This is a genomic window from Terribacillus sp. JSM ZJ617 (genome assembly GCF_044383785.1).
GTDB lineage: Bacteria > Bacillota > Bacilli > Bacillales > Amphibacillaceae > Terribacillus.
On record NZ_JBISEQ010000003.1, the window covers coordinates 173,015 to 287,734 of the forward strand.

The window sequence follows — 114,720 nt, forward strand, 5'->3', positions numbered from 1 at the left end:
CCGTGTCTTCGGTGACTACTTCGGTGTCGGCGAAGTCGGTGAACTCGAGGAAAAACTGAAAGGTGTCCGTTATGAGCGCGAGTCGATTCAGCAAGCGCTGGCGGATGTGAATGTGAGCCATTACCTAGGTAAGATCGAGAAAGATGACTTTATTGATCTTATGTACTGATTATCTATGAGACGACCTTCGGGCCGTCTCTTTTTTTCAGAAGGAGGAATCGGATGAAACGGGTGCTTCTTGCTTATATTATCTATCTTTTAGCTATCTGGATTTTCTTTCCATTCATCTATACAGAATGGAATGCGGATGTAAGCACATATGCAAGTATCGGTCATGCAGTCTATTTTTCCAGGCTGCCGTTATTGCCGTTATTTCTTTATGTTGTTTGGAAGAACGATAAGCTGCAGAAAATAGCTGCTAGCATGGAAAAACGACTGCCCAAACTCTTTGCAACTGCTGGCTATATGTTTTTATTGACTATCGTATACGGTATTGTTCAGCTTCCATTCCGGTTTGCGGGTTATTGGAATGCGCGTCAAGCGCAGATCAGTGTCCAGAATTTCGGGGATTGGGCAGGGGAATACGTACTAAGCTTATTTCTCTTTTATTTGGCTGTCACAGCAGTTGTTTTGATATCGCAGTATCTAATGAAAAGATTCCGAAAAAACTGGTGGATGCTTCTTTGGTTCTTGCTTGTACCAAGTGCCATTTTCATCGTCTATGTCCAGCCAATGTGGATTGATCCGCTTTATGAAGATTTCTATCACCTTCCTGACGGGGAGTTGCGTACGGAAATCGAGCAGCTGACTAGTGAGGCAGGAATTCCCGATGCAACACTTCTGGAAATAGATAAAAGTGCTAAAACAGTAACGTATAATGCATATGTAACAGGACTGTTCGGCAGTGCTCGTGTAGTGTTGTATGATACAACAGTCGACGGCTTGGCCCAAGATGAGGTTTTGTTCATCGTCGCCCATGAAATCGGTCATTATGTGCTGCATCATGTGTATTGGGGGACAGCTGGTTTTCTGGTTCTAGGATTTGTCCTCCTTTGGGTAACTAAAAAATTATCAGATAAGTTATTGGCTAAAAGACAGATAAGTGCTCATCAGCTGAGAGCAGTACCACTCTTCCTGCTTATCCTTAGCACGCTGCAATTTGCGAGCGAGCCTGTTTCACTTTATGTGTCGCGAGAAATGGAGCGGCAGGCAGATGCTTATGCGCTGGAACACGCACCTGATACAGAAGCAGGCATTCACATGTTCCGGAATATGCAGCAGGTCTCAAAAGGCGATCCGAATCCTTGGCCGCTATTTGAATGGCTGCGTTCCACGCATCCATCTAACCAGGAGCGTATCGAAACAATAGAATCTTATCAAGAAAACAGGTAGAAGCATGAGTTCTACCTGTTTTTGTAAGATTTCTATTAAGAAAACAGAGTTCTCCTATTTTCATGCCTGAAATTTTGCTATTGTAGAATCAATCCCTCTTTTCCTGCATCAGAAAGGATGTTTTAAGATGCAGCAGATAGAACAAAATCCAACCATGGCAGAACTTACGCCGCTTACAATGGCTGTACTTCCGAAGCTCCTCGAAAACGGTCAGCCAGGCTGTGAGGTAATCGAGACAGAAGATAGTTTTACCTTTCGCACCCCTCCGAGCAGATTCATTGATTTGGCCTGCAAGTTTTATGGAAGCAGTTTAAAAGGAAGACAGGCAGGTGTGAAAGACATATGCGGTATCACTCATAAGGCCCCGATATCGATTGACCCTGTCAGCGGTATGTATTTCTTTCCCACCTCTTCACCACTCTCCCATGCTTGCTCCTGGATTTCTCATTCCCACATCAAGCGGATTGAAGCCGCCCCGCATCAGCGAACCACCCTTATATTCAAGAATGGCTACACACTTACCCTTGATGTTTCGTATGGATCGATGATGAATCAGGTGCAGCGTACTGCACAATACAGATTCCTGCTGGATAAGCGAATCAGGCATTTGTGGAAGTATGGCGGGGATCAGATTGCGGAGCCTTTTGTGTAAGCTCCATCAGGATTGCCTCGACTTTCTTCCGAATCGCTGGATTGAAATAATTCCGCTTTTCCTCACACTCCTTCGTGATGAACAGGAAAGTGGTGAAGGCGTCGTTTTTCTCTGCTGTAACAACCTGCAAATTATGCTGACGAAGCTGAATGCGCAGCTGTTGTCGTTCCTCCAATGCACGCTTCTCCATCGATTGTAATGTATGTAACAGATGCGCCTTTATCTTATGCTTTCCTTCTTCTACAATCCGGATATCCTGCTGCAGGACAACAATGGCCATTGATAGAAATAGAAAGCGGGACCCCAGCTTATATTCCGACTCACTAAGACAACGCATATGCCTTTCCTCCTAGTACGAACGTATGTTCTAGTATACCCTATTGTATGCAAAGTGAAAACAGGATATTACAGGTAATTTTCAAAAAAATACTAACCAAATGCAGGAAAAGAAGGGATAATCCTGTCAGACTTTGCATGCTTGGGCTTTTCGTTTAGAATAGTAAAAAGATGTTTTTGCTGGGAATAGGAGAATGGTTAGATGGTCTTAGGCTTTGGATGGAACGATTTGATGGAAATGTTCCGCAATGGAACATGGGACGATTATGTGAAGTCCCTGCTTGATCGATATGAGAATCTGGGTCCTATACCCGGCATTTTGCTTCCTTACTTGGAAGCTTTCCTGCCGTTTCTGCCGCTTGTTGTCTTCGTACTGACGAACACTGTGGCGTACGGCCTGCTATGGGGCTTCCTATATTCGTGGATTGGTACGTCGCTTGGAGCAATCACTGTGTTCTGGCTGATACGGCGGTACCGACATACACGTATAATCAATTGGCTGCGGCATAACAAACAAGTAAAGCGAATAACTGAATGGCTGGATCGTCATGGTTTTGGTCCATTATTCATTCTTTTATGCTTTCCATTTTCGCCCTCGGCTATCATCAATGTGGTCGCAGGATTATCGAGAATCAGTGTGCAGCAATTCGCTTTGGCGGTATTTCTCGGGAAAGCGCTGATGATCTTCTCTATTGCATACGTCGGTGAAAGTTTGACTTCCTTTGCAGAAAATCCGATTAAGACGGTGGTTGTAGCTGTTGCAATCATCCTATTCTGGACGGTAGGTAAATACGTAGAAGGAAGATTGAAGAAGAAGAACGGAAAGCAGGAGCAGTCACATAAGGATTAAAGCTATTCAAGCCGGGGTAAAGTGTTGCAAAACACTTACACCGGGGGAAGGCGCATGAAAAAGAAAAAACGTTGGAAGTTTTTCTTCTTGTTTGCCGGCATCGTGCTTTTGATCTTCTGTTCCAGAGAATTAATCTTTGCGGATTATCGAGTGGAAGGGGAGTCAATGGAGCCGACCTTGCAGGACGGTAACTTCCTGATGGTGAACAAGTTCATGAACGACGCAGATAGTATCCAGCGTTTTGATGTCATCGTTTTTCACGCAACAGAGGATGAGGATTATGTGAAACGTGTCATTGGAATGCCAGGGGATGCAGTGGAAGTTAGAAATGACAGACTGTTTGTAAACGGTGAATACAGACCGGAGCATTATCTGGAAACGTATAAGGATGATGTCGATGGTCAGCTGACGTATGATTTCACGTTGAAAGACGTTACCGGGAGAACGACAGTGCCCGAAGGAATGCTGTTCGTAATGGGTGATAATCGAAGGGACAGCCTTGATAGCCGCTCTTTTGGCTTCATCCCGATTGAACAAGTTGTCGGGAAGGTGGATGCCCAATTCTGGCCAATGTCCGCATCTGGACTTGGAGTTTAGCTCCTTATCTTTGATAAGGGGCTTTTCCAGTATATACAAGCGAACAAACGTGCGCATCTGTTTTCCCTAAACCCGTGTAACATGATAGAATAAGATTACTAGTTTGGAAGACAGGAGTGGAGCTTAAAATGGGTGTACGTTTTATCATCGGCCGGTCTGGAGCGGGAAAAAGCCGTGCATGTCTCGATGAGATTGCAGCTAAATTAAAAAGTGATCCAATGGGTTCGAATATATTTTATCTGGTTCCGGACCAGATGACCTTTCAGCAGGAGCAAGCGCTGATCAGGCAAACCGGTGTAGAAGGAAGTATCCGTGCACAGGTATACAGTCTGTCGCGGCTGGCTTGGTATATCCTGCAGGAGACAGGCGGTGCGACCAAGCAGTTCATTACCTCAACAGGTGTTCAGATGATGCTCCGGAAGATTACCGAGGAACGTAAATCTGACTGGAATGTCTTTCAGAAAGCGATCGAGAAGAACGGCTTTATGGGGCAGCTGGAAAGCATGATCACAGAGCTGAAGCGCTATCGTGTTACGCCAGAGCTTCTTCATGCTCAAATCCGGGAAATGGAGCAGTTTCAACAGCAGCATTCCCCTGAAGTTACACTTCGGGATAAGCTGGAGGATATCAGCTATATTTACGATCGCTTGACCGCGCTTTTACGGGATAAGTATATTGACAGCGAGGATCAGCTGCAAATGCTTGCGTCTAAAATACCATTGTCGCATTCTGTTAAAGGATCGGAGATTTACCTGGACGGGTTTCACCAGTTCACGCCGCAGGAGCTGGAGGTAATCGGTGCACTGATGACAGAAGCCGATCAAGTAACAGTGACACTTACATTGGACGGTGCAAACCGTCAGGATGTTGACGAGCTGGATTTGTTTGCGCGCACACATGATACATTCCTTCAGATTAAACAGACGGCGCAAGAAAGGAATGTGCCGATCACTTCAATCGAGCAGCTCAATCCTGCCGATGGGCGCTTTGGGCATAACCCAGCTTTCCTTCATTTAGAGAAGCACTTGGAGACACGTCCAGCTCCAATGTTGAAGCAGGAAGTACCAATCACCTTGGCGCAGGCAGTCCACCCAAGAGCGGAGGTCGAAGGTGCCGCGCAGGAGATTGTTAAGCTTGTACGGGAGAAAGGTTACCGTTATCAGGATATTGCTTTGCTTCTCAGACAGGCGGATGTATATCATGAGCTGATCGAAACAGTATTTGCGGATTATCATATTCCTGTTTTCATTGACCAGAAAAAGCCGATGATTCATCACCCGCTGCTGGAACTGATTCGATCAGGGATGGAAGTCGTTGATGGTAATTGGCGATATGAAGCTGTTTTCCGCGTATTGAAGACAGGTTTCATCCCATCGACTGATGAAGTTTATCCACTGACAGAAGAAGCAATTGATGAATTAGAGAACTATTGTCTTGAGTATGGTATTCGTTCCAGGGATCGCTGGCTGCAGAAAGAAGACTGGATTTTCCAGCGGTTCCGCGGATTTGATACAACACGGCAAACTGATAAGGAATTGGAAACCCAGAAACGGATCAATCATTATCGCCGTCAAGTTGCGGATGCGATGAAGAAATTTGATCGAAAGCTGCGGGAAGGTAAGACATTCCGTGAGCGCTCGATTGCTGTTTACAATTGGCTGGAACAGCTGCAAGTACCGCAGCGCCTTGAGGGAATGCAAGTTATTTTCGACGATCGTGGTGAGCTGGAAAGAGCAAGAGAGCAGGACCAAGTGTGGGATAGTGTACTTCAGCTGTTGGATGAAGCAGTGGAGATTGTTGGGGACGAACGCGTTTCCTTTCAAGTTTTCCGTCACACAATGGAGACGGGTTTTGAATCGCTTGAATTCGCTCATATCCCGCCAAGCTTAGATCAAGTGATTGTCGGAACGATCGACCATAGTAAGGTAAGCGGACTGAAATGTGCTTTCCTGCTTGGTGTCAACGAAGGCGTATGGCCAATGAAACCGAAGCCCGATGGACTTATCAGCGAGGAGGACCGGGAAGTACTGGCCGTATACGGCTTACAGCTTGCGGCCGGAAGCAAGCGCCAGCTGCTGGATGAGAGCTTTTATATGTACCTTGCATTCACGGCAGCAAGTGAACAGCTTTGGGTAAGCTATCCAATCAGTGATCAAGAAGGAAAGGCGAAGATGGCTTCTTCACTCGTGCAGCGCATGAAAGATTTATTCGACTGGTGCTGTGACGAGCGCATGCTTCAGGATCCGGAGGACAGTCTGGATACGGCTCGTTTTGTTGCTACTATCGATCAGAGTCGTTCTGCTCTTACGACTCAGCTGGCCCGTAAAATGCGGGGTTATCCAGTTCATCCTGTCTGGGATAGTGTACTGAACTGGTTCATCAGCCATGAGAGCGAGGATGAGCTGACAGGGAGGATACTGCAAAGCCTCTTCTATCGGAATGAAACAGAGGATTTGGCGGAAGAGACAAAGGAGCAGCTTTTCCCGAAAAAGGTGAAAGCAAGTGTGTCACGCTTGGAAACCTACTACCGCTGTTCTTATCAGCATTTTGCTAAGTACAGTCTTGGGTTGGAAAACAGACGGACTTACAAGCTGGATGCGCCGGATATCGGACAGCTTTTCCATGAAGCATTGAAGCAGATTACAGATTGGGTACAGCTGGATGGCCGGAATTATGCGCAGCTTAACCGGGAAGATGCAACAGGATATGCGAAACGAGCGATGGGCAACCTCGCACCTGTACTGCAGAATCAGATTCTCCATAGCTCCAACAGGTTCAAGTATATCCAGCAAAAGCTTCAGGAAATTATCGCACGTGCTGCCTACACGCTGAGTGAACAGGCGCGGCAAAGCAAGTTCTCTCCAGTTGGGCTTGAGCTTGACTTCGGGGAAAATCAGACACTGCCGCCGATTGAGATCACGCTGCCAAATGGCTATGAAGTACAGCTCAGAGGACGTATCGACCGCGTCGACAAAGCAATCGATCAGGAAGATCTGTTTCTTCGTATTATCGATTATAAATCCAGCAGCAAAGCGCTGAACCTGACAGAAGTCTACTATGGTCTCGCGCTCCAGATGCTCGCTTATCTGGATGTTGTTCTGTCTCATTCGGAGCAGTGGCTTGGTCTCCAGGCGACCCCGGCAGGTGTATTATACTTCCATGTGCATAATCCGCTGATTTCGCAATCGAGCAGATCACAGGTGGATATTGAGGACGAGATATTCAAGAAGTTCAAGATGCAAGGCATGCTGCTGGAAAACGAATCTGTTGCCCGTATGATGGACACGTCATTGGAATCAGGTATGAGTAAGATCATTCCGGCAGGCCTGAAAAAAGATGGTGCATTCCGAGCTGGTTCCCAGACGGCAGATCAAGACACTTTCCATGCTTTGCAGCAGCATACTAGATTTTTAATGGAGCAAGCTGGACTGGATATAACAAATGGCGGAGTGCATTTGAATCCTTATCGCCATCATGATAGAAGTGCTTGTACGTTTTGTGATTTCAAGGCAGTGTGTCAATTCGACGCATCACTTGCCGGTAATAAATATCGTGCAATAAAAGATATGAAGGATGAAGATGTACTGAATAGCATCAAGAAGGAGGTGGAACGACATGGTAATGTGGACTGACGAACAACAGCTGGCTATTGATGCCAAAGGACATGATATCTTAGTCGCAGCTGCAGCAGGTTCAGGTAAGACGGCTGTTCTTGTTGAACGAATTATCCAAAAGCTTGTAAATCAAAACGATCCGGTTGATATCGATCAGCTGCTAGTCGTGACTTTCACGAATGCAGCTGCACAAGAGATGCGCAGCCGGATTGGAACAGCTCTTGAAAAGGCTTTGGAGGCAAACCCTTCTTCTCAGTATCTTCGTAAGCAGTTGTCATTGCTGCAGAATGCGTCTATTTCCACGCTCCACTCGTTCTGCCTGGATGTTGTACGCAAATATGCGTATATGCTGGATTTGGATCCAGGTTTCCGTATTGCAGATGACTTGGAAGCGGATCTGATTCGCCAAGAAGTAATTGGGGAGCTGCTGGAAGAATGGTACGGTAAGGAAGGCGAGGAGCAAGCAGCTTTCTTTGGCGTAGTTGATCGTTTCAGCAATGACCGCAATGACCTGGAAGTGGAAGATCTTATTCTGAAGTTATATGATTTCGCTACCCAGAATCCATATCCGGAGGCTTGGCTGGATCAGATGGCAGAGCTGTATAATGTGTCTGCTATCCAGGATGAGAATGAACTGCCATGGCTGCAAGTATTGAAACGTGAAGCAAATGATCAGCTGCAGGCGATGCTGCAGGAAGCAGATCAAGGTCTTGCTCTGACACGCGAACCGGATGGGCCGCATCATTACGCAGAAACCTTCGAGGCTGAAAGGAAGTTCATTGCCGAAGCGAAGCACCTTGTGGAAGGCAGCTGGAATGACGCTGTAAGTTTCATAAAAGAGCAATCGTTCGGCAGACTTTCCGGCAAAAAGGTTGAATGTAATGACATGAAAAAATCGCAGGCAAAAGCACTGCGTGATTCTTATAAAAAGAGATGGGGCAAGCTTTCCGGCGATTGGTTTGCTCGAAAGCTTGAAGTCTATTTAACGGATATGCTGGAGCTTTATCCGTCGATCCAACAGCTCGCATTGCTAGTCAAGCAATTCCGCAGCCGTTATCAATTGGAGAAACGGGAACGGGCATTAGTCGATTTCTCAGATCTGGAGCATTTTTGTCTTGAGGTGCTGATCGATGAAAACAGTACACCGGAACAAATCATTCCCTCAAGCATTGCCGAAAGCTATCAGAACCGTTTCAAGGAATTATTATTAGATGAATACCAGGATACAAACCTCGTGCAGGAAACACTTGTTACATTGATTTCTGACCGTTCAGGAAGTGGCAATATGTTTATGGTTGGAGACGTAAAACAGAGCATCTATCGCTTCCGTCATGCTGAACCGACATTATTCTTGAATAAATATAAGGCTTTTTCTGATCCAGAACATCCAGCTATGCGAATTGATTTAGCCAGCAACTTCCGCAGCCGGCAGCAAGTGCTCGACGGAGCAAACTATATTTTTCGACAGCTTTTCTCAGAAGATGTTGGGGAAATGCAGTACGAAAAAGAAGCAGAACTCATCTATGCAAACAAAATGTATGATGACCTGAGACAAGATGATACCGACGTTGAGCTAGTTATTATCAATCGCGACGGTACGGAGGAAGCAGAAGATGCTGACACCGACACCGAAATGGTGGAGGATCTGGAGAAAGCACAGCTGGAAGGGCGAGCATACAGCAGGATGATTCAGCAATGGATCGGTCACGATGGCCACGATGCAATGAAGGTTGTCGATAAATCCACACAGCAGCAACGCGATATTCAATATCGGGATATTGTCATACTGCTGCGCTCCATGACGTGGGCACCGGCAATTGTAGAGGAACTGAAGCAGCAAGGCATTCCAGTATACGCAGAGCTTTCGACAGGTTATCTGGAGGCAATTGAAATAAAAGTGATGATGAGTGTACTGAAAATCATTGATAATCCGCTACAGGACATACCATTTGCTGCTGTTTTGCGATCACCTATCATTGGTCTGAAGGAAGATGACCTTGCCAAAGTAAGACTAGCAGATCAGCGAAGCAGCTATTACGAAGCTGCGAGGGTCTATGTTCGAACGGCGAATGATGAGATTTCTATCAAAATCGAACGCCTGCTGGAGTGGCTGCGCTCCTGGAGAATGGAAGCAAGGCAGGGAGCATTATCAGCATTAATTTGGTCGATCATGAGGGACACAGGCTACTACGACTTTGTTGGCGGTATACCAGGCGGTCGACAGCGTCAGGCGAACCTGCGTGCTCTTTATGATCGTGCCCGAAACTACGAGAATACATCATTCCGCGGACTGTTCCGCTTCGTGAAGTTCATTGAACGTATGGAGGAACGAGGAGACGATCTTGGAGCCGCTAAGGCTTTAGGTGAACAGGAAGACGTTGTTCGGATCATGACCATTCATAAAAGTAAGGGACTAGAGTTTCCTGTTGTCATCACCGGTGCGATGGATAAAACGTTCAATCAGCAGGATCTTCGCAACCGCTATTTGCTGCATAAAGATCTAGGATTTGGCAGCAAATATATTGATCCAGTGAAACGGCTTATGTATCCTACATTGATTTACCATGCATTAAAGGCAGAGAAACAGCGGGAATCATTGGCAGAAGAAATGCGTGTGCTTTATGTTGCTTTGACACGTGCAAAGGAAAAACTGGTCATGGTCGGCAATGTCGCATCATTGGAGAAAAAGCTGCAAAAGTGGCGTCAAATTGCTGATCATCCGTCATGGGTGCTGCCGTCGCATTACCGACTGGAAGCAACATCCTATTTGGATTGGGTGGCACCTGCGCTAATGCGTCATGAACAAGCGATGGAACTGAGAGCAGAAGAGCTATCACAGCACCTGCCGACAGAAATCACAGCAGATAGTTCCCAGTGGCGAATCCGTATCCAAGAAAGCAGAGACTATCTAACTTCTGATGAACAGGAAGAAGAAGCAAACCAAGAGCTGCTTCAACGTATCACTGACTGGAATCCGGGTGAAGAGGATCCGGATTGGAAGGAAGAAGTGGAAAACCGGCTGACTTATCATTACCTGCATACAGAAGCGACAAAGTTCCGGGCAAAGCAGACTGTGACTGAAATTAAGCGTCAGCGGGAAATACGGGACAGCTACAGTGATAGTGGTATAATGAACCGTATTCAGCAAAGAGCTCCGATTGCCAGCAGACCACGTTTCCTGCAAGAATCAAAGGAACTTACACCAGCAGAACGAGGCAGTGCAGTCCATGCTGTTTTGCAGCAGCTTGATATCCGAAAGGAATGGGATAAGAAGAAGCTGGAGGAGTTCCTGCTAGAATTGGTAGATAAGGAATTTTTACAGCAGGATGCTGCAGCATCAATTGACGTGGAGCGGATACTTGATTTCCTAGAGTCTTCAATAGCAGATCGCATACGCCAAGCTGAACACTTCTATCGGGAAACTCCTTTTACACTGGCACTGCCTGCGAATGAACTGTACAACGACTGGACAGGTGCAGCTTCTGACAGGGTAGTCGTTCAGGGAGTGGTCGATCAGATTCTAGTGGAGGAAGATGGACTTGTGCTCCTGGATTACAAAACGGATACACTTTACGGAGAAGATCCGAATAGGAGAGCAGAAATTCTCACAGAGAAGTACCGGGTTCAGATTGAACTTTACGCTAAGGCAATTGAACGAATTTGGAAGAAACCGGTCAAGGAAAGCTATCTATACTTCTTTGATAAAGGCCTCTTGCGACGAGTATAAGAAAAGGAGACAGCAACATTGCTGTCTCCTTTTTCATTTTGGCTGGAGATGTCTTTCCAGCGGGTAATAATCTTTTGCATGGCCGGTAACTTCTGCTAATTGTTTTAGATATTCCAGTAAGCGAATTCGGTCTGCCTGGAAGAAAGCAGAATCTGAGATATGGAGAATTGTGTCTTGGGCGAACTCCCATATTATAGGGAAGTTCTTTTCAGATATAGTATCAGTCATCCGGATGAAAACTTGGATCATTTCCACTATCAAGAGATAATCTTTTTGAGTATAGTGCCGAATCCGTCCGAAACCTTCATGTAGATACGTAGAAAAAGTGACGGTATTATAAACGACTCTTGTCTGTTCCTCTTCATCCTGCAAATAAGGGTGGAGTGTGGTAGATGCATCGATGTTAATCATCAGATCTGCCATTTGATGAAACGTATTGATAGCGGAGGTTGGATCATCATTTCCAATCGACTTGATGGCAATTTCACTTAGTTTGTTCATACTCATATCTACATCTTGTATCTCGGATCGTTTATGCCCGATTTGGATGAGTTTGCTGTACTTCTCGATTTGCACATCCTGCGCTCCGGGTCCGCGATAGCTGAACAAACGATTGCCTTTCAACACGAAGTCACCTGCTTTGGCATCCATCCTTATGACGACATCATCTTTCTTTGCCTGTTTGATCATATCCACAAAGTTAATCAGCTGTATATAACCGGAATTAGATGCTTTGCAAGTGTATCCTGTGTAATCCTCAAATGTATAACCAGGTTCATCACAGCGGTACGGCTCCAGCTCATCAATTAAAGTCGATTGGATGATCCTTTCCGACTCGCTTTTCATGGCATCCACAATATTGTGCAGTTGCATCCATGTTGTTGTATGGTTTACAAATAAAGCAAAACCGATAACTGCCGCCAGTGTGACAAGCGTACACGCGATCGGCACAGCCGTAAAATAATCGCGGGAACTGTTCGTGACAAACAGGAAGGAAATGAGCATAAACACAAAGCTTCCATAAAAAAGCCCAAGAATATGCTGTGTCGTCCTATCGGAGATAAAATTGAAAAGCATGCGCGGCGAATACTCTGAACTGAAACTTGTTAAGACTACTAGGATCGAGTTCAAAGTATAAGCTGCCAAAAGCAGTGTACCGCTGACTAATACACTCACGAGAGTACCAGTATTCGAAGCAGAAGCATTGAAGAATCCCGTTGTTTTAGTTGGTAAATCAAAATATAGATCCAACAGCAGTGGAATCGCTACGAGAAGAAGCGTTCCTGCGATATAGATTGTCGGCATCATCCAAAGATTAAGCTGCGCCTCATGCTTGCGCTGACGCTTTGTCATATGTAGATATTTTCGTAAAGGTCTCGGTAAAAGTTTGATAAGCATATAGGACGCCTTTCTACTTGAGTTTGATCATTGCATTTTACCCTACATTTAGAAGCGGCAAACACCAGGTTTCCATATGAATACCTAGCTGATCATGCGGGTAGAGTAAGGAAAGGAAGGAGTGGTACGATGGCTGACATCAAACAAGAAAAAGGGCGATTTTATATCGGAAATAGTGACCAGCCTGATGCAGAGGTGACATTCACAGAATCTGATGATATTGTCATTGAACATACTATGGTAATAGAGGATAAGCAGGGCGCAGGTATTGGAAAGCAATTGATAGATCGAGTCGTAGATTATGCAAGAGAACAAGAGAAACAAATTGTGCCGGTATGTACATTTGCACATGAGATATTGAGTACTGATAAAAAATACGACGGGGTTTGGGAAGGCCCGCTATAAAAAGAGTGGCTCGCATAGTGCGAGTCACTCTTTTTTAGTTGTTGATATATTTTTCGTAAACTGCGCCGAAATCATGTGCATGATATTTATGTTTGGTAGATGTCAGCCATTCGAAGCCGAATTCAGTCAATTTCTGGTACGTTTCATCCAGCGTACCGTCTGTATAACGTGATTGCTGGAGTATGGCTGCTGCTTTATCCAGACTTGTATGTGCCATATCTGTAAATAAGCCGTTTTCATAATTGATCTCTGCAATGCGCAGCAAAGCTTTATATAAATCCTTAAGCTGATCGATCTGGTCTTTCTTAACATCGATACTGATTACCTGATTATCGATGGAAAATTTAATTTCGATATCCAAATCCACTTTACCCGCTGTTTCCAAATACACGTTACTGATGCGATGCTGCATATATGGGTAACGGCGAAGCGTACGTTTGGAAGAAACGGCGCTTTCACCGTCAACATGGATGATGGAGAGATTTGTAAAGCAATACTCATCCTGTTTCGTTTTAATCAAAAAGTAGATTTTTTCGTTATTTTCATTCATGACATAATCATCAGCATCCGTCTTATCGTAATCACTTGGAGGAATGATCTTGCCGATATCAGAGAGACCTAGAGCATCAGAAGCTAGTTTCTTAAACATAAATTAACCCTTTCCGCTATGTAGCATGTGATATACTAATTTTAGCAATTTTGACAGAGAGCATCCATATTAATTTTGTAAATGATGCATCTGTACTAAGCGAGAGGCGGAATGAGATGAAAGAAAAAATAAGACCTTTGCCACAGACAAAACGGCTGCATTGGATCGACGCAGCAAGAGGGGCGGCCATACTGGGTATCTTCATGGTAAATGCACCTTCATTCGGTTCTCCCTATTATATGCCAGGAATTGATTCACCTGAATGGGATTCGCCACTTGATACCTTTCTGCTAGGCGGCATCGATATATTCTTTCAAGCTAGTTTCTACACGTTATTTTCCATATTATTCGGGTTCGGCATGCAGCTTATTTTCGATAGCCGGAAACGCGACGGCATCAAGCCAGGCTGGTTCCTAAGCAGAAGGATGTTAGTGCTGCTGGGACTTGGAGCAATCCATGCATTTCTTATTTGGCATGGCGATATTCTTTTTACATATGCAATTATTGGATTATTGCTTATTCCATTCCTTTACACACCGAGATGGGTTTTGCTGACGATGATTCCGGTTTTGCTTGTTCCTGTGGTTCTGCTGCTTACGGTTTCAACTCTGGCATTATCAATGCTTGGAGAAGGAATGGATGAAATGCTGTCCAGCACGATGGATATAACAAGCAAGCTGACTGCTTATGGCAATGGAACATACACTGACATCCTGCAGCAGAACATCGCGGACTGGTCAATGTCGAACGGAGTCGGGGGCATAATCGTAGGTATATTTATGCTGCTGCCATTAATGCTTCTAGGTGCATATCTTGCGCGCACGAAGCTGCTTCATGACCCTTCAGCAAACCGACGCAAGCTCATTTGGTTCACTATTATTACTGGATTCCTTTTTCTTGTTCTTAAAGCAGGGCCATACTTAATTGGTGCTCCGCTTTGGCTGAGTTATGCTCAGGATTATATCGGCGGTCCAGCGTGTGCACTTTTTTACCTTTCTTTGATAACGCTACTATCAAATCTCCCTGTATTCAGCTGGATTGCACGTCAGTTAAGCTATGTCGGGCGCATGTCTTTGTCCAATTACTTATTCCAGTCTGTATTGATGTTCGTTTTGTTCTACGGTATCGGCTTCGGCTTATATGCAGAATTTTCCCTGCTAGGCTTTGTTTGCTTTGTTATTGGCGTCTTTGTAATTCAAGTTGTGCTAAGCCGTGTATGGTTCCGTTATTTCACCTTCGGACCTATAGAATGGCTGTGGCGCATACTGACATATGGGAAAATTCAGCCGCTTCGGAAGAAAAACGAACAGCGTGTGTCTTGATGCGGCAATAATGGGAAACATGGTATGATGTACGGGTACATAATAAAAGGAGGCGCACCATGGACGGAATGATACTTACACATATAATAGGCTGGGGACTCGGTCTTCTGCTCTTCTTCTTTGCGCTTGTTCTTTATAGCGAGAAGAAAGTAAAGCAGGCAACAATTCCGCATATGATTCTGCGGCTTGATTATCTGCTCATCCTTTATACTGGATTTGTTCTATTATGGAGATATTTTGACGCATCTGGATCTTCCTTTACTGTCCAGGCGGTCATTAAGGGAATTGCAGGGCTGATCGTCGTCGTCTGCATGGAGATGATTCTCGTGAAACTGAAGAAGGAAAAGTCCGCAAAAGCTTGGTGGATTATCTTCTTCATCGCGCTAGTCATTACATTATTGCTTGGCTTTGGTATCCTTCCGATGGGATTCCTGCCATAAACCTGCCTACTAAGGCAGGTTTTTTTCTTTTGCTCACGTTTAGCGCCACTTTTCATATGTTGTAGAAGTAACGGCTTAATATATGACTTAGGCGAGAAAAGGAGTAGAGCGGGCATATGTGCGGTATAACCGGGTGGGTTAATTTCAAACGTAATCTGGAGCAGGAGAAACCTGTGATCCAAAAAATGGCTCAGACATTATCGAAACGGGGTCCGGATGAGTACAACGATTGGGGCGCACCACATGTCCTGTTCGGTCACCGGCGACTGATTGTAGTAGATGCTGCAGGAGGCAAACAGCCGATGCAGTATACTGATGAGCGCGGGACTTATACATTGATTTATAATGGTGAGCTTTACAACACAGAAGATATTCGGAAGGAATTGAAGCAGCGTGGATGGTCCTTTCAAGGCCATTCTGACACGGAAGTGCTGCTTAAGAGCTATGTTGAGTGGCAGGAAGCATGTGTCGAGAAATTCAATGGGATATTTGCATTCGCTATTTGGCACGACAAAACGGAAACCCTCTTTTTTGCAAGAGATAGATTAGGTGTAAAACCACTCTTCTATATGGAACAGGATGGCGGGCTGTTGATCGGTTCAGAACTGAAAGCGATTCTTGCTCATCCAGAAGTGGAAGCAGTGCTTGACAATGAAGGGGTTTCAGAAATCTTGGCGCTCGGTCCGTCTCGGACACCTGGGCATGGTGTTTTCAAAGGCATAAAGGAATTGCGGGCAGCTCACATAGGGAAATTCGATCGGAACGGTTTGAAGCTGACTCGGTATTGGAATGTGGAAAGCAGAGAGCATACAGATTCTATAGAAGAAACTGCTGCAAAAGTAAGGGAATTACTTACAGATTCTGTCATACGGCAGCTTGTATCGGATGTACCGCTCGGCACCTTTCTTTCAGGCGGAGTTGATTCTAGCGCAATAACCGCTATTGCAGCGAATCACTATAAGGAAACAGGCAAAGGGCAGCTTTCGACATTCTCGATCGATTTTGATGGAAACGATACGTTTTTCAAGAAAAGCGATTTCCAGCCGGCTAGCGACCAGACATTTGTTATGAAAATGCAAAAAGCATTTGGTACGAATCATAAGACACATGTGATGGATAATCTATTATTAGCTGGCTCACTAAAAGAAGCGACCATTCTCCGTGATCTGCCTGGTATGGCGGATGTCGACGCCTCTTTATTCTGGTTCTGTGAACGAATCAAGGAGAATGTGACGGTGGCATTATCAGGCGAATGCGCAGATGAAATCTTCGGCGGCTACCCGTGGTTTTATAGAGAGGATGACTTGAACAGAGAAGGCTTCCCTTGGATTCGCTCGGCCCAAGTCCGTAACAGTCTGCTAAAGAAGGAATGGCAGCATGACCTTGATTTGCATGGCTATATGCTTGATAGATATCAAGATACAATTGATGAAACACCACTGCTGCCTGGTGAGGAAGCCGAAGCAGCAAAACGGAGGCAGATGTTTTATTTGAATATGCATTGGTTCATGCCGACATTGCTCGATCGAAAGGACCGGATGAGCATGGGAGCAAGTTTTGAAGCCCGAGTTCCGTTTAGTGATCATCGATTGGTGGAATATGTTTGGAACATCCCGTGGGAAATAAAGACGTATGGCAATAAGGAAAAGGGCATACTTCGAAAAGCACTCGAAGGAATTTTGCCGGATGAAGTACTTTATCGGAAGAAAAGTCCATATCCAAAAACACATAATCCGGTTTATACGGCTGCTGTCGTGCAGTGGTTGGAAGAAATCCTTCGGGATGATGATGCGAGGTTATTTGACTTATTTGACCGGAAATCCATTGAGGCACTTGTCAAAAGTAAAGGTCAGGATGTGACTGCTCCGTGGTTCGGTCAATTGATGACCGGTCCGCAGTTGCTTGCGCATCTAGGACAGATTGACTTTTGGCTGCGACATCATGATGTGAAGATTCGTGTATGACTTTAGGGGCTATATTAGCTCCTTACATAATAAAACTATTTTCATCCAGAGTGATTTCGGCTATAATGATTCGCGGGCTTAGCGCAGGAATAGCTTTCAGCCGTTCTGCGCAAGCTTTTTAATGTATGGGACTTTAAGGAGGTACATAATTGTTCTATTTTGAAGTGAAACGTATTGTGGTAGTTATATTCGGAGCCTTGCTCAATGCGGTGGCACTGAATTTCTTCCTGATACCTGCAAGTGTATATGGCAGCGGCTTTACCGGAGCTGCACAGCTCTTATTCGATTTCTTTGCCCAAGTTCTTGGCATCACCTCAATCGGTACAGGGATCTGGCTTTTCTTATTGAATATCCCCGTAGCGATTCTAGGATGGATGAAAGTGGGCAAAGGCTTTACCATTTATAGTCTCTTTTCAGTTGCTTGTATGACAGTTATGCTTGAGCTGCTTCCGATTCATGCTCTATCGGATGATATTATCCTGAATGCTGTATTCGGCGGCGTTATTGCTGGTGTCGGTGTTGGACTGACATTAAAATGGGGTGCTTCTACTGGAGGAATGGATATTGTCGTCATGATTCTGTCTCGTCTGAAGGATAGACCTGTTGGCACGTATTTCCTACTGTTGAACGGGATCATCATCATTTTGGCAGGTGTCCTCAATGAACCGGCGAATGCCTTGTATACGCTAGTCACCCTGTATGTCTCGACTCGAGTAATCGATGCGATTCATACCCGCTATGAGAAGGTGACTGCAATGATTGTCACAACAAAGGCGGACGAGCTATCTAAAGCGATTTATAATAAAATGGTACGAGGTATTACGATTATTCCAGTCCGAGGTGGTTACACACAGCAGGATAAAAATATGCTGATGCTCGTTATCACCCGATATGAATTGTATGATTTGGAACATATTATTAAAGAAGTGGATCCATCAGCTTTCATGAACGTTGTAGAGACAGCTGGTATCTATGGATTCTTCCGTAAAGATAAATAAAAGCTGAGGAGCATTCTGGCTCCTCAGCTTTTTTTAATAGCCTGCTTCTTCCATGACAGCGACGACTTTCGCAGAAAGCTCGTCCCAATCTGCGTTTGGCAGCTTGTTAATTGTAATGAAATTTTGGAAGCCGAAAACATTATCGACACCTTCCACTGTCATTAGCTGATTCATGATAGCGTACTCGCTCGTTTGTCCAGGCATGACAGACACACTGCCGTTGCCTTCAAAGATAATTTTATCAGTAGTGAATTTCTTCGCATTCGGATTCGGGGTATTTTCCACTCTTATACTCATGCTATTGGCCTCCTAGCGTCCATACTTACCACTATCATAGCAGATAGAGAACGATTTAAAAAGTGGGAAATAACTTGCTTAAGCAGAAACGGGGTTGGGTAGTGAATAGGTAAAGAGGAGGAATACTCGATGGTGATTCGTATTTTATGCATTGGTGGTATAGCTGGTATTGCGCTGTCAGCCTGGATGTATCTTTGGCAGCAAATAACGGCTATTAAGGTTTATACATTATTGCTTAATGTCGATTTTATCCCTTTTATTCGACAGGTGGATTGGAATGATTATATGCTCAATCTCTTTCACATTATTATTTCCTGGGCAATTGTCCTAGTTTACTTCTTGTCGAAAAAGAAACTAGGGAGAAACAGATGGATAATCGGTATTGGTTTAAGTCTCTGCACTGCCTGTGTTTATTTTCCCTTATCACTTCTAGCCAATCAGCCCGTATCAGCTGTGGATGATTGGTTGGCTATTATTATCTGGTTTTTCGGTCACTTACTATATGGTCTCCTGATAGTAAAACTTACTGATTTATTTTATAATAGTAAATTTTTAGGGAAACAAAGCTGAAGGTTTTTGTTGTGATATAATCAACCTGCAATCTTAGCTATTACACCAAGAGTTAAGTGCTTAATAAAGATAGAGGTGTACAGATTGAAGAAATACCAGGAGATATTTACGACGAAAATTAATGAAAGTTTTGTGATGTTCAAGCAGCAGGACACGATACGAAAAGGAGATTTGTATCAGCTAGTCCATCAAATGAAAGGCACAGGAGCATCTATAGGACTGAATACCTTGTCTGAAGTTGCCGAAGCCCAGCTGATCCGCATAGGGGAAATAGAAGGAGAACGTCTGCCGAAAGATATTTGGATGCCAGTCATAGAGGCAATCGAGGCAGTATTACAGCAGCAGGCTGAACTTCCTGCTAGACCACGGGAACTTATCAGGCAGGAGCCTGTACTGTTAATATCCAGCAATAATGACTGGCTCATGCGAGCGAGAGAGCGTATCGAGAAGGAGGGGCTTCAAGTAATTGTAGCTGCGGACAAAGAACGTGCAATTGCGCATCTTTATGAAGCACATCCACTTATAACACTGGTAGATGGCAGCTGGCGAGAGCATATTACTAAGGAAGATACTGTCTATGTTCAGCAGAAGATGTTTTCCTTTGTTATGTTTATTGGCGGAAATCTTAAATTTGAGGAAAAGCAGCTTTATTTTCGGAATGGCATCACAGATATAATTGATCAGCATGAAGTGGATGAGTTGGTAATCGAAATCATTTTTAATCGTTTGAAACTTTTAGATACGATGGAGCAGCAAGTCATAGTCGATCCACTAACACAAGTATATAACCGCTCATTCTTAGCTGGCTTCCCGGCTGGTCGTGAGTCGGATTTTACATGTGCCGTGCTTGATATCGATAATTTTAAACAAGTGAATGATACATATGGTCATGCTAGCGGTGATATTGTCCTGCGGAATTTTGCTGCCTATTTGAAAGGTGCTGTGAGAGAAGAGGATTATGTCATCAGATATGGAGGAGAAGAGTTTCTTCTGCTCATGCCAGGCATTAAGGGCGAACTGGCAGCAAGCCGCTTGCGCAAGATCCTAGAGGGCTACATACACCAGCCGCATGAGTTGGCTCAGGCAACTATCTATACATCCTTTACAGCTGGAGTGGCATCGATAGTAAGTGATGAACAATTATTGCTGGAGCAGCTGATCGAGCAAGCAGACCAAGCGCTGTATTACGGAAAACGTAACGGAAAGCAGCAAGTAAATGTTTACGAATCTTGTCATCATAATATGGGAGAAGAGCCTTACAAATCTCTTTATCTATCGGTAGTAGATGATGATACTATCATTCGTTCCTTGCTTCAGGACAATCTGGAAGGCTTACAGATGGATGGGGGTACCGTGTTCAGCTAAGAGCTTTTGCAGACGGTAGCTCTTTGTTAGACTCCGATTGGATCAGACAGGCGGGCAAGCACATTGTTCTCCTTGATGGTGTTATGCCGGATATGGATGGACTCGAAGTGCTGTCAGCTTTACGCACATATTCAAACGAAAAGAATTTGTTCGTTATGATGCTGACAGGCAGGCAGGATAACCAGGATGTAGTGAAAGCGCTGGAGCTTGGAGCGGACGACTATATGACAAAGCCATTTCATGTCGAGGAAGTGGCAGCCAGAATCAAAAGACTGACGCTCCGCACCTAAGAGGGGGAAATAAGATGGCAAGAATATTAGTGGCTGACGATGAAGAGGTATTGCGTATGTTAATTACTGATACTTTGGAAGATGAAGGTCATGAGATTGAGAATGCAGTTGATGGAAACGAAGCACTGCAAAAAATGCAATCAGAAATCTTTGATTTGGTGATTCTGGATAATATGATGCCCGGCAAGACAGGAATTGAGGTAGCCCAGTCGCTTTCAGCAGATTGGAAACGGAAATGTCCGATCATTATGCTGACGGCCAAGACACAGCAGGCTGATATTGAAGAGACGAAAAGAGTGGGAATTCCTTATTATATGGCGAAACCGTTTAGTCCAGCTCAGCTGATTTTGTTAGTAGAGGACATACTTAATGCCTAATTACTTTCGAAAATCGATTAAGAGGCAGTTTCTTTATATTCTTTTCTTTGTTCTGCTGGCAACGATGATAGGCATTGCAGCCTTCTTTTATATGCATTATTCCACCAATAAGCAATATGAGAAGGAGCGGAATGTTTTGGTAGAGAAGCGAGGCGTTCTGCAGAATATTAAATCCGACTTCAGTGACATGGTATTCCATATGCGTGGCTATGCTCTTTATACAAATGATCAGGAAAGACAAAATGCAGAGAAATCCCACATATCGCTAGAGGATAACCTGGCTAAGCTAGGAACATTTGATCTTTCCTTGCAAGAACGTGAGAATCTGGCACGTCTCCAGAGTTTTGAGGCTATCTATTGGGATACCTATTATCCAGAGCTGCAGGAAGCTATTGAGTCAGATAATCTGCAGGTCATTACAGGTGATGTAGCAGATGAGCGGATAGACGAAATCAATGATATTCTGCGTGTTACAGAAAACTTGAGACAGCATAACGAGGATGCTGTAACCGAATTGCATGATGAATTCATGGGGGATAACACGCGGGAATCTTATATGCTGTTTCTCTTTGTCCTGCTTATATTCGGTATATTGTTATTCTTTAACCGACAGTTCACTCGGAACATAGGAAAGCCTTTGTATGATTTATCAAATGCTTCCTATGACGTAGCGCAAGGGAAAAATGTAACTATTGCGCCGCTTGAGCGAAATGATGAAATTGGTATTCTGTCGGATGCATTCCGGGATATGACGAAGCGTATTCGAAATCGGGAGCAGAATCTTTCCGAAAAGAATACGAAACTCACTGAACAGCAAGAACAGCTGGAGAGCTTCGTCAATGATCTGCGTAATTTGAACTGGGCATTGAATGAATCTTCGATGGTAATCGTACTGGATAACAAAGGGATAGTTACGCAGGTTAATGAGAATTTCAGTTCCATTTCTCTGTATCCGGAGAAAGAGCTAATCGGAAGGAGTCTTCTTGGGATTATCGCGCATGAAGAGAATACGACAGACATCAGGACAGTTTTTCCTGAGCTGTTTAAGGGTCACGCTTGGAGTGGCACATTGGAACATCTGAAAAAAGATGGTTCAAGCTATTGGGTCCATGCCACAATTGTGCCGTATTCAGATGAAGACAAGGTGATAGAACAGCTTATCGTGATCGAACAGGACATTACTCGAATTGTAGAGACTGAGAAGATGCTCCGAGACTCATTGCGCGAGACCGAGGAGACAAAGCAAGGTATCGAACGAATGAATCGAATGAATAATACTTTATCCGTTACGATGGAGAAACAGGCACTCCTGGATACGATCATGAAAGAGTTAGCTGCTCTTTATCGGTATGATCATGGAGTCATTTTCATGACAGAGACTCCTGAGTGGGCTGCAATTGGGATTGCAAAACAATTTGAAGAGCCGGTAGCTGCGCATTTTCAGACTGTGATTCAACGTCTGGAAGGAAATCCAGTACCATTTGTACTTGAAAGGCAAGCTGACAAAGGGGAAGCAGGTTATCGAGAAAACGGAATTTGTGAGGACCTGCATATTCCAGTGCAGAACTCTGCTGGAGAGCTGGTTGCAGTATTTATCTGTACAAGGTTCAAGCGTCCATTCCATGAGTCAGAACAGAGAGAATTGAATTGGATACTGAGACGACTCAGCTTATTCCTAGATAAGATCGAATCCTATGAGCTGACTGAATATAATAGACAGCTTAATCAGGATATCATCGATAATGTGAATGAAGGAATCCAGTTTGTCAGCAATACAGGCGAGCTACTGCAGTATAACGCCAATTGGCAGGCATACCTGCAGCTTGATGCCGTGCAATCCCGCCGGGACGCTTGCAATGATTATACGAGTTGGATGGAGTATAGCAGTGTATATATCGAGAACAAGGAAGAATACGAAACATATGTGAAACAAGCCATCTTCGAGGGGGAGCAGCCTGCGGGCGGACTGCGGCTGCGTGTTAGCGGCATGCAGAACAAAATACTGTTGCTCTATCATGTATCTATTAAACGACATGATGAGAAAATCGGTACCCTTTTTGTTTACCGTGATATTACTGCGGAATATGAAGTAGATCAGATGAAATCAAATCTTGTTAGTACGGTCAGCCATGAACTAAGAACACCGCTGGCAAGTGTACTCGGCTATACAGAGCTGATGATCACCAAGGATCTGAAACCTGAGCGCCAAGCGAGATACTTGCAAACGATTCATCAGGAAGCGACAAGGCTGACGAACCTGATTAATGATTTTCTGGATTTGCAGCGCATGGAAGCAGGAAAGGAAGAATATGTGAAAGAAAAACAGCCTTTCACACCAATTGTAGAGCAGGTGATCGAGAACTTCCAATCTACAAACACCAATCATAATCTTGTTCTTCAGCAAAATAGCGCTTACGATCATGTGAGTGTTGATCGGGACAAAATGATCCAGGTGCTGACGAATCTGCTCAGTAATGCTATTAAGTTCTCTCCGGATGGCGGAGATGTAGTCGTTTCTGTTCAGCAGCAGGAGCATCAGCTTTATGTCCATATTTCGGACGAAGGTATCGGCATACCGGATCAAGAACTGGGGCGACTGTTCCAGAAATTCAATCGACTTGATAATTCCAGCAGCCGTAAAATTGGGGGTACTGGATTAGGTCTTGCAATTTGCAAAGAAATCGTTGAAGCTCATGATGGAAAAATCATGGTCAGATCAGCGGAAGGTGAGGGCAGTGTCTTTTCAATTGTTTTGCCATTGGTTGAGGCAGATAAGCATTTCCAGTCAGAAGTCGAATGCGGCCGCCAAATAATTCTGCTTGAGGATGATCGCAGTTTAGCGCTTCTTCTGGAGGATGAGTTGAAGGATGCTGGCTTTGATGTGAGCCGATTTATAACTGGAGAGGCACTGATCAAACAGCTGCCGTATTTAAAACCAGCAGCATTCGTAATTGATTTGATGCTTGGTGAAGGTTTGGATGGCTGGGATGTCATTCATGAAATCAAACAGCATCGAGAGCTAAAGCAAATTCCGATTTTTATTTCTAGTGCTATTCAGGAAATGGACAAGGCGAAGCACTATCAAATCAATCATTATTTGATCAAACCATACCCGCCGAATAAGCTGTCGACTGTTATTTTGCAATCAATCCTGCAGCATGGAAACAAAGGATTCATTGCATTTAAAAAGGAATAATATTAAAAAAGGCAGATCCGAAAAACGGATCTGCCTTTTTTTTGTTACTGGTTGAACTTCTGCTCGAAGTCCTGCAATTGCTGCTTTTCTTCTGCAGATGCATCGTTGTATGCAGATTGGATAGCCTCTTGCGCTGTTGCAGAGTCATCCTGGCTTGGTTTATTAGTCAAGCCCTGCACTTTTTTCTTGGCTCTCTCGAAGAAGTTTTCCATCCTAAAACCCTCCATTATGGCTTTCTGATTGATGCTTCTTCACACTATCGCTGAAACGTTCGCGGTAGACGAAAACATCGTCATGCTGCCTCACCGATTGCGCTCCTTGACTTGTGAACCGTTTAGATTTACTTCTCTTACTCATTCGTTACCCCTCCGAACGTCTAAAGAAGTAAAAGCATAACCGGCTTTACCCGATTACGCTTTTATTTTGCTCCTTGCACGCAGGAATTATGATTTGTAAAAATTGTTAATTTGCCGGAACTTCGAGCTTTAGATAAGAATGAAGGAAGGATGCAATGCCATCCTCCATATTCGATCCTGTTGTATAGTTTGCGATTTCCTTCAATGGTCCGATTGCATTGCCCATTGCAACTCCTGCACCAGCATACTCAATCATTTCTAAATCATTGTCTTCGTCACCGAAGGCGATGATGTTTTTCTGCGGTATATCATAGTAATGGGAAATTTTCTGCAGTCCGACTGCTTTACTCAGACCTTTGCGAATGATTTCGATGATGTGGTATGGTGCACCCCATCGTCGATGCTCAATTACTTCAGCATGCTCTTTTTCGAGCGACTCCCGTATGGAAGCAACTTGGTTTTCGTGCGGATAAATGAGCAAGGAAGTTGGATCATCTTGCAATGCCTGCTTCAAGCTGCCGACTTTAATCGGATCATCTTCTTCCTCCAAGTGGAACAAATCCAGTAAGTATTGGTCGAAGCGATCGATATATACATCATCCATCACTTCTGCAATGATATTTTTCACATCAAGTTTATTGCATGTGTCCACGATTTTACGTGCAGTACGGACCGGCATAGGGGAGTGGACAGCGTCCCATTTTTTATCATCCGGATGATGGATGAGCGCTCCGTTGAAATTCACCATCGGGGTAGTGAGCCCGAGTTCACGATAATATGCCAAGGAAGCACGGTGCGGTCTTCCTGTTGCGATAACGACAACATGACCAGCATGTATTGCTGCCGCTATGGCTTGCTTGTTCTTTTCTGAGATGTGTTTGTCATCTGTTAAAAGTGTTCCATCTAAATCAAGTGCTATCAAATGTTTTTCCATTTATTATCACCTCTATATTGTACATTATAGTGTATCCTTCTCTTACGTATCTGTAAAGAAATCGTCAAGACGAAGGAGTTTCGATTTACAAAAGCTGCCTGGACATACTAAGATGAAGCAGTAGGTAATGGAAAACGTTGAAGAGGATGAAGTAAATGATCGTCATTAAAGAAGAAGTTTGGAACGAGGTGCCATTGCTTCGAATAGAGCAAGCAGGTGCTGAAGATCAAGAACTTCCTGTGTTTACATATTTCCATGGTTTCACTAGTGCCAGGGAACATAATCTTCCTATTGCGTACATGCTCGCTGAAAAAGGCTACCGTGTGCTTTTGCCGGATGCTCTTCACCATGGTATACGAGAAGACGGTGTTAGCAACAATAAACGCCAGATGGAATTTTTCGCAATCGTAAAGGAAAATTTATATGATTTACAGCAGATTCATCAGTATGCATCTGAAAAAAGCTTAATACAGAATAATCGCTTTGCAATTGGCGGTACAAGTATGGGTGGTATCACGGCTTGTGCTGCGCTGACACAATTTGAGTGGATCCAGGCTGGTATGGTAATGATGGGATCTCCAAAGATTGCAGCATTTGCCCGCGGTATGGTGGATGCGGTAAAGAAATCCGGTGTTGAAATGAATATACCGGAGGAAGAATTGGAGCAGTTGTTTACCTCTCTTGAGAGTATCGATCTATCCCTGCATCCGGAGGCAATTGGAGATCGGCCAATGTTCTTCTGGCATGGTGATCAAGATCCTGTTGTTCCGTATATACATTCCCGCAGTTTCTATGAGATGCTGGAATACGAAGCCGTAGATCAGGAGCAGTTCACGTATGTTACGGAAGCGGGATCCGGACACAAGGTTTCCAGAAAAGCGATGCTTGCTGGAACGGCATGGCTGGTGAAGGTACTGTAGCAGTTTATTTCTATTTTGACGAAAATATGTTTAAATAGATGCAGACAAACAGTTTCTTGAACTGGGATAAAGGAGGAGCAGGAATGGATCAAGCGTTGGAAGAGAATATGCTCGGTGCACTGGAAAACGTAATCGACCCTGAATTAGGAATTGATATCGTTAACCTTGGCCTAGTGTACGGAGTAGATATAGATGAAGATGGTACTGGTATTGTTACGATGACTTTGACTGCGATGGGCTGTCCGCTGGCTGGCCATATCGAACAAGATGTCAAACGGGTTCTTATGGATATTCCAGAAGTGAAGGAAACGAAAGTGAATATTGTATGGAGTCCGCCGTGGTCTAAAGACCGCATGTCCCGTTATGCGAAGATAGCGCTAGGGATTCCGGATTAATAAGTAGCCCTCTTGCCCTGCAAGAGGGCTTTTTTTTGCACACAGGACACTTTCCCGGCATAGGCTGAGGGTGTAAAGGGGGAAGGTTCATCGTGACGAATTCTTATGAACAATCACATCCACAGTCCCATCATATGATGGATATGTGTAAGCAGCATAAAAATCAATATGTTATTGTGCAGCTTATGGATGGCTATCAGATGGATGGCATCGTTTTGGATGTGGATGATGAGTATGTCCATCTCGCAATACCTGCAGATGAGCAGTATGATTATGTGGAAGAGGATGACGACGACGATTATCGCAATCCATTTGGATATCCGGGCTACGGATACGGGTACGGATATCCCGGCGGTCGTTTTCGCCGGCTGGTATTACCGCTTGTAGGATTGGCAGCACTCAGTCTTATTCCATGGTAAAAGAAAAAACCTTGCCAAGCGGCAAGGTTTTATTCGTGTTCTTCTCCTTTTGGAAGAACAGCAGATACAGTCCATACACCTAGACTGAAGATGATTGTCATGACGATAACTAGTGACATATCGTATGGATCACCTGACATGCTCGTCAGCACAAACGCTGCGACAGCACTTAGGACGAAAGCCCAAATAATTGTTGCGACAAACCGCATTAGTATCACCTCTATTATTCACACATATACTTCTATCATAGCAGGTTCCGGTCAAAAAGAAAATGATTCTTGTGCAAATCCTCACATGGATAGGAGAAGTGAAATTCATGCATTTCCTCGTTAGTCAGTGTTATTCCTGGGAAGGGTATCATTTAGTCCAGGCATTATTGGAAGATGGCCATGAAGTGTCAGGTCTGCATGGGCAATCCTTATCAGATAGAGAGACGCATTTAAGTATGTATATAGGGCGTCATGCTATGTTCCGCGAAGGAGTGCAGGACACAGAGTATAAAGCGCATGTCAGTTTCTTCGGCACGGCGGACAGAAGTGTTGAAAGCCAATACCATGTAGATATTAGTTATGCTGCAGACGATACTCCTGAACTAGAAAAACAAATTCTGTTACCAATCTTATACGGTGAATGGATGGCAAGAGATGAGGAAGCAGTTCAATGGCATGGCAAACGGATTTTGTTTGATGATGAAGATTTCCTTAGAAATGCACTGCCAATCAAATCTGTGATGCAAACGATTAGCAAGCTGTTATCAGGGGATGGAAGCACGAACAATTATCGTTTTTATACAAAAGAGGTATGTCCGGAGCAGGAAGATCGAGCAGCTATTGCTATCACACGTAATATAAAGGATGATTTATCTAGTTTACACAAACACTATGCACAATTCAGATTCTTTTATGAATAAGCCTGCTCCGTCCAGTCAATTCTTCATTTTTTCTTAATGAATTTTGTCGCGTGGTTTTTTAGGTGTTTTACATATGGAGAGAGCTGCTCATAAGTCTCCATGATTGTGCCTGCTGTCTCCATTAAATTGAATTCTTTTTTCGGTTCCTCTTTTTTTAATTCCTCTCGTTCCGGCTCTGGCTCTGAATTCCTTCTCTTTCCAAAAAGGAATTCATCCATACGTTCGTCTCTTCTCATCACCGCACCTCCATACGTTACAGTATGTTCGCAGACAACGTCTTGTCTATGTCTTTACCTAATTTATTGAAAGGGAAGATAGATTGTTTTTACTTAACAGCTTACAGAACACGAAAAATACGTTACAATATATCTCAGATTATGCACTTTATCATGGTCATTATTATAATTAGACCAGTCAGAACAGCTTCAGCATGATTCTTTGCTGAAGAAGGAGGAAACAACGTATGGAAAAGAAAAGAGTAGTTGTCACGGGACTAGGTGCGGTGACACCAGTTGGAAATGACGCCGCTACAACGTGGCAGAATCTCTTGGAAGGTAAATCGGGTGTGGATGTCTTAACCCGAGTAAATAAAGATGATTACCCTGCGAAGGTTGCAGCGGAAGTAAAAGATTTCAATCCTGAAGATTATATGGAAAAGAAAGATGCAAAACGCATGGATCTTTTCACACAATATGCTGTGGCAGCGAGTAAGATGGCTGTCGAAGATGCGAATCTTGAGATTACAGACGAAAATGCAAATCGCATAGGAGTATGGATCGGTTCTGGTATTGGCGGAATGGGAACATATGAAGAGCAGTTTGAGAAGCTAATGACTAAAGGGCCTCGTCGTGTTAGTCCATTTTTTGTACCAATGATGATTCCGGATATGGCTTCTGGCCAAGTATCCATCCAGCTTGGTGCAAAAGGAATCAACTCTTGCTCGGTTACAGCTTGTGCATCCGGAGCGAACTCGATTGGAGATGCTTTCAAGGTAATTGAACGTGGTGATGCAGATGCAATGATCACAGGCGGATCGGAAGCACCTTTAACAAAAATGGCTTTCGCTGGCTTTTCAGCTGCCAAAGCACTTTCCTTTAATGATGATCCGAAGACGGCTAGCCGTCCATTTGATGCAAACCGAGATGGTTTCGTAATGGGAGAAGGAGCGGGTATTTTAATCTTAGAATCACTTGATTCCGCTTTGGAACGTGGTGCAACGATTTATGCGGAAATCGTCGGCTACGGAGCATCTGGTGATGCCTATCATATCACTGCGCCAGCTCCAGAAGGTGAAGGTGCTGTACGTGCGATGCGTCAGGCAATGGAAGACGCTGGGTTGCAGGCAGATGATATCGACTATGTTAATGCACATGGGACAAGCACAGAGCTAAACGATAAATTTGAAACAGCCGCTTTAAAACAGCTTCTAGGAGATCATGCTTATCAGACAGCTATTTCTTCGACGAAATCAATGACAGGACATATGCTTGGTGCTGCTGGAGCAGTAGAAGCGATTATTTGTGTCAAAGCAATCCAAGACGGTATGATTCCACCAACAATCAATCAGATGGAGAAAGATCCGCTTTGTGATTTGGATTATGTACCAAACGTGAAACGTGAGAAGAAAGTTCGCGCCGCTTTGAGTAATTCCCTTGGTTTCGGCGGCCACAATGCTGCACTTGTATTCAAGCAATATCAGTGATTTAGAGAACCTCCTAATTCTTAGGGGGTTTTTTTATTTTTTCAATCATATAATACAAGAATAAATCTTTGCTGGTTGGTCATAATGTATCCTACTACAAGCCACACGGCACGCGCTCCCTACACCCAATGGTTTTAGCTGCATGCAAGCGCGTACCGGAGTCGGATTAGCAGAATCGAAAAGCAAAGTGAGGGTTATCTATGTTATTTATGCATGATATTTGGGTGAACTGGTTTGAAGGAGAAGAGAATGGCTATAATGTATGCTCCTTTCATGAATGGCGAAAGGAAGACGGCATCGAACTGCTCGATCAGGTACCGCTGCTCTACATAGAAGATGCGCTGTTCGCATACATCGAAAATGATTTGAGGGAGCTTCCAAAGCCAATGTTAGACATGATTCACCGGAAAGCGTTCCTTCGCAAGAATCAAGAGCGAATCGCCATCGACTATGCTTGCATTGTAACGAACGGAAAAGCAATCCTTGCAATCGATACGATGGGGTATATCACGCCTGTCAGAAAAAGCAGGCTAATTCCCCGGCAGGAGCGGCTAGTTTACCAGATGATTGAAGATGCTCATCCCGAAATCTTTAACTGGCAGGAAGAAGAGGAAAAGAAAGAGTACCACATCCTATCCCTGAAACCCGATTTAATGGTTGGACTCACAAGAAAAGAGAGACAGCTGAAGCAGCTTCTAATGATGACGATGGATCAGCTAGAGACGAGTGAGAATTTGGAACAGGTCAGATACTGGCTCACAGAATGGAAACCTGAGGAGTATCATATGAATCGTTCACTAGCATTTCAGGAAGCATGGCAGAAGCTATACGATGGAGTTTCCGTAGGATGGAGCAAGAAGCAAGAAGAGCTATGCGAAAAGATGGTAAAAGGCCAGCCTTTCTACGAAAAACTATGGGAGCTTGAACAAAATGATCAGGCAAAAACTTCATAAAAAATAACCGGCAGTTATCTGCCGGTTATTTTTTATTTTCCGCGACCTAATCCCATCGCTTTTTTTGCTTTGCGTAATGTTTTGTTTGCAACTGCTTGTGCGCGTTCTGCGCCCTTATCAAGCACTTCATCCAAGGCATCGCTTTCCATCCATTCGTAATAACGCTGCTGGATAGGAGATAGCATGTTAACGACTGCATCCGCAACCGCTTGTTTGAATTCACCATACCCGCTGTCTGCAAATTCCTGTTCGCTTTTCTCGATTGTCTTATTTGTCGCGACCGAATAAATTGTAAGCAAGTTGCTGACACCCGGTTTGTTTTCTTTATCATAGCGAACGATGCCCTCGGAATCGGTAACCGCACTCTTGATTTTCTTCTCAATTTGCTTCGGTTCATCCAGTATGAAAATAGAAGCTTTTAAATTCGCATCGGATTTACTCATCTTCTTCGTCGGTTCTTGCAGGGACATGATCCGTGCACCGACTTTCGTGATTTGGATATCCGGTACAGTAAAGATATTATTGAAACGGTTGTTGAAACGTTCTGCTACATTGCGAGTCAGCTCCAAATGCTGCTTCTGATCATCGCCGACGGGAACGATATCCGTATTGTATAGAAGAATATCGGCAGCCATAAGCGGTGGATACGTTAGTAAAGCAGCTGAAACACCATCCTTACCATCGGATTTATCTTTGTACTGTGTCATGCGTTCCAATTCACCAATATAGCTGATCGATTGGATCATCCATCCTAGCTGCGTATGCGCAGGTACTTCGGATTGAATGAAGAGAACGGATTTCTCTGGATCGATTCCAGCAGCTAAATAGAGTGCTGCAAGAGAACGGATCTGCTGCTTCAGCTTCAATCTGTCCTGCGGTACAGTAATCGCATGTTCATCAACAATACAGAAGTAGCATTGGTTCTCTTCCTGCAGAGCAGGAAATTGGCTAAGTGCGCCGATGTAGTTGCCCAGTGTCAAGCTGCCGCTTGGCTGGATACCTGAAAAAATTGTTTTCATCTTAAATCATCCTCCTAAAAAAAGACACAAAAAAATCCATTCGCTGCCTGCATTTGCTGCAGGGACGAATAGACCGCGGTGCCACCCTAATTATCCTTCTAAATGAAGGATCACTTGATGCAGTTAACGCCTGCTTAAACGGCGGGAGCAATCCCGCAGCTCCAAAAACCCAATTTCCGCTACCCATGGTGCTTGTTCCCACCAGCCACAAGCTCTCTTAAACCAGAGGAGTACCGTACTATATTTTCTTCGTCGCTTTTATAATCCTGTTAGTTATTCATTATATGCATCTTGCGACCGGTTTGCAAGCTGGTCTCTCAGATGAGGTAGTAGATCGCAAGGAAGATAAGCATCAGCCCAATTAAGACAGCAGCTTGAAGCTGCATATAGCTTAGGAAAGAACGATTTACCCATTCAGATGGCTCTCCATTCTCTTCTAAGTCGATCATACCTCTGCTCATATACTTACCAAATCTCCTAAAACTTCTTGTTATCCCATCCAGTACTCTTCCTTTTATGACGAACAACAGCAGTGCTACGATAAAATAGAAGAAAGCTACATAGAAGAGGGAGTTTATCAAAGAAAGAAGATTGTGCTGATCTGATAAGAAGAAAAGCAATCCTGTGATTGCTAAGTTAATTATTAATAGAATCAGATTTCTTTTACCAAACAATATACATTACCGCCTTCAAAAGATTATGAACAATTATAGCACAAGTATAAAAATGATAATGGAGAACATTTCTTCCTATTACGTATGATTGCTCATAGGGGTAATTATACTTGGATTTGTGTAAAAAGTATAAATTTAAGTGTGAAATCCGTAAAATAAACTAGTAAATAAGACCTATTTTTTGTTATGAAAATGCAATGTTTTCGCACTTTTGTAAAATTCGTTTAAAATTAGGGGTGCACAAATTGTGAGAAAACTTGTATAATTCTAATTGCGAACAAGTTGTTCGTAGAAAAGTGATAAAATTTAGAATTTTTGGGGAGGTCATGTTTTAACATGAGAAAGTCGAATTGGCTATTGCTTGCACTTGTTTTAGTACTTAGTTCATTCCTTGCTGCATGTTCCGGAGGCTCTGACAGCTCAGGCGGAAGCGGCGGCGGAGAAGGAAGCGGAGATAGCGCTTCAGGCTCTGCTAACGGCGATCAGGTATTCAACCTATTAATCGGAGATGAGATTCCATCTATGGATTCTTCACTTGCGGATGACCAATACGGTATCCAGTGGACTTCCGAAATTCAAGAAGGTCTATACCGTCTAGCAGAAGATGGTTCCCTAGCAGAAGGTATTGCTACTGGCGATCCAGAAGTCAGTGAAGATGGTCTTACTTGGACATTCACACTTCGTGAAGATGCTGAGTGGGAGAACGGTGACCCTGTCACAGCAAACGACTTCGTTTACGCTTGGCAACGAGCGATCAATCCTGATACAGGTTCTGAATACGGTCCATACATGATGGGCGGCGTTATCGAAAACGCTACTGCTGTCAATACTGGCGAAGCAGAACTTGATGAACTAGGTGTTAAAGCAGTTGACGACTATACATTGGAAGTGCAGCTTGAAAAGCCAGTTCCATACTTCGAGTCATTAACTACATTCCCTACATTCATGCCTTTGAATCAGAAATTTGTTGAAGAACAAGGCGATAGCTATGCACTTGAAGCAGAAAACCTGCTTTCCAACGGTCCTTTCAAAATGACTGAATGGAACCATGGAAGCACAATGAAATTCGAAAAGAACGACACTTACTGGGATGCTGAAAATGTTCAGTTAGAAGAAATTAATCTACAAGTAAGTAAAGATATCGCAACTGGTGTTAACCTTTATGACACAGGTGCAGTTGATCGTGCTCCATTAACTGCTGAATTCGTTGATCAGCGTATCAATGACCCTGATTACGTAGCAGTTCCTGATATGGCTTCTTGGTACTTGAAATTGAACCAAAATCGCACAGGCGAGGAAACTCCTCTTGCAAATGTAAACGCACGTAAAGCTGTTGCACAAGCGGTAGATAAAGATGGTCTTGTTAACGTAGTACTGAACAACGGTTCTACTGTATCTAATGGACTAATGCCTAAAGACTTTGTTAAAGGTCCAGACGGTGAAGACTTCCGCGATGCAAATGGTGATCTATTGACTTATGACGCAGAAGCTGCAAAAGAAGCATGGGCTACTGCAAAAGAAGAGCTTGGTCAGGATGAAATTACACTTGAAATCCTTACAGGCGATACAGATACTTCTACACAAATCGTAGATTACTTGAAAGAACAGTTGGAAACTAACTTGGAAGGTCTTACTGTTGACGTATTACAAGTACCATTCCAACAAAGACTTGATCTAGATACTGCTGGAGACTTTGACATTCAAATCTCTGGTTGGGGTCCGGATTACATCGATCCTTACACTTTCATGAACCTATTCATTACTGATGGGGAAAACAACCGTATGGCTTACTCTAGCGAGGAATATGATTCTCTAAATGAACAGGCTGCTACTGAAAACGCGACTAACCCAGAAGCGCGCTGGCAGAATTTCCTAGATGCTGAGAAAGTATTGCTTGAAGATGCTGCAATTGCACCATTGTATCAAGCAGGTAACTCATTCCTTGTAAGTCCGAAAATGAAAGGCGTATTCTCTAACCCAGCTGGTAACGACTTCGAATACAAGTGGGCATACGCGGATAACGCTGCTGCAGAAGAATAAGTTTAAAAATAAACTTATATGAAGTGAATCAGGAAAAAGAGAGTATAGCCCGCTATGGCATATACTCTCTTTTCCATTGGTGATTGTTATCAAATAATGGCGAATTTTGCGACAACTAATTTAGGAGGTGCGCTTGTGGCGCGTTTCATAGGGCAGCGGATCATCTATATGATCATCACGCTTTTTCTAATAGCTACTATTTCATTCGTGTTAATGAAGCTATTGCCAGGATCTCCATTGGCAAATGCAGATAAATTAACAGAAGCACAGCAAGAAGTAATCTTTGAAAAATACGGATTGAATGATCCGATACCAGTACAATATGTTAATTATCTTGGCGGTCTAGTCCAAGGTGACCTTGGTATCTCTTTCAAATATGATAATCGTCCAGTATCAGACATTCTTAGTGATCGAATTGGGCCGTCCGCTCAACTCGGTATCCAAGCATTGATTATCGGGACAGTTGCCGGTATACTGCTAGGTTTGATCTCGGCTATCTATCATAATGGTATAACGGATTATCTATCTACAATTGTTGCAGTTCTAGGTACTTCTATTCCTTCTTTCGTGTTTGCCGGACTGCTGCAGTTCTTTGTTGCAGTAAAATGGGGTATCCTTCCAGTAGCAACATGGAATGGCTTTGAATACTCGATATTGCCAACAATAGCCTTAGCTATTTTCCCAATGGCTACTTGTGCGAGATTCATGCGGACAGAGATGATTGAAGTTTTAAATGAAGATTACATTACTACAGCAAGAGCGAAAGGCTTAGCTGGTTCTGCTATCATCTTCAAGCACGGTATCCGAAATGCTTTGATTCCTTTGATTACAATTCTAGGACCACTGGCTGTAGGATTGCTTACAGGTACACTTGTTATTGAGCAAATCTTCTCAGTTCCTGGAATTGGCGAACAATTCGTAACATCAGTTACTTCGAATGATTTCCCTATCATTATGGGTACGACAATGTTCTTCGCAGTCGTGTTTATTGTAATGATATTGATCATCGATATCTTGTACGGATTGATCGACCCTAGAATTAGGCTTTCTGGAAAGGATTGAGATGATGGAAAATCGAAGAAAAGAACTGGATAAAAACCTTTTCCGTCCTGCCGACCGCACCGAAGAGCAAAGCGACGTTATAGCTCGTAAAAGTACTACACTTCTACAGGATGCAGTAAGAAGCCTGCGGAAAAATGTATTTTTCATGATTTCGCTGTTTCTATTGCTTGTTATCGTTTTGATGAGTATCTTCGCTCCGGTTGCCAGCGACTATACGTATAAAGAGCAGGATCTAAATCGTTCTTTGATGGGTCCGAGAATTCCTGTGCTGGAGGACATATCATTCCTAGGTTTAGATGGTATGCAAACAAAGACCTTTAATGGAAATAATGTTCAAGCTGCTGAAATGAAAGCGAATTTGCAGTTTGATAATCAAGAAGAATTTATTACATTTGAAACTGTCAGCGAGGGAGACGGTAGTCCAAACTCCGCTGAAGTAAAAGCTACTTATGATAAATATGCAGCTAAAGGTGTAAAAGATGAATACTTCTATTTCGGTACCGACCGTTTAGGCCGTGATGTATGGACACGAGTTTGGGATGGTACGCGAGTTTCCCTTCTAATTGCAGTAGCTGCAGCATTAATTGACTTGGTAATCGGTGTTGCTTACGGCGGTATCGCTGCTTATTATGGCGGCCGTGTTGATAACTATATGATGCGTTTCTTAGAAGTCATCATCGGTATACCGAATTTAGTAGTTGTAATCTTAATGATCCTGATTCTTGACCCGGGTATTTGGGCGATTATCATAGCACTTACGATAACGGGCTGGACAAGTATGGCCAGGATTGTGCGTGGTGAGGTGCTGAAACTTAAAGGGCATGAGTTTGTTCTCGCAGCCCGTACATTAGGCGCACCTAACCGAAAAATTATCGCAAGACACTTAGTTCCAAACGTTATGGGTCTGATTATTGTTAATACAATGTTCTCGATCCCATCAGCTATCTTCTTCGAAGCATTCTTAAGCTTCATTGGACTAGGTCTGCCTTCACCAGCAGCATCACTTGGTACATTAATCAATGATGGATTCAAAACATTATTGACTACACCATCGTTGCTTGTGTTCCCAGCAGTCTTAATTTCAGTCCTTATGATCGTGTTCAATATTCTTGGTGATGGACTACGTGACGCATTCGATCCTAAGATGAGGAAATAATTAAAGGAGGCGACTACCTTGAAAAAAGATAATATCCTTGAGGTGAATGACCTCAAAGTTTCATTTAAGACCCACAGTGGTGAAGTGCAAGCAGTAAGGGGCGTTTCCTTTGATTTGAAAAAAGGGGAGACACTTGCAATCGTTGGTGAGTCAGGTTCTGGTAAATCAGTAACGACAAAAGCATTAATGGGTTTGCTTCCGAAGCCGCATGGTTTTGTTAAAGATGGTTCTATCCTGTTCGATGATAAAGATATCACTAAACTGAAAGAAAAAAATATGCAAGCTATCCGTGGCAAGGAGATGGCAATGATCTTCCAGGATCCAATGACTTCTCTAAATCCGACGATGAAAGTCGGAACGCAGATTATGGAAGGTTTGCTAAAGCACCAGAATCTTGGCAAGGAAGAAGCAAAGAAGAAAGCGATTGAATTAATGAATTTGGTTCAAATCCCAAATCCAGAATCACGTATGAAACAATATCCCCATCAGTTTTCCGGTGGTATGCGTCAGCGTGTTGTGATCGCAATGGCACTTGCATGTAATCCTCGTATTTTAATTGCGGATGAACCTACAACTGCATTGGATGTAACTATTCAAGCTCAGATTCTAGAATTGATGAAAGACATTCAAAAGAAAGTAGATACATCTATCATCTTCATTACTCATGATCTTGGTGTTGTTGCCAACGTGGCAGACCGAGTAGCGGTAATGTATGCTGGGAAGATCGTTGAGATTGGAACAACTGATGAAGTGTTCTACAATCCGAAGCACCCGTACACATGGGGTCTGCTCGGTTCTATGCCGACACTTGAGAGTGACGAAGAGGAACTGTTTGCAATTCCTGGTACACCGCCTGATTTGATTGCACCTCCAAAAGGGGATGCCTTTGCAGCGCGTAATAAATTCGCCCTTGAAATCGACTTTGTTGAACAGCCGCCAATGTTCAAGGTCTCTGATACGCATTATGCAGCAACATGGCTATTGCATGAAAATGCACCGAAGGTCGAGCCGCCTGAGTCAGTTAAGAAGCGGATTGAGTCAATGGATCATTCTGAGGAGGCGACGCGATAATGAGTCAGGAAAAATTACTTGAGATCAAGAATCTGAAGCAGCATTTCAAACTTGGAAGAAATAACGTCGTCAAAGCAGTAGATGGATTGACGTTTGATATTTATAAAGGGGAGACATTCGGACTTGTAGGCGAGTCAGGCTGCGGTAAATCTACAACTGGCCGTTCTATCATCCGTCTATACAACTCCACAGATGGCGAAGTGCTTTTCAAAGGAGAAAACGTCCAAGGGAAGAAGAACAAATCTGAGTTGAAGAAGTTCAACCGTCAGATGCAGATGATTTTCCAGGATCCGTATTCTTCCTTGAACCCACGAATGACTGTTATGGATATCATTGCAGAAGGTATTGATATTCATGGCTTGGCGAAGAACTCCGAAGAAAGAAAAGCAAAAGTTTACGAATTGCTGGAAACAGTTGGTTTGAACAAAGAGCATGCCAACCGCTATCCACATGAATTCAGCGGTGGTCAGCGTCAGCGTCTTGGTATCGCCCGCGCCTTGGCAGTAGACCCAGAATTTATCATTGCTGATGAGCCGATTTCAGCGCTTGATGTATCAATTCAGGCACAGGTTGTCAACTTGATGAAGCAGCTTCAAAAGGAAAAAGGACTCACTTACCTGTTCATCGCCCATGACCTTTCCATGGTAAAATACATCAGTGATCGAATTGGTGTTATGTACTTCGGTAAACTAGTTGAGCTTGCAGATGCAGAGGAGCTTTATAAGAATCCAGTGCATCCGTATACACGCTCCCTTCTTTCCGCGATTCCGCTTCCGGATCCAATCTACGAGCGCAATCGTAAACGTATCGTATATGATCCAAGTCAGCATGATACGAGCGAAGAGCCTGAATTCCGTGAGATTAGTCCAAGACATTGGGTATTGTGCACTTCGAAGGAATTTGAGGAATACAAAAAAGAAAAACAGAACACTGTTACAAACTAATGTGCAAAACCGCAGCCATGAGCTGCGGTTTTTTTGTGTTATTTTAGGTTTGCTCCATGAAAAAATAGGTTAAGTAGGAAGAGGAGGTATAATCCGACATAAACTTGGTGATTTCGTCAAAGACTTGGGAAAACCGGTTTCATCTGCCAAATATCTCCCTTATAATGAAACTAACTACCAAATAGGAGATTGATAGAATGGGAAAATTCAAGAAGTCGATGATGAGTGCCGCACTTGCAGTTACAGCGTTAATGCCAACAGCTGCGTTTGCAGCTAATGAAGGGGAGCAATTGGAAGGAAAGCAGCTTACTGCCCGTTCCTCGACTGTCGAAACGTATGAAGTGCCGCAAGTAATGAAACGATTTACATATTCATCAGATTTATCCTTTGAGTATCCCGATGCTGTCAGAGGTATATATGTGACAGGACCTAGTGCAGGGGGAGCGAAATTCGACAGCTTGGTGAAGATGGTGGACGAAACAGATCTCAATGCAATGGTCATCGATATCAAGGACGATCATGGTAACATTACATACACGCCTGATAAAAAATCTCCATACTACGACATAGCACAAAACTACATAGACGACCCGCAAAAGATGCTGGAGGAATTAGAAAAGCATAAGATCTACCCGATTGCCCGAATCGTGGTGTTCAAAGATACGCTATTAGCCGAGAAGAAGCCAGAGCTTTCCTTCCGAAAGTCGGACGGCAGCGTATGGAAAAACGGACGAGGGGAAGCATTTGTCAGCCCATTCCAGCATGAAGTATGGGAATACAATGTCGAGCTGGCAAAAGAAGCAGCTATGATGGGCTTCCAGGAGATTCAGTTTGATTATGTCCGTTTCCCGGAAGGATTTGAAACAAAGGACGATGAACTGCAGTATGATCTGGGTGATTACACTGATGAAAAAACGGATAATGTACAGAAGCGTGTCAATGCCGTTACTGATTTTGTAGCATATGCAAAAGAGGAATTATCCAACTATGATGTGCAGACATCAGTTGATATATTCGGCTACGCTGCGACTTTGGATGAAGCACCAGGAATCGGTCAGAACTTCTCCAAAATATCGTCCAATGTCGATGTCATTTCGTCGATGATATATCCGAGCCACTGGACGTCTTATTTTGGATTGGATGTTCCGAATGACCATCCGTATGAATTAACGGCTGAATATGCCAAAGTAGAGAATGATGTATTAGGTAAGCTTGAGAATAAACCAGTATCAAGACCGTGGATTCAGGACTTTGAAGCGCCATGGGTATCTTCCAAACAATATGGCAAGCAAGAAGTAGAAGATCAAATCCGTGCGCTAAATGAGAATGGAATCGACGAATTTCTCATTTGGAATGCAGCAAATAACTATACAGAAGGTGTCGATTTCACACCATGATCCGGAACAGCCTCTCTTTTGGGAGGCTGTTTTGTTTATGGAGAGTGTTCGCGGGTATAACTATGTTATCATGTCGCTGAAGGAGCTGCCTTATGAATTGGTATGAGAAATTAAGCAAGTATTTTCCGATAGAAGAAATGAAATCGAAGGAGCATATGGAATTACTGTTGAAAGAGAAGGCTGATGTATATTTCAAGGATGAGAGCGAAGAGCATGTCCTGATGTATGCAGAATTCGACCATTTTCTATTTATCGATTATGTATATGTCGCTGCTAAAACACGCGGACAAGGCATCGGAGGCAAGCTTATTGATAAGCTGAAGAAACGCGCAAAGCCAATTCTGCTAGAAGTGGAACCGCTGCAGTATGAGGATTCTGATTCCCAAAAACGTCTTCGTTTCTACGAAAAACAAGGATTCCAGCACGCCAAGATGATTGGCTATAACCGCCGTTCCCTTGCCACAGCAGAGGAGAATCCGATGGAAATCCTGTACTGGGCGCCAAATGGGGAGACAGAGGAGGAGATATTCGCTGCAATGAGGGATATGTACGAACAGATTCATACTTACAAGGATAAACAGCTGTATGGAGAGTCCTATCAGGAATCTGATGAAGTGTTGACATTTTCTAAAGATACGGAGAAGGATAGTATTTTTGATACATTGAAAGAAAATCAAAAATAACTTATTAAAATGGGTTTTAAACCTTTTAGGCAGGGTAAATAGGAACCATAACACCGTTGCATACGTATATTTGTGTAAAAACTGTGGTATCTTTCAGGAAGTCTTTTAATAACTTGACCACTGTAGTATACTTGTACATAGAGAGATTAAATTAAAATTATTTTAAATAAAATCTTTCCATGGGCAAAGAAATAGAAACATATTCTGTATTGAGGAGTGAAGTTTAATGGTAACACTTTATACCTCACCAAGTTGTACATCTTGCCGCAAAGCTAAAGCTTGGTTAGAAGAGCACGATATTCCGTTCACAGAGAGGAACATCTTCTCCGAGACATTATCACTTGATGAAATCAAGGAAATCCTGCGTATGACAGAAGATGGTACAGATGAAATCATCTCTACACGCTCAAAGGTTTTCCAAAGCCTAAATATGAACTTAGATCAATTACCATTGAAGAAGTTATATAGCTTGATTCAAGAAAACCCAGGTCTATTGCGACGTCCGATCATCCTTGATGAGAAGCGTTTGCAGGTAGGCTACAATGAGGATGAAATTCGCCGCTTCTTGCCAAGAACTGTGCGTACATTCCAGTTGCGTGAAGCACAGCGTATGGTCAACTGACCTTATACAGACAAAGGACGTGGATCCATTGGGATCTGCGTCTTTTTTCTTTCCAGCTTCCCTTGGATGACAAATTATCTGAAATGCGCTACAATGGACAGAATCCTTCTAAGGGCATTCGCCTTTTTTCGGCAATCTTAAGCCTTTCTGTTTTCCTTACGGGAGGATTTATCATAAAATAGAAATACACACAGAAAAAGTTAGATTGAGGGTAAGGGAATACGGGAAGTGTAAAGGCAAGAGGGCGTTTTTCACCTGCCACTTTACTGGAGGGAGAGAAAACCATGGAAATAGAAAGAATAAATGAAAATACAATTAAATTTTTTATATCTTATATAGATATTGAAGATCGCGGCTTTGATAAAGAAGATATTTGGTATAACCGTGAACGAAGTGAGCAATTGTTCTGGCAGATGATGGATGAAGTCAATTATAAAGAGGACTTCAATGTCGAGGGGCCGCTATGGATTCAAGTGCAGGCCATGGATAAAGGATTGGAAATTGTCGTAACAAAGGCTCAGCTATCTAAAGATGGAGAAAGTTTAGAGCTGAACGTCGATGATAAAACAATTCAATCTTCTGTAGAGGAGAAAGTCGATTCTGTCCTCGAGGAAAAATTCGGCTCACATCAGCAAGATGGGGAAGAAGAGGATGAAGAGGAATTATCCTTCGTTATTCAATTCCGTGACTTTGAGGATGTGATTCAGCTTAGCCACTACTTTGAAGAGACGTATGGCATCGAAAACAGATTATTCCATTACAAAGACAGATATATGCTGTATGTAGAATTCGATGACACTATTCTTGGAGATGATGAGCAGGAAGATGTTCTAAGTCAGATCCTTGAATTCGGCTATGATTCCCAGACAACGATTTATCGATTGGAAGAATACGGCAAGGTGATATTCGCTGAAAACGCACTTACTAACGTGAAGCAATACTTCCCTCGTAAATAGACATTCATTACAGAATGTCTATTTTTTTGTGCTTAAATTTGCTTTTTTGGTCAGTTTTTCAGCGCTGGCAATTTCTTGATATATACTAAACTCAAGGAGGTGATAGATATGTTGCAGGCACAGTTAGAGGATGGCAGACTCATCCTGCTTGCTGCACATCAAAGAGAGCAAATCCATAATTTTAGAAAGCGGCGTTTTCTCTGTCCAGCCTGCAGAAAGTCAGTCATCATACGTGCTGGCAAGAAGGTTATTCCTCATTTCGCACATGAACAAATCCACGACTGCGAGCTGGACAGAACCGGGGAGAGTTTATACCATATGCGAGGTAAGCTGCAGCTGTTTTATTGGCTGAAAAAGCAAGGCTATGCTGTCAAATTGGAGGAATGCGTAAAAGAATCGGCTAGACGTCCAGACTTGCTGCTGCATGCCCCTAGTGGAAGAGAGATAGCTATTGAATATCAATGTGCATCCATATCGGATGAAGAGCTGCTGCGACGTAATGAAGCATATGAGCGAAATGGAATTATTCCCATATGGATTCTAGGAGGAAATCGTTTAAAACGTACATCTACTTATATGCTCGACCTGCCGAAACGAGAACAGCGCTTCCTAATGCAACACAAGCAGAGCATGCCTTTACAGCTATTATATTATTGTTCAAACACTGAGACTTTGTGTAACGTCCAGCATATTCTCCTTACAGGTAAAAAACAGACTATCGGTCAGTTCTTTTTCCGTCCACTCCAGAGATTACGTTTCCCCCAATTATTCCATACCCTCCCGAAAAAACTTCTAGAAATCAATCAGGCATGGCATAGTATCCAAGCAAGAGCGATAGCGAAACCGCTAACATTTGCTTCTGCTCCTATAAAGCGCTGGGTAACACGATTGTATGATAACGGATTGCTGCTACAAGATATTCCACTATATATTTTGCAGCCTGTTGAATCCCAGTATCAAATGTCTGTGCCACCATATATTTGGCAGACTGATTTGTGGCTTGAGCAATTGGATCACATACCTGTCATGGAAAGCGTATCTCTCAATCGGCTAGTGTATGTCTGCAGAAAATGGGAAGTCAATACAAATCCGTTTGCCATATCTTCCAATAAACATCCCGTGGAATCATACATGCAGCGTCTATGCCAGCACGGCTGGTTCGATCAAATTGATTCCGAGACCTTTGTAAAGAAAAAGGGATTATCTCTATTCTGAGGGATATTCTTCGCATGATTCTCATGCTTTTATATATAATATAAGAGAGAAAATGCTTATAGTTGAAGGATTTTCCCTAATAAAATTCGAAATAGTTATTGGAACAGAAAAGGTAAGCAGCATTGGAGGAGGATGTTCGTGTCAAAATCAGCTAAATCTTTACCAAAACGAAGCGAGGTACCAGTAGAAAACACTTGGAACCTAGAGAATATATTCGCAACAGATGACCTGTGGGAGGAAGAGCGCAAAGCATTGTCTGAGGATGGAGATAAGATTTCTGCATTCCAAGGCAAGCTTGAAGAATCCGCAGACACGCTGTATAAGATGTTCAAACTACAGGATGAATTATCTGAGCGTATCGGCAAGCTTTATACATACGCGCATATGCGTTATGACCAGGATACGACGAACGGGCATTATCAAGCACTGCAATCAAAAGCGGAGTTATTGATTACGCAGATCTCAAGTAAGATGAGCTATATTGTTCCAGAGTTACTTGCAATCGATGAGAGCCGCATCCAATCGTTCCTGAAAGAAAATGATGATCTTAAAGTGTACGAGCATACCTTGAACGAAATCAGCCGTCAGCGTGCGCATGTGCTGTCTGAGAAGGAAGAGACATTACTTGCTCAAGCTTCCGAAGTGACCGATAATGGCTCTGCTACCTTTGGTATGCTTAACAACGCAGATTTAACTTTCCCGAGCATCAAGAATGAAGAAGGGGAAGAAGTTGACGTTACGCATGGCCGTTATGTCACATTCCTTGAATCGAAGGATCAGCGTGTCCGCCGTGACGCATTCAAGTCCATGTATGATACATTCGGTCAATTCCGCAATACTTTTGCTTCAACACTTTCAGGTACAGTGAAGAAGAATAACTTCTACGCGAAAGTAAGGAATTATGAGTCAGCCCGTCAGTCTGCGCTGGATAATAATAAAATTCCTGAACAGGTTTATGATAACCTCGTAGAAGCTGTCAATGAGCGTCTGCCGTTGCTTCATCGTTATGTGGCACTCCGCAAGAAGGTGCTTGGTATTGATGACTTGCATATGTATGATCTTTACACACCGCTAGTGAAAGATGTCGACATGAAAGTGTCATATGACGAAGCGAAGGATTTCGTTCTTAAAGGACTGGAGCCATTAGGTGAAGAATATCAGTCTATCCTGAAGGAAGGCTTTGAGAACCGCTGGGTTGATGTGGAAGAGAACAAGGGGAAACGCAGTGGTGCGTACTCATCAGGAGCGTATGGAACAAACCCTTATATCCTGATGAACTGGCAGGATAACGTCAATAATCTGTTCACGTTGGCACATGAGTTCGGACATTCGGTGCATAGTTATTATACACGCAAAAATCAGCCATACAGATATGGTAACTATTCCATTTTTGTTGCCGAGGTTGCATCTACGTGTAATGAAGCTTTGCTGAATGAATATATGATCAATAACGTGGATGATGAGCAAGAGAAGCTGTATTTGCTGAATCACTTCCTTGAAGGATTCCGCGGCACTGTTTTCCGTCAGACGATGTTTGCTGAGTTTGAGCATATGATTCATAAGCATCAGCAGGACGGTGAAGTGCTTACAGCAGAGAATCTGACGTCCATGTATTATGATTTGAACAAGAAATACTTCGGCGAGGGTTTAACAATCGATGAAGAAATCGGTTTGGAATGGGCACGAATTCCTCATTTCTACTACAATTACTATGTATATCAATATGCTACAGGCTACGCAGCTGCTACTGCACTATCTGCTAAGATCCTTGAAGAAGGACAGCCTGCTGTTGATAAATATGTAGGATTCCTCAAGGCTGGAAGCAGCGACTATCCAATTGAAGTACTGAAGTCCGCTGGAGTAGATATGACGAATAAACAGACTATCCTGTCTGCACTCGATGTATTCGAGGAGAAACTGGACGAAATGGAAAAACTATTGCAGAAATAAAAAGAAAACCGGCGCTAACGCGTCGGTTTTTTCATGCCTTTGAATGTTCTTTTTCTGGTAAAGAAAAAGCATGCGGCTAGTAATGATAAAAATAGCAAAGGCAATGTAATCGCCAAGGAAACGAAATGAAGCATACCGAGAATGTTGAAACATAAAGCCAAAATAACCAAGGCGATCAACAGGATACCGATTCCTTTCATCATGCCACCTCCGACTATCATCACTTTATGCAGGTATGGAAAAGACTAGACTAAGAGAGCTTGTGACTTTTTTGTGAAATTGTGCACATAACAGTTGCCATCTAATATTACATTATGGTACATTATATTTGTGAGAAACATCACAAACAAGTCCCCTTTGTTTGGATTATTGTTCTCCCATCCCCTCAGTAGAAGTTATACATGCAAAAAGGTCTGCCGAAAGGCAGGCCTTTTTGTTATGTTTTCCACTTTTTTAAGAACTGGTGAACGGAACGGCTGAAGCTGTCCAAATCCTCAAAATGGATGCTATGACCGCATTTATCAAACTGTTCGGCTTCAACTTCCGGCCGCAGCTGCTTCATCTCTTCCCATACTTCTTCCGACAAGATAGGGGAGTGGGCACCGCGCATAAGCAATGTTGGACATGTAACTTTTTGATAGGTATCCGTATAATCACCATTCAGATTATCCTGCGATGCTTTAATACCTTTTGAATCGAAGCATAACCTCCAGCCGTCTTTTGCCTCATACGCACTCTCTGCGTAATATAGGAAGTGGTTTTCATTCTGTACTTGTTCGATACTGTGAGACAGAGCAGCAAGCGTATCTGCAGGCTGCTGGAACTTTAAGGCATATGTTAGTTCACCAGAAACCTTATGCCCCATATCCTCTATAATCAGTCCAGTTATACGGTCTGGATACTTGGCTGCAAATTGATAAGCAGTCACACCGGATAAAGAATGACCGAGCAAGACGATATATTTCGTTTCGCCAATCTCTTCAAGTAAAGCCTCCAAATCCTGAAGGTAAGAGTCTCGGTCATACCCGGTCAGTTCCGCTGAATGACCGCTCCTGCCATGTCCCCTCAGATCAGGGGCGATAATTCGCCAACCTTTTGTTCTTTCCATAAATGGTTTGTAAAGAGTCGCTCGTGCAAATAAGCCATGCATGAGTACAAGTACATAATCTGACTCTACACCGTTGTCCAAATACGCTAGCTGCAAGCCATTTGAATTGAAAAAATGCTGTTCCATATGTTTAGACCTCCTCTGTACATTTTCTTCGATTCCCGATTCCAGACAATGAAAAACAGCCGCACATAAGTGCGGCTGTCTGGTATAAGTGCAGCAAAAAGTTATTCAGCTTTCGAAGTAATATTATATTTCCAGAAAGTATCGTGTTTGATCGGAATGCGTTCTACCATCTGTTTCAATTGTAGCTTTTTCATTTCCTTTTCTGTCTGCGCATTCGTCCAATCATAAATCAATGAGATTTCCCTGCTTCCAACGAATTTATAGCTGGAAAGAAACTCTTCAACGGGCGGTTTTGCCGCTGGCTGTGGATCTCTTTGCAGCATCTGGTGCAGGACATTGACATAGACATCGTAGCTATATAAACCGGAAATTTTAATACCAGAGTCTTCTTCGGATTCATTAAAGAAGACAATGGAAGGTGACTCGTCAATTTCCAGTTCCTTCGAAAGCTTCACATCGCATTGAAATGCTTTTTTAGCTGAAGCAGAATACATATCGTCATGAAACTCTTCCAGATCGAGTTTAGCAATTTTAGCACATTCAATCAGAATTTCATCTGCGGTAATATCCTGTTTGTTTAAAAACAGTGCCTCCTGAATAGTACGGAGGAAGCGGGTACCAGCCTTTCTTCCTTGCAATTCCGCTGCTTTTATCGCAAGCGAGGTGCGCCATGGGAAGGAAACGGCATTGCTCAACAAGATATTATCCGGCTGTAGAACCGTTTTCGGGTAACTGCACTCGCTTCGATCACGAACGAGTGGCTGATAATCTCCTGTCAGTATAGGGCGTAAAGTGAAATATTGACCATATTCCATTGTAAGTTTCTTGAGAAAAGGCTCGAGTGACCAGCAATCCTCGCAAAGCGGATCGATAAAAACGTAAATCTCCACGGGCTTCTTCGAGGAAGGAAACAACCCGCAAAATCCGCCACAGTCATCCTCAGGCCTTTGCTGTATTGAATTAGAAGATTCCCAGCTCATATCGATTCTCCTTTCTCTTTGTCTGGTGTATTCATCATATGATGTGCGGTTAACGCAAGTCGTTCATATATTATGCTTTTATAAGGTTCCTCTATGTCAGTTTCCGTTAGGGCAGCTGCCATGCAGGAAAGCCATGCATCCTTGCGCGTTGGTGTAATTTCGAAAGGGAGGTGCCGGTATCTTAGCTTCGGGTGACCGTGCTCTTCTGTATAGAGTGGCGGACCGCCGAAGAATTGAGTCAGGAACTGCTGTTGTTTGCGGCGGGTCTCCGTCAAATCTTCCGGAAAAATCGGCTTTAAATCTGGATGCTCTGCCACGCGTCGGTAGAAAACATCTACCAGCTGCTCTAATATGGCTTGTCCGCCAATTCCATCGTACAATGTTTCAGCTTGATTCATTGTTTCTTCCTTTCTTATGCAAAGAGCAATCAACATAACATCTGCCCCGAGTAGGGGTTGACTGTAAATTTATTTTATCAGCCACCTACTAAGTTGGGCAACTTATCTGTTTCAGAGGCTGTCATAGAAACGCTGAATTTTGTTCGGAGTCTTTCGTTTCGCTATGCCGTTTTCCGTAAGAATGGTGTTGAAAACATGCTCTCCATGTGCATAGCTCTGGGCTTCAAGTTCCAATTCATAATCAGTTACATCACTGTATTTACTTCTATCGAGAACGATGATTGTATCATTATATGACTGTTCCCGGCGGACAGTTTCCAATGATCCTCCATAAATCAATTCAGCGGTTGAAATACCTAATTCCTGCAGTTGCTTACTGATTTCAGGACCAAGCGTAATATAACCTTGCAACCAGGAATTTGCTTCTTGCTCTGTTAAAAAGTCATGCGTTTCCAGGAGCCCTTCACCTTGCGGCTGTTTTAGCGTGGATTGATATTTTCCGTTCTTTTCTCTGATTCGCAGTGCAGCACCATGCTGTTTCAGCTGAAAATCTTTTGTTTCGAAATAGTGGTTAACCTGCTGTATTTCAGGCACGTTTTTCATATTAAACACTTCATATAATTTATTAAATTCCGCTTCTGTAAGCAGATTCTTAAATTCGATTTCAATCTCTTGCGGCATGCTTATACCCCCTGTGCTTCTATCTGTTGTATTCCATTGTTATGCCAAGCTGCTTTTATGATACACTGAAAGCAGATATAATGCATCTGGAACAACTAGACGCTGCTGGGAAGAAAAGGGGCTACGAAGAGTATGAATTGGGATGTATTTTTAGCACCATATGTACAGGTAGTAGAAGAACTGAAAGTGAAACTGAAGGGGATGCGTTCTCAATTTGAAAATGAATCACGCCATTCCCCGATTGAATTCATCACTGGTCGCGTTAAGCCAGTACGCAGTATCCTACAAAAAGCAGCCACTAAGCAGGTCACCGTCGACCTACTGCATCAAGAAATCCAGGATATTGCCGGGCTTAGAATCGTGACGCAGTTCGTCGATGATATCTATACAGTTGTGGGAATGCTAAAAGCACGAAATGACTTTACTATCGTAAATGAAATTGACTATATCGTTGAAACGAAGGAAAGCGGCTATCGGTCGTATCATATGATCATTGAATATCCGGTCGAGACGATTCACGGCGAGAAGAAAGTACTAGCCGAGATCCAGATCCGAACACTTGCCATGAATTTTTGGGCTACAAATGAGCATTCGCTAAATTATAAATACGATAGCCAAATACCGGCAGAATTGAAAACAAGATTGAAAACGGCCGCAGAAGCTGCATTCCGGCTGGACGAGGAAATGTCCAAAATTCGGGATGAAGTGCAAGAAGCGCAGCGGATTTATCATGATCAGCAGCAAATCAAAAAGCATAAATAGGGGTGTAAGCTGGGATGAAATATACGGTTCTTTCACGGGGAGATGAGAAGTCGAATGCGATCAAGGAAACAATTGTCGAACATCTGGCGCATTTCAATTTCGAGTATGATGATAAGGAGCCGGCTCTCGCGATATCTGTCGGGGGAGACGGGACTTTCCTAGAGAATTTCCATACATATGTCCATCGTTTGGACAGTACAGCATTTATTGGTATCCATACTGGACATTTAGGATTCTACGCAGATTGGGTTCCTGAGGAATTGGAGAAACTGCTGCTGCAGATCGCCAATAAACCGTACCATATCGTGGAGTATCCTTTGCTCGATATATCCATTACCCACAAAGATGGAAGGGTGGACGAGCATCTAGCACTGAATGAATGCTCCGTCAAAACACCGGATGGATCAGTTGTACTTGATGTTTCGATAAAGGGAGAGCATTTCGAAACATTCCGAGGAGATGGCCTTGTCATCTCAACGCCTTCGGGCAGTACAGCCTATAACAAGGCGTTGAATGGGGCTATTATTCATCCTTCTTTGGCATCCATACAAGTGACGGAGCTTGCTTCGATTAATAATCGTGTTTTTCGGACGATAGGTTCTCCGCTCATTTTGCCGAGCCATCATCCATGTACACTGAGACCGACCTTGGACAAAAGTTTCCTGATAGCCATTGATCATATGACAGAAAATCATTCAGATATCGAGTCAATCACTTGTTCAGTCGCCAAGCAGCGTGTTCGGTTTGCGCGCTTCCGTCCGTTCCCATTCTGGAAACGTGTGCACGACTCATTCATTGCAGATAAGAGGTAAAAGCTATGAAATTAAGCTGGACCTTGCAGGAGGAAATTGTCATTAAGGATTTCCTTAAACAGCAAGGAGTATCAAGAAGACTATTTAAGACATTCAAGGAGGAGCCGCAGCTGGTAACACTCAATCAGCAGCCGGCGCCTCTTTGGCATGCCGGGAAAGCAGGGGATAGCTTAGAAGTGGAGCTGCCGAAAGAAGAAGCTGGTGCTTATATGGAAGCAGAGCCGCTCGAGCTGCCTATTGTATTTGAAGACGAACACGTATTAGTCTTGGATAAGCAGCCAGGGGTGGCAGTGATTCCATCTATGAATCAGCCGTCAGGTACGATTGCGAATGGTTTGCTTTGGCATTATCAGACACAAGAGCTTGCTTATACTGTCCATATACTGACAAGGCTTGATCGCGATACTTCGGGACTGATGCTTGTTGCAAAACATCGCTATGCCCATACGCTTTTGGCTGCAGACCAAAAGCAAGGAAAAATACAGCGGTCATATGTCGCGCTGGTGGAGGGCAGTATGGAAGAATCATCCGGGACAATCAGCAAACCGATCGGCAGGAAAGAAGGCTCGATCATTGAACGGGAAGTACGGCCTGATGGACAGACAGCAGTCACTCACTTTCGCCGTCAGACCAGCTTCGCTGATCATACATTAGTTGAAATAAAGCTTGCTACTGGAAGGACGCATCAAATCCGTGTTCATATGGCATCACTTGGACATCCGCTCGCCGGTGATACACTGTATGGCGGTGGTACGGGTGTCATCAGCCGACAGGCACTCCATTCCCAGCAGCTGCGCTTTATTCATCCGTTTACGAAACGCGTACTGACCTTTCATTCACCGGTTCCGGCTGACTTTTCAATCGAATGAACGGAATTTCTCTTCGACGAACGGCTGCTGGGACGGGACGCTATGCAAGGATTGTTCTGGAAAGCGACAGGCGGTAAGCTTGTTGCCGAAGACACAGCCTGTATCGATATTGATAGTATGATGAATGGTGCGGGCTTCCAGAACCGGGGTATGGCCATAGATAATCCAGTCTTCCCCATGATAATGCTTAGCCCAGTCCAGTCTGACTGGACGGCCAAGTTCATCCATTTCACCAGTCGTATCTCCATAAAGAACAAAGCTTTTCACTTTTTTCCCTTCCTTGCCGATTAGGGATTCTTTAATACCAGCATGTGCTGCCACGACGCCTAGTTCCGGGATTTGTTTGTATAGAGGTGCTTTTTTGTAGAGCTGCAGGAACATATTAGATAGCTTTCTGCGCTTATTCGGTTCACAATTCTGGAGTTCAGCTACTGTTGTTTCTAATCCATGTTTCACTTGTACGTTATTACCGCGCAGGTAGCGGTATAGCTTATCACAATGATTACCTGGTACATAATACCCCAGCTCATCTTCGACAAGCCGGTAAACGAGTTCTATTACACCTAAGGAATCGGGGCCGCGATCCGTCAAATCTCCGATGAAAAATGGCCGGCGTTTTTCTGGATGGACAGGCAAACGATCCTTTATGTCATATCCTAACTTACTGAATAGCTCGAAAAGCTCTGGCAAGCAGCCATGCACATCTCCGATAAAATCTATTTTCATATGAATCACTCCTATATACAAAAAGGGAAAGCTTATAATAGCTTTCCCTTTTTACGTAAGGCTTATTTCTGTGTTTCAAACATGAATGTACGTGTTCTCGAGTGAATATTGAGCACGATACCGATTGCAATCATATAGGCGAGCGTCGAACTTCCTCCATAGCTGAGGAATGGCAGCGGAAGTCCGGTAATCGGTACGAGTCCTACCGACATCCCGATGTTCTGGAATATCTGATAGGTGAACATCCCGATGAACCCGGCTGCCAAGTAACTGCCGAATGGCTCGTTGCTCTCCAGTCCGACTTGAATCATCCGATAGATGAGGATGAAGAATAAGAAGAGCACAATTGCGGAACCGATAAACCCAAACTGTTCAGCGATGGCAGAAAAAATATAATCTGTATGTCTTTCCGGAATGGAGACCTGGAAATTTGATGCCCCTTTTCCGAAAAGAATTCCTGATCCAATGGCCATCAGTCCCAATCTGTACTGGTAACTGGAATCAGGATATTTTTCTGGATAAAGCCAGCCGAGGAATCGGCTCTCGACGTGTTTGAATATCGTTTCCTGCAAGAAGGCACCGACCTGGTTCGGTAAAATATAAGCCAGAATTGCTACAAATAAACTAATACCAAGGATAACACCCAATATGGTCAACAGCAGCCTCCAGCTGATTCCTGATACTAAAATCGTAGCTCCAAGAATGGAACACAGTACAAGGAAACCGCCCAGGTCAGGCTGTACAGCAATCAGACCCATAGGGGGCAAGGCTACTGCAAACAGCTTCCCAAGCAAGAACAAATCTGTTTTATTTGTGCGGACTGTATTCTTTTCGTTATGGGACATGATGACATGCGCCAAAGCGATAACGACAAACACCTTCACAAATTCAGCAGGCTGCATTGAACCGATACCCGGCAAGATGAACCAGCTCGTCGCTCCGTTTGCTTCATTGATGATGGCAGCTGGGAATTTGAAGAATAACATCAACAGCATAACCATACCAATTCCGTAGAAAATCCACACGAGCTGGCGAAGCCGGTCATAATCAAGCAGCATCATAACAGCAATGACGACAGCACCAAGGACGTACCACATAATCTGGCGCGGCATATATTGTGTTTGGGCGGCGATACCGGATAATGTCGGCTGCAGCTCGAATAACGTGAATGAAGAGACGATACAAAGCAATATCAAAACTAATATAATTGTTAGATCTAACCGGAATTTGTTAGAATTCATACACAAAACCTTTCTTTCGTTCCTTCCGCATCTCTAGCTGCTATAAAAGCGATTAGATTTTGCAAATGAGTGGAATATAATCTTGTTACAGTTTACAACAAAATGACGGATAAATTAAGTGAACTCTATTAAAGTTTTTTAAACCTTTCACAGAACGACCGTTTTTACGTTGACAAAGGGCAAGATTTTACTTACTATTGAGTGTTCTTGCAAGCGAGGAGGCAGACGTATGGATCATTTGGAAAACCAAGAAATCTTACTATACCAAAATAAAATCAGGGAAGCACTAGCTAACCAGCAAATCGACCAATTTCGTGCAGAATACCTAGAATTGCACCCGTATGATCAGGCGGCAGTTTTTGAGGAACAGCCAGAAGAAATCCGGAAGCAGATTTATTCTTATCTCTCACCAGATGAAACCGCAGAGATTATGGAAAACGTCAACTGGGAAAATGCAGACCTGTATTTCACTGAGATGTACTCACGTTATGCAGCGCAGGTACTGGCCGAGATGTCAGCAGATGATGCCGTCGATATATTGAAGGAAATGGATAAAAACAAGGTTGCTAGTTTCATCACGATCATGGAAAAGGAATCAGCGGATGAAATCAAACATCTTCTGCATTATGAGGATAAAACGGCCGGAAGTATCATGACGACTGAATTCGTCAGTGTCAGCGCAACCGATACGGTGCGGGAAGCGATGCTGCATTTAAGAGCTGAAGCACCGGATGCTGAAACAATTTATTATACGTATGTCGTAGACCAAGATAAGAAGCTGGTCGGCGTCATTTCCTTGCGAAATCTTATTATAGCGGAGAAAGACTGGCTCATTTCAGAGGTGATGAGCGACAGGATTGTCAGTGTCGACGTCGGTGGCGATCAGGAGTATGCTGCACAAATGATGCGTGATTATGACTTCCTGGCACTGCCAGTTGTCGATTTTCAAAATCATATTCTCGGTATCATCACAGTCGATGATATTCTGGATGTTATGGAAGAAGAAGCAGATGAGGATTACAGCCGTTTAGCCGGTGTCAGCGATACAGAAAGAGGAGAAGACAGTGCTTTTGTGTCTGCTCGCAAACGGCTGCCATGGCTAGTTGTTCTCCTTTTCCTCGGTATGATTACGGCCAGCATGATTAGTCGTTTCGAAAATACGCTGAGCCAAGTCGCTATACTTGCGAGCTTTATTCCGCTTATCGGCGGGATGGGGGGGAATACCGGCACCCAGGCACTGGCAGTTGCGGTGCGAGGTATGGCTACGGGGGATGTTGCTAAACGCGGGAAAATGCGAATGGTAATGCGGGAAGGGCTGACAGGAATTATCACTGGACTAAGCTGTGGTATCGTCATTACATTAGTCGTGACCATCTGGCAGAAAGACTTCTTCCTAGGCTTACTTGTCGGTTTATCCATTTTTGCGACGTTGATCATTGCTACACTGGCAGGAGCTATCATCCCGCTGCTCATGCATAAACTGAACATCGACCCGGCCATCGCTTCAGGTCCGTTCATTACGACTATTAATGACATCATTTCCATTTTAATTTATTTCGGGCTGGCGACAGCTTTTATGGGACTGCTGACAAGTTAATATGTGAAAAAAAGACTGTCTGGAGACAGTCTTTTTCTTTTGGTCAAATTGGGCACCCTCTATCATCAGCTGCATATAATGGGTAGGAATCCTAATGCAAAGGAGGACGTTGCGTGTCCAATGAAAAGGTAAGGAGACAGCAGCCATTGCTGTTCATAGCCCAGCCCAAGCTTGAGTTGCCAAAGGCAGAAATGCAGCAGGCCTATCGTTCGGCAAAAGGAAAAAAGAAAGAAGTACTGACAGAAGAAGAAAAGCAAGAAACTGCACAGATAGAGGAAAAACGTATAGCTGCTGCACGAGCAGAGGAGAAAACACAGACAGCTGAGAAGAAAGAAGCACCAACCAGTAAAAAAGTGAATTTCAAGGAATTGACGACGGTCGAAAAGATTGAGTATTTCTTGAATCTGCCTTCTCAAATCCCGAGAATGAAATGTGAAATCGTTACATCAGAAGGCAGCTTGATCGGCATCATTTCAGGTAGGGAAGAAGATCTAATTCAATTTAAATCCATACGGCGTCCGTTTAAACGGGAATTGAAGATTGAAGATATCCGTGACATCAAAATGCTAGGCTTCTAAGAAAAAAGTTCAATCTTGTAATCAAGATTGAACTTTTCCTGTTTTGAACTGGATTAAGCAGTTGTGCCAGTTGTACCAGTAGGGAATGCAGAAATAGCTGGCAAGGTAGTGATGTGTGCAAATTTAGTTAAATCAACTGTGAAGCAAAGGCCAGTTGCTGCTAAGCCGGTAACTATCTGATCATCGACACCGTCAGGAATGAGTGTGATATCAGCTGGGCTCCGAAGCAGTTCCAATACAGCAGCGTCATCATCGTAAACTGCCTTTACACGGAAGTAGTAGCTTGCAGCTACCGGTCCGAGTGTTCCTGGAGTTGCTCCTGGAGCTACTCCATATCCGCGGAAGATACCACCAAGGTCGTTATAAAGGCAGATTGGTACTGTATCGAAACCAACAGATCCTCCAAAGTTCCAAGAAGATCATTAATGGATTGTTCCGCACTTGTTGCACAGCACTCGCTGGAGATATCTCTTTGTGCATTAGCAATTTCTCTGACGATATCTACAACGATTGATGAACTTTCTCGCTCTCGCGTTGCATTGCTCATGATTTTACCCCTCTCGAAATGATAAAGTAATGACGTTTCGTCTTTAATAAGATATGAGAGGTCACTTGTTATGTGTGGGCACTTAACTGCATTATGCAAGAAGTTGGTAGGTATTTGCTATTGAAGAAAAAACACAGGATTAGGCGTACATAGCACACCTTATCCTAATGGGTTACATAAACTATCAAGACTTGAGTCCAAGGAAAAAGGAGTGAAAGACATGTCGCAGGAAAAAAAGGTCATCCACGTGAAGAATCTCATCATCAAAGCTGACAAAGTAGTGCTTGATGCCGACGATATCCATAAAGATAAGCACGATCATGATGATAAAAAGCACGATCACGATGATAAGAAACATGATTATGATTTGTTCTTTGGTTCCGGCCGTAAAAAAGATGAAGATCATAAAGAGGATAACAAACACGATCATGATGACAAACACGATCATGGTTTTGATTTTGATCCAATATTCGGTTTCCGACGGAAGAAAAATGAACATAAACATGATGACAAACATGATCATGATGATAAAAAGAAAGACGACGATGATAACAAAAGACGCCCTAACTTCTGGTTCTGATAAAAGCAGCCTCGGCTGCTTTTTTTTATGGTTAAACAAGGAAGGATACGGGAAAAAGTAGAATAAGATACATAAAGGAGGAGATTGTATGAGTTGGACAGTACCGGTTTCATCCTATCAGTATATGGATTATCAAAATAGGATCAACAGCACAAAAACCGACCGTTATGTAATTGAAAGAACGAATCCTGTTATGTCCCATAAAACGAAGGATACGTTTGAACAGTCCGTTCAGGATCGACTTGATTATCAAATTGTCTTGCATCGTCAAAATCAAAGATCAGAAGAAAAAGAAAAACCCTTCGATAGCCAGACATATAGCCTTCTAACCGGAAAAGGGCGTCACATTGATACACAATGTTAATTTTTAATGATAGGCTCTTGTAAACAAACCGTTGGTAGGTGTCCATTCAGCATATGCTACATCTGCCACAGTATCAAAACCTTGTTTTTTGACTTCCTGTGAGAGCCAATCCAAGGTTTTTCCACTATTGATGACATTATCTTCAATTATTTCTCCATCAAGAATAAAGGAAATAGGAAGTGGGTTAGGCTGCTCTTTAAGCTTTAAATCACCTCTAGTGGGCGCCTGGTACTCGCTTTTCTTCAAGACACTCAAACTTCCATCTGATTCGATGATAGCATAATCCACTTCCGCTAAAGAAAATACATTATTTGATCTAAGCTGGTGCATCAATTGATTGAAGTCCATCTTATTTACTTTCATATCCTTGTATTGAATTTCACCTTTAGAAATAATGACTGAAGGTTTTCCTTCCAAAAATCCACGCGTTCGTTTGAATCTCTGAGTTAGTTTTTCAATGACAAGCATCAGTACCCCCCATGTAATAAGAGCAACAGCAATATGAGAGATACCCGTTTCCGGATCGAACAAAGCATTCCCGAACAATTCTCCTGCTGCAATAGCAGCGATGAAATCGAATGGTGTAATTTGATTCATTTGTGTTTTTCCAAGTATTTTCGTCAAAAGGAAAAGTCCAACAAATCCGAATATCACTTTCGCGATTATTATTCCGTATTCTCCCACGAGCAACACAACCCTTCTAAAAGAAAGCATGCCCAAAGGAAACGTAACTATACAAAAAATGAGACCTCCAAAAGGAAGTCTCACAGCTGTTTTGTCATCGTTTTATGCGGAATGCCCGCATCCATGAATTCTTCTGAAACGACTGTATAACCTAATCGTTCATAGAAAGGAATGGCCTGAGTTTGCGCGTTAAGTTTCGCTTTTTGCATGCCGCGTTTTTTGGCTTCCTCCTCCATTGCCCACATTAGTTCATTGCCATAACGTTTGCCCCGGAATTCTTTCAGGATGCAAATGCGTTCCATCTTCGCATACTCATCGAGTAATCGCATTCTGGCAGCTGCTCCCGGAGTTCCATCCTCGTACCCGACGAAATGGATACTTTCATTCTCCAGTTCATCGATTTCAAGATCGGCCGGTACTTTTTGCTCCTCAACGAATACAAGTGTCCTTACTTGGAAAGCATCTTGCTGTTGAATACTGTTTTCTGCTACGAATATTTCCATGATTATTCCTCACCTAACGTAAAAGTTTCTTTCACGATCCATTTCCCGTCTTCTTGTTCCTGAAGCAGATGGAACTGTGTGGCTTGTTCTTCATATTGAAATTGCTTCAGCTTCAGCGTTCCATGCAAATCGGCATATTCCCCATTGGAAAGATTTTGTGCAATCGTGATATGCGGAATGAATGCATATGCTTTTTCACCTTCGAAGAAACCATGATATAGCTTTTCGTGCAGTGTTTTTAATTCCTCAGAAGGTGTCACCTTGAAATAGAGTGTATTATGAGCAGGTGCAAACGTACTTACTTTTTCAATTTGATAAGAGAAGGGTGCTGTTTCGCGTGCAATTCGTTTCAGTTCACTGACAGCATCGATCAAATCATCTTCTTCATTCAATGTGAATGGCTGTCTTACCTTCATATGCGGTTTGATGAGTGCGTAAGCGGAGTCGTATCGTTTGCGGTACGAATTAGCTTCTTGCTGCACTTGCTCAGATGGGAAAATTGCTACAGTGTAGTTCATCTCAATACCTCCAATTAAGAATGAATAGCATGCGTATCGTTTGCTTTATGCTTCTTATTATACCAGAGACAGGGCCTGCTGTATGCGGCCGAAGGTTCAGCCGAATACGTCTATCAGGACCTGTTTCATATCACACTGCCAATACTTCCATGTATGTTCTGCATTCTCCAGTTCCCGATACGTATAATCAACAGGCTTTGTGCGGAAGTATTCCTGCAAGCTCCGGTTCGGTTCCACAAAGTCAACCTCTTTCCCGAAGCTTGTAGGAACCTTTGTCTCATTCGTACCGATCGTATGATAAATAGACAAGCTATCCAGCTGCTTTGCTTCTCTTACTTCCCGCATGACAGCTTCATCGATTAATGGAGACTGCATTACAACGCCTCCGAATGTATGCGGAAAGCGAAGGGCAGCAACAAGGGAGAGAGTGCCGGCCAGAGAATCACCCATCAATATCCTGGTTGCTCCCATATGTAATGTCGGCAGATCATCCTCCAAAACCGGCAGCACTTCATGAAGAAGGAACTGCAGAAAGGCTTCGTGTTTCTTTCCATCAGGATGGTATTTATCAATTCGGTCGTAACGGTCGCGATAATGGATGCCGGCGAAAACTGTATTTTGAATCTGACCATCACCATGCAGCTGATCGCTTAACGTCGCGATTCGCCCCATTTGGAAATAATCGTTGCCATCCTGCATGATGCATAGCTGATACTTATACATGGGAGAAAAGGTCTCCGGTTTATACCATCGCACTTCCAAGCTTTCATCTAAATAGATACTGTCTATGATGGCACTTTCCATCTTACCATTTCGTTTCATCTGCTAAACCTCGCTTTGTGAAAGGGTTGTGATGTCATTTTACCATGAATGGCAGGAAGAGAAAGAATAATACAGGATGTTAGGGTAATGTACAGCCTTTTGGAGTGAATTGCTTCCTCTTTAACTCCATAGAAAAAGGATCCATTTCACAGAATCGAAATGGATCTGGCGGGGTGTATGTAATCCAGGAATCATTTGTTTTTTTCCATGACTGCAAAGTAATTTCCTTCATGATCTGCAAAGTTGAAAACTCTCCCAGATGGCATTGCCACTATTTCCCCAACTGTTACGTGATCAGTTGATAAATCTTCATGCAGTCTATCAAGGTTATCCGAAAAGAACAGTAAAGAAGGGGTACCAAGATTCAGTTCAGGTTCCATTTTCGCAATAATTTCTTTGTTGTGGAGAATGATACTTGTTTCCGCATTATTTGTAGGTGCGATTTCAATCCATCTCATACCCTGGCCGTCGTCTTCTTCCGCTATCACTTGAAACCCCAGTTTTTCTGTCCAAAAATGAACTGCATGATCCTGATCGCTAACATATATCATGACTTGACCAACGTGATTAATCATTATTATCTCCTTTTTAATTTGAATGTGCCTATACATTCTGCATTGGAGTGGAATTTACCTTTTAGAAGTACTCATATTATAAAAAAAATTTGACTCTGGAGATCAATAAATAGAGCACGAGCTGGGGTTCTGCTGGAAAACTAATAAGGAAATAGAAACAAGGAGATGCATAACGTACAAAGTCCAAATATCCATTATGAAAATTATGGTAATATCATTACGGAAGGGATGATATCAATGAAGCAGATGAAAGGAATCATGCAAGTTTTGAAGCTTGCTGAAAAGCTTAAATTTGAAATGCGGCATAGCTGGCTGTCGAACGGCAGGCGAGAGAGTGTAGCAGAACATACATGGCGCGTAGGGCTGATGGCTGTGCTGATAGAACCGTACATAGAAGAAAAATTAGACATGGCAAAGTTGCTGAAAATGATCATGATTCACGATTTAGTCGAAGCAGAAGCAATGGATGTTCCTGCTTTTGATACACTGTATGATGCAAAAAGAAAAGAACAAAAGCAGCTGGCTGAGCAAACTGCCATGGATAACATAAGGGCAACTTTGGAAGAAGAGCCAGGTAAGGAGCTGCAGATACTTTGGCTTGAATTCGAAGCAAAGGAAACATTCGAGGCAAAGGTAGCCAATGCTTTAGATAAGCTGGAAGCACAGCTGCAGCATAATGAAGCAGCGATGGATACATGGCTGGATATTGAGAAAGAAATGGTTTATATGCTGAAACCCCATACGGAATTCCATCCGGTACTGGAGGATCTGAGGCAGGTTATTGTAGGTGAGGCAGAAGAGAAGTTGAAAGCGAATGGTTATGTTCAAAGCGTGGGTCAACCAGAATGATCATGGGGATCAGTCATAGCGCGTTTGTTGTCAGGGATCTTTCTCTTTATAACAAGGGACCAAAAACCGATCAGCGGCCAGCCGCCCCTCTCAAAATCAATTTTTTGGTCTTTATCCCGGAACCATATATAGACAAGCGTACGCGTACCAGCATTCTAAAACAGTGACATCACAAATGGGTACCAAAAGACAAAACTGGCAATGCCATTCAGCTCTGGAACGAAAATATTATCGAGCATGTCTTGCCAACCTTTATGTATTACACTGACTGAGCTATCAAAGTATAATAGAGCAATTCAAGTATTATTTGGGACTACTTGAAATGTGGATATACATGGCAAATCCAGGTTTTTACACTTTTAAAATTTATCTACTTTTCTGTATTTGCTTTATGCAGTTCTATATGTTATGATGAATTTAGTTATTTTTGTTCGGTGTAAGATTTGCAAGAAGTATTATATATCTTGAGATAATATGTTTGAACAAGGGTAGTAATATATTTGTGGGAATTCCCACAACAGGAGGCAACAATTATGGAACAAGGTACAGTGAAATGGTTTAACGCAGATAAAGGATTCGGCTTCATCGAAGTTGAAGGCGGAGAAGATGTATTCGTACATTTCAGCGCTATCCAAGGCGAAGGCTTCAAATCTTTAGACGAAGGTCAAAAAGTGACATTCGATATCGAACAAGGTCAACGCGGAGCACAAGCTGCTAACGTTAACAAAATCTAATTAAAGTAAAAGAGACTCCTTCGGGGGTCTTTTTTTATTTCTTTGATTAGCTATAAAAAACATATTATATCTACTTTTGAAATTTCGGTATAAAAATACCAGAGTTGACAGAAGTTCTTTGGGGAATCATAAAGGCGGACATAATATATATTGAATTGATACCCGAGAGGATGAGAGCTATGAGCGCAGGAATATTCCGTAATGGAGAAGTAGTTAAAATAAAAGATTCGAATGAATTAGTAACGGTCTTGAAAAGTCATTATGTGAAAAACATGAAAAAATACTCTTATGTAGTCAATAAATATCCAAGTACTTTTTTCTTTGAAGAAGAATTGATGAAACATGAAAATAGGTAATAAGGGTATATAAACTTTTTAAGTGAGCTAAGATTTATTAATAGATCGAGCCTGGATCTATGTAGCTGGCCTATGTATGATGGGAACGCAAAAGGCATATCTTAAGGGGAAAAAGCTGAATGCAAGTTGCAAGCTTAAGTAAAATGGACCGACTGGCAGTTGCCAGTCGGTCCATTTTACTTTAATTGATAGTTAAGGGTGTGTAATTTCAATCACATCATTCTCGGGTGTTATGTATTCTCCTTTTTGCTGCAAATACCCGTATCGAAGATCGACGCTCATGTATTCAAATGTATTATCTTCTTTGATTACAACCAAGAGTTCTCTATCATCTCTGATTGACATATTTACTGGATCATGGAATGTCAGGCCTAATACCTTCTTCATATCAACTTCAGTTGTGTAAGGAGTAAAGATATAAGCTTTCTTCCAATCATACTCAATATAATCTCCAAGATCCAATGAATTCGTACCTTCCTCTTTTAGCTTGTAGTTTAGATTTTTTTCCAAGGTCTTATCGTGATGAACGGATAAAAAAGGCAAAACTATATAGACAGAGATTCCAGTAATTGCAACTAAGCAAATGATTACTAATAGTATTTTTATTTTTTTTGAAATAGAAATTCGCTCCACTCTTTTCCAGTATATTACTTATTATAATACACTTGGATAGTTGAAGGTATGATAACTTGCTTGGCAGCTTCTTCCCTTTATTAACAACAAGACAGAGCTGATTGACTAATTTCATCATTCAACCAGCGTTCTAGTTAGCGGCATCATAAACAGATTCAAAGCTGGTGATGCCATGATCCCAGTACGAACAGTTCATAAAGTGCGTGCTTCCATCCATCCATTCCTAATAGCGTTACCAAAGTAAATTAAATTGCCGAGTGGAAGCAAGAGATTAACAGCAGTAATCCTGTCACTTAGCTGATGGCCTGCTAGTCACACCCCCCTCGTAATCCTCATTGTGAAAGCAATAGTGTGACACAGTAAGAGAGATATGCAGAATATAACGTTAATCTTACCACTTCACACTAATTGGCATGATTCTTGCTTATTAGTTAAGTGAGGAGGTGAAGGGATGAAAAAATTCATCATCGCATCACATGGCAATCTTGCAAAGGAACTTAAGAACTCTGTTCACATGATCATGGGTGACGCTTATGAAATGGAAGTGGTGTGTATGGATTCCGAGAGAACAATGGATTCAATCAAAGAAGAAATCAGTGAAAAGCTAAACGTTGCGGATGATAAAGATTCTGAATATATCATTCTCACAGACGTGTTGGGTGGAAGCATCGCGAATCTATGTGCTGAATTTACAAGCAGTTCCAATGTTCATGTGATAACTGGGTTCAATCTATCACTTGTATTGGAAATGCTTAGTTTGAAAGATGCAATGACAACGAACGAACTGATAGATCATTGTGTGCATCAAGCGAAAAACGGCATTGTGTATGTCAATGAATTGTTATCCAAAAGTATCCCTCAATAGATAGGAGGAACAGCAATGATTAAACTTGTAAGAATTGATGATCGACTTTTACACGGTCAAGTAGCTTTTGCCTGGTCCCGCCACCTTGATGTGAATACAGTTATTGTTGCAAATGATCAAGCGGCAAGTGACCCGTTAAAGAAAATGACGCTAAATCTAGCAAAAGCACCGGGCAGCACACTTTATGTCAAAACAGTGTCTGAAACCATCGAGATACTTCCAAAATTGGAGGACCCTAAATTCAAAGCACTGATTCTAGTTGATAATTCCAAGGATGCTTTAGCTTTAGTTGAAAGTTACTCCGGTATAAAAAGTATCAATCTTGGCGGGATGCGGATGGCAGAGGGTAAAAAGCTCATTTCCAGAGCGATTGCAGTAGATGAAGATGATAAAGAGAATTTGAACGAAATAATCAGCCGCGGAATTGAAGTGGAAATCCGTCAGGTACCAACGGATAGCAAGAAGCTATACGAAACTGTCGTCTAAACGGGAGGGGGAGTTCTTATGGTATTGGAGGCTATACTCATCGGGTTGCTTGGAGCGATTGGAATCTTGGACGGAAGGATATTCGGACAGATGATGTTTGAACGTCCGCTAGTCATGGGGCCGTTGGTAGGGTTAGTGCTGGGGGATTTCACTACCGGAATCATTGTTGGAGCGACATTGGAACTGGTATGGATGGGGATCGTCGGTGTAGGATCAGCAACACCGCCTGACGTAACAACAGGAGGTATCTTAGGGACAGCTTTTGCCATTATGACTGACAGCGGAGCTGAGGTTGCTTTGGCATTAGCAGTTCCGATAGCCATACTTGCTCAATCTCTTGGCATCCTTGTAAGGACAATCAACACTTCTTTCATACATCGCGCAGATAAATATGCCGAAGAAGGTAATACAAAGAAAATTGTTCTGATGCACTGGCTTGCTGTAGGACTATTTTTCCTGAATGGTTTTGTTCCAAATTTCTTGGGGATTCTATTAGGTTCTGAAGTGGTGGAGGGTATCGTGAACTCTATTCCTCAAACTATCACGGAAGGGCTGCAAGTTGCAGCGAATATGTTCCCGGCATTAGGTTTTGCACTTTTGCTGCAAATGACATTCACTAAGAAATTATCGCCCTTCTATTTTCTAGGGTTCGGTTTAGCTGTGTTTTTCGGGCTCGATATCACGCCTGTAGCCGTAATTGGAGCTATTATTGCGGTCGTGATTTATCAGCTAATGCCAACAGATAAGGACAAGGAGGTGCTTCTCTAATGGAGGAAAAACAGCTGAATCATCAAATGGATGCTGGTCAAGATGAGCTAGTAGATAAAAAAACATTGAGAAGGGTTTTTTGGAGATCATTCCACCTTCAAGGATCCTTCAACTATGAGCGGATGCAAGCTTTAGGCTATCTATATGCGATGATTCCTATCCTGTTAAAGCTTTATCCAAAGAAGAGTGATTTGGCTGCTGCTTTGAAAAGGCATTTGGAGTTTTTCAATACTACTCCTGCTGTTTCAAGTTTCGTCATGGGTATCTCAACCGCAATGGAAGAAAAGAATGCAAGGGAAAAAGGGGTATTCGATTCTTCTTCCATTAATGCGATAAAAGTCGCCTTGATGGGACCATTAGCTGGGATTGGTGACTCTTTCTTCTGGGGAACTTTCCGGGTGATAGCGGCAGGTATCGGAATATCACTTGCAACCCAAGGCAACATACTTGGAGCAATCCTCTTCTTGGTGCTTTACAATATCCCTCACTTCTTCTTGCGTTATAAAGGAACATTCTGGGGTTACAACCAAGGGACAACACTCCTTAGCTCTTTATATGAAAAGGGCAATATGGAGAAAGTGTCGTACTGCGCAGGCATATTGGGATTGATTGTAATTGGAGCCATGACTGGAACTTTGGTACAATTCACAACTCCATTAGAAATCAGCATCCAGGGGGCTGCTGTTAACTTACAGGATACGCTGGATCAAATAATGCCGAATATCCTGCCGCTAGGGCTTACATTGCTGTTATTCTTGCTGCTGAAAAAAGGGATTAAGGTGAACTATATTATGATCGGTATCATTGCTGTCGGTATTTTAGGCAAGTGGGCTGGAATTCTATAAACCTATTGATAGGAAGGGGAAGCATTATGCAAACAAATCTAATGAATCAATTTATCCACGAGGAAAAGGAAGTTCTCACATCAATTTTACAAGGTAAGGAAGATATTATAGGGGACAGCGTGCAAGCTTACACAAATAACGATATCGAAAGTATTTATGTGATAGGTTCCGGAACTTCCTACCATGCTGCATTAGTGGCGAAAGATACGATATCAAAACTACTAAACAAACAGGTATTTGTAATGTATCCAACACATTTTGAGCGGGAGCAACTGCATTTAGGCGGTAAACAGCTTGTTATTGGGATTTCACAAGGTGGCAGGAGCCTATCGACAATTCATGGAATTGAAAAAGCTAAGCAATGGGGGTTTCCTACTATCGGAATTTCCGAGTATGCAGAAAGTGATTTAGCGGAAACGGTAGACTATTTTATCCCTTTATCCATCGGTTCGGTTGAGAGAGCAGGAGCTAAGACAAAAGGATATGTCGGGACCATTCTTACTTTGATTCTCTTCGCTATGCAGGCTTCCGGGAAGCAAGATGAAGAACTGTCAGAGAAACTGCAAACTACTTTCAGCAACCTTGATACGCTGGCTCAAGTTTCTGAGGAATGGTATCAAAAGATTAAGGACGACTTCTGCCATGCAAAAGATATCGCTGTGATCGGATATGGCACAAACTACGCTACAGCACTGGAAGGAGCATTGAAACTCCTGGAAACTGCGAGAGTTCCTGTGGTTGGTTATGAAATGGAAGAATACATGCATGGCGTTTATAACTGCATCAGCCCGGACAGCTTCATCATATTTCTGGCCTCAGAGCACAAAGATAAGGAAAGGCTGCTCAATATGAAAGACTTCTTGGGAAATATAACAGATCATTGTTACGTAATAGGTAAAGAGGGGACCTTTGAAACTTCTGATCAGGATTTAGCCTTCGCATTCCAGGAGCAGGAAGACTTCTCTGCCTTTGAGTATATAGTGCCGCTTCAAATCCTGTCGTCGTTGTTATCAGCTGATAAAGGCATAGATGCAGCAATTCCGAAATTCCCCAACTTCCATACAATGATGGGAAGCAAGGTGGCTAACGTCTAAATATTTTCTAACTATTAAGAAAATTATAGATATAATAGAAAGGTAGAGCTCCAGTAGGACGGATAGGAGAGGATCGATTTGATAAAAGATAACATAATCCAACAAATCTTACATCTGTCTGCTAATCTGCCAGATCAACATAAGGACCAGATTGGAATTGATGCCAGTCAAATTGCAGCATTGATGCAGATTAGCAGAAGTGCTGCAAGCAGGTATTTAAACGAACTTAATCGTTCGGGGGATATGATCAAGGTCAACACTAGGCCTGTTTATTTTCACATGAAGAGACATTTGGAGGATCACTATAATAAATCTGTCGCTCAAACAAGCTTTTCTAGTTACGAAGAGTTATTTCACTACTTGCTTAATGAAGAAACCAAAAAAAGGGATCCTTTCTCTGTATTTATTGGTGCAGAAGGAAGCATGTCCACTCAAATAGAACAATTAAAAGCTGCTATAAGTTATCCTCCAAGAGGTCTTCCAATCATGATTGCTGGAGAAACAGGTGTAGGAAAAAGTAATTTGGCGCGATTGACGTATGAATACGCATTGGAAAGCAATCTTATTGCTCCTGAGAGTCCTTTCCTTACAATGAACTGTGCAGAGTTTGCTGATAACCCAGAGTTAGTCACAGCTAATCTTTTTGGTTATGTTAGCGGGGCATTCACCGGCGCTGTGAAAGATACGAAAGGCATCATCGAGTCTGCTGACGGTGGGATACTCTTCTTGGATGAGGTGCATCGACTATCCGCGGAAGGACAAGAGAAGTTGTTTCTGTTCATGGACCAAGGAGTATTTCATCCATTGGGAGACAACCAAAAGTGGAAGAGATCAGATGTAAGGCTTTTATTTGCAACTACAGAAGGAATAGAAGAAACTTTTCTGCCTACATTCATAAGGAGAATTCCGATCATCACATCGATTCCTTCATTAAGGGAACGATCTGATGATGAGAAGTTTCGTTTAATCTACCTTTTCTATGAAAAAGAAAGCAGGAATATCGGCGTAAAATTAAGTATCCAGCATGATGTCATCCGTGCGCTGATGGCCTATCGTCCAAAAGGGAATGTAGGAGAGTTAAAGAATGTAATTACTACGTCTTGTGCAAAAGCTTATCAAGAATCGATTGATGCTATGGATGATGGAATTCATATACAACAACGCCATTTGCCAAAGGAAATAGTCGAATACTATTTACTGAATAAACAAAAACATGTACTGGAACTGCCGGATGAATTTATATCCATACATCCGGCAGTAAAAATTATAAATGATTTTCCCTTTTTGAACCAATCTACGGGGAAACTAAACCATATATATCAGTCTCTTATAAAACGATTAGCCGGTAATGCGGATCCTAAGGATGACATACCGGAGCTGGCTATCCTCGTTAATCAGGAAATTGACCGAATCATGTACAGCAATCAAAAAGTAATAGAAGAGGTCGAATTTCTTAGCCTGAAACAACTGATTACTACGTACATGGAGTATAGACCAGTGGATAAATCCATTATCTTTCCGGGAAGCTTCACTATCGGGCTGACACATTATCTGTTCGAAGCATGCAGCTCAGCCCTTACAGCTAAAGAAGAGGGCACTGCTAAGCAGGTGTTGGATTCCATTCAGTTAGTGCTGCCGGATGAAGTGACTTACGCCAATAGGATCGTCAACAAAATCAGGGATACCTTTGATGTATATGTTAACAAACTGGATATTGCTGTTATTGCTCTTTATCTCTCAGGGTTAAAGAAAAACAAGAGGACTGACCGAATCAGGTCGGTCATCGTTGCACATGGTTTTGCCACAGCAAGCAGTATAGCCCATGTAGCAAACAGTGTACTTGGCGAGAACATATTCGAGGCTTTCGATATGCCATTAGAGGTGTCTCCTATTGATATTATTCATAAGATAGAGGATTATATGGAAGCTATTGATACGACCAATGGTGTCATTTTTCTAGTTGATATGGGCTCACTGACAGAATTGCAAAACCATTTGCAACCTAAGGGTCCAGGTGCTATTGGATTATTAAATAACATTACAACATCCATGGCTATTGAAGTCGGAGAATCAATCCTGCGTGAAGATAAAATAGATCAAATACTTAAGCACGTCACAGCATCCATCAAACCAACCTACAAACTGATTAAAGATGAACATAATAAGAACAATGCTATCATTACAACATGTGGTACTGGCATGGGTACTGCGGTGAAAATTAAAGAGCTCCTTATGAAAGGCATTGGCAACACGAAAAACATCACAGTACTTCCTTATGATTTCTTAAGTTTAAAGAATAATGGGCTTAAGGAACATGTCTTTACTAGTTATAATGTTTTGGGGATTGTAGGTACTCTTGATCCGAAGGTGCCGCATATTCCCTTTCTAGCTATGGAAGACATTATTTCAGAGAAAGATACGAATAAGCTGAATGAAATATTCAGTGGGATATTGCCGCCTGCAAAGATTGAAGAATTAAATGAAACAATGCTGAAGCTTTTCTCTCTCGAAAGTGTTATTCACCATTTAACAATTCTTAATCCTGACAAGCTTATTGATAATTTGAGCGATATCCTAGGAAAAATCCAGCAAGAATTGAACATTACGTTCTCAAATCCTACTTTAATGAGTTTATATATTCATATGAGTTGTCTCGTTGAAAGGCTAGTCAAGAAAAGCCCTATTGAATATTACTCTGATATGGAACAATTCGGGGAAGAACACAAAACGTTCGTTCATCTGATGAAGCGTATATTCTATAGAATCGAAGAGAATTACGGCGTAGAAATTCCCTTGTCGGAGATCGGATACATTTATGACATTATAAAAATCAGAAACGAATCCTTTGTTTATTAGTGAAAAGAGGGAGATAGTATGCTCTTAGAGAAATTTACAGTTACAGATAAAATGGGTATTCATGCTCGTCCTGCAACAATGCTAGTTCAAGCAGCAAATAAATTTAAATCTAATATTCATCTTGGGTTTGAGGAAACAAAAGTCAACATGAAATCTATTACTGGTATCATGACACTTGGAATAACAGAAGGAATGATTATTGAAGTTATGACAGAAGGAGAAGATGAACGGAAAGCGTTTCAAGCATTATGTGAGTTGATGGAAAGAGAAAGTATAGGAGTGTCTGTGAAAGCTATCAGTTAAATGTAATGAAAGCATCAAGAGTTATTTCTCTGATGCTTTCCTTTTTCTTTACGAATTCTAGAATCCTCAAATCCTAATTCCATTCGATATTTCGCGACTGTTATCCTGGATATAGCGATGGAATGCTTCTGGAGTAAGGCTGTAATTTTTTGATCTGATAAAGGAGAGGATTTCCGCTCATTTTCAAGTAATTCTTTCATTTTCTCCTTTATCTGATGTACGGAATGGAAAGCATCCGTCTTCGTACTAGAGACTCCTTTGGAGAAGAGTTGTTTGAAAGCAAAGAGACCGCGGGGTGTTTGCAGGTACTTATTGCTAGTTGCTCTGCTAACAGTTGATTCATGGACTTGCGCAGCGTTTGCAATATCTTTTAGCGTCATGGACTTTAAGCAAGTTGTACCTTCTTTAAAGAAATCTGGTTGGAATGCAAGTATCTCCTTCGTTATGTTGTAGAGAGTCTGTTGCCTTTGTGCCAGTCCTTTAATCAATTGAGAGGCTGCATAGATACTTTCTTTTGCGTATCGTTTCACTTCATTTGATGGGTCGTTATGAAGCATGGCTGAAAAGGAGGGGTCAAGTTTTACGACTGGCAAATGCGCTTGATTCACAATAATGCTAATGCCACTTTCTGTTTGTCTTAGAATCACATCTGCTGCAATATAATGAGTAGGCTTTGTATGGAAGTTCATAGCAGGATAAGGGTTCAGTGACTTGATTTGCAATTCTGCCTCATAGATGTCAGATAGTTCTACACCGAGTAAGGTTGAAAGTATTTCATATTCTTTTTCTGCCAGCAGTCCCAGATGCTCATCCACAATCTTATAGGCAAGGGAATCATCGGATTTTATTTGCAGGAGAAGGCATTCGTGCAAGTCTCTAGCTCCAATCCCTGGGGGATCTAGAGTTTGAAGTATAGCAATTGCATCATCTAATTTCTCACTCTTGATACGTAATGAAGTCGCAGCATGTAACCTATCCAGAATCAGATAACCCTTATCATCTAAACTTCCTATTAGATAATATAATACGGCTCTTACATCAGGAGAAATGGATAATAGAGAAATTTGATGCTTCAGATTTTCTGTCAAAGATTCTTCTGATACCATTCTGTCGTATGTATCAGCTGCAGCGGAAGTATTTGACCTGTTGGATTCCCGGTCGTTGGAAGGAGATGCGTCTAATTGAAGGGCGGGATTGGACTGAATCTGATCCTGTATATATTCATTAAGCTCAGCGGATGAGAACTGTAAAATAGAAATGGATTGCCTAAGAGATGGTGTCAAAGTAAGGGCTAGCTGCTGCTTTTGTTTGAGACTGACATGCATAGACATTAACTTCACCCCTGAATTGATTGATAATTCTAATTTTACACAGCTGTACAGCAGAAGGCTATACGATTTTTTATACCGAGGATATACTGCTTACTATCATGGAGTTACATCCATTTGTTCAAGGTATCAGTAAAGACTTTTCCTAAAAGCGTTGACAAGGCCGTATAACTTTAATAAAATAATACAAGACGTTACATTACATATCGATTCCGTAGCTCAGTTGGGAGAGCATTACCTTGACAGGGTAGGGGTCGCTGGTTCGAGTCCAGTCGGAATCATCAATGGAAAAGCCTATAACCTCAGTGGTTATAGGCTTTTTTATATTCTTATTTATTTTGGAGATAGGTATTAAGAAAGGAAAGTTTTATCAGAAGAAAAGAACGGTTTTATTTAGGATTGCTACTGCAATTGTAATAATCTGAACAAGAAAAGTCCCAGAATTTATCAGGGACCTATCAATTATTAATATGAGTTATTTTGTGGATTTAATAAAGAATCATGTTTTCCTTTCGGGATGTCTTGATCAGTATGGTTATCTCTGATACTAAGTAGGAGTATCTTATCTAACTCTCGCCTGTGAATATATGAGTAAGTGTAGTTAGGTTCATCCTTATATACCAAATATACCTCATATCTGCCTGACTTTGATTCCCATACAATATCTTTTGATTTAAGATCACTATCCGAAATTCCTAGTTGCTTAAATACAATTTCATTAATCTCTTCCTTCTCCCAAGGGGAACCGTTTGCTGCAAAGTAAATCCAAGTACCAATTGTTGCAATTATGATAACGGGGATCGAAACCAATAGGGATTTTTTCAAATTTACCATATCCTTCAAAAATATGTATTTTTATCTAAATAAGTCTATTACAATAGAAATATAACATACAAGGAGGAGAAAAATGCGTAAATTTATTGCTTGTTGTGCAGTTTTGCATTAATTATGTCGTTAGTAGTTTTTTATCCAAACAACAGTGTCGAAGCGGAAGAGTATGATGAAAATTTAAGCGAAGAACAAGAGGTTGAGGTTCTCACTGGAGAAGAATTTAAACAGTACAAAGCCGAATGTATGTTTAATCCAGAAGATACATATGAAGTCGTAGATTCAGATGAGAATACCTTCTCTATCGCAAAACTTAGAGGTTATACGGGTTCTACTGGAGATATCTTGGTCACACAGGTATCATGGTATCCCGAGGAGAAGTATTGCATATACCTGGACCTAAACAAAAAGTTAAAATAAATTCAATATCAGAATAGAACAGTAGGTACAATAAAACGAACGTATTACAGGTAAGGAAACAATCTGTTGCTGTAGAAGCAGCACGGTGGGCAAAAAGCAATTACAAAGATGGTAGTAATCCGGGATACAGTCTAAAGGAAGCCTGTACAGCAAAAGCCCTACATATTGCTCAAAGATAGTTTGGCATGCCTTCTATTATGGCACAGGTTCAAAAAAAGTAATGCGTGTACCTGTTGATAGAAAGGTCCTACCATATGCAATGAGTAAGTATTTCTATCATGCTTATAAACCAGTAGTAGTAGTTCGTGAGCATGGTGAAGCACTTTAATATTATACAATGTAAGAAGACCGCATTTATTGCGGTCTTCTTTCTTTTTAAGTTTAACAGCAATAGTCGGACAAATTGCGAACATTAGGGGTACTGAACTGGGTACTTTTTAATGATAAAAGTATTAACATTTACTCAGAGGCAAAAAGTCCTCTGGGAGAAGCGCCTTTCCCTTATCAAGACGTCCTCGCCTAATCTTACAGTGATTTATGATCTGCTCTGTAATAAACTTAGCATCAAATCCAACACCCTGTAAAAGTGCCGATCCACGTCGATACTGCCAAGGAAGTCCGATGAAGTAAAGGCTATTCTCTCGAGTGATACCTCTTTTAGGTATTACTTTACCTTCTTCTATAACGCCATCCACCTCTAACCAAGGATATGAGCCTTCAAATCCTGTTGCCCATATAATATTATTAACCTTAATTTTAGAGGTATCTGCAAATATAAGTTCATTTCTTTCTGTGTTTACTAACCTCGGCTTTACTTTGATTTCTTGATTTTTTATAGCATTTTTGAGTTCATAGCCAAAGATAGGATCACCTTTTCTTTGAATAGCATTTCCGATGAAGTAGCTCGCGCTTGCTTTTAATATGCCTACCTTATCAAACCACCAGAAAATACTCCTACTATTAATTGTCAGGGGTAAGTAGGTTAATTTACTGCTAACTGATAAAAATGTTTCCCTATCTTTAGCTAACTCCACCGCTATCTGTGTGCCACTATTCCCGCCGCCGACTACAAGCACATTTCCTTTGATGAGTTGGCTTGGATTTTTATATTGAGAAGAGTGAAGTTGGTTAATACAGAGTGATATATCCTTTGAAAGTGTAGGTATCTTAGGAGTTTGAAAAGCTCCAGAAGCAATTACAATACTCTTTGCTCGAAAATCACCTTTATTGGTTTGTATCAAGTAAGTATCATTAATGTGTTTGAGGTTTAGTACTTCTGTATTGAGAGAGATAGGAAGAGCGTGTATTGTAGCATATCTTTTAAGGTAATTAGCTACTTCATTTTTGTCAGTTAAGCCGTGTTGGTCTCCCTCAAAGTCTAATCCTGGCAGAGCATTGTACATCCTCGATGTGAACAGAACCAAGGAGTCATATCTACGTCATATCTACTTCTCCAACTCGCACCAACCTCATTTTCTTTATCTAGTAGAATAAAATTCTGTTGTTTTTGCTTTAGATAATACCCTACAGCAAGTCCTGCCTGACCTGCCCCAATTACGATAGTGTCACAATGCATTTGTATCCCTCCATTAACTTTGTTTATATGTGCATATATGAATATAATAAGTGAAGAAAAGGGGTTCTACCCCTTTATTCCTTAACTCTTAGTAATCTTAAGCTATTTAATGTAACAAGTAATGTAGCTCCCATATCAGCGAATATAGCTATCCAAAGTGTTAACCATCCAGGAACCACTAATAACAATGCCAAGAGTTTTATGGCTAGTGAGAACGTGATGTTCTGCTTAATAATCTGCAATGCTTTTCGGCTTAATTTAATGGTGTATGGTAACTTACTTAAATCATCTGACATTAAAGCAATATCAGCAGTCTCAAGCGCTGTATCCGTTCCAGCGCCGCCCATAGCCACCCCAACGGTAGAAGCAGCTAATGCAGGAGCATCGTTTACGCCATCTCCGACCATTGCTACACTGTTATGATCGTTGCGAAACTTTTTAATGAAATTCAGCTTATCCTCTGGTAGTAGATTTGCTTCAATGCCAGATACACCAACTTGCTTGCCTATTGTATAGGCAGTCATCTGATTATCACCAGTAAGCATTACCGTATTAATACCAAGATCATTTAAGCTACTGATTACCTTTATTGAGGAATCTCTTATTTCGTCGGCTACAGCAATTAATAGTTGTATCTCTTTTGCAGTTCCTAAGATCATTACGGTCTTTCCTTCATTTTGCAGCTGCTCAATCTGACTGTTGAGATTCTTATCAATCGTTTGATGCAGTTCTGAGAAGAGAGTAGGGCTACCAACATAATAAATTTCATTGTTAACAACGGCTTTAACACCTTTACCAGTAATGGACTGAAAATTATTGACTTGAATTGAGCTGAAATTTACATTGTTTGTTTCTGCTTCTCTAACAATTGAAGTAGCAAGGGGATGCTGCGATCCATTTTCAATTGCCGCCGTTATAGCTAATAACTCATCTTCTATACCGCCAAAGGTCACTAGATTTGTGACAGTTGGAACACCTTTAGTTAAAGTTCCTGTCTTATCAAAGGCTATAGCTTTTAAGGCTCCAACTTCTTCTAAATGGATGCCGCCTTTGATCAATACACCTTTTCTTGCTGCATTACCTATAGCGGTAACAATAGCAACTGGTGTGGAGACAACCAAAGCACAAGGACAACCTACTACCAATACAGCTAAGCCCTCATAGACCCATGTACTCCAGTCTGCATTAAACAGAAGAGGTGGAATGGTGGCAATTAGAAGTGCGATAATTACGATTGCTGGTGTATAGTACTTTGCAAACTTATCAACGAAAGCTTGAGAAGGCGCTCTTTCTGCTTGGGCTTCTTCCACAAGGTGAATGATTTTCGATAGTGTAGTATCTTCTACTCTTTTGGTAACTTTAACTTCAAGTAAACCTTCTTCGTTCAGAGTTCCTGCAAATACTTCATCTTCGACTACTTTAGTCACAGGGACACTTTCGCCAGTAATCGCTGCTTGGTTAAGGGTTGAGATACCTTTCGTAACAACGCCGTCCATCGCTAACTTTTGTCCCGGTTTGACAATCATCGTATCGCCAATTTGTATATCTTCCACACTAACCATAAGTTCTTTGCCGCTTCGGCGGACCAATGCTTCATTAGGAGCAATGTCCATTAATGATGCAATGGAATGGCGAGCCTTATCCATTGAATATCGTTCCAATGCCTCACTAATAGCAAAAAGGATTACTACCGTTGCACCTTCGCCCCATTCGCCTATAATGGCGGCACCAATAATCGCAATAGTCATAAGTGTGTTCATATCAAAACTTAAGCGGCTTAGGTTCTTAAGTCCTTTTATAAAGAGAGAAAAGCCACCAATTAAAATAGCTGCTCCATAACCTACTGTCGGTATAAGATGTTGATCTCCGTATTGCGTACTCAATCCCCAACTTAGTAGGACCAGCAAAGCGGATATATAGACTTTGATGTTTTCTTTTTGCTTCCAAAAAGGAGGACGTTCAACTTTCTTTTCTCTCTCTTCCCGGATTTTTAGATTCTCAAAAGCACCGGCCTTTTCTAAATCTTCAATTGTTGTATCGCCGTTAACATAGATCTTTGCCGCACCAAAGTTTATTTTTGCATCCTGGACTCCTGGCAATTCTTTAACGTTACGTTCGAATTTAGCAGCACAGTTAGAGCAGGAGAGCCCTTGTACGCGGTATGCTTTCATCTCTTCCTCGGTTAATCCTATATTCTCATTAGACACTGACTTCCACCTCGTTTTGATGAGCAAGCGCAATCTCCATAATTTGTTTGATATGATCATTGTCTAAAGAATAAAAAGCGAGCTTTCCTTCTTTTCTATACTTAACAATTCCTTGCTTATGAAGGGTCCGTAAATGATGGGATGCATTAGCAACAGTGATTCCTAAAACATTAGCAATGTCACAGACGCAAAGTTCGTCATCTTGGCATAATATATAACTAATTTTAGCTCGATTTTCGTCAGCAATAGCTTTCAACATTTGAGCAACACTTAGTATATTGACTGACTGCAAATCCTCTTGTATACGGTTTACCTTCTTCTCATCGTAACAATATATTTCACAGGTATCCTTCTTGCTCACAACAATCACTCCCACGTCATTCAAATATCTATTTGAATATAGTTTAACTTAATTTACATTATATTCAAGTAGATACTTGAATGTTATGGATATATTTTCAGATAAGTCACACACTTCACTTGTATATCAAAAAAAGTTGATGTATTATTCGCTTATAAACATCAAAAATATTTGATGTAAGGAGGTGGCGTTATGGAAACAAAGGAGCTTGTACTAAGTGATTATCAGGGAATATTCAAAGCTTTAGCTGATACGAAACGTTTGGAGCTACTACAGTTATTATCTGGATCACCAGAGGAACCTATTTGTGTTTGCGACCTTACTGAATCAATGGAAATGGCTCAGTCTAAGCTTTCTTACCATCTTAAGATTCTTCTCGATGCGGACTTAATTATGAAAGAAAAGCGTGGTACGTGGAATTATTATGGATTAAATCCATCTATGTTGAACCACATACTTTCGGAAGAACTTTGCTGCTTATTCAGAGGTCCAGCGGTAAAAGCTGAGAAATGCTGTACCAACTAAATCAAAGGGGTGAAGTAATATGAGCAATCAATTACCTGTAGTAATTATTGGTGGCGGTCCTGTAGGCTTAGCGGCTGCGGCGCATTTAGTGGAATATGGTTTACCCTTTGTGATTTTGGAAAAAGGGGAAAGCGTAGGAAGCAACATTCTAGAGTGGGGTCACGTTCAATTATTTTCTCCTTGGGAGTACAACACGAATCAAGCAGCAACGAAGCTATTATCTGAAACGGAATGGCAACATCCGGATAAGGATAAGTTGCCAACTGGTCAAGAGTTAGTAAATGACTATCTAAAACCACTTTCACAGCTACAAGTAATGCAAGAGAAGATACGCTTTAATTCCAAGGTTGTTGCTTTAACTAAAGATGGTGCGGATAAATTAAAGTCTGATAACCGAAATGAACGAGCGTTCGTTGTCCATTATAAAAATGGATCTAAATTAGAGAAGGTAAGGGCTTCAGCAATCATAGATGCAAGCGGAACTTGGCAAAATCCAAATCCTCCTTATGCTGATGGAGTGTGGCTTGATTCTTCAATAAGAGATTCAGTACATACAAATATTCCGGCAGTGAAGCAGCAACCAGAAGTATTTAAAGATAAGCATGCTGTTGTGATTGGTTCAGGACACTCTGCATTGAATACATTGCTGAACCTAGCGGAGCTGAAAGCAGATTTTCCATCAACGAAGATATCTTGGATTCTTAGAAGAGAATCACCGGTATCTGCATTTGGAGGAGAGGAACAAGATCAACTTGCGGCCCGAGGTGCATTACGATCAAGCGCACATAAGCTTGTGGAACAAGGTGTTATAGATGTATCCGCTCCGTTTAATGTAGAAGCTATTGATTATGACGGATCCAAATATACATTAAGCAGTAAGGAAGGAAATGTTATCTCTTCCGTTGACGAAATTATAGTTAATACAGGTGCGCGGCCAGACTTTAGCTTCCTACGAGAAGTCCGGTACGTAATCGATCCGATTGTAGAGAGTACACCGGCATTAGCACCGCTTATCGATCCAAACTTGCATAGCTGCGGAACAGTTCGTCCTCATGGAGAAGAAGAGCTGAGACATCCAGAAAGCAATTTTTATGTTGCTGGTGTTAAAAGCTATGGTAGAGCTCCAACTTTCTTGCTTGCAACTGGCTATGAACAGGTTAGATCCATTGTCGCTTCCATAGCAGGTGATGCTGAATCAGCTAAGCAAGTGAAATTGAAACTTCCGGAAACCGGTGTATGTAAGACTAATATCGTGACTGTAAAACAACAAAGTTGCTGTGGGTGCTAAGGTAATGAAATCAGTACTAGTACGAGATTTAAATAAAAACGATTGGGAGAGCGTTAGAGACATTTAAAAAATCGGTATAGAGAGTGGAAACGCTACTTTTGAGACTAATGCTCCCGATTGGGAATATTGGAACAACGACAAGTTGTCGTTTGGCAGACTGGTTGCAGAGATTGAGGAAAAGATAGCGGGTTGGGTAGCATTAACTCCTTATTCCTCTCGCCAAGTGTATAGTGGTGTTGCAGAAGTTGGTATTTACGTTGATCTAGAATTCCAAGGTAATGGTATAGGGTCTACATTGTTAGAAACAGTGCTTAGTGTTTGTGAGAAAGAAGGACTGTGGACAAGTTGATCAATGAGGGAGGAATGCTTATATGGAGAATAATACATATAAGTTTGAAGAAATAATGGAGGTTTTGATTAAATCTTGGTCTTTAGAATCTAGTTCAAAATGGAGTGAGGACAATCCTGCAAAAGGGCAATGTGGCGTAACCGCATTAGTTATAAATGACTTATTAGGTGGAGAAATAAAGAAAACCAAATTGCCAGATGGATGGCATTTTTATAATATTATAAATGGGAAGCGGACTGATTTTACAGATTCTCAATTTACAGAAGAAATCTTATATATGAACATTCCTTCAAGTAGAGAAGAAGCATTAAAAGATACTAATGAAAAACAGTATAACCATCTAAAACAAAACGTTTTACTCAATTTAAAAACATTGATATCACGTTAGAAATTACAGGAAATATTTATAAGGATTATAAAACACCCCAAACGGGTGTTTTTTTATTGTATATAGAAAAAAACTTAAACTTAATTCGATTGATGGAGGGGGGGATGATGTAGATGGCTAGACCTCGCAATCCGAAGCGGGATGTAGCCTTTCGCTTATGGAAAGAAAAAAATGGAACCAAGGCTTTGAAAGAGATTGCAGCCGAACTGGATGTTGGTGATTCGCAGATTAGAAAGTGGAAGAATCAAGACCGCTGGGAAGATCAGTTGAATGGTAACGTTACTAAACGAGGCGCTCCAAAAGGGAGCAAGAATGCGCTTGTCACTGGTGAGTATGAATCCATCTATGGAGATGTGCTGTCAGAAGATGAACAAGCACTTTTTGGCGGCTCCAAGATGTATCAAATTAAAACCGGCTTGTATATTACTGCTTCCACTAAGTATCTAAAAGTACGCAAATAAGTCTCGATTTTATAGTTATGAAGTTAGTCTTGTAAACCATTGCACTCTAGAATATTACAATTTAGGTAATCTAATGCTACAATAAATTGGTCAATTAATATGACAGTATTTCATCCTATATATTCATGAAGGGACTGAACTATGCGCAGATATCAAAGCTTATACCATACCAAAATTTAACTTAAATAAATGGAGGTTAAGCATTTGATAGTCAATACTATTCAAACCAAGAGATTAATGTTAAGAAAGATGGATATGTGTGATGCAAATTCATTATTTGCTATTTGGTCAAATCCTAAGGTAACAAAATATATGAATATTGAAGGGTTTACTCGAATAAAAGAGGCGGAAGAAATGATTGCCTTTTTAAGTGATTTATCTGAACGAGGAGAAGCCATAAGATATTCCATCATTGAAAAGAATTCTAATACTATCATAGGATCGTGTGGTTTTAATTCACTCAATTTTGAGGCAAATACAGCTGAAATTGGATATGATTTAGATAGTCAATTTTGGAACAAGGGTTATGGGACAGAAGCAGTCAACGGTTTAGTTGATTATGCCTTCCATCGACTTAACCTAAAAATAATCGAGGCGAAAGTAGACCCCAGAAACATACTATCTATAAAGTTATTACAGAAACTAAATTTCGAGTTACAAGGTATTGTAGAAGAGAATGCAGGTCAAGCTGATGATCTTTATCTTTACACAAAAGAATCTCACATACAAAAGAGCCTTAACGGGTGGAGCGTACCGTCACAAAAGGACTGACAGTGAGCGTGTTCCAAGATGTATCAAATTATATCCGGTTAATGTATCACCGCTTCCAACAAGTATGTAGAAGTACGATAGTAAAAAGCCCTTTTCTATTCGGAGAGGGGCTTTTTTAATTAGGCCGTTTTCCAAAAGATTGTTTTTGAAACGGGATTAGCTATGGAGGGAGAATCCCAAAGAAAAGCCTGGTTACTTGACTTAGAAAGAAATGACATTGCTTTGCAGTAGGAAGACTAATATCATTCAATATAGTATAAATCAATCAGCTGTAGTGGAAGAGGGTTTTTATATGATAAAAAGCAAATGGGGGACTTATGTTAGCTATAACATATCGCAAAAGGTGTAAGCTTGGATAACTCATTTATACTTTTATTCATCATTCGTCCTCATAGTTCATTTATCACAGTGTAATTTTAATCCTTCATGAGATGTCTTAAATCCTAACTTTTCATAGAATTGAATTGCGTCGGGTCTGTTTTTATCTGTTGTAAGTTGAACTATATGACATCCACGTTTTTTAGCACGTTGGATTGCCCATTGAATTAACTTGGATCCTATGCCTTTACCACGTTCTGAGGATTTAGTACGAACACCTTCAATTGTAGCTCTCCATCCTCCCTGATAAGTAATGTACGGAGTAAATGTAATCTGCTGAACGCCTATTATCTCTTCGCCAAAACAAGCCACAATTAATTCATTATTTGGGTCAGAGTCGATAGATTGAAATGCTTTTATATAACTCTCTGGTAAAGGTTGTTTATAAAGCTCTCTCTTGTTTCCTAAAACGTCATCTGAAAGCATATGCACAATTTCGTCAAGGTCTTGCATTTTTGCCTCTCTAAATGTGACTTGTTTTGGTTCCAATAAAATTCATCCTCCTAGTAAGCATATTGTTATTTTGTTTCTTAAGGTTGAATTATTAAGTTTAAGCGGGACGTATTCAAAAACCTAGTTCTCATTCTTAATCTATGGGAACCGATTACTTAAAATACCATCTAATGTTTTATATCAATACATTTTCATCTTGCTCCCTCATATAATTATCAGCTATATTGTCAGGCAAGTTATCTATAGAAAAATACGAATTTCTTTTGATTCACTATAGTCAACCTTGATTTCCCCGCTTGCATCTTTCGTATAATAAACAGCCGTAGCCGCATAAAGCTCGTCACCATTTGAAACTTTTAAATAATACTCAGAACCAGAAAATACATTTAGTAAAATTAAGTTTTACACTGTTATCCTGTCTCTTCAAAGACTTCCTGTGTTGCTGCTTCTTCATAACTTTCTCCTAAATCCATTAAACCACCAGGTTAATCCCCAGAATCCATCATGTCTTTCTGCAGTAATACCTCATTTTGTTCGTTTAGGATAATAACTATAGAGCCTGGTAAGATAAAATGCACTTTTTTTTTAGAATATCTATATGTATTTTATTAGAAGTGGCTCTTGAATAGCAAATTCAAGTAAAGGTTTTTTGTTGCAAATACAACAAAAAACCTTTACTATTTATACATAGAAAAAATAAACGGAGTTGTATATATGAAGGAAATTCTACGCGAGATAGGAATGATAGCTCGGGCATTGGATTCTATAAGCAATATAGAATTCAAAGAATATGATCTTGCCAGGGGACAGTATTTGTATCTCGTCCGAATTGTTGAAAACCCAGGAATCATTCAAGAAAAACTTGCAGAGATGATTAAAGTTGATCGAACAACGGCTGCACGTGCAGTTAAAAAGCTAGAGATTAATGGCTTTATCAAGAAGAAAAATGATGAACAAAATCAAAAAATCAAGAAACTTTTCCCGACAGAAAAAGGAGAGCAGGTCAATCATTTCATAAGAAGAGAAAATGATCATTCGGACAAGGTTGCATTAGCTGGATTATCTGATCAGGAAGTAGAAAGCCTTTACTATCTTCTTCAAAGGGTTAGAAAGAATATTGAAATAGACTGGGAATATGTGAAAAAAGGAAACAAACGAGACTATTGATTAAATGAGGGAGCTATACATGACATCTATAACTATTAAAAAATGCAGCATGGAGGACCTACAGATACTTCAAGAAATTAGCATCGAAACCTTCAGGGATACATTCAAGGACCAAAATTCACCTGAAAATATGAAAGCTTATTTAGATAAAGCATATACCTTGAATAAGCTGGAAATGGAATTGCTGCATACTTCTTCACAGTTCTTTTTCATTTATTCGAATGCTGAACTAGCTGGATACCTTAAGGTAAACATAGATGATGCGCAGTCTGAAGAAATGGATGATGCTTCATTAGAAATTGAGAGGATCTATGTAAGAAGGAAATTTCAGAAACAGGGAATAGGTAAATTCCTGATGAACAAAGCAATTGAAATAGCTATTGAGTTGAACAAGAAGACTATTTGGCTTGGGGTATGGGAAAAAAATCAAAACGCAATTGCTTTTTACAGCAAGAATGGTTTCGTTAAAACGGGAGCTCATGCTTTTCATATGGGTGATGAAGAACAAGTGGATTACATTTTGACTAAAACACTATAAGGTATAAAAAGAACAACAAGCTGCTTAACTTGTTGTTCTTTCTTTTTCCTGTATTTGCTTTTCATTAATTGTGGAGGTCAGATTTGCTGATAGTGTTTCTATTAGAGTTTATGTAGTGCGCTGCATCTCTTTTGGCTTTTTGTGCGACGGCTGCAGAGATTTCATCTGGAGAATGGAAAAGATCCTTAGGAGTGGTAACAGTAATAATAACTACAACGAGCATGCCGATCAAAAGCAATAACATCTTACGTCTCCTTTTGTTTTTTCTAATTATTCATATTATAAAAGCCGCTTGTGTACATTATGTGTTGTCTTGGAATCATTTTAGAATAAAAAATATGTTGACATGAGATCGATTCCAGGATGTATGCTTCATTCGTACTTACTCACAGACGAAGGAGATTTGATTATGCTGAAACTTGTTGTAACGGACTTAGACGGTACTTTTTTGAATAACAAGGGGAGTTTCGACAAAGCGCTTTTCGATGAAACACATAAGATGATGAAGGAAAATGGTATCATTTTTGCCGCTTGTACAGGGAAGCAGTGTGAACGGGTTGAAGAACTATTTGAAGGACATTCTGATATTTGGGTGCTAGGTGACAGTGCAACTCGCATTAAAAGGGATGGCGAACTGATAAAAGACTTCCCTCTGAACAAAACACTAGGTAATGACCTTATACATCATATTCAAGCTTATGATCAAAAGGTGACGGTTATTGCGTGTACCGGGGACTCTGCTTATGTTAGATCAGATATATCTGAAGCCGATTATAATGTGGTTCGAAATTCATATAAAAAAGTGGAGAAAACAGACGATCTGACTGCTATAGAATCAGAGCTTGTTAAAATTACGGTATATGATAGATCACTCGGGTCTGTTGCGCTAAAAGAGCACTTACTTGAGCAGACATATAATGAACCAATGTATATAGTTGCTTCCGAACCAGCTTGGCTGGATATTACTGCAGCGGATGTCCATAAAGGGAAAACCGTGCAAAAGCTGCAAGAGCTAGTGGGTGCCACAAAAGAAGAAACGATGTCATTCGGTGATGGCGAGAACGATGTAGAATTGATGGACATAGCAGATTATAGCTTTGCAATGGCAAATGCATGTGACAATACGAAAGCAGCAGCCAGTTTCATTACGAAAACGAACGAAGAGAACGGGGTTCTGCTTACGATTCAAAAGATGATTCAATTGATGAAGTGAGTCAGCATTTATCCACTTATTAAACTAATTTAATAAGTGTTGCAGAAAGGGGAGTCTGATAATGAAAATTGAGCACGTAGCCATATGGGTGAAGGATATCGAGAGAATGAAAGAATTTTACACCCATTATTTTGGAGCAGAGAGTAACAGCCTGTATGTAAATGAAAAAAAGGGATTTGCATCCTATTTCCTTACTTTTTCGAGTGGAACCAGATTGGAGATCATGAAGAAAGTTGGGGTTAACGAGCCTGCCCTGCCAGAACAATTGGGTTGGGCGCATGTGGCATTTTCTGTTGGCAGTAAAGAAGAGGTTGATAGATTAACTGAAGATATCAGAGTGGACGGTTATACGGTCAGTGGCAATCCGCGCACTACAGGCGATGGATACTATGAGAGTGTCATAGAAGACCCGGAAGGAAATGTGATTGAGATTACTATATAGATGGGATAAGAAGTGATATCTATAAAGGAGAAGATGTACGTTGGATGATCAGATGACAATGCAGGATCAGGTGAAAGCAAACATTGTAAGAGGAATCCGGCAATTGTTGATGAACGCTCATAGTATGTCTAAAGCAGAAGTTACAGAAGCTCTTTCGATAAGCTTTCCCACTGCCAGCAAGTTCATCCAGGAGATGGTAGACCGAGGAGAAGTGCTTTCCTTGGGCCTTTTACCATCTGCAGGAGGCCGGAGAGCACAAAGCTATGCTTATAATCCTGACTTTGCCCACACATTGCTGGTTTATCTGGAAAAAGAGGAAACAAAGTATGTCATCACGGACGCCTTCGGCAACAAGATACACGAAGCTTCTGCGGGGAGTTTCTTAAAGCAGGAACCCCGATCATTATCTGCATTTTTGAAAACAAAAATAGCAGAGGATCCGTCCATCCGAACAATTGCGATGGGCATACCTGGGGCTGTAAAAGGGGATGTAATAAGCTACATCCCCGGATATCCCATGTATGCAAACCAAAATATGAGGGACATATTAAATCTTCCAGTTGAATTAACTATGGAGAACGACATGAACGCTGCAGTTATCGGTTACCGGAATAGAAGGGGATTATCCAGTGAAGCTTCTCTTGTCTATATATACATGGGTGCGAATGGACCAGGCGCGGGTATTTTGATCAATGGAAGACTAGTAAAAGGGCATACGATGTTCAGCGGGGAGATATCGTTTATTCCTTTAAATGAAAATAACCGATTTTTTCCTGAAAGTGAATTTGACGCAAATGATGAGAAGTCAGTCTTATTGGTTGCTAAATTGATCCAGACTATTGGCGCATTAATAAATCCTTCTCTGATCATTTTTCATCAAGCAGAAGTCAGCAAAGAATTTTTGGGTAAATCTGCAGATATTGTTAGATTAAATTTCCCGTCGGAGCACATACCTGAATTAAGTACTAGTGATTGGGATAAAGATTACAAAGAAGGTCTTTGGGAGATTGCTAAGTCGAAGTTGATAGAGATTTGTTTCTAAGTAACCTAAAATAAACCTAAACCGTTTTCTAAAAAAATAATGAAGATTACTTTTTTTGAGCTATACTATAAAAGTATTTATATTATTGTTTCTAAAGGAGTAGCTTATGAAGAACAAGATTGTTGCAGGTGTACTAGGGATATTACTAGGGAATTTAGGGATACATAAATTTTACTTAGGACAAATTGGTATGGGGATTTTATATGTTGTTTTCTGCTGGACAGGTATCCCTGGGATTATCGGTTTAATTGAAGGTGTAATTTATCTTGTTAAATCAGACGAGGACTTCAACGCTAAGTATAATCGTAATATGTAATTCAGTTATTGGAAAGCCACCCGATATAGGGTGGCTTTTTATTTTAAAAGATTAGAGCTAAAGAGCTTACTCAAAGAATTGTGTTGCAAGAGTATATTAAATTGAATCCTGCTGTTTTGTGAATTTGATGCTACTAATAAAGTCATTCTTCCTGTTTAACCATAACTGAAACGACGCTATAGTCTTAAAGGAAGCTTTGAGTTTTTGAAGGATTCATCCATTCCTATCTAGTATATATAAAAGAGATATACACGGTCTATTCTAAAATTAGTTAGGGGTATGTAAGGTGAATTATGCTGTTAATAAGGAATGGCTCAATGAACATCTAGATGACGATCGAGTTAGGATAATAGATTGCCGTTTTGAATTAGGCAATCCGGAGAAAGGAGCAGGTCTTTACATAGAAAGCCATATTCCTGGTGCTGTTTATTTTCATCTAGAAAGACAATTATCAGCTCCTGTTTCAAAGCATGGCGGAAGACACCCGCTGCCTGACATAGGCCAATTTAAATCTGACATCGAGAAAGCGGGAATCGATAACACACATACGGTAATTGCCTACGATGGTGGAGAAGGGTCATATGCTTCCCGATTTTGGTGGCAGCTTCAATATTTAGGTCATGAAAACGTATTTGTACTAAATGAAGGTTTTAATGGATGGGTTGAAGCTGGCTACAAGACGACAAAGGATTTACCTGAAAATGTAACAACTGAATTTAAAGTGACTATCAGAAAAGATATGCTGGCTTTCTATGAGGAAGTGAAGGAAGTTGTCGAACAAGAGAAAAAGTCTGCCATATTGATAGATTCAAGGGAGGAAAGACGCTACATAGGAGAAGTGGAACCAATTGACAGGGTAGCTGGCCATATTCCTGGCGCCATCAATAAATTTTGGGCAGAGGGATTGAATCAGGGTTCATTTAAAGAAGGCGAAGAACAGAAAAGAAGATTTGCTGAGCTGGATACTAAAGACCCGGTTATCGTGTATTGCGGATCAGGTGTAACGGCTGCTCCTAATTACATTGCTTTAAAAATGGCTGGGTTCGAGAATGTAAAATTATATGCGGGAAGTTATAGTGATTGGGTTTCGTATGAGCAAAATCCCGTAGCAAAGGGTAAACACCTATAACAGATTCACTTAAGTCAATAAAATTTAGATTGGAGACCTTAAGATGGACTATCGATACCTTGGTAAATCTGGTTTGAAGGTAAGCAGGCTTTGTTTAGGTACGATGAATTTTGGTACTACTACAGAAGAAAAGGATGCATTCCGAATGATGGATGCAGCACTTGATGCAGGCATTAATTTCTTTGACACGGCGAATGTATACGGTGCAGAAAATCGAGGTCTTACAGAATCAATTATCGGAAGATGGTTCAAGCAAGGCGGAGGCCGGAGGGAGAAAGTCGTTCTGGGTACAAAAGTATACGGAAGCATGCATAATGCTGCCGATGGTCCAAATGATGAGGCTGGGTTGTCAGCTTATAAAATTCGGCGTCATCTTGAGAAATCTTTAAAGCGCTTGCAAACCGATCACATTGAGCTGTATCAGATGCATCATATTGATCCTGCCGTAACGTGGGAAGAGCTATGGGGAGCTTTTGAATTAGGAATCAGCCAAGGGAAGATAGGTTATGTGGGCTCCAGTAACTTTGCTGCCTGGCAGCTCGCGGTAGCACAAGGCGCAGCAAAAAACCGCCATTTCTTAGGTCTGGTCTCCGAGCAGCATAAATACAATCTCAACTGTCGATATGCTGAATTGGAAGTATTGCCAGCAGCTGAACAGCTTGGGATTGGCATTATCACATGGAGTCCTTTGGATGGCGGTCTGCTTGGAAGAAATGCACTTAAAAAATTACCTGGAAGCCGAAGTGATAAGATTGGTGATAAAATCGATGCCCAGCGAGTGCAATTGGAGCAATTCGGTCAACTATGTGAAGAACTAGGAGAAACACAGGATAATGTTGCGCTGGCTTGGCAGCTTGCCAATCCAGCTATAACTGCGCCAATCATTGGGCCGCGTACAGTTGGGCAATTCGAGAGTGCATTACATGCGCTAGAAATTCACCTTGATGAATCCGTTTTAAAACAGCTGGATGAAATTTTCCCGGGTCCAGGCGGAGCAGCACCGTATGCTTATGCTTGGTAAATAGGAAACTCCTGAATCCGTTATGGATTCAGGAGTTTTTTACTGCCGAAGGACTGCATCCGCAAGCGAATACACTACTGCATCATCAGTAGGTGGGTTATGCAATCCAGCTCTTACATCACGAAAATGGCGCTGCAGCGGATTGTCGGCAGACAAACTCCGGGCTCCAACTATTCGCATGCATAGATCCACGACTTCGTTCGCTTTATTGGTGGCAATATGTTTTGCAGCAGCTAAATCAGGACTCATTTCTGATCTTTTTTCAGGGTGCTCGACCCACTTCCTGGCTGTACCATAAAGTACTTCTCTGGCATTAAACAAAGCCAATTCTATCTCGCCGATTTTTCTCCTGACCTCTGGAACATCCTTAATTGGACCTGGCAAGGAAACAGGCTGGAATTCTGACGCAAATTGAATGGTATAATCTCTCGCAGCAACAGCAATACCTAGGTAAACAGCCGCAATCTGTAAGTACCAGCCTCTTGTAGTGGACTTGCCCTTGGTTTCTTCCACAAGCAGCGCATCTTGCTCAACAATTACGTCTTCCAAAATCAAATCATCGCTTCTTGTACCTCTCATTGCGATGCTATTCCATGTTTCTTCCACAGATACGCCTTCCAAACTATGATCGATCAAAAAGAAGCCTTTGTTTCCAGATGGAAGTATAGTTGCGGTAGCAATACTGTAGTCCAAAGCAGCAGCCATCGAAGCAAAAGATTTACGGCCGTTAATTCTCCATCTGGAACCTTCCAGCGTTGCAGTTGTCGTCGGAGCTGCTCCTCTTGAAGGACTGCCAGTGGCGTTTTCTGTCTGAACTAAATTGAGAAGAATTTTGTCATGAATGATTTTGTTGCATAGATGCTGAAAACTTTGTTCATCCCATTGTCTGCTCTCTGCGTTTTCCAGTACAACACCGAGCTGCCAGCCAAATGATAGAGCGGTAGGAGCATCACCTTGTGCAAGTATCTCTTGAACTTGTAAGTACTCGACAAGATTTAATCCTTTGCCTCCATATTCCGTCGGCACAGTCAGTGACAAGAAGCCTCTTTCCTTAAGTGCCTGGAAGTTTTCATATGGGAACTCGCCGCTGCTGTCAAAATGAGCTGCGCGTTCTTTGAATTCTTTAGAAAGGATTCTTGCTTGCTGTATCACTTGATCAAACACTTTTGTTTTCTCGGCAGTTTCTCGCATGAACATTCTCCTCTTCCAATAAAGTAAAAAACCTCTTTCAAATGAAAGAGGTGGCGTTATGTAAGCATTCTCTCTCATCTTTCAGACATTTCTGTCTGCTGGAATTAGCACCTTGCTTCATGAAAAGCGGTTGCTGCAGGGTCGCTGGACCAGTTCCTACCCTGACTCTAGATAAGTGTATCTATTCGGTTGTCGGCATAAATATAATCCATAATTTGAATATTGTCAATTATACATTTAATTTAGAAAACTCAATTGACAGACAGAGGACTGTCCTGTATATTGAGCTGTAATTCAATAAGCATTTCTTATCCAGAGAGGTGGAGGGACTGGCCCTTTGAAGCCTCGGCAACAGACTGCTGCAGTACTGTGCCAATTCCAGCAAGCTGCTAGCTTGGAAGATGAGAAGAGTGGACGTCGTACGCCTGCGTCGACTTAGAAAGACCTCTTCTTATCCGAGAAGGGGTCTTTTTATTTGTTAAAAATGGAGGGATAAAAGTGGGAAAGCAAATCATTATGAATGCATTTGATATGAATAGTGCGATGCATAACTCGCATGGGTTATGGAAGCACCCAGAGAGTAAGCGGCATCGTCAGTACAAGAATCTGAATTATTGGATCGATCTTGCTAAGTTACTCGAACGCGGTAAATTCGATGCAATCTTCTTTGCCGATGTACTGGGAATATATGATGTTTACCGGAATAGTAAAGCTCCTTCTATCCGGGATGGTCTGCAGGTCCCCCTGAATGATCCAGCGCTATTGATTTCTGCAATGGCAAGTGTAACCGAGAATTTGGGTTTCGCCGTTACAGTAAGTACTACATATGAACCACCATTTGGGAATGCACGACGTTTTTCCACCCTGGATCATTTGACGAAGGGCAGAGTTGCTTGGAATGTTGTGACGTCATATCTTCCGAACGCTGCGCGGAATTTTGGTTTGACCGAAATGATCAAGCATGATGAGCGGTATGAGATTGCGGATGAATTCCTGGAGGTTTCATATAAGCTTTGGGAAAGCAGCTGGGAGGAGGATGCAGTGGTTGAGGATCTGCAAAACCAAGTATTGGTGAATCCTGAAAAAGTACATGAAATCAATCATGAAGGCCATTACTTCCAGGTAGAGGGACCGCATTTGAGTGAGCCTTCCCCGCAGCGGACACCTGTGATTTATCAAGCAGGTACATCCGAACGTGGACGGGAATTTGCTTCCAAGCATGCAGAATGTGTTTTCGTTGGAGGGCCCACGCCTGAGCGTATCCGTCACTACGCAGAGGATATAAGGGAGAGGGCTGCCAAGCATGGCCGGAATCCAGATCATATTAAGATTTTCTCCTTCCTGAGTGTCATCGTAGCGGAAACCACAGAAGAGGCGCAGCAAAAGTATCAGGAATATGCAAGTCATTGGAGTCCAGATGCTGCCAAGGCGCAATTTGGTGCAAGCGGATACGACATTTCTGAATTTGAGGAAAAGGATCCTGACGAGCCGTTTTCTTATGGTAAAACGACAGAAGGCGGCCACTATAAAGCAGCCTCATTGACAAAGGATGCAGCCAAGCAGCTGACAGTCGGCGAAGCTTTGAAGCGGTTTGATACACCTGACAAAAGCTTGATAGTCGGGAATCCAGAAGAGGTGGCAGATAGCATCCAGCACCAATTTGAAGAATCTGGAGTCGACGGCTTTAATTTGAACCACCTTGTTACACCGGGGGATTTGGAGTCATTTGTTGACCTGGTAATTCCGATTCTGCAAGAAAGGGGACTTTATAAACAGTCCTACAAATCAGGCACATTGAGAGAAAAATTATTTGACTATGAATCAAGCAGACTACCGGCTGGGCATCCTGCAACTAAGTTTCGACAGTTGAAAATACCGACAGGAGAGGGAGATGAAAGGTGATAAAACTGGAGAACATCACAAAGAAATACAGCAGCAAGGGAAAGGAGATCATTGGCGTTGATGATGTGACTCTAACCGTTGAAGCTGGTGAAGTGTTTGGAATAGTTGGATACAGCGGAGCGGGCAAGAGTACCTTGCTGCGCTGCATCAATCTATTGGAAAAGCCAACGTCTGGCAAAGTCTTTGTTGATGGAGTTGATTTGCAGGAGCTGTCGCCAAAGAATCTGCGAAAAGCAAGACAGTCGATCGGTATGATTTTTCAAGGCTTTCATCTAGTCTCCTCAAAAACGGTATTTGAGAATGTGGCATTTGCATTACGAGCTGCAGGAGCAGATAAAAAACAAATAAAGCAGCGAGTTGATGAGCTGCTTGCCTTGGTGGGGTTAGAGGATCGAAAACATCAGTATCCAGCACAGCTTAGCGGCGGTCAGAAGCAGCGGGTCAGTATTGCACGGGCACTTGCGAATCAGCCAAAGATCCTTTTATGTGACGAAGCTACTTCTGCCTTGGACCCTGGTACGACAAAATCAATTTTGGCTTTGCTGAAGAAAATAAATAAAGAACTGGGTCTGACAATCGTTGTCATCACGCATGAAATGGAGGTTGTAAAGGAGATTTGCAGCCGCTGTGCAGTAATGCAGGATGGGAAAGTGGTAGAGCATGGTCCAACTTATGATATTTTCTCCGATCCTGCCAATCCTCTGACAGCATCGTTTATCCAGACTATACTTAGTTTTGATCTCCCTGAAGAATTATTGGGAGAGATAAACGGAAAGCTGGTCAGGCTGCAATTCAAAGGCAGCATTGCTGCCGATGCTGTTGTATCGGATATGCTGCAGGCATTTCCGATCCGCGGCAATATACTTCACGGCAAAGTAGAGTACATCCAAAGCAAGCCGTTGGGAATTTTCGTGATGGAATTGAACGGAAATGAAGCAGAAGTAAATAAAGCAATTGCTTATCTGAGAGATAAAGTAAGCAAGGTGGAGGTGTTTGATGATGGATCGCGTAATCGCCATCTTGCCTGAATTGAACCAAGCATTTCTTGAAACGCTTCTAATGGTTTCCATCGCTCTGGCTGTGGCGATCGTGATTGGGCTTCCATTTGGAATTCTATTATTTGTAACAGACCGAGGTTTGTTTTTAGAAAATGTGGTGGTAAAAAGAATAGCCGGGCTAATTATCAATCTCATTCGATCGGTTCCTTTTGTTATTCTGCTTGTCTTCTTACTGCCTTTCACACAATTTCTGCTCAATACGACGATCGGTCCTTTAGCTGCTTCTGTATCCTTATCTGTTGCAGCTATCCCGTTTTATGCAAGAATCGTAGAATCCTCAGCCAGGGATATAGACAAGGGTGTGATTGAAGCAGCTATGGCGGTAGGAGCTTCTCCGTGGATGATTATCAAAAGTATCATCCTTCCGGAAGTAAAGCCCGGATTAATCACAGGACTAACTATTACAGCTATCAGTCTTATTGGATATTCTGCTATGGCCGGCACAATAGGCGGAGGCGGGATCGGAGATTTGGCAATACGGTATGGATACTACAGATACGATAATACAATCATGTTCACTACGGTCATCGTACTGATTGTACTCGTTCAAGTTGTTCAGTACTTAGGTGATCTTATAGCAAGAGTTGTCTCAAAAAGATGAACTATGAGGAGGAACGAAAATGAAAAAAGCTGTTTTATTGTTATTTGCCGCAGTATTCATCACAGTCTTAGCTGGCTGCGGTTCCGGAGAAAGCAGTGCCTCATCCGATAAAAAGATCGTCCTAGGTGCAACAATTCCGTATAGCGACATGCTTGAAAAAGGCGTAAAACCGTATCTGGAGGATAAAGGATATACAGTGGAAGTAAAGGAGTTCAATGACTATGTGCAGCCGAACAAATCATTGGAAACCGGTTCACTGGACGCCAATTTATTTCAGCATAAAGTATATATGGACGCTTTCGCTGAGGAGAACAACATGGAGCTGACCAGCGTTATAACAGTTCCAACAGCACCTATCGGTATTTATTCAAATGAATTCAAGTCACTGGATGAAATAAAAGATGGAAGCACCGTTGCACTTGCTAATGATCCGACTAATCTTGGTCGTGGTCTGACCGTCCTAAGAGATAATGGTCTAATTGAAATCGATGAAAATGCTGATCCATTGCGGGTCACAGAGAAAGACGTGATAAGCAATCCGAAGAATTTAAAATTTGAACCAGTTGAAGCTGCACAGCTGCCGCGGACATTGGAATCTGTTGATTTGGCTGCTATTAATGGAAACTTCGCTATATCAGCTGGCATCGATTTAGCGACAGCACTCGCACTTGACGAATTGCCGGAGGACATTCAGAACCGCGTAGTAGTCTCTACAGAAAATAAAGATGAGCAATTTGTTCAGGATATAAAGGAAGCAGTGGAGTCGGAGCAGTTTGCTAAGGTGATTGAGGAAGAGTTTCCAGAATTTCATAAGCCGGAGTGGATGAAGTGATATACGGAAAGAGAAGGATATTCCTTCTCTTTTTTTGTGCTTAATAGATGTAGCTTAAAGAAATTGCTCATGATACGGGTACCATATTTCGCAGACATAGCAGACTTACTTAAGTGCAAGTACACGAAAGTAAAAGTAGAAAACTCTAGAGTGAAATGCCCGAACGGGAAAGACAGAACATCTTAGAATGGTGCATACTATTCTTAAGGATATCTTTAGGAGAAAAAAATGGACAATCATGTGTACACTCAAAACAATATAAAACAAGAAAACAATAATATGGTCGCAGCAAGGATACCAGGATTAATTTGGATCTTTGTTACTTTTACTGCTTCTTTAATTATACAAATTGTATCAGGAAGTTCTGTTTTGCATTGCACTTCATTTAGTTTGCTGATCATTATGTTTAGTACGTTATATTGGTTTTCAAACAGGTTCCTGCCGAGAAGAGCTTGGATGTATTTTGTTGTCCAAGGATTAATTGTATATGGAAGTGCCTTTTTAATGTACAACGTTTCGGTAACAATTATTGCATTGTTTCCCTTACTCCTAGGTCAGCTAGTTGGGATGGTCGGTAGAAACAGGCTCGCTTTCTTTGTCATTTTAGCTGGTCTATCTATTATTGCTTCAGTCATTATTATCCCAAAAGAAAGTTTGTTTACCTATTTTGTTATCGTTATCCCTGCTACTTTAATAATTGTTGCCTATGCTGCAATCTTCTTCAAACAGGTAAATGCAAGAATAAGAATACAACAAATACTGCAGGAACTGGAAGAGGCACATCACCAAGTAGAGAATCTAACGCTGTATAGTGAACGGCAGCGGATGGCACGTGATTTGCATGATACGCTGGCACAAGGGATTGCTGGTATAAAAATGCAGCTCGAGGCAATCAATGTCCACCTTTCTAATGGAAATCAAGAGCGTGCGCAGCAAATAGCGCAGCTTGCTATGAAAGGTGCCAGCTCCGTATTGGCAGATTCCCGGATTGTCATTGATGACTTACGTTTACACGAAGAAAATATCGAATTAGAGTACATCCTGCGCGAAAATACACAGCAGTTTACAACTGCAACAAGCATACCATGCAGTTTAAATTATGCAGTCGTGCAATCTCTATCGCCGAAAATTACTGAGCATCTTTCCAAAATCGTTAGTGAATGTCTGTTGAATATCGCACGTCATAGCAAGGCAAGCGAAGCTTCTGTCTCTATTACAGGCACTTTGGATAATCGTATCCGTTTAGAAGTGGAGGATAATGGTGTTGGCTTTGATGCAGAAGAAATCTCAAACAAGCAAGGGCATTACGGCTTAATTGGTATGAAGGAACGTGTAAGGATTTTAGGCGGAGAGATCCACATTAGCAGCACATTGGGAGAAGGTACAACAGTGACAGTCAGTATTCCGGAGAATGGAGAGGATTAAATGACGTATAAAGTGCTTATCGCAGATGACCATGTAGTCGTAAGAGAAGGTCTGAAATTGCTTATAGAAACAAATGAAAATTATAAAACCATAGGCGAAGCCGGACATGGGGCAGAAGCAATCCAGCTTGTAAATGATCTAGAACCCGATATAATATTGATGGATTTGTACATGCCTGTCATGAGCGGCATGGAAGCAATTCGTAAGCTATCTGTTACGCATCCTAAGGTGCCTATTATCATTCTCACAACTTATAATGAAGACCAATTGCTGGCAGAAGGATTTGCTTTAGGTGCAAAAGGTTATCTCCTGAAAGATACCAGTCTCCAATCTTTGTTTCATTCTATGGATGCTGCTATGAATGGGGAGACCCTGATAGGAGAGGATATGATGAAGAGAATCCGGGATTATCAGGAAAAAAGGCAACATATTAAAGAAAAAGTCCAGCTTTCCCGAATGGAAATCATCATTCTTCAAGCGGTTGCCAGAGGGACGACGAGCAAGGATATTGCTTTTGATATGGGTGTTTCGGAAAGGACAGTAAAATCAAGGCTAACAGCTATCTTTAATAAATTGGGTGTGGATTCCCGAACGGAAGCGGTTGCTGTAGCCATTGAATCAGGTTTGATTCACCTTAACTATAATAAATTATAGGTTCTATAAAAACGTACTGCCCAAACGTACGTTTTTTTTATTTGCGCTCCCCCTAATATGAATGGAGTAAGATATTCAGGTTCTAAAATGAGAAGGGAGATTTTTATGTCAACATTGTTATATAGATTAGGAAAATGGAGTGCATTCCATAAAAAGTCTGTTCTTGCAGGATGGGTTGCCTTCATTGCGATCATCTTTATTTCTGCTTTTCTATTAAAGCCGTCTTTTTCGGGTGATATGAGTATACCGGGAACACCGTCCGAGGAAGCAAATGCTTTATTGCAGGATGAATTTCCAAGTGGATCGGATGCTGGGTCGCTAAGGATTGTGTTTGGTGCAGAGGGTAACGAGAGTTTAACATCTGAACCTTCACAGCAAACAATCAGCGACGTGCTTGATAAGATAATGGAAGATGACGAAGTAGCATCTGCAGCAAATCCATTTGAAGCACAGACTGTAAGTGCAGATGGAAGTGTTGCTTATGCTGATATCACATATAAAGAAGCTGCTGCCGATGTTCCGGAATCTTCGTTGGAACATGCTGAAAAAAGTATTGAAATTGCTGAAAACGAAGGAATACAAGTTGCAATGAAAGGCGATATCATACCGTCTGAAGTAGAAATCGGAGGTATCTCCGAGGTGATTGGTATCGTAATGGCCTTCATTGTATTGAGCATCACCTTTGCATCGTTTGTCATAGCTGGATTACCGATATTGAACGCATTACTTGGTTTGGTTGCCAGCATTGGCGTAACGCTGATTGGCGCAAGTATGTTCGACATTACATCATTCAGTTTGTCTCTCTCCGTTATGATCGGCTTAGCTGTTGGAATAGATTATGCGCTGTTCATCTTCTCTAAACATAGGCAGCAGGTAAGGGAAGGTATCGAGGTTAACGAATCCATCGCAAGGGCTAACGGAACGGCAGGGGGAGCAGTAATATTCGCAGGTCTGACAGTAATTGTTGCCTTATGCGGATTGACTGTAGTAGGTATTCCGTTCCTTGCAGCAATGGGGATTACAGCTGCAATAAGTGTTCTTTTCGCAGTACTAGTGTCCATTACTGCTGGTCCCGCTGTATTGGCTTTCGTAGGCAGAAAAATAGAGAAGAAGAATCGTCTGTTAAGTAAATCAGCTAAAATTCAAAAAGGACAAACTGACTCGAACGCCTGGGGACGATTCGTTACAAAGCAGCCTCTAATAGTTGCGATTCTCAGCATCGTGATTTTGATAATAATCAGCATCCCGGCTACCGATATGCGGTTGGGCTTACCTGATGATGGAATGAAAGCAAAAGATGATGAGGCACGGCAAGCGTACGATTTATTGGCAGATGGATTCGGTGAAGGTTTTAACGGACCTTTAGCTGTTTTGGTTGACGCTTCCGAAACAAGCGGTGACCAGACAGTACAGTTCCAAAGAGCAACAGAAGAGATTGGTAAATTGGATAATGTAAGCCAAGTAACTCCAGCCATGCCTAACGATAGCGGAAAGTATGCAATCGTTAATGTATTACCGGAAACAGGTCCAAATGATAGTGCCACAGCGGACCTAGTTCACGATATAAGGAAGCTTTCTTTGAATGATGGTGGAGAGGATATCGAGTTACGAGTTACTGGTCTGACTGCAATCAATATCGATATTGCTGAAAAGTTGAATGATGCAATACCTATTTTTGCTGTGATCATTGTAGGATTTGCATTTATTTTGCTAATGATCGTATTCCGTTCCTTATTAGTACCGCTAACCGCAGTAGCGGGATTCCTTCTCACTATGACTGCGACATTAGGTTTTTCCGTATTCATTTTGCAGGATGGATATTTGAATAGCCTGCTTGGTATTCCGGAAGAAGGGCCAATCCTGGCATTCCTGCCAATCTTGGTTATCGGTATTCTGTTTGGATTAGCAATGGATTATCAAGTATTCCTTGTTAGTCGCATGCACGAAGAATATACAATCACCAAGGATCCGGTCAGATCTATTTTAGCCGGTCTGAAGTATAGTGGTCCTGTCGTAACAGCTGCAGGTTTGATTATGATCTTTGTATTTGCTGGATTTATCTTTGCGGGAGATACGATGATCAAGTCAATGGGACTAGCTCTGACATTTGGTGTGTTGTTCGATGCCTTCATCGTTCGCTTGGCACTTATTCCAGCAATAATGAAGCTGATGGGACATGCTGCTTGGTACCTGCCTAAATGGCTGGATAAGATAATTCCTGATGTAGATATCGAAGGACATAAGTTGTCTGAAAAACTAAGTGAACAAAATAAAAAGGAATCTGAATGAATCAAGTAATATTTTGCTAAACAGATCACGTAGATTTACATGGTCTGTTTTCTTATAAAATAAATTTGAGCTGCCCCTTCAATTCCAGTATAGTAACATGTATAGCATTCGAGATTAGAATAGGTGGAATATCGTATGAATACACCCCATGAATTCATGGATGACTGGCTGGCTCTGGATAATTTACAAATGAAAATAAAGAAGGAATTGGAAACAGTTCTTCAAAAAGAATACAGTTTATCAATTAGAGAGTTTTATGTATTGTACTATCTATCCAAGGCTCCAGAAAAAAAGCTTCGTTTGCAGCAACTGCAGGAATTAATCGGGTTGAGCCAAAGTGCTCTGTCCAGGCTGGTCGGGAATATGGAAGCCGATAGCTGCGGTGCATTGCAAAAACATGTGTGTACGGATGACCGCAGAGGTACATATACGCAGATGACGGAATTAGGGGAGAATAAACTGCAGCGTGGTCTCAAAACGTTTCAAGAGGTAATAAGCATAAATTTTGCTCAAGTGGATTCTGCACACATATTAGAGCAATTATTGCAGAAATTATAGACGTAAACAATCAAAGTACCTGAAAGGGTGCTTTTTTGTTATGCCTTTCGTTTGACAGAATATACTAAAACCGATAAATTAAATGCATGCGTTATGCATATATTTTATTTGCTAAGGAGTCTTAAACGTGCAAAATTTATTCAGTACTTACAAAATAAAGAATCTAGAGCTGAAAAACAGAGTTGTTATGCCGCCGATGTGCCAGTATTCTGTAGAAAAGAAAGATGGAATAGCGAATGACTGGCATTACATGCACTATGTCAGCAGAGCGGTTGGCGGTGCAGGATTCATCATCGTCGAAATGACGGATGTAGAGCCGGATGGAAGAATCACGGATTATGATTTAGGTTTATGGTCTGATGAACAAGTACCCGCTCTTGCAAAGATTGTAGAGGCAGTACATAGCCATGGAGCAAAAATCGGTATCCAGATTGCTCATGCCGGACGCAAAGCAGAAGATGCGCCTGAACCAGTGGCACCATCCGCTATTCCGTTTGACGAGAATTCCAAAACACCTAGAGCCCTTACAACAGAAGAAGTAAAAGGTATGGTAGAGAAATTCCGCTTAGCTGTAAGACGTGCGGTACAGGCTGGGTTCGATGCAATCGAGATTCATGGGGCACACGGTTACCTTATTCACCAATTCCATTCTCCATTAACGAATAAGCGTGATGATGAATATGGACAGGATTTGACTAAATTCGGTCGTGAAGTTATAGAAGCAGCTAAAGCAGAAATGCCAGCTGATATGCCTTTGATTATGCGAATTTCCGCAAGAGAATATGTGGAAGGCGGCTATGGCATCGAGGAAAGTATCGAATTCTCCAAAGCATACAAAGATGCGGGTGCAGATGTATTTGACGTTTCTTCCGGTGGTGAAGGTCAGATTGCTGCTTGGGGCAGACCAGGCACACATGCTGCTTACCAAGTACCATTAGCACGTCAAATCAAAGAAGCACTGCAAGTTCCAGTTATGGCTGTTGGCAGACTGGATGATCCAATCCTAGCTAATGCTGTTATTGGAAATGAAGAAGCAGATCTTGTACAAGTTGGAAGAGGCATGCTAAGAAATCCTTATTGGACATTGGAAGCTGCTAAGCAGTTGAGAAAAGAGAATATTGTACCGAAACAGTATGAAGCTGGATTCTGATTTAATAAAATAAGCCTCCTATATTTAGGGGCTTATTTTAATGAATTTTAATACGTGTAATGAGCTAATAAATAATCTTTAAGAACAGGAAATGATATATTGTAATATTTTACTTGTTATGGTAGTTTAGTAAAGTTATGAATAAATCATCTATTTTTTACTTATTTTTATCCATTTTATTTATTCTTTCCTCATGTACACCTGCTGTTAAACAAGAAGGAGAGAATAATAGTATACCTACATATAAACCATTAATCATCGCACACAGAGGGGCTTCGGAACTGGAGCCTGAGCATACTTTTTTATCTTATGACCGAGCGGAGGAAGACGGAGCGGATTATATTGAAATCGACTTGCGCCAGACGGAAGATGGGGAGCTAGTAGCAATCCATGATGAGGACGTGGATCGCATAACAGATGGTTCTGGAAGGGTTGAGAATCTAACATTAGAAGAGCTGAAGCACCTTCATGTCGATAAAAAGCAGGAGATCCTAACACTTCAGGAGATTGTAGAACATTACGGTGATTCTGTCCATTATTATATAGAAACGAGAACAGATAGCGAAGGGAATATAGGAATGGAGGAGCAGTTGGTCTCTATCCTCAATAGCAAGGATCTTATTAAAAAGAAAAGAGTTATCATCGAGTCATTTTCAGAAGAAAGCATGAAGAAGATCCACGAACTTAACAACGATATTCCTTTTGTTAGATTATTGCGTAAAGCAGAGGTTCAAGAACTTGATGGTGCTACCATGCAGCATATTAAAAATTATGCAATAGGTGTAGGGATTTATGCGGGTAGTGTGGATGCTGAGTTGGTTAGGCAGATACATGATTATAATCTTCAGCTCCATGTTTATTACTATGACGATGAGAAAAAATTGACTGATAAAATGTTAGATTTGAAAGTCGACGGTGTATTTACAAATAATCCAGATTACGCAATATCAGAAGTGGGCTCATTAAACTAATGAGCCTGCTTTTTTATATAACAGAAACATAATCTAAAAAGGAAATCTTAATGAGTTACTTCATCAGTTCCAATCTTTAGCCAAAATGATAAAGTTATAAGAATTTCCTCTAATCATTACAAGCACTCTTTCTCGTATAGCTTGTTTATTAAATTCTGCTACTGCTAATCCGAGATGGTCATAATTAAAGAGCAGGAGTAAATACCTTCGTAAGTCCATGTAATGAATTCATTGATTTCCTCATTTGTTCGTCGTCTAATAGAGAATTCCATAAGTGTTGACCTCGTTTTTCTTATTTTTGATGAATTTCTATAAGTTAATGACCTTTTCCTATTTCAATTAAAACTATGATAGACTGATTTTATCAAATATTACGATTATTGTAAGTCTATTATTATTCTATACTGAGAGGTTGCCTGATTTGTTGAGCAGGTAGAATCTTATAGAAGGTAACATCATCATTAGGAATCCATAACGTAGCCTGGGGGAAAGTAACCTTGAATAAAGTGATACATATGAAATCAATGAAATATCCCGATATTCCGCACTATGAATGGAAAGGTCGTTTATTGAGAAAAACGCCGGAGTATGCGATGGTTCTTTGTGAAAGCGGCAGAGAGTTGAAACACCATACGAAAAATACAACCTTTACAATAGATGCCACTTCGTTGGAGTACTTCTTCTTTAAAGAAGGCTACACAGTTGCCATGGAGATTGAAGAAGGTAAAATACTTTCGTATTACTGCAATATTGCAATGCCTTCCGTGCTTAATGACAATCAGCTTAGATTTGTTGATTTGGATTTGGATGTAGTGAAAAGAAGAAATGAAGACTGGATGGTTGTAGATGAAGATGAATTTGAGGTTAACAGTGTAAAGTATGGTTATCCCGCTGAGTTAAAGGAATATGCTTTAAGGTCATTGTATTTATTACAGAATAAAATAAGTGATAATTTGTTCCCTTTTGATGAGAATGATTTGGAGTTGGTAAGAAAATATAGCATGGGTTAATGACTATAATTAGTCTTATAAGCTCGGAGGTGCATAATCAAGGAGAAACGTAGAAATAAGTTAAGGTAACATTATACAGAATTAGATGCTGGAGGTAAGCTATGGATTTAAAACGCTTAGAGAAGACATTATATGAAATGAATCAATTCGGTCGTTCGAAAGATGGAGTAACGCGCATAGCTTATTCTAAAGAGGAGCGACAAGCGGCTGAACATTTTAGCAACCTTTGCAGAAAAGAAGGTATGGATGTTCGGATTGATACTTGTGGAAATGTGATAGCACGCAGGGAAGGCAGTAACCCTGATCTTCCTGTCGTAGCATGCGGTTCCCATCTAGATACAGTGATCCATGGTGGAAATTACGATGGAACATTAGGCGTTATAGCAGCCCTCGAGGTTATTCGAAGCTTAAATGATAAAGGGGTTGAAACAGAACACCCGATTGAGATCATTGCTTTTGCATGTGAAGAATCCTCAAGATTCGGTATTTCCACAATAGGCAGCAAGCCAATGGCAGGAATATTAGAATTGGAATCTTTATCTGAGCTCAGTGACAGCGAAGGGAAATTTCTTCGTGATATATTTTCTGAATGTTCCCTTAACTTTAATGAGATAGATAAGAGTACCCGTCAGAAAGAGGAGTTTAAAGTATTTCTAGAAATGCACATTGAGCAAGGTCCTGTTTTAGAAAGACAACAAAAACAGATTGGTATAGTTACAGGAATTGCTGCTCCAACACGATTTGAAGTAAAAATTAAAGGGCAAGCATCTCACTCAGGAACGACACCAATGGATTATCGAAGGGATGCCTTCTTGAGTGCAGCGGAAATAGCCTTGCTGCTGGAGCAGGCTGCAAAAAGGGAAGCTGGTAACGGTACGGTGGCAACAGTGGGTGCATGTGAAGTTAAACCAGGATCAATCAATGTGATACCAGATCTGGCTATGATGAAAATTGATATAAGGGGAACATCTGCTGATTCAAAGAATAGAGTAATTGAAAGCCTATTTACTGCGGTAAAACAAGTAGAGAAAAAGCGTAATGTTAGTATTGAGCACCGTGTGTTGAGTGATGAGCATCCTATCAATCTTGATAAAGAAGTAATAGATTCCCTGTCTCTTAATTGTGAGCAAAAAGGATATACGTATACGCATTTGGCAAGTGGAGCAGGACATGATGCAATGAATATGGCAATGCTTTGTCCAACTGGATTACTATTTGTACCTTCCAAAAATGGTTTAAGCCATCATCCTGATGAATACACAGAAATGGAGCAGATTGGTATAGGCGCTGATTTATTAGAAGCTGCAATTATTGAATGGGCGGGATACACAAGAAGTAAACAGAAGTGAAATTCTGTAGATGGTCGGGAGCACAGCTTATTTAAAGTTCTCCTCATGTAGTTGAATAGGAACCCATGTGGGTTCCTACGTTAATTGAGATAGAAGGGAAGAAGAAAGATCTTCACTTTCAATGACAAGAGCGATCATCCCATCAGCGCTTTTTGTCTAATGCCATTCTCCCTTATCCCAAAATACTGCATCTCCTGTACTAACTTCATTGAAAGTATTATCGTTTCCCTTCTCAAAACCTTCTCCACTTATGATGAGTAAAAGCTGAGGAGTAACAGCCTGGTGATTTCCGATGATACCGTTTTTCTCTAAATATATATATCCGATATGTGCAGTCTTTTCCAACATCCCAATTCGTGTCATCTTAAAATTGGAATCAAATTGCGTAATAAGTTTACCGGATTCTTTTGTGAACTTATATATTTCATGAAGCATCTCCTTGTAAATAGCTATTTTAAAGGTTTTCCAGTTACAATGTGCCAATGCAGATGCTTAGAATCTTGATAGTCTCCTATATTTGTAATGACTTTACATGCTCCATGTTCTTTGTTAACTAAAGCCGCAACTTCTTTAATGGCGCCAAGCAGTTCAAGAAGTAAACTATTATCCTTATCTTCTAAGCTTATCAAAGAAGGAATGTGTTTCTTTGGTATTGCAACAATATGTATTGGAAAAAAGGTTTTGTATGGTGATAGGCCAATACGTTTTCGGTTTCTATTACCTTCTTCACTGGAGTTTATCCGCTCAATACTTCCTCGCAATAAAAATCAGTAGTCATAGGCACCTCCTAATAATGAATTTGTTTAGAAAAAAGGTTAGATTTGGCTATTACATGCTGGAGTTCACTCAAATCATTTATAACATAATCAGCTTGAGCTAATTCTGTCTCATTTGCAAAATCAAAATTACATCCAATAGCAACTAGTCCATTATCTTTCGCTGCATGGATATCCGATATGCGGTCACCAACAACTGCACCTCTCTTAATTTCATATTTATCAATTATTATTTTGACTAAATCTCCTTTATTGAGTGAATGGATTTGTTCAATACTGAATGTTTCCGTTACCCATTTCTCCAGATTGTAATAAGTTACAATAGCTTGAAGATATTCAGTGAGCCCATTACTAGCAATAAAGATTTTGAGGTTATTTTCACGCAAGAAACGGAAAATTTCTGGCACATTCGGATACAAAGCACCTTTTCCGCTCTTTATATTCACCACTAGCTTTTCTAAGAAATATGCATCCGCTTGCTGTCTGATTTCGTTTGAGTGTTCAGGAAGCAGGATTTCCCATACTGTAGGCAGCGGAACTCCCATAATTTCACGATATGTATCAATAGGGGTATCAGCAGTCCATAAGTTTAATGAACGCAAGTGAGAGAATGTCTCATCAAGAGCTAATTCCAGTATTTTATCAGTTTGAAAAAGGGTACCGTCCATATCAAATATTACTGCCTTTGTCATATTCTATTCCTCCTTGCTCTAGTTATTGGAATAGCATACTATAATTGTATCATTGAGGAAGTTCAGAGGGTGCAAAGAACTGGGGATTTTCATGTTTTATTTGCTGGATAATTCAAGATATCTATGATTTATATTTTTACTAATGGAAAGGGGGATTCTCAATGTTTGTAGTTAATGTAGAAGGTGCCATATACCGTAACGGTAAGTGGCTGATAATCACAAGAAGTGAAAAAGAAGAGCATGCAGCAGGATGCCTTTCCATGGTTGGTGGTAAATGTGACTTGGAAGGCGTATCTTCTGATATTTTGGAAAGGACACTGAAGCGGGAGATTTTTGAAGAGGTAGGTATCGAAGTGGAGGACTTGACTTATGTGAACAGCTCTTCATTTGTAACGGATAAGGGTACGCATGTTATCGATATCGTTTTTCTTTGCCAGGATATAGCTGGTGAACCTTATGCAAAGAGCGCGGAAGAAGTAGGAAAATTAATGTGGATGACAACAGAGGAAATACTGATACATAAAAATGCGCCTTCCTACTTAAAAGAGAATATTACACTAGCTGCTGACAAGCTCACCTTGGTGAGAGAAGTCTGAGTATAGAGGATATCTGGAATCGAACTAACATTATTAGTCGCATTCAAAGAAGGTAACTTTACTAAATTTTAAGTTTGATCAAGATAAATTAAAAAGCTGTCACTATCGACAGCTTTTAATTCTCTGCAGCAAATACTTCCTTTAAATTATAGTTCTTCTTTACATATGCAGTGCCTTCGAGAATTCTTCTGGCTGTACGTATTACTTTTATTTCTGACAAGCTGCTGTATGCTGTTTCAGTAATGCCTGAAGGATGGGCAATACGTAAGTTTCCTGCTGTTTTTCGAGCAAGCTTATGCGGCAAAGTTCCAGGAATAGCACATGCAGCAGTTGTGCAGATTGCACCAGTTATTGCAAGTGCTTCATGAGGTCTTTGCATCGATAGCATGCGCACATGGATATCCATATCCTCAGTCGAGTACATATTTTCGTTCATATCAGTAAATGCTTGTGCTTCTCCGATCAATGTGAGTTTTGGAACTGCCGGAGAAAGCTTAGTCGCATTTTCTCTAGTGGAAAATCCGCAAAGTTCAGCTGCAGCAGCACGTAATTCCTCGCATCGCTGCAGGTCTGCTTCAGCGAATGCAGCTGGCAGAATGGTCTCTTGTAAGCCTAGGTCAGCAGCTTCTACAAAAACTAAAGGATTGGCAGCATCAACGATAGAACATCTAACACTGCCAAAGCTCGTTTCAAGTACGTCGGTAACATTTCCGGTAGGTAACAACTCGCCAGTCACGGATCCTTCTGCATGGCAAAATGTCAAAGCAATCTCCGACCCATAACCAGGTACTCCAGGTATGGCTGTCGAACCTGTGGTTTGTACATCACCATCCTTAACAGCTACTTCGGCAATGATCAATTTTTGGGTATTCGTATTCCAGATCCTTACAGACGTAATCGGTTCTGTGACAGGGACAAGCCCTTCCTGAATTGCAAATGGACCAACGGCAGAAGAAATATTGCCGCAGTTTCCTTTCATATCAACTGTTTCATCTGTAATACTCACTTGTGCAAAAGTATAGTAGACATCAAAGTCTTTATCGTTCTCAGCTTTTCGGATGATGGCAGCTTTGCTCGTTAAGGAATTGGCGCCTCCCAATCCATCGATTTGCCGTTTATCAGGACTTCCCATTAAATCAAGAAGGAAAGGCGCCCAATCTTCCTTTTCTGCAGGCATATCTGTTTCATGAAGAAAAACAGCTTTACTTGTGCCGCCGCGCATGTAGACAATACGGATTTTTTCCATCTGCTCACGTCCTTTTTAGGATGAAGTAGTTTATACTGACAGCATAGTTCCGAACATTGATAAAATAAAATACAATTATTTTTGACTTAATTAAAAATAATTTTATAACTATGAGTAATTACCTAGGAGGGTGAGCAATGGATGAAAAGGATTGGCTATTATTAAAGCTATTAGGTGAAGAAAAAAGTGTCACAAAAGCTGCTGAGAGATTATTCACATCTCAGCCTTCTTTGACATACCGCATTCAAAAGATTGAGGAGAGTTTTAACGTAAAGCTGTTTACAAAGCGGAACAGGGGAATCACCCTGACTGTAGAAGGGGAGTACCTTACAGATTATGCTGTCGAGATGCTTCGAAAGCTGAAGGAAACCAAGGATGCGATAGCTAATCTAGGGAAGGATGTTCAAGGTACGCTGCGTTTAGCGGTGTCCAGTAATTTCGCTCAATATAAACTGCCGGGCTTGCTGACAAAGTTCTCTTCCATTTATCCGAATGTCCAATACAATGTACAGACTGGCTGGAGTACGAGGGTCATGAAGTTATTGGATGAAGGGGATGTACACTTAGGCATTTTGCGTGGAAATCACCGCTGGCAAGGAGTGAAGGAGATACTGACGAGGGAACAATTGTATATCATTTCAAAACAGCAAATCAGCATAGGTCAGCTGCCATTACTTCCATTTATTAAATACAATACAGATACCTCATTGAAAACAATCATAGATGGGTGGATACATGAGCACCTGCAGCACGCACCGCTCACGGCAATGGAGGTGGATCGGCAGGAAACATGCAAAGAGATGGTGAAACATGGCTTGGGTTATTCGATCGTGCCTGAAATATGCCTGCGTGAATCCGATCAGCTTTACCGTATTGGTCTGACGAATGAAAAGGAAGAGCCTTTGCTTCGTGAAACATGGTTGATGTATGACCCGAAATCACTTGATCTGCAAGTGGTGAAAGCATTCATCGGCTTTTTGAAACAGGAACAGCATGTAACAATATAAAAAATACTTATGAGTTCTGCAAAAATACTTATATTTAACTTATCTCCCACTATGTAATATGCTAAGTCAAATGCTTCTTACACAAGTAAATGAAAGCGTATTCAAAGAGAGGGGAATGACCATGCTGACGATATTAGGTTTTTCTATGATGATTGTATTTACTGTTCTGATTATGTCCAAAAAGCTTTCTCCCATTGTTGCTTTGACGTTGACACCGATTTTCTTTGCTTTAATTGGAGGATTTGGAGGAAGCCTTGGAGATATGATCTTGGATGGACTGCAAACTGTTGCGAGTTCTGCAGCCTTGTTATTATTCGCTATCTTGTTTTTCGGAATCCTCATTGATGCCGGTCTATTCGATCCTCTAATCAAGAAAATACTAGTACTAGTAAAGGGTGATCCTGTAAAAATTGCGATTGGCTCAGCTGTACTGGCAATGCTGATTGCATTGGACGGTGATGGAACCACTACTTACATGATCACGGTTTCTGCAATGCTTCCTTTGTATAAACGGATTGGTATGAATCCGCTTGTTATGGCAACAGTCGCAATGCTGGCCTTGAGTATCATCAGTGGTATGACTCCTTGGGGAGGTCCTGCAACCAGAGCAATCGCGGTACTAGGGCTCGATCCTTCGGAATTCTTTGTCCCGCTTCTGCCCACTATGCTTGGAGGTATGATTTTCGTCGTCTTTACTGCTTTTATGCTCGGTCTTAAGGAACGGAAACGTATAGGAGTGACGGAAATAAAATCCGGTAACTATGAGTCAGAACCTTATATGGCTGCAGCTTTGGAAGGGGACTTACTGAAGCGGCCAAAGCTTCGCTGGATAAATTTATTCCTTGTCATAGCTATCTTGGTATTGCTAGTAATGGGAATTATGCATCCGGCAGTACTCTTCCTCATAGGTTTTGTGTTGGCTTTATCTATCAATTACCCTAATATTCAAATACAAAAAGAGCGTATTGCGGAACATGCAAGCAATGCAATCACAGTTGTTTTGCTTGTCTTTGCTGCAGGTGTTTTCGCTGGCATATTGTCCGGAACAGAAATGGTCAATGCAATTGCAGGTTCGATTGTCGCATTCGTTCCGCCGTCCATGGGTGAACTTTTCCCGGTAGTTGTAGCCATCACAAGTCTTCCATTGACCTTTGTGCTTTCAAATGATGCGTATTACTTCGGAATGGTACCTATATTCGCTGAAGCTGCATCAGCCTACGGTGTTGATCCTATTGAAATCGCCAGGGCTTCCATTTTAGGGCAGCCGGTACATCTAATGAGCCCGCTTGTAGCTTCTACGATATTGCTTGTCAGTATGTTGAAAATCGATCTTGGTGCATTTCAGCGATATGCAGTTAAATGGGCTGTGTTGACTTCATTATTCATTATTCTCGTAGCGATAGTAACAGGTGCCATTACATTCCGATGATTTCAAATTTCTGTTTGGTCATCACTGAAAAGTGGAGCAAGTACTGGCTTTAATGAAAGTTCTTATATGACAGGACAGACGATCCATATCAATGGAGGACAGTGGACTTCCTCCTAAATGAAAGAAGCACCAGCCAAAGGGCTGGTGCTTCTTTTTTTATGCGTTAACTTTCGATCTTTCTGCTGGTGCATAGGTATCCAGATAGTTGCTGCTCCAGTCATCGATATGCAGCTTCAGGATCTGGTCGATGGCAAGCAGGTTTTCCTTGCTGAGAGACAAGTCTTCAACACCTGTCACTTCATCCAGCTGATCTGGCGAATAAGCACCCCAAATGGCTACATCCACTCCGTCTTGTTCCAGTACCCAGCGCATCGCTAATTGAGCGATTGTCTTATCGCGGTTGGCTGCGAAGTTCTTCAATTGCTCGACCCCATCAAGGATTGCTTCGAATCTGCCGCTTTCGAATAGTGGGTGAGAAGAGCGGAAATCCTTCTCTGAGAATGTAGTCGATTTCGTCAGTGCCCCTGCAAGCAAGCCATGTGCCATTGGTCCCCAGGCCAAGCCGCCAATATCATGTCGTTTAGCGTAATGAAACCATTCCCATAAACCGCGCTGCAGCATGTTAAACTGATTTTGTGTGACATGTAGTGGTGCTTCTCGCTGAAAAGCTTCCATTTCCTGTGGCGTGAAATTACTGACTCCGATAGCTCGAATCTTACCCTTTTTGTATAGGTTGTGCATCACGCCAGCGAGCTCTTCCATAGGAATTTCATGGTCTGGCCAGTGCACTTGATAAAGATCCAGATAATCCGTTCCTAAACGCTTTAACGTTAAATCAAGTTCCTTTTCCACATTGTCCGGGCGCATATCCCGGAACAATTGTGTATCCTCTGTCCAACTGACGCCGGGTTTTCCGGCTAGGATTAGTTTGTCACGCGGGATACTGGATTCCTGCAATGCTTTGCCGATGAATTCCTCTGACTTCCCGAGTCCATAATCAGGTGCGGTATCGATAAAGTTGATGCCCTGGTCAAGTGCGGCATGGACAGTACGTTTGGCACTGACCTCATCTGGCTCATGCTGCCACATATAGCCACCCATGGCCCATGTTCCTAAAGCAATTTGTGTTACTTCCAAATCACTTTTTCCAAGTCTCACTTTCTTCAAGCTGCTTCATCCTTTCCTCATGTGCATGTGCTTTTGGGGATTGTGTTCCCGTCTGGTGGAAAACAAAACACATGAGAAAAGGCATTTACTTACTTCCTAAACGCCGCATTAATGAGCGGATACCGAAGTAGAGTGTACTGCCAACTGCTAAAATAATAATTAAAAGCGTAATTGTATTCCCCATTCAGGTTCTCCTTTTAAGGCATTTGAAATAAACGCAGAATGCCGCGACCGATCCAAGCGAGTAAGCGAAGAGGTAAAAACAGAAGTTCAGGTAGCCAAAGCAGAATATCCAGAATATCCCATTTGTGATTCGGATCAGCTTCCCTTTTTCGTTGTCTCCGTCGTTCCCGCAGTGCCAAAAGTCATCTCTCCTTTGGAAAAATTAGGTTATCTTCATCTTATCATAATGTACTGACAAAACTTGTGATTTTTATTACAGTCCATTGAACGCACCTTGACAAATACCTATATCCGTCACACTATAAAAGAAAGCGCTTTCCGAACAGGATCAAGCAGCAGCCTGATAAAGGGGTGTCATGCATTTTGGATACAAAGGAATTGTGCAGGACGTTAATTGTCGATGATGAAATTCTTATCCGACAAGGCATCAAATACTATTTGGATTGGGAGAAGGAAGGGTTCACAATAGTTGGGGAAGCTTCAAATGGAAAAGAAGCATTGGAACTGATTGAAACGCTGAACCCGCATATTGTTATCACGGATGTCGTCATGCCGATTATGGACGGCGAAGCTTTGACGAGGATGGTAAATGAAAAATACCCGAATATCGGACTGATCGTACTGAGCAGCTTCAGTGAATTCGATTATGTACGAAGTGCTTTTCAGAACGGAGTTATCGATTATATTCTTAAACCGAAGCTGAATGCAGAAGTGCTGCTGAAGACTTTGCGCCTTGCAGCAGGCCAGCTGGAAGGATTTCATCTTAGCAGTGAGGGAGAGCATAAGCAAACCTTAACGGAAAAATTGCGTATTCTCTATGAAGGAACTGATATCCGTATGGAAGAAGAAGATGCTGCATATTTTCCGCATAAGCATTTTCAAGTAGTAAGCTATAGACTGGAAGCAAATAAGACAACAAAGCCGCTTCATGAATATATAGATAAGGAAGCGGGAGTCCTGACGTCGATCTTACAAACTTCAGATCTGCACATATACTTGTGGAACAGCGACCATACATTCAGTGAGGGTTTATTTGGGGAATTACCGAAATCAGGTGCTGTATGCAGTACAGAAGCTTTTGCTAATCTCTCGGAACTGAAAGGAAAGCAAAAGGAACTGGAAAAAGTCGAGCGTTATCGGTTTTTCTTTCCGGGGAAGTTTTATCTGTCGGAAGACATCCTGCCGCCACTGGCTGAGGAGAGACAGTTATTCCAATTGGATCGATTTATCGAAGAGTGCAAGCGGGAAAATTTTCAGGAAGCTCTTACTTATTTAGAGGAACATATCGGACAGATGGTTCTGGATTACCAACAGGATATTGGCGAATACAAAGCTTTTCTGAATAATATTATGTTCAATCTAATGGTGCTGCTTGGTAATATGGATTACCAGACAGAAGTGCTGGAGAAGAAGAAGTATTCGTATTTCCAACAAGTCGGTCAATCAGCGGATGTTTATACAGCTAATCAGACGGTTGAATCATTTTTAAAAGAAGTAAAGCGGATTGTGGAAACAGAGGAAGGACAGGGCCATATGCGGAAACTGACGGATTATATCAAGGCGCATTATCATGAATCGTTATCTTTAACGAATATTGCGAACCATTTCCATTTTAGTCCTTCTTATTTATCCAATTATTTTTCTACCCATAGCAAAGAGGGTTTCAGCGAGTACCTTAACCGTATCCGAATTGAGGCAGCTATTTCCTTGCTCAGACAAAACGATATTCCTATTTCAAAAATCAGTGAGCAAGTCGGATTTTCAGATCACAGTTATTTTTGTCGTGTTTTCAAAAAGCAAACAGGCTATTCTCCTTCGCAATATCGGCGAAAACGGATGATGAGCTAAGGAGGGGAAGTTGATGAACTTGATCAAAGACCGTCTTCAGCCCAATGGTCTGTTTATGAAGATGTTCCTTATAACTGTTGCACTTATTATTTTAGTTGCTATTACCGTAACTCTTACGACAATCCGGATGGCTGAGCAGTTTTTCGTAGAAAAGTTCAGCATTACCAATTCACAGATCATCGATCAGATTCAGTATGATTTTGAAGAATTGAATTACAGCATTGTGATGGCGGCTACCGATATCGGTCAGAGCAGCACAATCGAGGCTTATTTATCAGAGAAAGAGCCGGATAATGAGCGTATTATGAGTCTTTACCTTGTAATGAGCCAAATTGATCATCTGCGGGAACAGCTAGGTGATCAAAATGTGGAAATAGCAATCGCTGATCAAGATGCAATCTCATACAGGACGAACTTTACGTATTGGCCTGCAGCACCAACAGATATTCGTAATCATGACATTACGGAAACGATCACCAAGGAACCGAACAAGCTGCTTTATTTTCAGGATTCAAGAGAAGCATCCGATAATTATGTCATTGCGGCGAAGGCACTGCTTGATCGGGAAACAGATCAGTCATATGGTGCGGTTTACTTTCCGATTAAAGAGGGGCAGCTGCGTTCCTTTTACACAGACTACGTAAAGCCGGGTAATGATTTTTATGTGCTCGATCAAAACGGCAAGGTGGTCTCGAGCAGTCTGACGAATGTCATCGGGCAATCGCTTCCTGAACTTAGTCAGCAGGCAAAAAACATGCAAACCGATGAAGAAACGTACCGGGAGGTCGAGTTTCAGGATACGAATCAAATTATGCTGGCAGAATATCTGCCTTATTTTGATATGTACCTAGTCAATATGGTGGACAAGCAGACCGCTGTCGGAAATCTGATTGATACAAAACAAATTGCATTATTGCTAGCTGGTGTTGTCGTTCTTGCCCTGATCATTGTTTTCCTTGTTACGAAGCGGCTGACCAACTCCCTATCGAAGCTTGTTAAAGACATTGAAGCTGTACCAAAGAAAGGACTGAAGCGGCGGCTCGTGTATGAAGGTACATACGAAACAAATCAAATTGGCCTTGCTTTCAACAGCATGATGGATGAACTGCAAGTATATGTAGAGAAACTCATCGAAGCCCAAAAACAGCAGCGTCATGCGGAGCTGGCTGCATTGCAGCAGCAGATCAATCCCCACTTCCTTTATAATACGATGGCTTCCATCAAGTTCTTGGTCATGATGGGGGAAAGGGAAGAAGCTGAAAAAACGATTGATGCGTTCATCACGCTTTTGCAAAATACAATCGGCAATGTTGATGAGTCGGTTACCGTAGAGCTGGAACTGCAGAATTTAAAAAACTATGTGCTAATCAATCAGAAACGGTACGGGGATAGGATTCAGGTACAGTTCATGGTGTCACCGGATTGTTTGGACTATCTTATTCCAAAGCTGATATTGCAGCCTTTTATCGAAAACTCATTTTTCCATGCTTTCAATAAAACAGCTGAAGGCACTATTTCAGTGCTTGTATGGAAGGAAGCAGACGACCTTGTATGTGAAGTAGCAGATGATGGCGATGGAATGGCAGCATGTGCATATTTGCCTAATACAAACCGCAATCGACAGCTGTTTTCCGGTATCGGTGTCAAAAATGTACATGAACGAATCCAGCTTCTGTATGGAACAGAATATGGTGTGTCCATCACGAGTGAGACAGGACAGGGTACGAAAGTAAAATTAAGGCTGCCTGCAGTAAAAGAAGAAGAAAGAGACGTAATATGATGCAGCTGCTTGGCAGTCAGCATGGATGGAGTTAAACATATTTCAACTGTCGTACTGAAGAGGCGGTATCGGAGTAAAGTAAATTGCGGTAGAAAATACAAGTAACAAAAAATAATCCTAATATCCATTATGTAAGCGTTATCAATATAGAGATTTAATCCAAGTATGACTCAATAAATTCCTAACAGAAGATAGTAGACGCATGCTAAGATTGAATCATAAAGACAGCGCTTACAAAAAAAGAGGGGGTATAATTTGATGAAAAAGTTTTTAGCACTTTTATTTGTTAGTTTGCTCGTTCTGTCTGCGTGTTCTTCGGGTTCCGGCTCGGAAGCGGATGCAGATACGAACGATATCAAAGTCTGGGCATGGGACCCGAACTTCAATATAAAAGCAGCTGAGCTTGCGAAGACAGCTTATCAAAAGGAAAACAGTGAGCTTAATATTGAAGTTATCGAGTATGCACAGGACGACATCATCCAAAAGCTCAATACTAGTCTCAGCTCTGGGACAACGAAAGGCCTACCGAACATCGTTTTGATTGAGGACTATCGTGCGCAAAGCTTCTTGCAGTCTTATCCGGATATGTTTTACGCGGTTGACGATGCAATCTCGATCGATGAATTTGCAAAGTACAAACAGCCGCCGACTAGCTTTGAAGGCAAGCAATATGGGGTCCCCTTCGATTCAGGTGTAGCTGGTTTGTATGTACGAACTGATTACCTGGA

122 protein-coding genes, 1 tRNA gene, 3 pseudogenes, 2 riboswitches and 1 other annotated feature (2 of these 129 only partly in view) are annotated in these 114,720 nt (G+C 41.7%); of the genes and pseudogenes, 85 read left to right on the forward strand and 41 right to left on the reverse strand.

The genetic code is table 11. The annotated features are described in order from the left end of the window. The 3 genes from lplA to ACH6C1_RS12365 form a co-directional block, all read left to right on the forward strand. Positions 1-169, forward strand: partial view of a lipoate--protein ligase gene (lplA, locus tag ACH6C1_RS12355; RefSeq protein WP_366249264.1) — the 3' end only. Its footprint begins 827 nt before the window's first position; 169 of the gene's 996 nt are visible here — the last part of the coding sequence; its start codon lies beyond the left edge, outside the window; it ends in the stop codon at positions 167-169. Between the two features lie 53 nt (positions 170-222). Then, on the forward strand, positions 223-1,392 hold the full coding sequence (locus ACH6C1_RS12360; RefSeq protein ID WP_374077479.1) for a M48 family metalloprotease: 1,170 nt from the start codon (positions 223-225) through the stop codon (positions 1,390-1,392). Between the two features lie 127 nt (positions 1,393-1,519). Beyond that, entirely contained in the window at positions 1,520-2,044 is a 525-nt protein-coding gene (locus ACH6C1_RS12365; RefSeq protein ID WP_095219497.1) for a competence protein ComK, read from the forward strand. Here the strand turns inward: ACH6C1_RS12365 and ACH6C1_RS12370 are convergent. Continuing rightward, positions 1,992-2,381 carry a YhjD family protein gene (locus ACH6C1_RS12370; protein WP_095219496.1) on the reverse strand — a complete coding sequence of 130 codons (390 nt, stop codon included), beginning with the start codon at positions 2,379-2,381 and terminating at the stop codon, positions 1,992-1,994. The two genes, ACH6C1_RS12365 and ACH6C1_RS12370, sit on opposite strands and share 53 nt — an antisense overlap. Positions 2,382-2,582: 201 nt before the next feature. On the opposite strand from ACH6C1_RS12370, the gene ACH6C1_RS12375 reads away from it, so the two are divergent. The 4 genes from ACH6C1_RS12375 (at position 2,583) to addA (ending at position 11,168) form a co-directional block, all read left to right on the forward strand. Beyond that, positions 2,583-3,230 (forward strand): TVP38/TMEM64 family protein, encoded by a 648-nt coding sequence (locus ACH6C1_RS12375; protein WP_095219495.1) that lies wholly within the window; start codon positions 2,583-2,585, stop codon positions 3,228-3,230. Between the two features lie 54 nt (positions 3,231-3,284). Continuing rightward, positions 3,285-3,827 (forward strand): signal peptidase I, encoded by a 543-nt coding sequence (gene lepB, locus ACH6C1_RS12380; protein ID WP_095219494.1) that lies wholly within the window; start codon positions 3,285-3,287, stop codon positions 3,825-3,827. Between the two features lie 128 nt (positions 3,828-3,955). After that, entirely contained in the window at positions 3,956-7,459 is a 3,504-nt protein-coding gene (gene addB, locus ACH6C1_RS12385; RefSeq protein ID WP_374077483.1) for a helicase-exonuclease AddAB subunit AddB, read from the forward strand. Beyond that, complete coding sequence (addA, locus tag ACH6C1_RS12390) at positions 7,443-11,168, forward strand: helicase-exonuclease AddAB subunit AddA (protein ID WP_374077485.1); 3,726 nt, start codon at positions 7,443-7,445, stop codon at positions 11,166-11,168. Before addB ends, addA begins: the two co-directional genes overlap by 17 nt. A 33-nt stretch (positions 11,169-11,201) precedes the next feature. Here the strand turns inward: addA and ACH6C1_RS12395 are convergent, their stop codons facing one another. Further along, entirely contained in the window at positions 11,202-12,521 is a 1,320-nt protein-coding gene (locus ACH6C1_RS12395) for a DUF2254 domain-containing protein (protein ID WP_175074357.1), read from the reverse strand. A 174-nt stretch (positions 12,522-12,695) separates the two neighbouring features. Between ACH6C1_RS12395 and ACH6C1_RS12400 the strand changes: the two genes are divergently transcribed. Further along, positions 12,696-12,971, forward strand: a complete 276-nt coding sequence (locus ACH6C1_RS12400) for a GNAT family N-acetyltransferase (protein ID WP_038559312.1) — start codon at positions 12,696-12,698, stop codon at positions 12,969-12,971. 34 nt (positions 12,972-13,005) lie between these two features. Here the strand turns inward: ACH6C1_RS12400 and ACH6C1_RS12405 are convergent, their stop codons facing one another. After that, positions 13,006-13,620, reverse strand: a complete 615-nt coding sequence (locus ACH6C1_RS12405) for a PH domain-containing protein (protein WP_374077488.1) — start codon at positions 13,618-13,620, stop codon at positions 13,006-13,008. Positions 13,621-13,736: 116 nt separating this feature from the next. Here ACH6C1_RS12405 and ACH6C1_RS12410 point away from each other — a divergent pair, with 116 nt between their 5' ends. The 4 genes from ACH6C1_RS12410 to ACH6C1_RS12425 all read left to right on the forward strand — a co-directional run bounded on the left by ACH6C1_RS12410 (position 13,737) and on the right by ACH6C1_RS12425 (position 18,344). Next, entirely contained in the window at positions 13,737-14,942 is a 1,206-nt protein-coding gene (locus ACH6C1_RS12410; protein WP_095219490.1) for a DUF418 domain-containing protein, read from the forward strand. 59 nt (positions 14,943-15,001) lie between these two features. Further along, positions 15,002-15,382 (forward strand): DUF1516 family protein, encoded by a 381-nt coding sequence (locus ACH6C1_RS12415; RefSeq protein WP_374077490.1) that lies wholly within the window; start codon positions 15,002-15,004, stop codon positions 15,380-15,382. A 116-nt stretch (positions 15,383-15,498) separates the two neighbouring features. After that, positions 15,499-17,346 (forward strand): asparagine synthase (glutamine-hydrolyzing), encoded by a 1,848-nt coding sequence (gene asnB, locus ACH6C1_RS12420; protein ID WP_374077492.1) that lies wholly within the window; start codon positions 15,499-15,501, stop codon positions 17,344-17,346. Between the two features lie 149 nt (positions 17,347-17,495). Beyond that, on the forward strand, positions 17,496-18,344 hold the full coding sequence (locus ACH6C1_RS12425) for a YitT family protein (protein ID WP_038559323.1): 849 nt from the start codon (positions 17,496-17,498) through the stop codon (positions 18,342-18,344). Positions 18,345-18,377: 33 nt separating this feature from the next. Here the strand turns inward: ACH6C1_RS12425 and ACH6C1_RS12430 are convergent, their stop codons facing one another. Continuing rightward, a complete protein-coding gene (locus ACH6C1_RS12430; protein ID WP_095219488.1) occupies positions 18,378-18,641 on the reverse strand; it encodes a NifU N-terminal domain-containing protein in 264 nt (87 codons plus the stop codon). A gap of 129 nt (positions 18,642-18,770) precedes the next feature. Between ACH6C1_RS12430 and ACH6C1_RS12435 the strand changes: the two genes are divergently transcribed. From ACH6C1_RS12435 to ACH6C1_RS12455, 5 genes are all read left to right on the forward strand, one after another. Next, entirely contained in the window at positions 18,771-19,211 is a 441-nt protein-coding gene (locus tag ACH6C1_RS12435; protein WP_095271317.1) for a hypothetical protein, read from the forward strand. An 84-nt stretch (positions 19,212-19,295) separates the two neighbouring features. Then, complete coding sequence (locus ACH6C1_RS12440; RefSeq protein ID WP_374077495.1) at positions 19,296-20,576, forward strand: diguanylate cyclase; 1,281 nt, start codon at positions 19,296-19,298, stop codon at positions 20,574-20,576. 23 nt (positions 20,577-20,599) lie between these two features. Continuing rightward, a complete protein-coding gene (locus ACH6C1_RS12445) occupies positions 20,600-20,866 on the forward strand; it encodes a response regulator transcription factor (RefSeq protein WP_374077497.1) in 267 nt (88 codons plus the stop codon). 14 nt (positions 20,867-20,880) lie between these two features. After that, positions 20,881-21,243, forward strand: a complete 363-nt coding sequence (locus ACH6C1_RS12450) for a response regulator transcription factor (protein WP_374077499.1) — start codon at positions 20,881-20,883, stop codon at positions 21,241-21,243. Further along, positions 21,236-24,439 carry an ATP-binding protein gene (locus tag ACH6C1_RS12455; RefSeq protein WP_374077501.1) on the forward strand — a complete coding sequence of 1,068 codons (3,204 nt, stop codon included), beginning with the start codon at positions 21,236-21,238 and terminating at the stop codon, positions 24,437-24,439. Before ACH6C1_RS12450 ends, ACH6C1_RS12455 begins: the two co-directional genes overlap by 8 nt. A gap of 44 nt (positions 24,440-24,483) precedes the next feature. On the opposite strand, the gene ACH6C1_RS12460 is transcribed toward ACH6C1_RS12455, so the two are convergent. The 3 genes from ACH6C1_RS12460 to ACH6C1_RS12470 form a co-directional block, all read right to left on the reverse strand. Beyond that, a complete protein-coding gene (locus tag ACH6C1_RS12460; RefSeq protein ID WP_374077503.1) occupies positions 24,484-24,651 on the reverse strand; it encodes a DUF3813 family protein in 168 nt (55 codons plus the stop codon). A 1-nt stretch (position 24,652) separates the two neighbouring features. Next, positions 24,653-24,796: a hypothetical protein gene (locus ACH6C1_RS12465; RefSeq protein ID WP_170937469.1), complete on the reverse strand. Its 144-nt coding sequence runs from the start codon at positions 24,794-24,796 to the stop codon at positions 24,653-24,655. Positions 24,797-24,901: 105 nt separating this feature from the next. Then, positions 24,902-25,729 carry a Cof-type HAD-IIB family hydrolase gene (locus ACH6C1_RS12470; protein WP_095271325.1) on the reverse strand — a complete coding sequence of 276 codons (828 nt, stop codon included), beginning with the start codon at positions 25,727-25,729 and terminating at the stop codon, positions 24,902-24,904. 155 nt (positions 25,730-25,884) lie between these two features. Here ACH6C1_RS12470 and ACH6C1_RS12475 point away from each other — a divergent pair, with 155 nt between their 5' ends. The 3 genes from ACH6C1_RS12475 (at position 25,885) to ACH6C1_RS12485 (ending at position 27,463) form a co-directional block, all read left to right on the forward strand. Beyond that, positions 25,885-26,649, forward strand: coding sequence for a prolyl oligopeptidase family serine peptidase (locus tag ACH6C1_RS12475; RefSeq protein ID WP_374077506.1), 765 nt, complete (start codon positions 25,885-25,887; stop codon positions 26,647-26,649). A gap of 83 nt (positions 26,650-26,732) precedes the next feature. Continuing rightward, positions 26,733-27,044 (forward strand): metal-sulfur cluster assembly factor, encoded by a 312-nt coding sequence (locus ACH6C1_RS12480; RefSeq protein ID WP_038559343.1) that lies wholly within the window; start codon positions 26,733-26,735, stop codon positions 27,042-27,044. Between the two features lie 92 nt (positions 27,045-27,136). Then, positions 27,137-27,463 (forward strand): hypothetical protein, encoded by a 327-nt coding sequence (locus tag ACH6C1_RS12485; protein WP_374077508.1) that lies wholly within the window; start codon positions 27,137-27,139, stop codon positions 27,461-27,463. 29 nt (positions 27,464-27,492) lie between these two features. Here ACH6C1_RS12485 and ACH6C1_RS12490 read toward each other — a convergent pair whose 3' ends face one another. Further along, a complete protein-coding gene (locus ACH6C1_RS12490; RefSeq protein ID WP_095219481.1) occupies positions 27,493-27,672 on the reverse strand; it encodes a DUF2929 family protein in 180 nt (59 codons plus the stop codon). A gap of 107 nt (positions 27,673-27,779) precedes the next feature. On the opposite strand from ACH6C1_RS12490, the gene ACH6C1_RS12495 reads away from it, so the two are divergent. Then, positions 27,780-28,373: a hypothetical protein gene (locus tag ACH6C1_RS12495; protein ID WP_374077511.1), complete on the forward strand. Its 594-nt coding sequence runs from the start codon at positions 27,780-27,782 to the stop codon at positions 28,371-28,373. A gap of 23 nt (positions 28,374-28,396) precedes the next feature. Here ACH6C1_RS12495 and ACH6C1_RS12500 read toward each other — a convergent pair whose 3' ends face one another. After that, positions 28,397-28,609, reverse strand: a complete 213-nt coding sequence (locus ACH6C1_RS12500; protein WP_095219479.1) for a hypothetical protein — start codon at positions 28,607-28,609, stop codon at positions 28,397-28,399. Between the two features lie 227 nt (positions 28,610-28,836). Between ACH6C1_RS12500 and fabF the strand changes: the two genes are divergently transcribed. Beyond that, positions 28,837-30,075, forward strand: coding sequence for a beta-ketoacyl-ACP synthase II (gene fabF, locus ACH6C1_RS12505; protein ID WP_095219478.1), 1,239 nt, complete (start codon positions 28,837-28,839; stop codon positions 30,073-30,075). A gap of 200 nt (positions 30,076-30,275) precedes the next feature. After that, positions 30,276-31,028: a YjbA family protein gene (locus ACH6C1_RS12510; protein WP_095219477.1), complete on the forward strand. Its 753-nt coding sequence runs from the start codon at positions 30,276-30,278 to the stop codon at positions 31,026-31,028. A 32-nt stretch (positions 31,029-31,060) separates the two neighbouring features. On the opposite strand, the gene trpS is transcribed toward ACH6C1_RS12510, so the two are convergent. Then, positions 31,061-32,047 carry a tryptophan--tRNA ligase gene (gene trpS / locus ACH6C1_RS12515; protein ID WP_095219476.1) on the reverse strand — a complete coding sequence of 329 codons (987 nt, stop codon included), beginning with the start codon at positions 32,045-32,047 and terminating at the stop codon, positions 31,061-31,063. 57 nt (positions 32,048-32,104) lie between these two features. Then, positions 32,105-32,309: a binding site (T-box leader), on the reverse strand. A 55-nt stretch (positions 32,310-32,364) separates the two neighbouring features. Next, positions 32,365-32,721 carry a DUF3899 domain-containing protein gene (locus ACH6C1_RS12520; protein ID WP_175074350.1) on the reverse strand — a complete coding sequence of 119 codons (357 nt, stop codon included), beginning with the start codon at positions 32,719-32,721 and terminating at the stop codon, positions 32,365-32,367. A 336-nt stretch (positions 32,722-33,057) separates the two neighbouring features. On the opposite strand from ACH6C1_RS12520, the gene ACH6C1_RS12525 reads away from it, so the two are divergent. The 11 genes from ACH6C1_RS12525 (at position 33,058) to pepF (ending at position 45,817) form a co-directional block, all read left to right on the forward strand. After that, positions 33,058-34,761: a peptide ABC transporter substrate-binding protein gene (locus ACH6C1_RS12525; protein ID WP_374077514.1), complete on the forward strand. Its 1,704-nt coding sequence runs from the start codon at positions 33,058-33,060 to the stop codon at positions 34,759-34,761. Between the two features lie 135 nt (positions 34,762-34,896). Continuing rightward, entirely contained in the window at positions 34,897-35,823 is a 927-nt protein-coding gene (gene opp3b, locus ACH6C1_RS12530) for an oligopeptide ABC transporter permease (RefSeq protein ID WP_374077516.1), read from the forward strand. Positions 35,824-35,827: 4 nt separating this feature from the next. Beyond that, positions 35,828-36,979 carry an oligopeptide ABC transporter permease gene (gene opp3C / locus ACH6C1_RS12535; protein WP_374077808.1) on the forward strand — a complete coding sequence of 384 codons (1,152 nt, stop codon included), beginning with the start codon at positions 35,828-35,830 and terminating at the stop codon, positions 36,977-36,979. An 18-nt stretch (positions 36,980-36,997) separates the two neighbouring features. Then, the gene (locus ACH6C1_RS12540) at positions 36,998-38,050 is read left to right on the forward strand and encodes an ABC transporter ATP-binding protein (RefSeq protein ID WP_374077518.1); all 1,053 of its coding nucleotides are present in this window, start codon (positions 36,998-37,000) and stop codon (positions 38,048-38,050) included. Next, positions 38,050-38,994, forward strand: coding sequence for an ABC transporter ATP-binding protein (locus ACH6C1_RS12545; RefSeq protein WP_374077520.1), 945 nt, complete (start codon positions 38,050-38,052; stop codon positions 38,992-38,994). The genes ACH6C1_RS12540 and ACH6C1_RS12545 overlap by 1 nt, the downstream gene beginning before the upstream one ends. Positions 38,995-39,191: 197 nt before the next feature. Further along, positions 39,192-40,391 carry a putative glycoside hydrolase gene (locus ACH6C1_RS12550; protein ID WP_374077522.1) on the forward strand — a complete coding sequence of 400 codons (1,200 nt, stop codon included), beginning with the start codon at positions 39,192-39,194 and terminating at the stop codon, positions 40,389-40,391. A 92-nt stretch (positions 40,392-40,483) separates the two neighbouring features. Then, positions 40,484-41,074 (forward strand): GNAT family N-acetyltransferase, encoded by a 591-nt coding sequence (locus ACH6C1_RS12555; RefSeq protein WP_095219468.1) that lies wholly within the window; start codon positions 40,484-40,486, stop codon positions 41,072-41,074. A 226-nt stretch (positions 41,075-41,300) separates the two neighbouring features. Further along, entirely contained in the window at positions 41,301-41,696 is a 396-nt protein-coding gene (gene spxA / locus ACH6C1_RS12560) for a transcriptional regulator SpxA (protein ID WP_038559379.1), read from the forward strand. A gap of 284 nt (positions 41,697-41,980) precedes the next feature. After that, positions 41,981-42,652 (forward strand): adaptor protein MecA, encoded by a 672-nt coding sequence (gene mecA / locus ACH6C1_RS12565; RefSeq protein ID WP_095219467.1) that lies wholly within the window; start codon positions 41,981-41,983, stop codon positions 42,650-42,652. A 108-nt stretch (positions 42,653-42,760) separates the two neighbouring features. Beyond that, positions 42,761-43,867: a competence protein CoiA gene (locus tag ACH6C1_RS12570; protein ID WP_374077525.1), complete on the forward strand. Its 1,107-nt coding sequence runs from the start codon at positions 42,761-42,763 to the stop codon at positions 43,865-43,867. A 132-nt stretch (positions 43,868-43,999) separates the two neighbouring features. Next, positions 44,000-45,817 (forward strand): oligoendopeptidase F, encoded by a 1,818-nt coding sequence (gene pepF, locus ACH6C1_RS12575; protein ID WP_095219465.1) that lies wholly within the window; start codon positions 44,000-44,002, stop codon positions 45,815-45,817. Positions 45,818-45,831: 14 nt separating this feature from the next. Here the strand turns inward: pepF and ACH6C1_RS12580 are convergent, their stop codons facing one another. From ACH6C1_RS12580 to ACH6C1_RS12600, 5 genes are all read right to left on the reverse strand, one after another. Continuing rightward, the gene (locus ACH6C1_RS12580) at positions 45,832-46,020 is read right to left on the reverse strand and encodes a hypothetical protein (protein WP_374077527.1); all 189 of its coding nucleotides are present in this window, start codon (positions 46,018-46,020) and stop codon (positions 45,832-45,834) included. Between the two features lie 233 nt (positions 46,021-46,253). Continuing rightward, entirely contained in the window at positions 46,254-47,051 is a 798-nt protein-coding gene (locus ACH6C1_RS12585) for an alpha/beta fold hydrolase (protein ID WP_374077529.1), read from the reverse strand. Positions 47,052-47,152: 101 nt separating this feature from the next. Further along, positions 47,153-48,031, reverse strand: coding sequence for a ClpXP adapter SpxH family protein (locus ACH6C1_RS12590; protein ID WP_095219462.1), 879 nt, complete (start codon positions 48,029-48,031; stop codon positions 47,153-47,155). Next, the gene (locus tag ACH6C1_RS12595; protein ID WP_095219461.1) at positions 48,028-48,429 is read right to left on the reverse strand and encodes a globin domain-containing protein; all 402 of its coding nucleotides are present in this window, start codon (positions 48,427-48,429) and stop codon (positions 48,028-48,030) included. Before ACH6C1_RS12595 ends, ACH6C1_RS12590 begins: the two co-directional genes overlap by 4 nt. A 111-nt stretch (positions 48,430-48,540) precedes the next feature. Next, positions 48,541-49,110 carry a CYTH domain-containing protein gene (locus tag ACH6C1_RS12600; protein ID WP_095219460.1) on the reverse strand — a complete coding sequence of 190 codons (570 nt, stop codon included), beginning with the start codon at positions 49,108-49,110 and terminating at the stop codon, positions 48,541-48,543. Positions 49,111-49,242: 132 nt separating this feature from the next. On the opposite strand from ACH6C1_RS12600, the gene yjbM reads away from it, so the two are divergent. The 3 genes from yjbM to ACH6C1_RS12615 are packed head-to-tail and all read left to right on the forward strand — an operon-like array spanning position 49,243 to position 51,553. Beyond that, positions 49,243-49,872, forward strand: a complete 630-nt coding sequence (gene yjbM / locus ACH6C1_RS12605) for a GTP diphosphokinase (protein ID WP_095219459.1) — start codon at positions 49,243-49,245, stop codon at positions 49,870-49,872. A gap of 14 nt (positions 49,873-49,886) precedes the next feature. After that, positions 49,887-50,684: an NAD kinase gene (locus ACH6C1_RS12610; protein WP_038559402.1), complete on the forward strand. Its 798-nt coding sequence runs from the start codon at positions 49,887-49,889 to the stop codon at positions 50,682-50,684. A gap of 5 nt (positions 50,685-50,689) precedes the next feature. Next, positions 50,690-51,553: an RluA family pseudouridine synthase gene (locus ACH6C1_RS12615; protein ID WP_374077532.1), complete on the forward strand. Its 864-nt coding sequence runs from the start codon at positions 50,690-50,692 to the stop codon at positions 51,551-51,553. Here ACH6C1_RS12615 and prpE read toward each other — a convergent pair. Together prpE and ACH6C1_RS12625 are read right to left on the reverse strand one after the other, a co-directional pair. Then, positions 51,542-52,279: a bis(5'-nucleosyl)-tetraphosphatase PrpE gene (gene prpE, locus ACH6C1_RS12620; RefSeq protein WP_374077534.1), complete on the reverse strand. Its 738-nt coding sequence runs from the start codon at positions 52,277-52,279 to the stop codon at positions 51,542-51,544. The two genes, ACH6C1_RS12615 and prpE, sit on opposite strands and share 12 nt — an antisense overlap. A 62-nt stretch (positions 52,280-52,341) precedes the next feature. Beyond that, a complete protein-coding gene (locus ACH6C1_RS12625) occupies positions 52,342-53,520 on the reverse strand; it encodes an FtsW/RodA/SpoVE family cell cycle protein (protein ID WP_095223817.1) in 1,179 nt (392 codons plus the stop codon). Positions 53,521-53,749: 229 nt separating this feature from the next. Here ACH6C1_RS12625 and mgtE point away from each other — a divergent pair, with 229 nt between their 5' ends. After that, a complete protein-coding gene (gene mgtE / locus ACH6C1_RS12630) occupies positions 53,750-55,117 on the forward strand; it encodes a magnesium transporter (RefSeq protein WP_374077537.1) in 1,368 nt (455 codons plus the stop codon). Between the two features lie 113 nt (positions 55,118-55,230). Continuing rightward, positions 55,231-55,695 carry a CotO family spore coat protein gene (locus ACH6C1_RS12635; protein WP_374077539.1) on the forward strand — a complete coding sequence of 155 codons (465 nt, stop codon included), beginning with the start codon at positions 55,231-55,233 and terminating at the stop codon, positions 55,693-55,695. 53 nt (positions 55,696-55,748) lie between these two features. Here the strand turns inward: ACH6C1_RS12635 and ACH6C1_RS12640 are convergent, their stop codons facing one another. Continuing rightward, positions 55,749-56,069: a CotY/CotZ family spore coat protein gene (locus ACH6C1_RS12640; RefSeq protein WP_374077811.1), complete on the reverse strand. Its 321-nt coding sequence runs from the start codon at positions 56,067-56,069 to the stop codon at positions 55,749-55,751. Next, a complete protein-coding gene (locus ACH6C1_RS12645) occupies positions 56,021-56,242 on the reverse strand; it encodes a CotY/CotZ family spore coat protein (protein ID WP_374077541.1) in 222 nt (73 codons plus the stop codon). The genes ACH6C1_RS12640 and ACH6C1_RS12645 overlap by 49 nt, the downstream gene beginning before the upstream one ends. 220 nt (positions 56,243-56,462) lie before the next feature. Between ACH6C1_RS12645 and ACH6C1_RS12650 the strand changes: the two genes are divergently transcribed. Further along, on the forward strand, positions 56,463-56,822 hold the full coding sequence (locus tag ACH6C1_RS12650; protein ID WP_374077543.1) for a hypothetical protein: 360 nt from the start codon (positions 56,463-56,465) through the stop codon (positions 56,820-56,822). Between the two features lie 88 nt (positions 56,823-56,910). Further along, a complete protein-coding gene (locus tag ACH6C1_RS12655; protein ID WP_374077545.1) occupies positions 56,911-57,186 on the forward strand; it encodes a hypothetical protein in 276 nt (91 codons plus the stop codon). A gap of 3 nt (positions 57,187-57,189) precedes the next feature. Here ACH6C1_RS12655 and ACH6C1_RS12660 read toward each other — a convergent pair whose 3' ends face one another. The 5 genes from ACH6C1_RS12660 to ACH6C1_RS12680 all read right to left on the reverse strand — a co-directional run bounded on the left by ACH6C1_RS12660 (position 57,190) and on the right by ACH6C1_RS12680 (position 60,288). Then, entirely contained in the window at positions 57,190-57,870 is a 681-nt protein-coding gene (locus ACH6C1_RS12660; RefSeq protein WP_374077814.1) for a DUF421 domain-containing protein, read from the reverse strand. Positions 57,871-57,950: 80 nt separating this feature from the next. Next, positions 57,951-58,373, reverse strand: coding sequence for a GNAT family N-acetyltransferase (locus ACH6C1_RS12665; protein ID WP_374077547.1), 423 nt, complete (start codon positions 58,371-58,373; stop codon positions 57,951-57,953). A gap of 2 nt (positions 58,374-58,375) precedes the next feature. Continuing rightward, entirely contained in the window at positions 58,376-58,891 is a 516-nt protein-coding gene (locus tag ACH6C1_RS12670; RefSeq protein WP_095223825.1) for a 2'-5' RNA ligase family protein, read from the reverse strand. Positions 58,892-58,987: 96 nt separating this feature from the next. Further along, entirely contained in the window at positions 58,988-59,713 is a 726-nt protein-coding gene (locus tag ACH6C1_RS12675; RefSeq protein WP_374077549.1) for an alpha/beta hydrolase, read from the reverse strand. Positions 59,714-59,904: 191 nt separating this feature from the next. Then, positions 59,905-60,288, reverse strand: a complete 384-nt coding sequence (locus tag ACH6C1_RS12680; RefSeq protein WP_374077551.1) for a VOC family protein — start codon at positions 60,286-60,288, stop codon at positions 59,905-59,907. Between the two features lie 237 nt (positions 60,289-60,525). Between ACH6C1_RS12680 and ACH6C1_RS12685 the strand changes: the two genes are divergently transcribed. The 3 genes from ACH6C1_RS12685 to ACH6C1_RS12695 all read left to right on the forward strand — a co-directional run bounded on the left by ACH6C1_RS12685 (position 60,526) and on the right by ACH6C1_RS12695 (position 62,227). Then, on the forward strand, positions 60,526-61,137 hold the full coding sequence (locus tag ACH6C1_RS12685) for an HD domain-containing protein (protein ID WP_374077553.1): 612 nt from the start codon (positions 60,526-60,528) through the stop codon (positions 61,135-61,137). A 533-nt stretch (positions 61,138-61,670) separates the two neighbouring features. After that, positions 61,671-61,871 carry a cold-shock protein gene (locus tag ACH6C1_RS12690; RefSeq protein ID WP_038559445.1) on the forward strand — a complete coding sequence of 67 codons (201 nt, stop codon included), beginning with the start codon at positions 61,671-61,673 and terminating at the stop codon, positions 61,869-61,871. A 179-nt stretch (positions 61,872-62,050) separates the two neighbouring features. Then, positions 62,051-62,227, forward strand: a complete 177-nt coding sequence (locus tag ACH6C1_RS12695; protein WP_176465781.1) for a hypothetical protein — start codon at positions 62,051-62,053, stop codon at positions 62,225-62,227. A 192-nt stretch (positions 62,228-62,419) separates the two neighbouring features. Here ACH6C1_RS12695 and ACH6C1_RS12700 read toward each other — a convergent pair whose 3' ends face one another. Further along, positions 62,420-62,737: a hypothetical protein gene (locus ACH6C1_RS12700; RefSeq protein ID WP_374077556.1), complete on the reverse strand. Its 318-nt coding sequence runs from the start codon at positions 62,735-62,737 to the stop codon at positions 62,420-62,422. Between the two features lie 574 nt (positions 62,738-63,311). Here ACH6C1_RS12700 and ACH6C1_RS12705 point away from each other — a divergent pair. The 7 genes from ACH6C1_RS12705 to ACH6C1_RS12735 all read left to right on the forward strand — a co-directional run bounded on the left by ACH6C1_RS12705 (position 63,312) and on the right by ACH6C1_RS12735 (position 70,077). Beyond that, complete coding sequence (locus ACH6C1_RS12705) at positions 63,312-63,725, forward strand: PTS sugar transporter subunit IIA (RefSeq protein ID WP_374077558.1); 414 nt, start codon at positions 63,312-63,314, stop codon at positions 63,723-63,725. 15 nt (positions 63,726-63,740) lie between these two features. Then, positions 63,741-64,211, forward strand: a complete 471-nt coding sequence (locus ACH6C1_RS12710) for a PTS sugar transporter subunit IIB (RefSeq protein ID WP_374077560.1) — start codon at positions 63,741-63,743, stop codon at positions 64,209-64,211. A gap of 18 nt (positions 64,212-64,229) precedes the next feature. Continuing rightward, the gene (locus tag ACH6C1_RS12715) at positions 64,230-64,979 is read left to right on the forward strand and encodes a PTS mannose/fructose/sorbose/N-acetylgalactosamine transporter subunit IIC (protein ID WP_374077562.1); all 750 of its coding nucleotides are present in this window, start codon (positions 64,230-64,232) and stop codon (positions 64,977-64,979) included. Continuing rightward, positions 64,979-65,824 carry a PTS system mannose/fructose/sorbose family transporter subunit IID gene (locus ACH6C1_RS12720; protein WP_286160778.1) on the forward strand — a complete coding sequence of 282 codons (846 nt, stop codon included), beginning with the start codon at positions 64,979-64,981 and terminating at the stop codon, positions 65,822-65,824. The genes ACH6C1_RS12715 and ACH6C1_RS12720 overlap by 1 nt, the downstream gene beginning before the upstream one ends. 26 nt (positions 65,825-65,850) lie before the next feature. Beyond that, the gene (locus tag ACH6C1_RS12725) at positions 65,851-66,918 is read left to right on the forward strand and encodes an SIS domain-containing protein (protein ID WP_374077564.1); all 1,068 of its coding nucleotides are present in this window, start codon (positions 65,851-65,853) and stop codon (positions 66,916-66,918) included. A gap of 78 nt (positions 66,919-66,996) precedes the next feature. Further along, positions 66,997-69,774: a sigma 54-interacting transcriptional regulator gene (locus tag ACH6C1_RS12730; RefSeq protein WP_374077566.1), complete on the forward strand. Its 2,778-nt coding sequence runs from the start codon at positions 66,997-66,999 to the stop codon at positions 69,772-69,774. Between the two features lie 18 nt (positions 69,775-69,792). Then, on the forward strand, positions 69,793-70,077 hold the full coding sequence (locus ACH6C1_RS12735) for an HPr family phosphocarrier protein (protein ID WP_374077568.1): 285 nt from the start codon (positions 69,793-69,795) through the stop codon (positions 70,075-70,077). Between the two features lie 14 nt (positions 70,078-70,091). Here ACH6C1_RS12735 and rpoN read toward each other — a convergent pair whose 3' ends face one another. Then, positions 70,092-71,408, reverse strand: coding sequence for an RNA polymerase factor sigma-54 (gene rpoN, locus ACH6C1_RS12740; RefSeq protein WP_374077570.1), 1,317 nt, complete (start codon positions 71,406-71,408; stop codon positions 70,092-70,094). 205 nt (positions 71,409-71,613) lie between these two features. On the opposite strand from rpoN, the gene ACH6C1_RS12745 reads away from it, so the two are divergent. Next, positions 71,614-71,686: transfer RNA gene (locus ACH6C1_RS12745), tRNA-Val, on the forward strand. A 184-nt stretch (positions 71,687-71,870) separates the two neighbouring features. Here the strand turns inward: ACH6C1_RS12745 and ACH6C1_RS12750 are convergent. After that, a complete protein-coding gene (locus ACH6C1_RS12750) occupies positions 71,871-72,230 on the reverse strand; it encodes a DUF3139 domain-containing protein (protein ID WP_374077572.1) in 360 nt (119 codons plus the stop codon). A 123-nt stretch (positions 72,231-72,353) separates the two neighbouring features. Here ACH6C1_RS12750 and ACH6C1_RS12755 point away from each other — a divergent pair, with 123 nt between their 5' ends. After that, positions 72,354-72,653: a hypothetical protein gene (locus tag ACH6C1_RS12755; protein ID WP_374077574.1), complete on the forward strand. Its 300-nt coding sequence runs from the start codon at positions 72,354-72,356 to the stop codon at positions 72,651-72,653. A gap of 539 nt (positions 72,654-73,192) precedes the next feature. Here the strand turns inward: ACH6C1_RS12755 and ACH6C1_RS12760 are convergent. The 3 genes and pseudogenes from ACH6C1_RS12760 to ACH6C1_RS12770 form a co-directional block, all read right to left on the reverse strand. Further along, a pseudogene (locus ACH6C1_RS12760) lies at positions 73,193-74,229 on the reverse strand (flavin-containing monooxygenase); the annotation flags it as partial. Positions 74,230-74,303: 74 nt separating this feature from the next. After that, positions 74,304-76,400: a heavy metal translocating P-type ATPase gene (locus tag ACH6C1_RS12765; RefSeq protein WP_374077816.1), complete on the reverse strand. Its 2,097-nt coding sequence runs from the start codon at positions 76,398-76,400 to the stop codon at positions 74,304-74,306. A gap of 28 nt (positions 76,401-76,428) precedes the next feature. Next, positions 76,429-76,797: an ArsR/SmtB family transcription factor gene (locus tag ACH6C1_RS12770; protein WP_374077576.1), complete on the reverse strand. Its 369-nt coding sequence runs from the start codon at positions 76,795-76,797 to the stop codon at positions 76,429-76,431. 192 nt (positions 76,798-76,989) lie between these two features. Between ACH6C1_RS12770 and ACH6C1_RS12775 the strand changes: the two genes are divergently transcribed. From ACH6C1_RS12775 to ACH6C1_RS12800, 6 genes and pseudogenes are all read left to right on the forward strand, one after another. After that, the gene (locus tag ACH6C1_RS12775) at positions 76,990-77,322 is read left to right on the forward strand and encodes an ArsR/SmtB family transcription factor (protein WP_374077578.1); all 333 of its coding nucleotides are present in this window, start codon (positions 76,990-76,992) and stop codon (positions 77,320-77,322) included. Positions 77,323-77,341: 19 nt separating this feature from the next. Then, complete coding sequence (locus ACH6C1_RS12780) at positions 77,342-78,610, forward strand: NAD(P)-binding domain-containing protein (RefSeq protein ID WP_374077580.1); 1,269 nt, start codon at positions 77,342-77,344, stop codon at positions 78,608-78,610. 76 nt (positions 78,611-78,686) lie between these two features. After that, positions 78,687-78,959, forward strand: coding sequence for a GNAT family N-acetyltransferase (locus tag ACH6C1_RS12785; protein ID WP_374077819.1), 273 nt, complete (start codon positions 78,687-78,689; stop codon positions 78,957-78,959). Positions 78,960-78,981: 22 nt separating this feature from the next. Beyond that, a complete protein-coding gene (locus tag ACH6C1_RS12790; RefSeq protein ID WP_374077582.1) occupies positions 78,982-79,347 on the forward strand; it encodes a YunG family protein in 366 nt (121 codons plus the stop codon). 113 nt (positions 79,348-79,460) lie between these two features. Next, a pseudogene (locus ACH6C1_RS12795) lies at positions 79,461-79,733 on the forward strand (phage terminase small subunit-related protein); the annotation flags it as partial. Between the two features lie 282 nt (positions 79,734-80,015). Then, positions 80,016-80,579 carry a GNAT family N-acetyltransferase gene (locus tag ACH6C1_RS12800; protein ID WP_374077821.1) on the forward strand — a complete coding sequence of 188 codons (564 nt, stop codon included), beginning with the start codon at positions 80,016-80,018 and terminating at the stop codon, positions 80,577-80,579. A 396-nt stretch (positions 80,580-80,975) separates the two neighbouring features. Here the strand turns inward: ACH6C1_RS12800 and ACH6C1_RS12805 are convergent, their stop codons facing one another. Both ACH6C1_RS12805 and ACH6C1_RS12810 read right to left on the reverse strand, forming a co-directional pair. After that, complete coding sequence (locus ACH6C1_RS12805) at positions 80,976-81,410, reverse strand: GNAT family N-acetyltransferase (protein ID WP_374077824.1); 435 nt, start codon at positions 81,408-81,410, stop codon at positions 80,976-80,978. 410 nt (positions 81,411-81,820) lie between these two features. Next, positions 81,821-81,883, reverse strand: a complete 63-nt coding sequence (locus ACH6C1_RS12810) for a hypothetical protein (protein WP_374077826.1) — start codon at positions 81,881-81,883, stop codon at positions 81,821-81,823. 241 nt (positions 81,884-82,124) lie between these two features. Between ACH6C1_RS12810 and ACH6C1_RS12815 the strand changes: the two genes are divergently transcribed. Both ACH6C1_RS12815 and paiA read left to right on the forward strand, forming a co-directional pair. Beyond that, a complete protein-coding gene (locus tag ACH6C1_RS12815; RefSeq protein WP_374077584.1) occupies positions 82,125-82,577 on the forward strand; it encodes a MarR family winged helix-turn-helix transcriptional regulator in 453 nt (150 codons plus the stop codon). Positions 82,578-82,596: 19 nt separating this feature from the next. Next, positions 82,597-83,115, forward strand: a complete 519-nt coding sequence (paiA, locus tag ACH6C1_RS12820) for a spermidine/spermine N(1)-acetyltransferase (protein WP_374077586.1) — start codon at positions 82,597-82,599, stop codon at positions 83,113-83,115. 64 nt (positions 83,116-83,179) lie between these two features. On the opposite strand, the gene ACH6C1_RS12825 is transcribed toward paiA, so the two are convergent. After that, positions 83,180-83,359 carry a DUF1471 domain-containing protein gene (locus ACH6C1_RS12825; protein WP_095222844.1) on the reverse strand — a complete coding sequence of 60 codons (180 nt, stop codon included), beginning with the start codon at positions 83,357-83,359 and terminating at the stop codon, positions 83,180-83,182. 165 nt (positions 83,360-83,524) lie between these two features. Between ACH6C1_RS12825 and ACH6C1_RS12830 the strand changes: the two genes are divergently transcribed. The 6 genes from ACH6C1_RS12830 (at position 83,525) to ACH6C1_RS12855 (ending at position 88,278) form a co-directional block, all read left to right on the forward strand. Then, positions 83,525-84,328 carry an HAD-IIB family hydrolase gene (locus ACH6C1_RS12830; protein WP_374077588.1) on the forward strand — a complete coding sequence of 268 codons (804 nt, stop codon included), beginning with the start codon at positions 83,525-83,527 and terminating at the stop codon, positions 84,326-84,328. 61 nt (positions 84,329-84,389) lie between these two features. Then, positions 84,390-84,770 (forward strand): VOC family protein, encoded by a 381-nt coding sequence (locus tag ACH6C1_RS12835; protein ID WP_374077590.1) that lies wholly within the window; start codon positions 84,390-84,392, stop codon positions 84,768-84,770. 40 nt (positions 84,771-84,810) lie between these two features. After that, on the forward strand, positions 84,811-85,812 hold the full coding sequence (locus tag ACH6C1_RS12840) for an ROK family protein (RefSeq protein WP_374077592.1): 1,002 nt from the start codon (positions 84,811-84,813) through the stop codon (positions 85,810-85,812). A 106-nt stretch (positions 85,813-85,918) separates the two neighbouring features. After that, complete coding sequence (locus tag ACH6C1_RS12845; RefSeq protein WP_095222848.1) at positions 85,919-86,128, forward strand: TM2 domain-containing protein; 210 nt, start codon at positions 85,919-85,921, stop codon at positions 86,126-86,128. Positions 86,129-86,414: 286 nt separating this feature from the next. Then, entirely contained in the window at positions 86,415-87,257 is an 843-nt protein-coding gene (locus ACH6C1_RS12850) for a sulfurtransferase (protein ID WP_374077594.1), read from the forward strand. Positions 87,258-87,300: 43 nt separating this feature from the next. Then, positions 87,301-88,278, forward strand: coding sequence for an aldo/keto reductase (locus tag ACH6C1_RS12855; RefSeq protein WP_374077596.1), 978 nt, complete (start codon positions 87,301-87,303; stop codon positions 88,276-88,278). A gap of 39 nt (positions 88,279-88,317) precedes the next feature. On the opposite strand, the gene ACH6C1_RS12860 is transcribed toward ACH6C1_RS12855, so the two are convergent. Then, on the reverse strand, positions 88,318-89,469 hold the full coding sequence (locus ACH6C1_RS12860; RefSeq protein ID WP_374077598.1) for an acyl-CoA dehydrogenase family protein: 1,152 nt from the start codon (positions 89,467-89,469) through the stop codon (positions 88,318-88,320). 71 nt (positions 89,470-89,540) lie between these two features. Next, positions 89,541-89,647: riboswitch (SAM riboswitch) on the reverse strand. A 127-nt stretch (positions 89,648-89,774) separates the two neighbouring features. Then, positions 89,775-89,877: riboswitch (SAM riboswitch) on the forward strand. 90 nt (positions 89,878-89,967) lie between these two features. Here ACH6C1_RS12860 and ACH6C1_RS12865 point away from each other — a divergent pair. The 12 genes from ACH6C1_RS12865 to ACH6C1_RS12920 all read left to right on the forward strand — a co-directional run bounded on the left by ACH6C1_RS12865 (position 89,968) and on the right by ACH6C1_RS12920 (position 103,268). After that, positions 89,968-91,371, forward strand: a complete 1,404-nt coding sequence (locus tag ACH6C1_RS12865; RefSeq protein ID WP_374077600.1) for an LLM class flavin-dependent oxidoreductase — start codon at positions 89,968-89,970, stop codon at positions 91,369-91,371. Next, positions 91,368-92,399, forward strand: a complete 1,032-nt coding sequence (locus ACH6C1_RS12870; RefSeq protein WP_374077602.1) for a methionine ABC transporter ATP-binding protein — start codon at positions 91,368-91,370, stop codon at positions 92,397-92,399. Before ACH6C1_RS12865 ends, ACH6C1_RS12870 begins: the two co-directional genes overlap by 4 nt. Beyond that, positions 92,368-93,030 carry a methionine ABC transporter permease gene (locus ACH6C1_RS12875; RefSeq protein WP_374077604.1) on the forward strand — a complete coding sequence of 221 codons (663 nt, stop codon included), beginning with the start codon at positions 92,368-92,370 and terminating at the stop codon, positions 93,028-93,030. Before ACH6C1_RS12870 ends, ACH6C1_RS12875 begins: the two co-directional genes overlap by 32 nt. Before the next feature lie 19 nt (positions 93,031-93,049). Continuing rightward, a complete protein-coding gene (locus ACH6C1_RS12880) occupies positions 93,050-93,862 on the forward strand; it encodes a MetQ/NlpA family ABC transporter substrate-binding protein (protein ID WP_374077606.1) in 813 nt (270 codons plus the stop codon). Between the two features lie 456 nt (positions 93,863-94,318). Further along, positions 94,319-95,287: a sensor histidine kinase gene (locus ACH6C1_RS12885; protein ID WP_374077608.1), complete on the forward strand. Its 969-nt coding sequence runs from the start codon at positions 94,319-94,321 to the stop codon at positions 95,285-95,287. Then, the gene (locus ACH6C1_RS12890; RefSeq protein WP_374077610.1) at positions 95,288-95,941 is read left to right on the forward strand and encodes a response regulator; all 654 of its coding nucleotides are present in this window, start codon (positions 95,288-95,290) and stop codon (positions 95,939-95,941) included. A 105-nt stretch (positions 95,942-96,046) separates the two neighbouring features. After that, a complete protein-coding gene (locus ACH6C1_RS12895) occupies positions 96,047-98,230 on the forward strand; it encodes an MMPL family transporter (protein WP_374077612.1) in 2,184 nt (727 codons plus the stop codon). A gap of 135 nt (positions 98,231-98,365) precedes the next feature. After that, entirely contained in the window at positions 98,366-98,788 is a 423-nt protein-coding gene (locus ACH6C1_RS12900) for a MarR family winged helix-turn-helix transcriptional regulator (protein ID WP_374077614.1), read from the forward strand. A 127-nt stretch (positions 98,789-98,915) separates the two neighbouring features. Next, positions 98,916-99,938 carry an NADH:flavin oxidoreductase/NADH oxidase gene (locus ACH6C1_RS12905; protein ID WP_374077616.1) on the forward strand — a complete coding sequence of 341 codons (1,023 nt, stop codon included), beginning with the start codon at positions 98,916-98,918 and terminating at the stop codon, positions 99,936-99,938. A gap of 137 nt (positions 99,939-100,075) precedes the next feature. Next, positions 100,076-100,909 (forward strand): glycerophosphodiester phosphodiesterase family protein, encoded by an 834-nt coding sequence (locus tag ACH6C1_RS12910; protein ID WP_374077618.1) that lies wholly within the window; start codon positions 100,076-100,078, stop codon positions 100,907-100,909. 506 nt (positions 100,910-101,415) lie between these two features. Further along, positions 101,416-101,919 carry a DUF402 domain-containing protein gene (locus ACH6C1_RS12915; RefSeq protein WP_374077828.1) on the forward strand — a complete coding sequence of 168 codons (504 nt, stop codon included), beginning with the start codon at positions 101,416-101,418 and terminating at the stop codon, positions 101,917-101,919. A 101-nt stretch (positions 101,920-102,020) separates the two neighbouring features. Then, a complete protein-coding gene (locus ACH6C1_RS12920) occupies positions 102,021-103,268 on the forward strand; it encodes a Zn-dependent hydrolase (protein ID WP_374077620.1) in 1,248 nt (415 codons plus the stop codon). 156 nt (positions 103,269-103,424) lie between these two features. Here ACH6C1_RS12920 and ACH6C1_RS12925 read toward each other — a convergent pair whose 3' ends face one another. The 3 genes and pseudogenes from ACH6C1_RS12925 to ACH6C1_RS12935 form a co-directional block, all read right to left on the reverse strand. After that, on the reverse strand, positions 103,425-103,751 hold the full coding sequence (locus tag ACH6C1_RS12925; RefSeq protein ID WP_374077841.1) for a cupin: 327 nt from the start codon (positions 103,749-103,751) through the stop codon (positions 103,425-103,427). Beyond that, positions 103,718-103,998: pseudogene (locus ACH6C1_RS12930) on the reverse strand (HIT domain-containing protein). Before ACH6C1_RS12930 ends, ACH6C1_RS12925 begins: the two are co-directional and overlap by 34 nt. 57 nt (positions 103,999-104,055) lie before the next feature. After that, the gene (locus ACH6C1_RS12935) at positions 104,056-104,736 is read right to left on the reverse strand and encodes an HAD family hydrolase (protein WP_374077622.1); all 681 of its coding nucleotides are present in this window, start codon (positions 104,734-104,736) and stop codon (positions 104,056-104,058) included. Between the two features lie 161 nt (positions 104,737-104,897). Here ACH6C1_RS12935 and ACH6C1_RS12940 point away from each other — a divergent pair, with 161 nt between their 5' ends. Then, positions 104,898-105,332, forward strand: coding sequence for an NUDIX hydrolase (locus ACH6C1_RS12940; RefSeq protein ID WP_374077623.1), 435 nt, complete (start codon positions 104,898-104,900; stop codon positions 105,330-105,332). A 115-nt stretch (positions 105,333-105,447) separates the two neighbouring features. Here ACH6C1_RS12940 and ACH6C1_RS12945 read toward each other — a convergent pair whose 3' ends face one another. Further along, on the reverse strand, positions 105,448-106,578 hold the full coding sequence (locus tag ACH6C1_RS12945; RefSeq protein ID WP_374077625.1) for a 2-methylaconitate cis-trans isomerase PrpF family protein: 1,131 nt from the start codon (positions 106,576-106,578) through the stop codon (positions 105,448-105,450). A gap of 137 nt (positions 106,579-106,715) precedes the next feature. Between ACH6C1_RS12945 and ACH6C1_RS12950 the strand changes: the two genes are divergently transcribed. Further along, the gene (locus ACH6C1_RS12950) at positions 106,716-107,585 is read left to right on the forward strand and encodes a LysR family transcriptional regulator (protein WP_374077627.1); all 870 of its coding nucleotides are present in this window, start codon (positions 106,716-106,718) and stop codon (positions 107,583-107,585) included. Between the two features lie 115 nt (positions 107,586-107,700). Continuing rightward, on the forward strand, positions 107,701-109,014 hold the full coding sequence (locus tag ACH6C1_RS12955; protein ID WP_483887689.1) for a CitMHS family transporter: 1,314 nt from the start codon (positions 107,701-107,703) through the stop codon (positions 109,012-109,014). A gap of 156 nt (positions 109,015-109,170) precedes the next feature. On the opposite strand, the gene ACH6C1_RS12960 is transcribed toward ACH6C1_RS12955, so the two are convergent. Next, positions 109,171-110,172 (reverse strand): aldo/keto reductase, encoded by a 1,002-nt coding sequence (locus ACH6C1_RS12960; RefSeq protein ID WP_374077830.1) that lies wholly within the window; start codon positions 110,170-110,172, stop codon positions 109,171-109,173. A gap of 206 nt (positions 110,173-110,378) precedes the next feature. After that, on the reverse strand, positions 110,379-110,543 hold the full coding sequence (locus tag ACH6C1_RS12965; protein ID WP_374077631.1) for a hypothetical protein: 165 nt from the start codon (positions 110,541-110,543) through the stop codon (positions 110,379-110,381). A 184-nt stretch (positions 110,544-110,727) separates the two neighbouring features. Between ACH6C1_RS12965 and ACH6C1_RS12970 the strand changes: the two genes are divergently transcribed. From ACH6C1_RS12970 to ACH6C1_RS12980, 3 genes are all read left to right on the forward strand, one after another. After that, entirely contained in the window at positions 110,728-112,212 is a 1,485-nt protein-coding gene (locus ACH6C1_RS12970) for a response regulator transcription factor (protein WP_374077633.1), read from the forward strand. 13 nt (positions 112,213-112,225) lie between these two features. Next, the gene (locus ACH6C1_RS12975; RefSeq protein ID WP_374077636.1) at positions 112,226-113,992 is read left to right on the forward strand and encodes a sensor histidine kinase; all 1,767 of its coding nucleotides are present in this window, start codon (positions 112,226-112,228) and stop codon (positions 113,990-113,992) included. 258 nt (positions 113,993-114,250) lie between these two features. Further along, positions 114,251-114,720, forward strand: partial view of an ABC transporter substrate-binding protein gene (locus ACH6C1_RS12980; RefSeq protein WP_374077638.1) — the beginning only. It continues 805 nt past the right edge of the window; 470 of the gene's 1,275 nt are visible here — the first part of the coding sequence; the start codon lies at positions 114,251-114,253; the stop codon falls past the right edge of the window.

Bases quoted from the DNA above. Each gene is read 5' to 3' on its own strand.
- ACH6C1_RS12360 (WP_374077479.1), top strand. From the start codon at position 223: ATGAAACGGGTGCTTCTTGCTTATATTATCTATCTTTTAGCTATCTGG.
- ACH6C1_RS12365 (WP_095219497.1), top strand. From the start codon at position 1,520: ATGCAGCAGATAGAACAAAATCCAACCATGGCAGAACTTACGCCGCTT.
- ACH6C1_RS12370 (WP_095219496.1), bottom strand. From the start codon at position 2,381: ATGCGTTGTCTTAGTGAGTCGGAATATAAGCTGGGGTCCCGCTTTCTA.
- ACH6C1_RS12375 (WP_095219495.1), top strand. From the start codon at position 2,583: ATGGTCTTAGGCTTTGGATGGAACGATTTGATGGAAATGTTCCGCAAT.
- lepB (WP_095219494.1), top strand. From the start codon at position 3,285: ATGAAAAAGAAAAAACGTTGGAAGTTTTTCTTCTTGTTTGCCGGCATC.
- addB (WP_374077483.1), top strand. From the start codon at position 3,956: ATGGGTGTACGTTTTATCATCGGCCGGTCTGGAGCGGGAAAAAGCCGT.
- addA (WP_374077485.1), top strand. From the start codon at position 7,443: ATGGTAATGTGGACTGACGAACAACAGCTGGCTATTGATGCCAAAGGA.
- ACH6C1_RS12395 (WP_175074357.1), bottom strand. From the start codon at position 12,521: ATGACAAAGCGTCAGCGCAAGCATGAGGCGCAGCTTAATCTTTGGATG.
- ACH6C1_RS12400 (WP_038559312.1), top strand. From the start codon at position 12,696: ATGGCTGACATCAAACAAGAAAAAGGGCGATTTTATATCGGAAATAGT.
- ACH6C1_RS12405 (WP_374077488.1), bottom strand. From the start codon at position 13,620: ATGTTTAAGAAACTAGCTTCTGATGCTCTAGGTCTCTCTGATATCGGC.
- ACH6C1_RS12410 (WP_095219490.1), top strand. From the start codon at position 13,737: ATGAAAGAAAAAATAAGACCTTTGCCACAGACAAAACGGCTGCATTGG.
- ACH6C1_RS12415 (WP_374077490.1), top strand. From the start codon at position 15,002: ATGGACGGAATGATACTTACACATATAATAGGCTGGGGACTCGGTCTT.
- asnB (WP_374077492.1), top strand. From the start codon at position 15,499: ATGTGCGGTATAACCGGGTGGGTTAATTTCAAACGTAATCTGGAGCAG.
- ACH6C1_RS12430 (WP_095219488.1), bottom strand. From the start codon at position 18,641: ATGAGTATAAGAGTGGAAAATACCCCGAATCCGAATGCGAAGAAATTC.
- ACH6C1_RS12435 (WP_095271317.1), top strand. From the start codon at position 18,771: ATGGTGATTCGTATTTTATGCATTGGTGGTATAGCTGGTATTGCGCTG.
- ACH6C1_RS12450 (WP_374077499.1), top strand. From the start codon at position 20,881: ATGGCAAGAATATTAGTGGCTGACGATGAAGAGGTATTGCGTATGTTA.
- ACH6C1_RS12455 (WP_374077501.1), top strand. From the start codon at position 21,236: ATGCCTAATTACTTTCGAAAATCGATTAAGAGGCAGTTTCTTTATATT.
- ACH6C1_RS12460 (WP_374077503.1), bottom strand. From the start codon at position 24,651: ATGGAAAACTTCTTCGAGAGAGCCAAGAAAAAAGTGCAGGGCTTGACT.
- ACH6C1_RS12465 (WP_170937469.1), bottom strand. From the start codon at position 24,796: ATGAGTAAGAGAAGTAAATCTAAACGGTTCACAAGTCAAGGAGCGCAA.
- ACH6C1_RS12470 (WP_095271325.1), bottom strand. From the start codon at position 25,729: ATGGAAAAACATTTGATAGCACTTGATTTAGATGGAACACTTTTAACA.
- ACH6C1_RS12475 (WP_374077506.1), top strand. From the start codon at position 25,885: ATGATCGTCATTAAAGAAGAAGTTTGGAACGAGGTGCCATTGCTTCGA.
- ACH6C1_RS12480 (WP_038559343.1), top strand. From the start codon at position 26,733: ATGGATCAAGCGTTGGAAGAGAATATGCTCGGTGCACTGGAAAACGTA.
- ACH6C1_RS12490 (WP_095219481.1), bottom strand. From the start codon at position 27,672: ATGCGGTTTGTCGCAACAATTATTTGGGCTTTCGTCCTAAGTGCTGTC.
- ACH6C1_RS12495 (WP_374077511.1), top strand. From the start codon at position 27,780: ATGCATTTCCTCGTTAGTCAGTGTTATTCCTGGGAAGGGTATCATTTA.
- ACH6C1_RS12500 (WP_095219479.1), bottom strand. From the start codon at position 28,609: ATGAGAAGAGACGAACGTATGGATGAATTCCTTTTTGGAAAGAGAAGG.
- fabF (WP_095219478.1), top strand. From the start codon at position 28,837: ATGGAAAAGAAAAGAGTAGTTGTCACGGGACTAGGTGCGGTGACACCA.
- ACH6C1_RS12510 (WP_095219477.1), top strand. From the start codon at position 30,276: ATGTTATTTATGCATGATATTTGGGTGAACTGGTTTGAAGGAGAAGAG.
- trpS (WP_095219476.1), bottom strand. From the start codon at position 32,047: ATGAAAACAATTTTTTCAGGTATCCAGCCAAGCGGCAGCTTGACACTG.
- ACH6C1_RS12525 (WP_374077514.1), top strand. From the start codon at position 33,058: ATGAGAAAGTCGAATTGGCTATTGCTTGCACTTGTTTTAGTACTTAGT.
- opp3C (WP_374077808.1), top strand. From the start codon at position 35,828: ATGGAAAATCGAAGAAAAGAACTGGATAAAAACCTTTTCCGTCCTGCC.
- ACH6C1_RS12545 (WP_374077520.1), top strand. From the start codon at position 38,050: ATGAGTCAGGAAAAATTACTTGAGATCAAGAATCTGAAGCAGCATTTC.
- ACH6C1_RS12550 (WP_374077522.1), top strand. From the start codon at position 39,192: ATGGGAAAATTCAAGAAGTCGATGATGAGTGCCGCACTTGCAGTTACA.
- ACH6C1_RS12555 (WP_095219468.1), top strand. From the start codon at position 40,484: ATGAATTGGTATGAGAAATTAAGCAAGTATTTTCCGATAGAAGAAATG.
- spxA (WP_038559379.1), top strand. From the start codon at position 41,301: ATGGTAACACTTTATACCTCACCAAGTTGTACATCTTGCCGCAAAGCT.
- mecA (WP_095219467.1), top strand. From the start codon at position 41,981: ATGGAAATAGAAAGAATAAATGAAAATACAATTAAATTTTTTATATCT.
- ACH6C1_RS12570 (WP_374077525.1), top strand. From the start codon at position 42,761: ATGTTGCAGGCACAGTTAGAGGATGGCAGACTCATCCTGCTTGCTGCA.
- pepF (WP_095219465.1), top strand. From the start codon at position 44,000: ATGTTCGTGTCAAAATCAGCTAAATCTTTACCAAAACGAAGCGAGGTA.
- ACH6C1_RS12580 (WP_374077527.1), bottom strand. From the start codon at position 46,020: ATGATGAAAGGAATCGGTATCCTGTTGATCGCCTTGGTTATTTTGGCT.
- ACH6C1_RS12585 (WP_374077529.1), bottom strand. From the start codon at position 47,051: ATGGAACAGCATTTTTTCAATTCAAATGGCTTGCAGCTAGCGTATTTG.
- ACH6C1_RS12590 (WP_095219462.1), bottom strand. From the start codon at position 48,031: ATGAGCTGGGAATCTTCTAATTCAATACAGCAAAGGCCTGAGGATGAC.
- ACH6C1_RS12595 (WP_095219461.1), bottom strand. From the start codon at position 48,429: ATGAATCAAGCTGAAACATTGTACGATGGAATTGGCGGACAAGCCATA.
- ACH6C1_RS12600 (WP_095219460.1), bottom strand. From the start codon at position 49,110: ATGCCGCAAGAGATTGAAATCGAATTTAAGAATCTGCTTACAGAAGCG.
- yjbM (WP_095219459.1), top strand. From the start codon at position 49,243: ATGAATTGGGATGTATTTTTAGCACCATATGTACAGGTAGTAGAAGAA.
- ACH6C1_RS12610 (WP_038559402.1), top strand. From the start codon at position 49,887: ATGAAATATACGGTTCTTTCACGGGGAGATGAGAAGTCGAATGCGATC.
- ACH6C1_RS12615 (WP_374077532.1), top strand. From the start codon at position 50,690: ATGAAATTAAGCTGGACCTTGCAGGAGGAAATTGTCATTAAGGATTTC.
- prpE (WP_374077534.1), bottom strand. From the start codon at position 52,279: ATGAAAATAGATTTTATCGGAGATGTGCATGGCTGCTTGCCAGAGCTT.
- ACH6C1_RS12625 (WP_095223817.1), bottom strand. From the start codon at position 53,520: ATGAATTCTAACAAATTCCGGTTAGATCTAACAATTATATTAGTTTTG.
- mgtE (WP_374077537.1), top strand. From the start codon at position 53,750: ATGGATCATTTGGAAAACCAAGAAATCTTACTATACCAAAATAAAATC.
- ACH6C1_RS12645 (WP_374077541.1), bottom strand. From the start codon at position 56,242: ATGAGCAATGCAACGCGAGAGCGAGAAAGTTCATCAATCGTTGTAGAT.
- ACH6C1_RS12650 (WP_374077543.1), top strand. From the start codon at position 56,463: ATGTCGCAGGAAAAAAAGGTCATCCACGTGAAGAATCTCATCATCAAA.
- ACH6C1_RS12655 (WP_374077545.1), top strand. From the start codon at position 56,911: ATGAGTTGGACAGTACCGGTTTCATCCTATCAGTATATGGATTATCAA.
- ACH6C1_RS12665 (WP_374077547.1), bottom strand. From the start codon at position 58,373: ATGGAAATATTCGTAGCAGAAAACAGTATTCAACAGCAAGATGCTTTC.
- ACH6C1_RS12670 (WP_095223825.1), bottom strand. From the start codon at position 58,891: ATGAACTACACTGTAGCAATTTTCCCATCTGAGCAAGTGCAGCAAGAA.
- ACH6C1_RS12675 (WP_374077549.1), bottom strand. From the start codon at position 59,713: ATGAAACGAAATGGTAAGATGGAAAGTGCCATCATAGACAGTATCTAT.
- ACH6C1_RS12680 (WP_374077551.1), bottom strand. From the start codon at position 60,288: ATGATTAATCACGTTGGTCAAGTCATGATATATGTTAGCGATCAGGAT.
- ACH6C1_RS12685 (WP_374077553.1), top strand. From the start codon at position 60,526: ATGAAGCAGATGAAAGGAATCATGCAAGTTTTGAAGCTTGCTGAAAAG.
- ACH6C1_RS12690 (WP_038559445.1), top strand. From the start codon at position 61,671: ATGGAACAAGGTACAGTGAAATGGTTTAACGCAGATAAAGGATTCGGC.
- ACH6C1_RS12695 (WP_176465781.1), top strand. From the start codon at position 62,051: ATGAGCGCAGGAATATTCCGTAATGGAGAAGTAGTTAAAATAAAAGAT.
- ACH6C1_RS12705 (WP_374077558.1), top strand. From the start codon at position 63,312: ATGAAAAAATTCATCATCGCATCACATGGCAATCTTGCAAAGGAACTT.
- ACH6C1_RS12710 (WP_374077560.1), top strand. From the start codon at position 63,741: ATGATTAAACTTGTAAGAATTGATGATCGACTTTTACACGGTCAAGTA.
- ACH6C1_RS12715 (WP_374077562.1), top strand. From the start codon at position 64,230: ATGGTATTGGAGGCTATACTCATCGGGTTGCTTGGAGCGATTGGAATC.
- ACH6C1_RS12720 (WP_286160778.1), top strand. From the start codon at position 64,979: ATGGAGGAAAAACAGCTGAATCATCAAATGGATGCTGGTCAAGATGAG.
- ACH6C1_RS12725 (WP_374077564.1), top strand. From the start codon at position 65,851: ATGCAAACAAATCTAATGAATCAATTTATCCACGAGGAAAAGGAAGTT.
- ACH6C1_RS12735 (WP_374077568.1), top strand. From the start codon at position 69,793: ATGCTCTTAGAGAAATTTACAGTTACAGATAAAATGGGTATTCATGCT.
- rpoN (WP_374077570.1), bottom strand. From the start codon at position 71,408: ATGTCTATGCATGTCAGTCTCAAACAAAAGCAGCAGCTAGCCCTTACT.
- ACH6C1_RS12755 (WP_374077574.1), top strand. From the start codon at position 72,354: ATGTCGTTAGTAGTTTTTTATCCAAACAACAGTGTCGAAGCGGAAGAG.
- ACH6C1_RS12765 (WP_374077816.1), bottom strand. From the start codon at position 76,400: ATGAAAGCATACCGCGTACAAGGGCTCTCCTGCTCTAACTGTGCTGCT.
- ACH6C1_RS12775 (WP_374077578.1), top strand. From the start codon at position 76,990: ATGGAAACAAAGGAGCTTGTACTAAGTGATTATCAGGGAATATTCAAA.
- ACH6C1_RS12780 (WP_374077580.1), top strand. From the start codon at position 77,342: ATGAGCAATCAATTACCTGTAGTAATTATTGGTGGCGGTCCTGTAGGC.
- ACH6C1_RS12790 (WP_374077582.1), top strand. From the start codon at position 78,982: ATGGAGAATAATACATATAAGTTTGAAGAAATAATGGAGGTTTTGATT.
- ACH6C1_RS12805 (WP_374077824.1), bottom strand. From the start codon at position 81,410: ATGCAAGACCTTGACGAAATTGTGCATATGCTTTCAGATGACGTTTTA.
- ACH6C1_RS12815 (WP_374077584.1), top strand. From the start codon at position 82,125: ATGAAGGAAATTCTACGCGAGATAGGAATGATAGCTCGGGCATTGGAT.
- paiA (WP_374077586.1), top strand. From the start codon at position 82,597: ATGACATCTATAACTATTAAAAAATGCAGCATGGAGGACCTACAGATA.
- ACH6C1_RS12825 (WP_095222844.1), bottom strand. From the start codon at position 83,359: ATGTTATTGCTTTTGATCGGCATGCTCGTTGTAGTTATTATTACTGTT.
- ACH6C1_RS12830 (WP_374077588.1), top strand. From the start codon at position 83,525: ATGCTGAAACTTGTTGTAACGGACTTAGACGGTACTTTTTTGAATAAC.
- ACH6C1_RS12835 (WP_374077590.1), top strand. From the start codon at position 84,390: ATGAAAATTGAGCACGTAGCCATATGGGTGAAGGATATCGAGAGAATG.
- ACH6C1_RS12845 (WP_095222848.1), top strand. From the start codon at position 85,919: ATGAAGAACAAGATTGTTGCAGGTGTACTAGGGATATTACTAGGGAAT.
- ACH6C1_RS12855 (WP_374077596.1), top strand. From the start codon at position 87,301: ATGGACTATCGATACCTTGGTAAATCTGGTTTGAAGGTAAGCAGGCTT.
- ACH6C1_RS12860 (WP_374077598.1), bottom strand. From the start codon at position 89,469: ATGCGAGAAACTGCCGAGAAAACAAAAGTGTTTGATCAAGTGATACAG.
- ACH6C1_RS12875 (WP_374077604.1), top strand. From the start codon at position 92,368: ATGATGGATCGCGTAATCGCCATCTTGCCTGAATTGAACCAAGCATTT.
- ACH6C1_RS12880 (WP_374077606.1), top strand. From the start codon at position 93,050: ATGAAAAAAGCTGTTTTATTGTTATTTGCCGCAGTATTCATCACAGTC.
- ACH6C1_RS12885 (WP_374077608.1), top strand. From the start codon at position 94,319: ATGTATTTTGTTGTCCAAGGATTAATTGTATATGGAAGTGCCTTTTTA.
- ACH6C1_RS12890 (WP_374077610.1), top strand. From the start codon at position 95,288: ATGACGTATAAAGTGCTTATCGCAGATGACCATGTAGTCGTAAGAGAA.
- ACH6C1_RS12895 (WP_374077612.1), top strand. From the start codon at position 96,047: ATGTCAACATTGTTATATAGATTAGGAAAATGGAGTGCATTCCATAAA.
- ACH6C1_RS12900 (WP_374077614.1), top strand. From the start codon at position 98,366: ATGAATACACCCCATGAATTCATGGATGACTGGCTGGCTCTGGATAAT.
- ACH6C1_RS12910 (WP_374077618.1), top strand. From the start codon at position 100,076: ATGAATAAATCATCTATTTTTTACTTATTTTTATCCATTTTATTTATT.
- ACH6C1_RS12920 (WP_374077620.1), top strand. From the start codon at position 102,021: ATGGATTTAAAACGCTTAGAGAAGACATTATATGAAATGAATCAATTC.
- ACH6C1_RS12935 (WP_374077622.1), bottom strand. From the start codon at position 104,736: ATGACAAAGGCAGTAATATTTGATATGGACGGTACCCTTTTTCAAACT.
- ACH6C1_RS12940 (WP_374077623.1), top strand. From the start codon at position 104,898: ATGTTTGTAGTTAATGTAGAAGGTGCCATATACCGTAACGGTAAGTGG.
- ACH6C1_RS12945 (WP_374077625.1), bottom strand. From the start codon at position 106,578: ATGGAAAAAATCCGTATTGTCTACATGCGCGGCGGCACAAGTAAAGCT.
- ACH6C1_RS12950 (WP_374077627.1), top strand. From the start codon at position 106,716: ATGGATGAAAAGGATTGGCTATTATTAAAGCTATTAGGTGAAGAAAAA.
- ACH6C1_RS12955 (WP_483887689.1), top strand. From the start codon at position 107,701: ATGACCATGCTGACGATATTAGGTTTTTCTATGATGATTGTATTTACT.
- ACH6C1_RS12975 (WP_374077636.1), top strand. From the start codon at position 112,226: ATGAACTTGATCAAAGACCGTCTTCAGCCCAATGGTCTGTTTATGAAG.